Raw genomic sequence first — 93,298 nt, 5'->3', positions numbered from 1 at the left:
TTTGCGTGAGTATGTGCAGAGCCAAGTTACCCCTGAATAGAACCGCTGCGCGGTTCCCGCTTGTATCCCCGCCCGATTGGGCGAGGGTTTACGCGGATTTTGCTAATATTTTCCCCAACAACTTTACCACTCTCTCGAACGACTACACTATAGTAAAGACTTAGGGTAAGGTTAAGGTCTCTTCAACGTACGCTGAGGATGACGAATGCTGAAGCAATTGCGGACAATGACACATCGAGTGCTACTCACAACGTTAGGGTTGGGGGTGGGCGTGGCTGTGTCTGCGCAAGAGCCGCCTGCGTCAACGGCCTCGGTCCGGTATTACAGTGATTGCACCAATTTGGTGTTTAACAATGTCGATAACCAGCATAAAACGAAAGCAGAAGAGCTGGCGGCGTTGGATGACGATTTCCTGATGGTGCTTCACCAGTCTGAAGAGTGTATGACCCAAGCAGCGGGGGCCAGTGCCGACCGTGTTGCGGCGGCTGCCGCAAGCGGGCAAGGCAGTGATGGCAATGGCGCCGCAGGGGGCGACGGTACGGATGCCACAAGTACCGATAATTCGGATGCTGAGGCTCCAACCGATCAAAGTCAGCAACCGCCATCAAGTCGGGGTGGTCGCGGTGAGGGCATACAAGAAGGCAGTACGGGGCTGTGTGATACCGTGCGTCAAGCCATGGAAGCTGCAACGACAGACGCAGAGCGCGCGCATTTCAAAGCGTTGCAGGAACAATACAATTGTAAGTAATCTGCGGATTACAGGCACTGTTTAAAAAGGGGAACCCCATGACATCACTGTATCTTCAACTGCAAAAAGTGATGGCTGTACTTGCTGCAAGTATGATTTTAGTGGCTTGCCAATCGACCGGCTCTGGTGTGACAAATGTTGGGTCGGGCAACAGCGCGTATTCGGCACAAAATGCCATGCAGCGCACCTACCACTATCAGTCCAATGTATACCTGGATGTGGCCGTGCCGGTGTTTGAAACCGGGTTGGCCGGTCCCTATGACTATAAACTCCAAGAAGCACAGCGTGAGGAAGGCATTTGGCCCCAAGTGCGTCGCCTTGAGGCAAACCGTTTTGCTTTGGATACCAAGCATGCACTAGAAAAAACCGGGGCTTTCGGTTCCGTCCATGTCACCCCTGATGCGCAAGCCGATAAAGACCTTTACGTGTTAGGCAAAATCATTTCGTCGAACACCGAAATCCTAGAGCTGAACGTGAAAGTGATGGATGCGCGGAATAAAACCTGGGCCGAAGAACGGTTTAAGTTTCAAGTGGGGGCGTTTTTCCATAATGACCCTATGAACCACGGTAAAAACCCTTACGAACCGACCTTTGCGGCCATCGCCTCGTGGGTTTATGACTTGCTCAACAAGCTCAGCGATAGTGAAAAGCAAGAAATTGAGCGGGTGTCTGATTTACGTTTTGCTAAGAACTATTCACCGGAAGCCTTTTCGGATTACTTAGTCCAAACCCGCTCAGGCACTTGGCAGTTAGCTGGGTTCCCTGCTCAGAATGATCCTATGTATCAGCGCATTCAGGCGGTCAAAGCGAAAGAAGAGCAGTTCATTCATACGCTGCAAACGAATTACGAAACCTTTTATGAAACGTCCAATGAGGCGTATTCAACCTACCATCATGAAACCTATCCACTGGCGGTCCAGAAGCGCCAAGCGGAGCAAGAACGCCGAAATAGCCAGTTTTTATCGGCCGGCTTAGCAATTTTAGCCGTTGCGGCGGGCAACCAAGATACGCATTTAGGGAATGCGGTTGCTGCGGTTGCGGCTGTGGGGGCGCTGTCGAACCTAAAAGATGCGGTGGATGCGAACCGAGAGTTGCATGAAGTCCGTGATATTTTGGATGAAGCCGGCAGTAGCTTGCAGGTGCAAATATCGCCGCAGGTGATTGAGTTTGAGAACGAGAAAATTGCGTTGCAAGGCTCGGCTCAAGAGCAATACCAGCAGCTACGCCAGCGTTTGCAAGAAATTTATCGCCTAGAGCAAACACCTGATCAGCAGTTGTAATCATGTCTCTTGATGATCAGTTAGCGCAAGCCAGTGCGCAACGGCGACAACGATTGCTTCGCATTGTAGGGCTCTTGGTCGGTCTGGTAGTGGTGGCGCCGGTCCTTTATTGGATCAGCGTTCAGTTCGCAGCTCGAGGGGATTCACTGGTCGAGAATTTGGCGGAACCACCGTTATCGGTGGAGTCCATCCACAAGCCCGGTGAGGTCGCGGTACCCGAACCAGAACCCGAACCAGAACCTGAGCCAGAATCAGAACCGGCACCCGAGCCCATGGTTGATCCTGCCCAGCAAGCTAAAATTGCAGCGCTCCTCGAGACTGCGCGGGTGGGCGGCGTTGAAAATAATCTTGAGAAGCAACAGCAAGCGTATCAACAACTGGTGGCGTTAGAACCCCGCCCAGAATGGCAGCAACAGCTCAATGAGCTGAATCAGGCCATTCAAGCGCGAGACTTTGCCACCGTGGTGCAGCGCGCTGTGAATGCTTTGGAACAACAGGATTACCAGCAAGCACAGCAATTGCTTGAACAAGCGGCCAGGATTGATTCCACCCGAGCGGAGCTGGCAGTGCTCCAAGCGCGGGCGCAAGAAGGCATTAAGGCGCAGCAGCAACAACAAGCCTTGCAGCAGTTAGCGGTATTTATCGCTGCGGATGAATGGCCAACGGTGCAGTTATTGGTAAAAAAAGAAGTTCAAGCACACCCTGAAAACCGCGAAATCCAGCAAATAGCGCAGCGGGCGCAAGCGGTCACGCAAGCCAATGCGCGTTTGGATGAGTATTTGAACCGTCCGGACCGTTTATCTGATCCTCGCATTTTAACGAATGCGATTTCAGCAATAGCTGCCAGCCAAGACGCCCTGCCTCATAGCGCAAAATTAGCCGCCAAAATAGAGCGTTTGGAAACCTTGATTGAAGCTGAAAACCAGCCGTTGCCAGTGCTGATCAAGAGTGATAACCGAACCTATATTCGAGTATTGCAAGTGGGGCAAGTGGGCAACGTGACCGAGCGCACGATCCACCTTAAGCCCGGCACCTATCAAATTGAAGGGCGGCGTGAAGGGTATCAAACCGTATTACAAACCATTGTCGTGAGTAAATCAGCGTTACCTGTGGTGGTCCAGATTCAGTGCACTACCCGGATTTAACCGCAAATCTTATCAAAGGAGAGTGGCTTGAATAGTATTGATGCTGCCATTAATAAAGCCAAAGCCCGCCACCGAATTGCGGTGACAATTGTGGTGGTGCTGGGAACGGCCATCATTCTTGGTTATCTCAGTTGGTTATTCTTGGTGAATGGCTTCAAGGTGAAGGTGTTGCCTGCCGACGCTGCAGCAACTCAACAGTTCCGTTTTATCGAGGGAACCGGTTTTAGTCGCGGTGATTCTGTGTTTTTATTAGGAACCACAGGGGTTATTCGGGTTTCGGCTGACAAGTATCAAGCCCAAGATCTCCGCTTAGATGTGCACGCCAGTCAAGTGCTAGAGGTGGAATTGGAGCCGATGCCTGCAACGGTGGTGCTGACCACTGAACCGGCGCATGAAAACATGGAGTGGTGGGTGGATGGCACTCGGGTGCACACCGGCGCGACTCTCACCACCACCTTTGCTCCAGGCCAATATCAAGTGGCTGCTCAGCATCCTTATTATCAAATTGCTCAGCAAACAATGACAGCTGAAATCGCGGGGGAGTTGCAGCAGCAACTGACCCTGCAACCTATTGCTGGCACCCTGCAAATTCAAACAGAACCTGCCGGTGCCTCGGTTTACATGGAAGGCAGCTTGGTGGGACAAACCCCGTTGTCATTGCCGAAGCAGGGGGGGGATTACCCCATCGAGGTTCGGCTTGATGGGTATCAAAGTGTGCAGGATACGTTGCCTGTGCATCGCTCACAGCCAACTCCAACACGTCATTACCTACTTCAGCCTGAACAAGGGCAGTTGCGGGTGCAAGCAGAACCTAGTGACGGCGCACTATTCATTAGTGGCACGCCCAGAAGCAGTCCTGCCAGCGTCGACGCTAACGTGGAGCACCTAGTGCGCTACGAAAAACAAGGCTATATCAGCGCCACTAAAAAGCTCACCTTAGCTCCCGGTGAACAGCGGGCCATCCGTTTTAAATTGGAGCCCGAAATCGCCAAGGTCAACGTTACGTCGAACATCCCTGCCGAGGTGTTTGTGGCAGGCAAAAGCGTGGGGCAGACGCCGTTAGAGTTGTCGCTACAAACCATTCCAACATCGCTTGAGTTTAGAAAGTCAGGATATCGTACCGTTACTCGCAACATTACTCCAAATGCGCGCCAAACCATCACTGTGAGCGCGGAGATGCTGCAAGAGTTTGAGGCACGCCGCAAGGAAGGCCAACCGCTGTTTGTGGAAACCTTGGGCATTCAAATGTTGAAGTTGAAACCCACGGCTTTCACCATGGGGTCACCGCGAAATGAGGTGGGGCGTAGTCCGAATGAGCACCAAGTGCAGGTGGATTTTTCGCGATCGATTTGGGTGTCCCGCCATGAAATTACTGAAGCACAGTTTGCGCAGTTTAAACCGGGCGCTGCCAGCTCAAACCTGCCGGTCACACAGGTCAGCTGGGATGAAGCGGCGGCCTACACGAATTGGCTCAGCGAGCAAGAAGGGTTAGAACCGTTTTACGTAATCCAAAACCAACAGGTGGTTGGCTTTATGCCGCAAGCACGAGGGTATCGATTGCCCACCGAGGCCGAATGGGAGTTTATTGCAAAGTTGGCGAATCGTGCGAGCCCGACAAAATACGTCTGGGGTTCGACAGATCGCATGCGTGAGCAGCAAGGAAATTTTTCGGATGAATCACGCCGCGGTCAGCAAACCTTCATTTTTAAAGACTATCAGGATGGCTATGCTGAGCGAGCACCGGTTGGGAGTTTCTCGGCCAACCAAGCCGGCTTTTATGATCTGGACGGCAACGTGCGTGAATGGGTGCATGACTTTTATTCCGTGGTGCAACCGGCCACGTCCGGAGTCATGATGGACTATACGGGTGTTGCACAAGGGACTACCCATGTGGTGAAAGGGGCCTCTTACCTCTCGGGTCGATTGCAGGAGTTGCGCACCGCGGCTCGTACCAGTGGCCGCCAGGGTGAAGCGGATATCGGGTTTCGCATTGCACGGTATGATGAATAGGGGAATACCATGAAACGTAAAATTGTTGTCGCCGTTGTATTGTTACTATTAGCTGCCAGTGCGGCCGCGTATTTTGTGTCGTTGGATGCGCCGCAAGATTTCCCAACCAATATTTAGTAGGGCATAAGCATGAAGAAAAATCCCAACCCCAGCATGAACCCCCAAATATGGGTTTCTGTGCTGGTGCTGTTAGCCAGTTTTACCGTGGTTCATTTAGTTTATGTGGGGGTGATTCACCCAAATGCGACTGCGGCAATGGTCGCTTATGGCTCGGAAGCACAAAAAAATATTTGGGTGATTTTGAAAGACCCGGAGCAACAAATTTGTATCTCACTCATGTTCTACTGTTTGTTCCTGATGGGCTACAAACTGGTGAAGCTGATTGACGAGGAAGCCATTTATACGCAAGACTTTCTGGCTGCGCATGACAAGTCAGCGGCCCTTGATCTGCAAGCGGCGCTCACCGAATTAGAAAGTTCGTCTTATCGTGAAAACCCCGCTATGGCCACCTGGATCAACTGTATTCGCCGTTTTAAAAACACCGGTAACGTGCAACACGCAGCTGATGCCATTGAATCCAGTGTGGATTCCTTAGCGGCTTCCCTAGAAAGCGGCAACAGCATGATCAAGTACATTACTTGGGCGGTGCCCTCCATCGGGTTTATTGGCACGGTGCGCGGGATTGGCTCCGCCTTAAGTAGTGCAGATAAAGCCATTAGCGGCGGGGATATTACCGGTATGGTGGAATATTTAGGGGTAGCTTTCAACTCAACCTTGGTGGGGATTTTTATTTCCTTGATTCTGATGTTTTTGCTGCATTTACTGAATGGTCGCCAAGATGAAATGGTATTAAAGACCAAAGATTCTTGTGAGCGACACTTGCTGGCTCATCTTCACGAGTAACGGCGAGCGATGAGAAAATTCAAGCGCAGCGACCCTAACTTTGGCCTCACCTCCTTGCTGGATGCGTTAGCCTGTGGCTTGGGCGCGGTGCTTCTGATCTTAATTGTCATCAAATTTAAAGCTCATACCACGGATCCCACCGAACAACTGGAAAAACTCCAAGCAGAATTGGCGGCGGGCCAGACCGAAGTGGTGCAATTGCAGCAGTCGTTGGATGAAATCAATGAGCTTATTGCCATGGAAACGGCGGAGCAAGAAGCAAGTGAGCAGGGACAATCTGAAACCGAAAGCCAGCAAGCCAAGCTATTGCAAAACATTGCCAATGAAATGGCTGTGGTCGCTAACTTAGAACAACAACTGGCGGCCATGGCGAAACTGCCCACCCCTTCGGATGCCGTAGCGCTGTCAGGAACGGGCAATCAAAACTATATCACCGGCATGAAGGTGGAAGGCAAGCAGATTGGGATCTTGGTGGATAAGTCAGCTTCCATGATGGGGGATAACTTGGTGGAGGTGTTGCGCTACCTTGCTTTATCCGATGCTCAACGTGTGCAAACGGCCAAGTGGCAACGAACCATTCGAACGGCAAAGTGGCTGCTGGCGCGGGTACCCGATGATTCACGCGTCACGGTGGTGACGTTTTCAGAAGATGCCAAGCGGTTAGGGAAGAATGATCGTAATAGCCCGAAGCTGACAGCATCGATGCGTGCCATTGTGAGTGATTTGGGCGCCGTGGTGCCCGATGGCGGCACCAATTTACAGGTGGGATTAGCAGAACTCTTTCGAATTAATAATCAAATTACCGACGTCTACTTAATAACGGATGGGTTACCCACCTTAGGAGATGGCTTATCGCTGAAATGTCGTAATATTTTTCGCTCCAGCAAATCGATTTCTTCGGTGTGCCGCCAAGAGCTGCTAGTTGCCACTGCACAGCGCTTTCCGAAGAACGTTACCATGAATATTATTCTGCTACCGATTGAAGGCGATCCCCATGCATCAGCGCTCTATTGGGAATGGGCGAATAGCACTTACGGGACTTTCTTGTCACCGGCATCGGAGTGGCCCTAATGCGAAAACTACAACGTCCACCCATTGAAGTATTCACCCTGTCCTTCCTGGATATTATTTCCTGTGCATTTGGCGCTGTGGTGTTGCTGATTTTGTTGGCGAAAAATGGTGACACCGATGAACATCAAGGGCCTGAACAGCTCAGTATCCTGCTGGAACAAGTCCAAGCAGCCCAGCTGTCCGTTGAAACCTTGCAGGGAGCATTGTTGGATAAACAAGAAGAATTGCGCCAAGCCCAGGCAAAAACGGCATCCATCACCGACGAGCAGCAAAATTTAGATTCTTCCATTCCTCGCGCCCAGCAAACCATTCAACAATTGCAGCAACAAGCACAATCATTGCGGGAAGAAATACGCCGTGAAACAGCTCGTTTGAGGGTGCCTGACAGCACCGATGAACCCAGTGAAGAAGTGGGCGGGATTCCAACTGATGCGGACTATGTCATCTTCGTTATCGATAACTCTGGTTCCATGGCCGGCGGTGGCAAATGGCAGAAGGTGATGCGAGTGGTGAGCGATGTGTTAAACAACCATCCGCAAATGAAAGGCTTCCAAATTATGAATGCGGATGGCGATTATTTGTATCGTTCGCAAGCTGGAAAATGGTTAAATGATACGGCATCCATGCGGACACGAGCGCTCGAACGAATGAGCAGCTTTGTTGGGGGCGGCTCGTTTCCAGAGCGCGGTATTCTGAAAGCTCTGAATGAGTACAAAGGGCAATCCGGCAAAGTGAGTTTATATGTGTTTGGTGATGACTATTCAACGGCGGGGCTCGATAACGTGGTACGAAATATTACAGCAGCCAATGCCGGCCCCAACGGGGAGCCTATCTTTCGGATTCATGGCATCGGGTTCTATTTCGCCACACCCCAAAATGCGCGCGGTTTTGCGACCCTGATGCAAGCCGTTGCTAAACGAAACCGCGGCGCTTTTGTTGGCTTAAATATGTAATCCCTAGGGCGGGAGACTTGCCAGTATTTTATCTAAAGCATTGGCGAAGGCCATGCGGTCGCGTTGGTGCAGTGGGGGTGGCCCGCCGGTTTGGGTACCGCTGCTGCGTAGCGTGTCCATGAAGTCGCGCAGGTTCAGGCGCTCCCCAATATTGTCTTGGGTGAGGCGCTCGCCGCGCGGAGTGAGAACGAATCCACCTTTGGCAATGACTTCGGCGGCCAATGGAATGTCGGCCGTGATCACCAAATCCCCGGCTTGGCAAAGACGCACAATTTCGTTGTCCGCAACATCAAAGCCAGCTCCCACCTTCAAGCTTTTAATGTATTTGGAAGGCGGGGTACGTAACAGTTGGTTGGCGACCAGCGTTAACAACAACTGTTTGCGCTCGGCCGCCCGATACAGGATGTCTTTAATGACGCTAGGGCAAGCGTCGGCATCGACCCAAATTTGCATGCCGGTGGCTCTCTTGGTTAGCGAACGATAATGAGCGGAATGGTTGATGACTCAATCATTTTAATAGTGTTACTTCCCAAAAAGACGCTCGCCAATTTGGAACGCGAAAAACACCCCATCACCATAACGCCAATATTGTTGTCACGGGTGTATTGCATCAGGGTGTCTGCAATCCGCCCTTCCAGCAAACTGGCATGAACCTGAAAGCCACTTTGCGTTAACTGAGCTTGAGTGTCTTGAAACTTTTGCTCGAGTTCGGCCACGTTGTTTTCGACCGCCACCAAATGACAGGTTAAGCCACGCAACAACTTGCTTTCAATAATGCGCTGGACGGCTTTATCGGCTGTCGCACGGCCATCATAAGCGATCATAAAGCTTTGCGGCGCTTGAAAGGTATCGTTCACCAGGAACACTGGCGTGTGTACTTGGCGAATGATTTGCTCAAGTTGGGAGCCATGTGCTTTAAAGGCACGTTTTGAGAGGTTACTGGGGCGGCCTAACACCAGCAGTTGAGCATCCTGCTCAAGGTCATGAATTGCTTCTGCTAAGCCACTGTGGCGTTGTACTTTCTCAACGTTGCGGCACCCTGCTTGGGCCAGAAACTGCTCAGAGTGAGTGAGCACTTCTTTACCCAGCGATAAGGCGATCTTGCTGCGAGCTTCGTCCAACTCAATCATTTCATGCAGCAGTGACGAACGCGCGCCTAGCCCAATGGCCCCACTGTAATCTTCCGGTACAGGCGTGTAGCTTTTTTCAATCGCTTGCAGCAGGACGATGGGTTGTTCAAGCTGTTGGGCCGCCCAGCATGCTGCTGTGCACAACCCATCGGAATGGGTGGTGCCGTCAACGCAGGCAATGATGTGATTCATGTGTTTTCTCCTTATCCCTTGCTCATCAGCTTTTCAACTTCTGCGGGGTCATGGTGGGTGCCGAATTTATCCACAATGGTTACGGTCGCTTCATTCATTCCGATGATTTCTGTTTCAACCCCTGCGCGACGGAACTTCATCACTACTTTATCGAGTGATAACACGGCGGTGACATCCCAAAAATGGGCTTGGGTTAAGTCAATGGTCACTTTATCAACCACTTCTTTGAAATCAAAGGCGTTGATAAATTGCTCGGATGAGGCAAAAAACACTTGTCCAATTACTTGGTAAGTCCGCGAGTTTTCTTCCGTAGAGGTGGTTTTCACCACCATAAAACGGCCAATTTTATTGGCAAAGAACAAGGTAGCTAACAACACACCAACCAGCACGCCAATAGCTAGGTTATGGGTAAACACCACAACCACGACCGTTGCAATCATCACAATATTGGTGGAAATCGGGTAGCTTCTTAAGTTTTTCACCGATGTCCATGAGAAAGTCCCAATGGAAACCATGATCATGACTGCCACCAAGGCCGCCATGGGAATCTGACCAATTAAATCCCCTAAAAACACCACTAACACCAGCAGGAGTGCACCGGCAAAAAAGGTGGATAAACGGCCGCGGCCGCCTGATTTCACGTTGATAATGGATTGACCGATCATGGCACAGCCAGCCATACCGCCCATTAAGCCGGCACCAATGTTTGCGATGCCTTGCCCCTTACACTCCCGATTACGATCACTTTCGGTATCGGTTAAATCATCAACGATGGTGGCGGTCATCATGGACTCTAGTAAGCCCACTACAGCAAGACCGAGCGAGTAAGGCAAAATGATTTTCAGGGTTTCAAAATTCAATGGCACATCCGGCCATAAGAAAATTGGCAGCGTGTCGGGCAACTCACCCATGTCTCCCACGGTACGGATATCAATGCCAAACAGCATCGCCACAGCGGTCAGAGTAATGATGCACACAAGGGGGGAAGGGAGCATTTTGCCAATCACCGGCACATAGGGGAATAAGTAGATAATCCCGAGCCCCGCTGCGGTCATGGCATACACATGCCAAGTCACGTTAGTGAGCTCGGGCAATTGGGCCATGAAGATTAAAATGGCTAAGGCATTCACAAAGCCGGTAACGACCGAACTTGAGACAAAGCGCATGAGGTTGCCAAGCTTTAAGTAACCCGCTGCAATTTGAAAGACGCCGGTTAATAAGGTGGCAGCCAATAAATATTGCAGGCCATGCTCTTTGACCAAGGTCACCATTAACAAGGCCATGGCGCCCGTGGCGGCCGAGATCATTCCAGGGCGGCCGCCCACAAAGGCAATAATGACGGCAATACAGAAGGAGGCATATAAGCCAACTTTAGGGTCGACCCCTGCAATAATAGAAAATGCGATAGCTTCAGGAATCAAGGCTAAAGCAACGACAGTCCCTGCGAGTAGGTCGCCTCTAATGTTGGAGAACCACTCGAGTCTCATTTTTTCAAACATGAATAACCTTATCTTTTGGAATAGGCGGTACAAATGAATTAATGCTCTACAATGACATTGTACGACAAATTGGAAGGGGTCTCTTGTTCTCAGCGCGAATCTTTAGATTGTAAATGTTTTTTGTAAAGGGGCGGTAAATTCAACGGCATTAAGCGCATGAGCTGAGTAGACTATCGCATATCCGTATGTTTGCTAAGGACGCATCATGACTAAATTCTCCTTCATTCAACTTACCGTCGCAGCTTGTTTACTGCCGCTGCTGAGCGCGTGCTCAGAAAGTGATGCCGCGTTGGTTGAAGTTCAAGAAACCTTGCCACGGGTTTTGGTGGTGGAGGCTCAAGCCGAACACCTACAACTGGAACGAACATTCCCTGGTAATACCGAGGGCTCGATGGTGTCAGAGGTGCGCGCTCGGGTTGAGGGGCTGCTGGAATCACGACACTTTGAAGAAGGGCAATTGGTCACCAAAGACCAGTTGATGTTTAGCATTGAAAAAGCGCCCTATGAAGTGGAATTGCAGCGTGCTCGTTCTGATTTAACCAGCGCTGAAGCTGCGTACAGTGCCGCTAAGCGGGATTGGGAGCGGGTTGAAAACCTATTTTCTGACGGTGCCATTAGTGGTCGTGACCGCGATAAGTCTCAATCTACTTATGAGCAAGCAGAAGCTGAACTGGCGGCCGTTCAAGCCAGTGTTCGCGATGCGGAATTGCGGTTTGGCTATACCGATGTTCGCGCTCCTATTGATGGCGTCGCCAGCCGCGAGCGCATCTCGCCGGGGAACATTGTGAGTGAAGGCGAAGTATTGGCGATTATCACGCGCTTAGATCCCTTGTATGTGAATTTTTCGGTGGGTGAAAACGACATTGCTGCACGCTATTTATTGGCCAATACCTCGGTGGACGGAACGGCTGAAAGCATGCCTAGTGTGCAATTGATTCGGCAAGATGGCACGGTGCACCCGTTAGAGGGCTTTATCGATTATGTGAGTCGGACCGTAGATACCGAAACCGGCACCATTGAAGCGCGGGCGGTGATTCCAAACCCAGACATGGTGCTATTACCGGGGCAATTTGTGCGGGTACAACTACCTCGCATTGATGTGACCGATGCCATTGCTGTGCCGCAGCGAGCGGTGATGCAATCGGGCAAACACTCGGTGGTGTATGTGGTGGATGCCAATGACACCGTCCAACCGCGTGAAGTGGTGTTGGGCGTGCGAGTTGGTAATCGCCAATTAATTCAGCAAGGGGTCGCCGTGGGTGATCGAGTTGTGGTTGAAGGATTATCGCTGTTGCAACCGGGCGCCAAAGTCCGTGCTGACAAGGTGGAAAACGAATGATTTCTCATGTCTTTATTCGCCGCCCTGTCACGGCGGCAGTACTGTCAATCTTAATTGTCTTGGTGGGCTTGCTGGCGCTGCGTAGCCTGCCGATTCAACAGTACCCACAAATTGTGCCACCGCAGGTGGTAGTAAGCGCAAGCTATGCTGGTGCCACGGCACAAGCTGCTTCAGAAGCGGTTGCGGCGCCGTTAGAGCTGTATATTGATGGCACCGAGAACATGTTGTACATGACGTCCTCATCGGACGACAGTGGCTCGGTGAGTATCCGCGTGGTGTTTGAAGTCGGAACCGATATTGATCAAGCGGCCATTGATGTCGATGCAGCAGTGCAGCGCGCTTTGAGTCGGTTGCCCGAAGAAGTGCAACGGTCAGGGGTGCAGATCAGTAAAGAATCCTCGGCAATTTTAAAAATTGTCGCAATCACCTCGCCTGATGGCAGCCGAGATTCCTTGTATTTAAATAACTACGCCACGCTCACGGTGCAGGATGAATTAAGCCGTATCAATGGGGTGGCGTCGGCAACGTTTTTTAGTTCGAAAACCTACGCCATGCGTATTTGGCTGCGACCCGATCAGCTCGCAAACTATGGCTTGGTTCCGAGTGATGTGGCGGACGCTATTAACGAACAGAATAATATGTTCTCGGCGGGCCGTTTTGGGGACGCACCCAACCCTGAAAACCCGCAAGAAATTAGTTTGCCCATTGGCACTAAAGGTCGTTTCTCGTCACCTGAACAGTTTGAGAACATTATCCTACGAGCCAATCCAGATGGTTCGGTCATTCGCTTAGCCGATGTTGCTCGTGTTGAGCTAGGTGCTTCTAACTATAACTTTGATGCCATCCAAAACGGCGAAACCGTGGTTCCGATTGGGATCAACCTGCGCCCCGGTGCCAATGCGCTGGAGGTATCCGAAGCGGTTGATGAAGTGATGGAGCGAATGAGTAAAAACTTCCCGGATGGGGTGGGCTACAACATTGCGTTTGATACCACTGAATTCGTGAAAGTTTCGATCCAGCAAGTGCTGCAAACATTGCTGGAAGCCATCGTCTTGGTAATTGCGGTCATTTATCTGTTTTTACAACGCTGGCGCGCAACGCTCATTCCGCTGGTGGCAATTCCGGTCTCTTTGATTGGTGCCTTCGCTGGGATGTACGCGTTTGGCTTCAGCATTAACTTACTCACCTTGTTGGCGGTGGTGCTGTCCATCGGGATTGTGGTGGACGATGCCATTGTGGTGTTGGAAAACGTGGAACGGTTGATGCGTGAACAGGGGCTTTCGCCGACAGATGCCGCGCACCAAGCCATGAAGGAAGTTTCGGGTCCCATTATTACCATGGTGTTGGTGCTGGTAGCCGTATTTATTCCGGTGGCCTTCCTTGGCGGTTTAGCCGGGGTCATGTACCAGCAATTTGCCTTGACCATTGCCGTTTCTGTGGTGATTTCGGGCATTGTTGGATTGACCTTATCGCCTGCGCTGTGTGCGCAAATTCTCAAACCAACCCCAGAAGAGCCGCCGCGCATTTTGCAACGGTTTAATGACTTTTTTGAGCGGATGACAGCGGGGTATACCGCTGGCGTACGTTTTATGCTGAAACGTACTGGGCTTGCAGTGGTGATTTTTGGCGTTGTGATTGCACTCGCCTATACCCTGTTTGCGCGTCTGCCAGGAGGCTTAGTGCCGGAAGAAGATCAGGGCTATATTTTGGTGTCTCACCAACTGGCTGAGGGCGCGTCACTGGAGCGGACTCGAGAATTTTCCATTGGCTGGAACGAAGTGCTGCGGAATGAACCCATTGTCGACAGCGCCTTAACCTTTATTGGCTACGACATTGTGAATGGGAATACGCGACCGAACGTTGGTGCGAGCTTTATCACCCTGAAACCTTGGGATAAACGTGATCTCAAGCGGGATAACAGTCAAGCGTTCGCGCAGCAAGTGAATCAATTAGGCAAGAATTACCCTGAAGCAGTGATTCGCGCCTTTAACCCACCGCCGATTTCGGGAATTTCAACCACCGGTGGGATTGAAGCTTATGTGGTGGTCACCCTTGAAGGGGATTTGGATGACCTGATGACACAAGTGCAACGGTTAACCGAAGCGGCCAACGCTCGCCCTGAGTTACAAGGCGTGCGGACCACACTGAACCTTGATGTGCCCCGTTATACGGCCATTGTCGACCGCGAGCGGGCGAAGTCCATGGGCATTAAAATAAGCGATATTTTCGCGGCAATGACGCGGGTTTATGGACGTTCGTATGTGAATGACTTCAACTATCTTGGACGGACGTGGCGGGTTTATTTAAGCGCGGAATCGACGTATCGGGCGGGGCCTGAAGATTTGGCCACCACCTTTGTACGGTCAGCCGATGGCAAAATGGTACCGCTCAATACCATTGTGAACTTGGAGCGTACCACCGGGCCCGATACGGTGCACCGCTACAATAACCGTCCTGCAGCACGAATTATGGGGGAACCAGCACCAGGCTACTCAACCGGGCAAGCCATTGCCGCCATGCAAGAAGTGGCTGATGAGTTGTTCCCTCCACAGTTTGGCTATCAGCTTTTTTGGACGGGAGCATCGCAACAGGAACAAGCGAGTGGGGGCACCGGCGCATCAGCCTTCTTGTTCGGAATTCTCATCGTATTCTTGTTGTTGGCGGCTCAGTATGAGCGTTGGACCCTGCCCTTGGTGGTGTTAACGGCGGTTCCTTTTGCGGCCTTTGGTGCTGCTTTAGCAACCTGGCTGGCCGGCATGCAAAACAACATTTACTTCCAAGTGGGAATGTTAGTGTTGGTTGGCTTAGCGGCAAAGAATGCGATTTTGATCGCGGAGTTTGCGGTGTTGAACCGAGCACGCAATATGTCTATTTATGAGGCGGTGTTGGAGGCCTGTCGGCAACGGTTCCGCCCCATTTTGATGACTTCATTGGCCTTTATTTTCGGCACCATACCCTTGGTGTACAGTGCGGGGGCAGGAGCTGCCGCGCGTAACGCCGTTGGGGTTGGCGTGGTGGGCGGCATGCTCTTAGCGACGTTCGTCTCCATTTTCTTTATCCCGGTATTTTACCAGTGGATTGAACGCCGCTTTAAACCCGACCGCTCCGCAGATGACTAGTAGAAATACCAGACTCCAGCTGCGATAGCGATAACGATTAGCACCCCTAATACCGCCGGCCAACGGCGTTTAGGGGTGGCATGCCGCGTAATAATACGACTCGATCCTTTCGGTAAGTGGGCCACTTTGGTCAAGCGGCTACCAAAGAACGAGTTGATCTTAATGTTGGTATTCAAGGCCCAACCCGACGCATCCAATAAGGGTGCCAAAGAACGCTGCCGGAGCTTCAACCAAGCAATAAACATCGATGGCGCACTCACTAACAACGCTAAGCCAAAAATCCCGACCGGCATCAACCAGCCTAAATCAAATAGCGCTTGCAACATGAGCCCGAGTGCGGTGGCGATACCCCCAACTGCAACACCCAACGCGGCAAGCACACCAATATCAAACTTGGGCTTCACCGGCGTTTGCTCGGCGTCGGTTGAGAGCGCTTTGGTGGACTGCTCCTGCAGTTTGGTCACTGAGGCACTCTCTGCTTCTTGGGCACTTTTCTCCGCTTGTTTTTCAATAAAGCGAATCAGCTTTTTATACGGTGAGAAGAAGGCCTGTCCCACGCTGATCGGGTTTTCCACCACTTTGGTGATGGTGGCATCCCAGTCTTGTCCGTGTCGATCAAAAAACACACCGTTGCGGCCCACAATCAAGAAGTCGTGCGGGCCTTCAGTGAAGGCGGCAACAATTTCCTTTTTGGAACCGTCTTTGCGAGTACAAGTACAGTAGGCTAAGTAACAGCGGCTAAGGCCACCGAAGGTGGCATGTTTAGCAGCATCAGTGACTTCCAACGTAAGCTCACAGGCGCGGCCGTCAAGAAAGAGGACCCCGGCTTCGAAAATTGCTCGAGTATCCCGATCAAAAAAGTCCGGCAAACTAACAAAGTTGTTCAACAAGGTTTTCAGGTACAGGCGATAACGCAGTAACTCTTCCACTTTATTCATGGCGTCGACCATGGGCCGAACCGCTAAGTCCTGTTTAACCAAGCTCAAAATTGCGGCTTGGCTGTCGTTATCGAGTAGTGCTTGCAGTTCTTCTGAATTCAGCGCGTTGAGCAGTTGTCCTGCCTCGCCTTTGAGCCAATTCTGGTAATCATCAAACCGTGCTTTCAGGCTGTTCCATTGCTCATAGGTGAGGGTTTCAAGATCACCAAGAACGGGCTTGATCACCGCTTCTTGCAGTCGTTTGATACGCGCTTCCCATGCTGGGTTGAGCCCCCGTATTAACGGCAACTCAGTGGTAGGGCTGATAATGGCGAGCGGAAACTCTGCCATTTCTGCGCAGGCTTCGGAAATGTCTTGAGTGGCCAGCGAGCTCCAGTCTGCACTCGCCCGGTTGAGCTGTTCTGCGGCTCTTGGGTCATACTGTGCGGCACGGCAGCGACTGAAGTAGTCATCAATTTTCCCTCGCACGGCGCTCAAGGATTCGGCGGCGCGTTGGCCGTCCACGCCATCAGGAACCCAGCCTGGCTGCGCTGCCGCTAACCACGCAAGTCGAGCTTTCACGTCACTGTAAAACTGATTCACCAGGGCTTGGTTGACACCCGCCTGGCCCGAAGCATCGGTCACCGGGGTGGAGTTGGCGACAATGATTCGAATAATGCTTTGTAGGTGCTCATCATCCGTCGTGTTTGGGGTAATCACGCCATCCCCGTTAAAGCGCGCATTGGCAAGCGTACTTTGTTGATTGGTGACATCAGCCAAAGAAATCTCACCGGCATCGGCTTTACCGAGTAATTCTAGCAATCGTTGTGCTGCAGCATGAATGGCCGCGCCATCTTTATCGTCAGTGTTGATATCGTCCAAGCGCAGCGTGTCTTTGGGGTCCAGGATCAGGCCCGGATTATGCAGTACTCGAGACACCCAGTTCGTTACTTGAATGACTTCAGGTAAGCGAATACGGCCATCACCATCACGGTCAAGATACTTCAAGGTGGCTTGGTCGAAATAGAGGCCCGAGGTGGGGCAAGAAAGCGCGACCCATAATTTCGGGTCAAGTTGGCTTAAATGACGAATGTCGTCGGCCTTGGTGAGAACAACTTGGTTAAAGCCACCAAGTCGCGTGAAAGTCCAGCGATGGGGCGTCGATTGAGCTGCAGACATGGTAAGTACTCTTAATGGTCAATAATATCTTCGTTTTATCCCTTCTGCTTTGAATTAGCAATAGGTGAGGGATTAATCGGATAAATTGTAGTACCTTGTTACAGAAGCGAATTGATAAAATCGCCAAGGGTGAAACCTTAGGCAAAATCGCCAAAGAAGTCATTGAAGCACTGCAAGTTGTTTTTATGTCAACCGTGATTGTGGTGTCTTCATCATAACCAATAATAAACGAACAACTCACCAGGAGAGAAATCCATGTTTGCATATAAACCAGTGGCCGTAGCGGTCTCGTTATTGCTACTGACAACTGCGTGCTCGGAAGCCCCGCAAAGCACAGGGTCTGTCTCAACGACAGCTGCTGAAACAGCCGTGGTGACAGCGGCAGAGATTCAAGCGGAGTCACAGCGAGCGAATCAACTCTTTGAAAAGATTTTCATGGATGGCGTCATGCGCAGCCCCATGTATCAGTCCTATTTGGGAATCAAGGATAACCAAGATAAGTGGGATGATATTTCTGACGAAAAAGCCGCGGAAGAGTTCGCCATTGCCAAAGAAAACTTAGCGCAAGTCATGGCAATCGATGCAGATAAATTAGATCGACAAACCTACGTGAGCTGGTTGCTGATGAAGCAACGCTTAGAAAATGAGATTGAAGACTATCAGTGGCGGCATTACAACTACCCCGTGAATCAGATGTTTGGGATGCATTCCAGTGTCGCTTCGATGCTGATTAACCAGCATCGTATTACCGATGTTGCCGATGCAGAAGCTTATATTGCTCGTTTAAACGGCTTGCCTACCCTGTTTGAACAATTATCTGAAAACCTAAAGATTCGTGCGGAAAAAGGCATTATGGCGCCCAAATTCGTCTATCCGTACGTGATCAGCGACAGTAAAAACATTATTTCGGGAGCCCCGTTTGATGACGGTGAGCCGAGTGTTTTATTGACTGACTTTAGCAAAAAAGTTGGTCACTTGGACATTGACCAAGAGCAGCACGATCAGCTCCTGAACGCGGCGCAAACAGCATTGCTGCACGCGGTGAAGCCCGCCTATGAAAGTTTGATTGCTACCGTGCAAGAACTTGAGCAACAAGCCGATACACGAGATGGCGTGTGGAAACTACCAGCGGGCGAAGCGTTTTATAACAATGCCTTGAAACGCACCACCACGACAGAATTAACTGCCGCTGAAATTCATGAAATTGGCCTCCAAGAAGTTGCCCGTATCCATGACGAAATGCGCGGCATTATGCAGCAGGTTGGCTTTGAAGGCACCTTGCAAGACTTCTTCGAGCACATGCGCGATAACGAAGACTTTATCTATCCTGATACCGCTGAAGGTCGTGAGCAATACATTGCTGACGCAACGGCATTCATTGATGTGATGCGCGGGCGTCTCGATGAATTATTTATCACCAAGCCTAAAGCAGACATGATTGTCAAAGCGGTGGAGCCATTCCGTGAAAAATCTGCGGGGAAAGCTTTCTATCAGCCACCTTCGATGGATGGCAGCCGCCCAGGTGTGTACTACGCGAACTTGTATGACATGGCGTCCATGCCAAGCTACCAGATGGAAGCCTTGGCGTATCATGAAGGAATTCCAGGGCACCACATGCAGTTAGCCATTCAACAAGAGCTGGAAGGCATTCCATCCTTCCGTAAGTTCGGCCGTTATACCGCCTATACCGAAGGTTGGGGGCTGTATACTGAGTTATTGCCCAAAGAAATTGGGTTTTACCAAGACCCCTATTCTGACTTTGGTCGCCTTGCGATGGAGCTTTGGCGAGCAGTACGGTTAGTGGTGGATACTGGTATTCACGCGAAGCAATGGACGCGTGAAGAAAGTATCGACTTCTATGTGCAGAATACACCGAACGCTGAAGCGGATGCGCGTAAAATGGTGGAGCGTCATATTGTGATGCCTAGCCAAGCAACCGCGTATAAAATTGGCATGCTCAAAATCTTAGAGTTGCGCGAAAAAGCCAAGCAGGAGCTGGGCGATCAATTTGATATTCGCCAGTTCCATGATGTGGTGTTAGCAAATGGTCCAGTGCCGTTAAATATTCTCGAACAATTTGTCGACGAATATATTCAGACAACACTGGCCCAATAAACCAGTTGCGCTCCCTGCGGGGAGCGCATTCATTTCAACGCCTTAGCGGTCATCACCAAATTGTCATTAAGCCGTGGTAAGCTCTTGTTTTTGGGTCTATTAGAACGTTATCGAGAGGATGCCATGAAGCGATTCACTGTATGGGTCACACTGCTTGCTACAATGCTTGGCGGAAGCTTGTGGACAGCCAGTGTCAGTGTGGCGCACGAAGCGCAAGAAAATACGGTCGTGTTAATTTCTATTGATGGGTTTCGGCATGACTATCTGGAATTACATGACGCCCCAAATATTGCTGCAATTGCCGCCCAAGGGGTGCGCGCAGATGGGCTCATGCCAGTTTATCCCGCCAAGACGTTTCCGAATCACCTGTCGATAGTCACCGGTCAATACCCTGCCAAACATGGGATTGTGGATAACCACTTCTATGATACTGAACGCCAGCAGCATTACCGCATGGGGGATGGCGTGAAAGACAGCACTTGGTTGACCACAGTGCCGTTGTGGAACCTTGCGGAGTTTCAAGGCGTACGAGCGGCAACGTTCTTCTGGCCTGAGTCCGAAGCTCGCATTAATGGCCGAACTCCAACCTATTATTACAACTACAGCACACCAGCACCGAATCGTCAGCGGGTGCAGCAAATGATCGACTGGTTGAAATTGCCAGAGGCGGTGCGGCCGCGTTTAGTGATCGGCTATTTTTCAGTGGTCGATACCATGGGACACCGGTTTGGCCCTGAATCGGTGCAAGTTAACAAGGCCATTACTCATGTGGATGAGTTGATTGGTCAGCTGTGGCATGCCATTCAGCATGAGGTTGAGGTACCTGTAACCTTACTCCTGGTTTCCGACCATGGCATGTCAACCATTACTGCCGACGCCATGATTGATGTGCAGGAACTAACCATTCCAGCGGAGCAGTTTGAGGTGATCAACGCGCAAACTCGCTTATTGATTTATACCAAACCAGAAACCACCGAAGCCCAAGTGCAGGCCTTGCGCGAGCGATTACAGCAACAAGCTCAGCAGCGCTATTACATTGAGTCGCCAGCCCAACTGGCGCAGCTTGGCGTCACGCCAGGTCCGCGCCAAGCGGCGATTGTTCTGGGAACTCAAGCACCGGTTACCTTCACCCAACTGCCTCCAGAGAAACGCCGTGATGGCGGCACCCATGGCTATCATTCAAGTCGTGAAATGGACGGCATTTTTATTGCCGCAGGGGACGGTATTCGCACGGAGGTCCGCTTAGCGCGCTTTAGCAATATCCATATTTACCCATTCGTAGCAGAGTTATTGGGGCTTGAGTTAATGAGTGACATTGATGGGGATGGCGCAGTACTGGCGCCATTGTTACCCCAATCAAATTGAGCTGAAGCAGGTTAGCGGGTGCCAAAAATCTTGTCGCCCGCATCGCCTAAGCCGGGCACAATATAGCCATGTTCGTCTAAATGCGAATCCACTGCAGCGACATAAATATTAACGTCGGGATGGGCATCAAAAACATTGTCGATGCCCTCAGGCGCAGCAACGATCGATAAAATACGAATATCCGGGCAGCGGTGACGTTTGAGCAACTCAATGGTGGCAATCACCGAGCCGCCGGTGGCAAGCATGGGGTCAAGCACCAATGCCGTTCGCTGCTCAATATCATGAACCAGTCGTTCAAAATAAGTGACGGGCTGTAACGTGGTTTCATCTCGATACAGCCCGACCATGCTAATTTTCGCATTCGGAATCATCTCGGACACGCCTGAGAGCATGCCTAACCCAGCTCGTAGAATCGGAACCAAGGTGACTTTCTTTCCTTTAATCCTTTTTGTTTCAATTAAATAGCCACTCCAGTTTGCCATGGTGTGAGTTTCTAATGGGAAGTCTTTGGTGGCTTCATAGGTCAGAAAAGTCCCCATCTCATTGGTTAATTCACGAAATGATTTTGTCGAAATAGCCGCTTCGCGCATTAGCCCGAGTTTATGCTGGACAAAGGGGTGTTGAACAACATGTAATGGCATGAGACCCTCGTCGATGAAATGAAAATTGAGCCCATTGTACGTTGCACGTTCTCGTTTAATCTAGGAGATTCATCGAGGAAATGCGAATGATTCGATATAATGGTCGAGATTTTGTTGTCCCAAATAGAGAATTGTTATGTCCCTAAATCGATTCCTGATCCTGTTGTTGACTGTTGTAGCACTGGCTGGATGCCAAGCCGTGACAACGTCTTCAGCAGATGTTGCGCCATCAGCAAGTGCGCCGTCCACTATTGTTCATGATCCTGAATTAATCGAACGAGGTGCGAAAGTTTTCAAATACCGATGTGCGGCATGTCATAGCCTAGATACCAGCAAGAGTCAGTTTTTTGGCCCCCATTTGGCCAACTTAATTGATCGGCCGCTGGGGCAGGTGGAAGGGTATCAATTTCCAGAGTACTTGAATGATTACACCCACATTGTGTGGGACGAAGCAACCCTCGCACAATGGATAGAAACGCCACAACAAATGATCCCAGATATGTGCATGCCCTATATGGGGCTGCCGAACCCCGCCGACCGCGAAGCCCTCTTGACATATCTTAAGTATGGGCAGCAATTGAGAAATTCTCCTTAATTCAATAGGTTCGATTGAGCTAATCGGATTTATGAGTTACCTCTTGTTGAGCAAAATCGGGTATTCCTACTATTGTCAAATCGACCATCACGGTTTCCTATGGAGGGAATACTTATGCTTAAAAAATCAGTTTCGTTGTCTGTGGTAGCACTTGCAACGGCAGCTGCAATAGCGTCCAGCGCTGCGGCAGCAACTATGGATAATACGACGCCAGCATTTTGGTGGCCAGATCGTCTTGATTTATCCCAATTGCGCGATCATGACCCTAAGTCCAACCCAATGGGTGACTTCGATTATGCTGAAGCGGTCAAGCAAGTTGACTTCGACGCTGTCAAAAAAGACATCGAAGCGTTAATGACCAGTTCACAAGACTGGTGGCCAGCGGACTACGGTCACTATGGTCCATTCTTTATTCGGATGGCTTGGCACGGTGCAGGTACCTATCGGATTCACGATGGTCGTGGTGGTGCTGATGGTGGTCAACAACGTTTCGAACCGCTTAACAGCTGGCCGGATAACGTCAGCCTAGATAAGGCGCGCCGTTTGTTATGGCCAATTAAGCAAAAGTACGGCTCAAGCTTGTCTTGGGGTGACTTAATGACTTTAACTGGAAACGTTGCTTTGGAGTCCATGGGTTTCCAAACTTACGGTTATGCAGCAGGTCGTGCGGATGATTGGGAACCAGATAACGTCTATTGGGGTCCTGAGCAAGAGTGGTTAGCAGACGAGCGCTACAGCGGTGATCGTGAGCTTGAGCGTCCACTTGCAGCGGTACAAATGGGTTTGATTTACGTGAACCCAGAAGGTCCAAACGGCAACCCAGATCCAATTCTTGCGGCGCACGATATTCGTGACACCTTTGCTCGCATGGCCATGAATGACGAAGAAACTGTGGCATTGATTGCGGGTGGTCACACGTTTGGTAAAGCACACGGTGCACATAATCCAAATGACTGTTTAGGTGAAGCGCCAGCAGGTGCAGCGGTTGAAGACCAAGGCTTAGGTTGGAAAAACACCTGTGGTAAAGGTCACTCAGAAGACACCATTACGTCTGGCCTTGAAGGTGCTTGGTCAGTGGCACCAACTCAGTGGACCATGCAGTTTTTAGATAACTTGTTTGGTTTTGAATGGGAAAAAACACGTAGCCCAGCGGGTGCGATTCAGTGGATTCCAGTTGACGGTCAAGCGGCCAACTTAGTTCCTGATGCGCATATCCCTGGAAAACGTCATGCTCCAATCATGTTTACCACGGACATCGCCTTAAAAACCGATCCAGAATATCGGAAAATTGCTGAGCGTTTCCGTGCAAACCCAGAAGAGTTTGAACAAGCGTTTGCCAAAGCTTGGTTTAAGTTAACCCACCGTGACTTAGGTCCACGTGCACGTTATGCGGTTGATTTAACGCCAGGTGAACCATTGATTTGGCAAGACCCAATTCCAGAAATTGATTATGAGCTGATCAATGACGCTGAAGTTGCCAAGTTGAAAGCAAAAATCTTGGATTCTGGTTTAACGGTTGCTGAGTTAGTGCGTACTGCATGGGCATCTGCTGCAAGCTTCCGTGGTACGGACATGCGTGGTGGTGCGAACGGTGCTCGTGTCGCGTTAGCGCCTCAGAAAGATTGGGCAGTGAACAACCCACAAGAGTTACAAAAAGCCTTAGCTGCGCTTACCAAAGTTCAGCAAGACTTTAACCGTAGCTTAGCGAAAGGCAAGAAAGTATCTCTTGCGGACGTGATTGTTTTAGGTGGTGCTGCAGCTATCGAGAAAGCAGCGAAAGACGCCGGTTACTCAATCACTGTTCCATTTGCTCCAGGTCGTAACGACACCACCGCTGAGTGGACGGATGCAGCATCATTTGCGGTGCTTGAGCCAAAAGCAGATGCGTTCCGTAACTACTACAGCACTGATGCTCGTATGGCACCTGCGAAAGAATTGGTTGAGCGTGCAGACTTACTCACCTTGACCGTGCCAGAAATGACCGTGTTGGTTGGTGGGATGCGTGCGCTAGGCGCGAACTACGGTGATGCGACCCATGGTGTCTTCACTGACCGCCCTGGCCAATTGACCAATGACTTCTTTGTGAACTTGCTTGATATGGGAACCCAGTGGGCACCATCAAAAGACCAAGAAGGCATTTATGAAGGCCGCGATCGCAGCACGGGTGAATTGAAGTACACAGCAACCACTGTGGACCTCATTTTCGGCTCGAACTCTGAATTGCGTGCGGTTTCTGAGTACTACGCACAAAGCGACTCTGACGAGAAATTCGTTCAAGACTTTGTGAATGCGTGGGTGAAAGTCATGCGATTGGATCGCTTTGACTTAAAATAAGCGCAAGGCGTTGAATGAAAAAGGGAGCGACAAGCTCCCTTTTTTATGGCATTGATCTTGGGGAAGCAGTTTTTATTCAAAAAAAGGAAGCAAAGGTGGCTCGTTCAACCATTGAGCAATGGCGGATGTTTAAAGCAGTTGCTGATTTTGGTGGCTTTCAGCAAGCAGCCGATCAAGTTCATAAAAGTCAATCCACAGTACACCACGCAGTCAGCAAGCTCGAGGACGTGTTGGGGGTTAAGCTGATCGAGGTGCAAGGGCGGAAAACGTCCATCACTCCAGCCGGTGAGCAATTGCTGCGGCGGATCAATTATTTGCTGGCCGAAACTGAGCGCTTAGAGAATGTCGCTCAGAACCTTAAGCAAGGCGTGGAATCCCGTTTAACCATTGCGGTGGATGAAGCCTTTCCCAAAGAGATTCTGTATCAATCCTTGGTCGCTGTTTCGGCCGAGTTCCCCTTGGTGCATATGGAAGTGATCGAAACCATCCTGACCGGTGCCAATGAGTTATTGAATAAGGGCATGGCAGACATCGCACTGTCTCCTTTTACCTTAGCGAATGAGCTGAGTGAAGATATTTGTCAGTTAGAGTTTATTGCGGTGTGTGGTGCGGAGCATCCGCTAGCCCATAAAACCAATGTGACGCCCGAAGATTTAAAGCATCATCGACAAATCGTCTTACGTGATTCGGGGGTGGAGAGTAAAACAGATATCGGTTGGCTAGGCTCCGAACAACGTTGGACGGTCACCCACTTGGCCACCTCCATTGAGCTGATCCGCAAAAACTTGGGCTTCGCTTGGCTGCCCCAGCGTTCCATCGCAGAGCTATTGCAATACGGCATGCTGGTACCGATCCAATTACAGCGAGGAGCGACACGTTCGAGTAACTTCTATTTGAATTTTCGAGATGCGGAAGTGTTAGGCCCCGTTGCTCGTAGTTTTATTGGCAACGTACGTTACCGCTCCTCCGATCCTGATTAACCTGAGTTTTATCTTTTCTTAGCTAGGTTTGTTAGCATACTTGTAGGCGTTATTAACCGAAGAATTTAAGGAGTGCTTGTGGCAGTACTGTCGATTCTGGATTTATCTCCCATTAATGAGGGGAGCGATGCCGGGGAGTCACTGCGTCGTTCCGTCGATTTGGCGCAGCATGCAGAGCGTTGGGGCTATCATCGATTTTGGATGGCAGAACACCATAATATGACTGGCATTGCCAGTGCCGCAACCGCAGTCGCACTCGCTCATATTGGCGCCCACACCAACAGTATTCGTATTGGTGCAGGCGGTATTATGCTGCCAAACCATGCGCCATTGATCGTTGCGGAACAGTTTGGCACCCTTGCAGCTCTTCATCCCAATCGAGTCGATTTAGGGCTGGGGCGAGCTCCGGGCACTGACGGGCCGACCTTACGCGCGTTGCGCCGCACCTACGACAGTGCTGATACGTTCCCGAGCGATGTGCAAGAGCTGCTCGGCTATTTGGATGACCCTAAGCCGGGGCAGCGCATTAAAGCCGTGCCTGGAATGGGCAGCAAGGTGCCTGTGTGGATTCTTGGCTCGAGCCTTTTTGGCGCGCAACTTGCCGCCCATTTGGGGTTGCCGTATGCCTTTGCATCACACTTTGCGCCAGATTACTTGCAGGCTGCCATCGAGGCTTATCGAAATAACTTTAAGCCGTCACAGTATCTTGATAAACCCTATGTCACCGCTGCGGTGAACGTGTTTGCAGCCGATACAGAGCAAGCGGCAAAACGCCTGAAAAGCTCGATGCTGCTACAATTTATTGCCTTACGGCAAGGCAATCCGGGCCCTTTGGCAGCACCGGTGGATGATATTGAAAAACGAGTTGATCCAGGCGCCTTAGCGGCGGCGAATCATGCGTTAAAATATTCTGCGACTGGAACTGCTGAGCAAGTGCATCAGTATTTGCGTGACTTTGTAGCGGCGACCGGCGTGGATGAAATCATGCTCACCTGTCATGCTTTTGAGCATGAGCAGCGGCTACGCAGTTTTGAAATTGCGAAGGATTGTTCATTTTAACAGCATTAACATTATGATGAGCAAGGGTATATAACCACAATTTTTGTATTGCAATTTTACATTGTTTGGTAGACCATCTGTACAAATAGTCACCAATCATGGAATTGTATCGTGACAGAATACGCGGTTGGAGTCATCGTGGGTTTAGCGACAGTGCTGATTCTTGCACTGGGGATAGCGCTAATCTTTTGGCAGCGAGCCCGACACCAAGCCGAGTATTTACAAGCCTTTATCGACGCTGAATACGACACGCTCAGTTCGTTGGTGAAAAACCACCCACTGGCCACCAAACTGGCCGATATTTGTGCCTTAGTTGAGCGACAAATACCTGGTTGTTATGCGTCTGTGTTGATTGCCGATCCGCAAGGGCGAACGCTGAATGCCATCGCGGTCAAATCCTTGCCTACTTATTACACCGATGCGCTGCAAAATATTCCTATAGCGGTGGGAGAAGGGGCCTGCGGGTCCGCTGCGGCCTTGCGCGAACCGGTCATTATCACGGACACTCAGCAAGATCCACGCTTTCATGATTACCGCGAATTGATTACAGAATTAAACTTAAATGCCGCTTGGTCATATCCAGTATTTTCTCCGTTTGATCGACGCCTGCTGGCCACCTTTGCGCTGTATTCTGTGCAATCCCGCGATCCCACTTCCGAAGAAGAACGCTTGATCACACGCAGTTGCGATTTAGTTTCATTGGTCATTGCGCAGCATCAAGAACGGTATGAGCGACTCTGGAGCGAACAGCAAACCCGCTCGCTATTTCAGCAAAACCCTGAAGCAGTGTTTACCCTGGATTTAGATGGCACCATTACTAGTGCGAACCATGCATCGGCTAAGCTGGTCGATATGCCGTTATCCGAAATTGCTGGCCAACATTATGAATTGTTCTTAATGGAAGATGATAAGGAACGGGCTGGGCAACATTTTGCCGCTGCAAAACGAGGCGAGCCGCAACATTATACGGTTAGAGTTGTCGATAGCCATGGGGCCATGAAACGGCTCGAAATTACCAATATTCCCATGATCATTGATGGTGAAATTGTGGGTGTTTATGGCATCAGCAAAGATATTACCCAACAAAGTGAAGTGGAAGAACGGCTGCAAATATTAAACCGGAGTGTGGAAGCCAGCACCAACGGGATTGTGATTTGTGATGCGCGGGCTGATGATTATCCCATCATTTATACCAACCCTGCCTTTACTGCCATTACCGGCTATACCTTTGCCGAGGTTGAGGGGCGTAATATGCGTTTGCTGCATGGACCTGAAACCGATCCGAAAACCATTGATAAAATTTACTTGGCGCTCGAAAAGCAGCGAGAAATTCGCTGTGTTATCCGCAACTATCGGAAAACGGGTGAAGCATTTTGGAATGAGTTATTTATTTCCCCAGTAAGTGATAGCAGCGGCGTGATTACTCACTTTGTGGGGCTTCATAATGATATTTCGGAGCGGGTGGAACGAGAAGCTGAATTAGCATATAACGCAGCTCATGATGTATTAACGGGGCTGCCCAATCGCACGTCGTTAGAACGGTTTTTACAACAGGCCATGAGTGCAGATACCGACCAGCGTATTTATGTGTTGTTTATCGATCTCGATGGTTTCAAGCCGGTCAACGATAGTTTAGGGCACGAGTGGGGGGACCAGGTATTGGTGGAAACTGCTGCCCGAATTCGGCGGGTTGTTCCGGCTGCGGATATGCTGGCTCGTTTTGGCGGCGATGAGTTTGTGGCGGTCATTCAAACGGCCACAGATGACGAAACTGTGGTGCAGTTAGCCCAAACAATCTTGCAGCAGTTTGAGCGCCCCTTCTGTAACGGGGATGCGGAGGTTAGCTTATCGGCCGCAGTGGGCATTGCCAGCAGCGCCATTGCGGTGAATAAACCGGTGGAATTGGTGCAGTATGCAGACGTTGCCATGTATGAGGCGAAACGTCGTGGCAGTAATACCTACCAATGGTTTACACCCGATCTTGAAGCAGATTCGCAACACCAATTGATGCTGCGCTCGCAATTGCAAGAAGCCATACAGAAACATCAATTCCGAGTGTTTTATCAACCCATTGTTAGCCCCGATAAAACGGTTGTGGCGGTGGAAGCCTTGGTGCGCTGGCTGCATCCTGAACGGGGCTGGATGGCACCCAACGATTTTATTCCATTAGCAGAGCGTACCGGGCAGATTGTGCCCATCGGCACCTGGGTATTGGAGCAAGTTTGTCGCGATATGCCGCAGCTACGGGCGGTGGGTGTGCCACATATCAGCGTTAACTTCTCCCCCATGCAGTTTTATCGTGATGATTTTATTGAGACGGTGACGGGGTATGTGGAGCAGTATGGCATTGCACCCGGTGAATTAACCGCTGAAATTACCGAGAACGTGTTATTACGTGATGCGAATCACGCTATCCGGATGATGAATGAATTGCGCAAGCTGGGGCTTGCTATCGCCTTGGATGATTTTGGCACCGGCTTTACCAGCTTGAGTTACCTGAACATGATTCCGGCTCAGAAGTTGAAGCTAGATCGCGAGTTTGTGCATCAAATTCATCAAAACCCTCGCAATGGCGCGATCACGCGGGGCATTTTAGCCATTGCGGCTGAGCTTGATATTACGGTGATCGCCGAAGGAGTAGAATCGCCAGCGGAATTGGATTATTTACAATCCTATGGCTGCAACTACCTGCAAGGGTATTTATTCTGTGAACCCCTTGCGCTGACAGACTTGTTGGTGTGGCTAGACCACAAATAAGTTGCGGTACATCCGTTCGGCGTAATCATCGGTCATGCCTGCAACGTAATCACATAACACCCGATCGGCACCAATTTGGCCTTGTTCTTCCATGGCTTTGCGCCAGCGCTGCTGGGTATTGCGCGGCAGCAAACGCAGCGGGTCGGTATGTAAGGCACTGAACAAATCAAGCAACATATTTTGGCTGCGGAAGCGTAATTGCTGAATCGCAGGATCATTAATGACGTGTTCAAATACCACATCTTTCAAGCTTTTCAGTAAGTAAGTTTCCGCTTCAGGTAAGGTTGCGTTGTAGCGAATGAGCGGCTCGTCGGCATCGGCCAAGACTTCTTCAAGGCGTACTGTGGTGACAAAAATATTGACCAAAGCACCAATCGCATCTTTACGGCGATGGTGTTCACGGGCAAACAATTGCTCTCCCAATTCCTCAATCAGTGTGGCCAAGCTCACCGGTAATTCAGGAGTCACGGTTTCAAAATGAGATTCCCATTGGCTCACACTTAAGGTTCCCGTGACAACGGCATCTTCCAGATCATGCACACCATAGGCAATATCGTCGGCCAGCTCCATGAGCGAGGCATCCAATGATTTGTAGAGGGACTTTTGTCCGGGAGCCTGGGGCAACAATTCCACCGACTGAAATAGGGCGAGGTCGTTGTCTGACAGCGGGGCCAGCACCCAATCTAACAAGTCCGCATCACAGTGAAAGAGTGCTTTCGGTGGCTTCCATTGATTCAAGCTACCACTGGGTTTTGGGCCAGCAGGTGCTGGCAGTGGTGGCATCAGCACTGGATACTTCAATAAACCGAGCAAGGTGCGACGGGTTAAGTCCATGCCATGTTCTGGATGGTAGGCTTCGAGCTTGCCAACAATACGAAATGTTTGCCCGTTCCCTTCAAAGCCACCCGACTCAAGCATTTTGTAGTGCAACGCAGCTTCGCCCCCGTGTCCAAATGGAGGATGCCCAATATCGTGTGCCAGACACAAAGTTTCCATCAGGTTCCAGTCAGGCAGATAGTCAGTTTTAGACGTGGCGCTTACTTGCTGCAATTGATTGATCAGGGATGCCCCAATTTGGGCTGCTTCTAAGCTGTGGGTGAGACGTGTCCGATAAAAATCGTTCTCGCCGACGTTCATGATTTGGGTTTTGGATTGCAATCGACGAAATGCCGCTGAGTGAAGCACTCGTGCGCGGTCACGTTGCCACGGTGTCCGCAAGTCTCCAGGGCGATGGAGGGAGGCGTCTGAACGGCGTTGTTGCCAGAGGGCTGTCATCGATTTCATCCTTACTCAGTAGAGTTAGTCTCGGAAGTTCTCAAATTGTAACGGTAGCTCAATATCTGATTGACGCAATAGAGCAATGGTTTCTTGCAGATCATCTCGCTTCTTGCCGGTGACACGAATTTTGTCTCCTTGAATGGAGGTCTGAACTTTTAGTTTGCTGTCTTTAATTTTTTTCGTGATTTCTTTGGCCAGCGGCTGATCAATGCCTTGTTTAAAGGTCAATGCTAAGGAATAGGTTTTACCGCTATGGGTCGGGTTATCGGGGATATCGATTCCGGCCAGGCTAATGTTCCGTTTGGCACAGTGATTATTGAAAATGTCTTGCAGCTGGCGCACTTGGAAATCGGACTCAGAGGTTAATGTTACCGTTAAGTCTTGTAATTCAATGGTTGCTTCAACCCCACGGAAATCAAACCGAGTGGCAAGCTCTCGGGTGGCATTTTCTACCGCGTTGCGCAATTCTACTTTGTTGATTTCAGAAACAATATCAAAACTTGGCATGATTCGTCGCCCTTCACAATTCGATTCACAAATAACGAACCCTAATTATCGCAGGTTGGGCAGTTTTATACAAAATAATCGAGACTGATGAGGAATCCAGCGGAAGGGAATGTAAATGCTATGGGCGTTTAAAACAGAAATGGTATTATCAGTGGATAAATCGCGAGACAGGGTATGGAAATAGGAATACGCATGAAAAAAGTGTTCGGGATAGGGTTGTTGCTGATTGGTTTATCAGGTTGTGCCACCTATGTTGAAAAGGCTTTATCAAGTCGTCCAGGAAGCGGGGTCAGCTATGGGGGAATTGAAACCTACGTTGCTGAAGCTGGCGGGAGCATTCGTCAGTTTTGTATGCCATTTTTAGATGGTTGTACCGATTATATCTATGCGCCAGCAAACCTTGACGACCAACCCTACGAGCAGAAATTCGAGGTAGTGGCCAATGACATCACCCTAAACTATGACTTCACCTTAAATCGAGAACAGGTCCCCGAAGCCCGCCGTGGCACGCTGATTCTGTTACACGGCTATGGTGGTAGCAAAGAATCGCTGCTGCTGCTGGCGAACTATTTTCGTTACCTTGGTTTCCACGTCATTATTCCTGATCTCAAGGGGCATGGTGGCTCTACTCAAGATGAGCCTGGCTTTGGGGTTGACGATGTCGATGTCATTCAAGCCTTAATTGAATCCATGCCAGCACGAGAGCGGCCCCACCCGCTTTATATTGCAGGCTACTCTATGGGAGCCATTGCCGCGATTCATACTGCGCGCCAACGGGATGATATCAGTGGTGTGCTCTTATTTGGGCCAATGCGTGAGTTTGAAGACGCCGCGGTTGCTGTATCAAAAATGAGTTACCGCCGGCTGAGTAAAATTGTCGGGGAAGAGCCGGTGCGGGAAGGGGTTCGTAATACCTTGAGCAAGCGCGGCATTGATGCCAAGGAGCTTGATGTTCACCACTTGTTGTCAACGTTTCAGACTCCAACTTTAATGATTGCTAGCGATCGCGACCCGATTGCACCCTATGATTATTTTCAGCCCCTCCAGCAGGGCAATGTTAGGGTGAAAAAGTTGCCCGACCGGCATCATTTTTTACTGACCATCCCCGATGAAAACTTACATGATCTCGTGTATCCGTGGTTGGAGCAGCATCATTAAGCAGCCTCTATAACTCGGTAGGTAAGGGCGCACCAATACACGCACATAAGGTCACCACCAGGGTTCGTTCTGTGGTTGAGATATGTTGATCGGCCTTGACCACTTCGAACCAGCGCTGGACGAGTTGTTGCTTTTGTTGCGGTGACCAGCGCTGGCAAGTGTTTAAGGCGCGTTCGAGTTGATCGAATTGAATTGGCTGCTGTTGCTCGGCCTGTTGCAAAGCCGTTAAGGTGACTTGTGTAGGATCTGCTTGCTGCAACAGTTGGTTAAAGCGTTTGCTGCTATCCAGCTGGCGCGCCACCAATTGGCATAAACACCAATGAAATAAATTTTGCTGATCGGCATGCTGTTGCAGTGTATTAAGCAAGTTTTGGCGTTCGGCCTCCGATAGTTGGCGTAGAGCAGGCATGGCCAACTCCACCAGGGCCAGTTGTTGCTCCGTATTTAGAGAACGGATGGCCTCACCCCCTTGCAGCAATTGTTGGATCACGTTGGGCGCTTGATCCGCAGCGCGAATTTGTTCCAATAATGCCAACGGAAGGGCCAGCTGCGCGAACCGATCCACGGGCGAAGGCGTTGGCTTCGAGGTTTGTAACCGTTGTGCCATGGCTTGTTGCGGCTCAGGGTAACGACCATCCCAGTGGGGCATCACCCGCTTAATACGTTTGGCGAGCGGGGGATGGGTTGCCGTCAGGGTGAGCCACGAACTCAATGCTTGGCCAAAGAACAAATGGGCCGCCTCATCGGCATTTTTATGCTTGATACGGCTGCCTTGCTGACGCGCCCCAATTTGTTGCAGTGCTTCTCCGAGCGCGTTGGGGTTGCGTGTGAATTGCACGGCCGCGGCATCGGCTAAGTACTCGCGTTGCCGACTCACCGCCGCCTTGATGAGATTTCCGAATAGCACTCCCATGAAGCCGATCACCATTAATGCGATGCCCAGCAGCGGTAATAAGTTTTGTTGTCCCTGCGAGTGGCGCGAGCGATTGTTCCCCGAATACATAAGAATTCGGCCGCCGTGTGCAATCACCAAAATCCCCGCGAGGGCTGCAATTAAGCGGATATTAAGACGCATGTCACCGTTGAGAATATGACTAAACTCGTGGGCCACCACCGCTTGTAACTGCTCACGAGAAAACGTTTCGATGGCGCCCTGAGTCAAGCCAATGACGGCATCTTTGGTTTCGTAACCTGCCGCAAACGCGTTAATGCTAGATTCATGGGGTAATATATAGACCGTAGGCACTGGCATATTGGCAGCGATGGCCATTTCTTCCACCACGTTGAGCACTCGTCGTTGCAGAGGGTCTTGCGTGTCTGGCGCAATAGGCACGCCGCCAAGCTGCTCAGCCACAACGTGGCCACCTGGCCGCAGCTGGAGCCATTTCACCAGCATGGTGAGCAAAATCCCAGCGGCAACAACCAGTGCAGCGAGTGCGATGGGCGGCCAATGCAGCTGATAGGTATCGTTTTGTTGGAGCTCGACGCCCCCCAATAGCGCAGCGGTGATAAGAGCAGTTAAGCCAATCAGCGACGCAAAGGCGATGATGAACAGCACCACTAATAGCGTGGTGTTACGCTTTGCTTGTTGTTGGTGTTCAAAAAAGTTAACCACTCGCTCCCTCCAACCTTACCATGGCCGTCTAAAGCCTAAAACTGTACTTTGGGCGCCGCCTGAATTGCTGCACTATCGGCAAATTCCAGCAGATTAGCTTGGCTCCCATGCCCGATTGCCCCGGCGATAACGATCTGCGGGAAAGATTGGCGATAGGTGTTATAGGCGGTGACAGCATCGTTATATGCTTGGCGTGCAAAGGCCACACGGTTTTCTGTGCTGGTTAACTCTTCGCTCAGTTGCATCATATTCTGATTGGCTTTCAAATCAGGATAGGCTTCCATCACCACATTAAGACGGCCTAGCGCACTCCCAAGTGCTGCTTCTGCACCGCTCAGCTGCTGCATGGTTTGGGGGTTGGTGGGGTCACTCGCGGCTAGTGGTAATGCGGCGGCAGCTTGATTACGCGCGGCAATGACTGCTTCTAAGGTTTCGCGCTCATGACTTAAGTAAGCTTTCGCTGTTTCCACCAAATTCGGAATTAAGTCGTAACGACGCTTCAGTTGCACTTCAATTTGCGCAAAAGCATTCTGAAATTGGTTTTTCAGTCGTACCAGCTTGTTATAGATGATAAAGACATAAAATAAGATAACTATGACAATCAACAAAATGATCGTGCCTGTGCTCATCACCATTCTCCACTCTAGTTATTTGAGTCTTCAACATGCTATGCTTTACGGCTATTAGCAAGCTGAACTCTGTAAAAATTCATGACAACATCCATTGCGACCGGTAATTTATTTATTTTGGCTGCTCCCAGCGGGGCGGGTAAATCGAGTTTAATTCGAGCCTTACTTGAGCGCCATTCGCACGAAAGTATGCAAGTTTCAGTGTCTTGCACGACGCGGGCGCCGCGTCCGGGTGAAATTGATGGTGTGCATTATCATTTTCTAACCGAAGCACAGTTTCAAGAGAAAATCGCCAACAATGAGTTTTACGAGTGGGCCCATGTCTTTGGGAATTATTACGGCACCTCAAGAACCTATATTGAAGAAACGCTGGCGTCAGGAATTGATGTGTTCTTAGATATTGATTGGCAGGGTGCTCGTCAGGTTCGTGCGGCGCACCCTGAGGTGCAATCGATCTTTATTGTGCCGCCAAGCCTTGAGATCTTAGTTGAACGCTTGCGTCAACGAGGCCAAGATAGCGAAGAAGTGATTCAAGCACGAATGGAAAAAGCCCAGGCGGAAATGTCTCACTACCATGAGTTTGATTACTTGCTGGTGAACGACAAATTTGAGCAAACCCTCACGCAATTAGAGCACATTGTGTTTGCGCAACGTCTGCGAGTCCCCTTGCAGCAAGTGCGTCATGCCGCTAAAATTAAAGATCTCTTGGCGAATGACGGCTAAATCCGTATAATTCTTGGCCCATTTGGCACATTTAATTGGAGTAAACATGGCTCGCGTAACCGTAGAAGAAGCAGTAGAGCGGATTGGTAACCGCTTTGACTTAGTGCTGGTGGCAGCACGCCGGGCTCGTCAACTGGCAATGCAAGGGAAAGAATCCTTGGTGCCGTGGAAAAATAACGAGAAAGCAACGGTTGTTGCGTTGCGGGAAATTGAAGCTGGTCACATTGATGCAGCTCGCTTAGACGCGGAAGAGCGTCAAGAAATGGCCCAGAAAGATGCGGAAGAACTCGCCGCAGTTGATGCAATTCGTGGGCTCGAGTAAGACGGGTGTATTTGTTTGAAGGCCTTCGACAACAGCTAAGTGAATATTTACCATCGGAACAGGTGGAGCTTGCTGCTGCGGCTTATAAACTGGCCGCCGATGGCCACAAGCATCAAAAACGCCATAGCGGCGAACCCTATATTACCCACCCGGTTGCAGTCGCCAGTCTGTTGGCCGACATGCGACTTGATCATGAAACCATCATGGCGGCCTTGCTCCATGATGTCATTGAAGATACCCAATACACCCAAGAAGATTTGGCCGAGCTGTTTGGCTCCACGGTGGCAGATCTCGTTGAAGGTGTATCAAAGCTAGATAAGCTACAATTTAACTCGAAAGAAGAAATGCAAACCGAGAACTTTCGCAAGATGATTATGGCGATGGTTCAGGATATTCGAGTTATTTTGATTAAATTGGCGGACCGAACCCACAATATGCGCACCATCGGTCACTTGCGCCCTGATAAAAAACGACGTATTGCCCGCGAAACCCTCGAAATTTATGCCCCTCTTGCCCACCGACTGGGTATTCACGATATCAAAAATGAATTGGAGCTCTTAGGCTTCCATGCGTTGCATCCATGGCGTGCCAAATTGCTTGAATCGGAAGTGAAAAAAGCTCGGGGCAACCGCCGTGAACTGGTCGAGCGGGTGCAATCAGAAATTGAAAAACGGCTAAAAGATGTGGGCATTAAGGCGCGCGTGAGTGGCCGTGAAAAGCATCTTTATAGTATCTATCAGAAAATGAAGCAGAAAGAGCTGAAGTTCGAACAAGTGATGGATATTTATGCTTTTCGTGTGATTGTCGATGAACTCGACACCTGTTATCGCGTGCTCGGTGCCTTACATAACCTATATAAGCCCATTGAAACGCGCTTCAAAGATTACATTGCTATTCCAAAGTCGAATGGTTACCAGTCGTTGCATACCAGTTTGAAAGGACCTCATGGGATTCCTGTTGAGGTGCAAATCCGTACTGAAGAAATGAACCTGATGGCTGATCGTGGGGTCGCAGCCCATTGGTTGTATAAAACCGATGAAAGCACCGGAACCACGGCCCAAGTTCGTGCGCGGCGCTGGACGCAAAGTTTACTGGAACTGCAACAAAGCACCGGGAACACCGTTGAATTCATTGAAAACGTGAAGTCAGAGTTGTTCCCTGAAGAAATTTACGTGTTTACCCCTGAAGGACGCATTATTGAATTGCCCCAAGGGGCAACACCGGTGGATTTTGCCTATGCGGTGCATACCGATATTGGTAATACTTGCATTGGCGCACGCGTGAATCACCGCGTGTCGTCATTGTCCAAGCCGCTAGAAACAGGGCAAACGGTCGAAATCAAAACAGCACCGGGGTCACGGCCAAACATTGCTTGGCTGAACTTCGCAGTAACCGCCAAGGCGCGCGCGAAAATTCGTCAGTACTTGAAAGGGCAAGAATCACGTGAAGCTGAGCAATTAGGGGAGCGCCTCTTGCGAGCTGCCCTTGGGCCTGTGAACTATGATGATATCCCCAGTGCGGATTTTGAGCGCGTACTGAAAGAAGTAAAGTTAAAAGATATCCCCACCTTGCTGCGTGAAATTGGGCTCGGCAATATGATGTCCATTGCGATTGCCAAACGCTTGTTGGGTGAATTCTCACAACTCAACGATGAGCAATCTGCCGTACCCACGAAAGCTACGTTATCGATCCGCGGTGCTGAAGGGTTGTTGGTGAGTTTTGCGAAGTGTTGCCGACCCATTCCAGGCGACGATATTATTACTCACGTGAGCCCTGGGAAAGGACTGGTGGTGCATCGTAAGGAATGTAAGAACGTTCGTGGTCATGAAGAAGAGCCAGGGCGTTACTTCCCGGTACAGTGGGAACCAGCCGGTGAAGCTGAGTTTATTAGTGAAGTGCGCGTGGAAATTGAGAACCATCAAGGTGCATTGGCGAAGCTGACCGCTTCGATTGCAACCACGGGCTGCAGTATCCATGGGCTCAAAACTGAAGAAGTGGATGCGAATATTTATTACATCGATATCGCATTGTTGGTACGAGACAGAAAGCAACTCGCTGATGTAATTCGTCATATTCGGAAAATGCCGAACGTTCAGCGGGTATGGCGACTAAGGAAGTAAAACATGGCAAAAGTAATTATTAATACTGAACAAGCTCCTGCTGCGATTGGCACCTATTCCCAGGCAGTAAAAATTGGCACCACCGTGTACTTGTCAGGGCAAATTCCATTGGTTCCTGCAACCATGGAAATGGTCAGTGAAGATTTTCGTGCGCAGGCCGTGCAAGTATTCGATAACTTGAGTGCCGTGTGTGAAGCTGCCGGTGGGGCGCTGCAAGACATGGTAAAAGTACAAATTTACTTGATTGATCTCGGCAATTTCCCCATCGTGAATGAAGTGATGGCTGAATACTTCTCAGCACCTTATCCAGCGCGCGCCGCAATTGGCGTGAAAGCGTTACCAAAAGGCGCGCAGATTGAGATCGATGGTGTTATGGAGCTGCCCAGCACCAATTAATGGGCAGCTTGAGTGCTGGCGTGAGCGCTTTCTAGGGGCTTACGCCAGATAATCAGAGCGATGGCCACGGCCGCTAATATAAAGCAGTAGCTGGTATTCAGGCTGACTTCCAACGGTGATAAACCAAAGCTCGCCCCCATCAATAAAGCTTGGGCGCCATAAGGCAAAACGCCCTGCACCACACAAGCAAAAACGTCCAACAAGCTGGCACTTTGACGTGGTGCTAGATTCCCTTCTGTGGCAAGACGTTTTGATACCTCACCAGCCAAAATAATCGACACCGTATTATTGGCAACCGCCATGTTAGTGACACTGGTGAGCGCAGCGATTCCTGCTGCCGCTCGTTGCTGCGGATGAGAGAAGATGCGTTGAGTGAGGTTGCTGACGGTATTTGCTAAAAATTGCAAACCACCTTGCTGTCGAATTAAGGCTGAGAGCCCACCAATGAGCAATGACAACAAGAAGATTTCTTGCATGCTGGTAAAGCCCGCATAGATATCTTTGGATAGTGCCGTGAATTCGTAGCTTGCGAAGGCGAAGCCAAATAAGGCTGCTAAAATAATGCCAAACCCAAGCACCACAAACACGTTGAGACCTAGCAACGCCAACACAATAATGAAGAAGTACGGCAGGCTCAGCCAAAGGTTTGCAGCGGGTACCTCAATGGTAGTTGTGGAACTTGTTTCATAGGTGCACAGCCAGACCAGCGTGAGCAGCGCGGCTGGTAAGGCAATTTTGAAGTTGGCCTTAAATTTATCGCGCATTTCACACCCCTGGGTCCGCGTTGCCGCAATGGTGGTATCAGAGATAAATGAGAGGTTGTCCCCAAACATTGAACCTCCGACCAACACTCCAGCTAACACAGCAAGATCGATATTGGCTGCTTGTCCTAACCCGAGCGCAACGGGCGCTAAAGCCGCCAGCGTCCCCATGGACGTCCCCATAGCGGTTGACACCACAGCAGCGATAATAAAGAGCCCCGGTAGCAGGAATTGTGGCGGAATAACTTGTAACCCGAGCGCCACCATTGCATCCACACCGCCGGTTGCTGCCGCTACGGTAGAAAAAGCACCGGCCAGTAAATAAATCATGCACATGGTGATGATATTGCTATCGCCGACACCTCGCACAAAGGTTTCTATGCGCTCATTGAGGACTTGTTTGCTCATGAAAATTGCCAGCATGATGGCAGGCAAAATAGCGACTGGACTGGGTAGTTGATAAAAAGCGTAATCAACCCCGGCCAGTTGAAAGTAGATTCCAGTACCTAGAAACAGTGCGAGAAACAGGCCAAGTGGCAGGAGCGCCTTGGCACTTGCTGGTTGCGACATGGTATGCAGACCCTTCATTGAATTTTTGGACGTCTGGAAGTGTATATGTCTTTATTAGGGGGCGCAAGCATTGGATTTCATCTTTCACTAGGCAGCATGAAATTAGATGCACTATAGTAATCAAGGGAAGTCACCAAGGAACTCGTCTCTCGAGAAATTTTATGCAGCACAAACAGCTCGATCCTGAACTTGAACGTCAACTCTTATCTTTTTCCGTCTTAGCTTCACTCTTTTTTACCGTATTAGGCATTGCCGTTGGATTATTAACCCAATCAGCAGTGGTGCTATTTGATGGCCTCTATTCTGGCATCAGCTTATTGTTATCCTACTTATCGTTAATGGCATTGCGTAGCGTGAATTCTGACGATAACCCGTCATTTCCTTATGGCAAGAGCGCGATTGAGCCATTTTTGGTGGGGCTCAAATACCTCACCTTAATTGTGCTCTGTTTAGTGTCGGCATTTGGCGCGGGAATGGATCTATTCCATGGTGGTAGCGACGTCAATATTGGCATTGCATTGATCTATTCACTCTTCTCCACCATGGTAGGCATTGCTATTTATGTGTACTTCAAACGGGCTGCTAATAATTTGCAATCCGACTTGGTCAAGTCAGAAGAGCATGAATGGTTTTTAGATACCGTGCTTACCGCCGGGATCTTTATCGGTTTCCTGATCGCACTAGGGTTGTTGTGGCTCGGTTTCGAACAATGGGTTCCTTATATTGACCCCTTGATGGTGCTGATTGCTTCCACGGCATTTATTGCGATGCCAATGCGGGGATTGATTCAAAGTGCGAAAGAGCTCGTGGGGTTTCAACCGAAAGGGAAAATGGTCAAAAAGCTGCAGCAAATGGCCGAAGAAATTCGGGTTGAGAATCACTTTGAGGCCAAAGTGGTCCGAGTCCAGAAGGTGGGGCGAACAGTTTTTCTGGAAATCGATTTCGTGGTACGTGAAGATGATTATACGGTGACGCTTGTTCGCCAAGATGAAATTCGAGAACAGATTTTTGAAAAAATACGGCCACTAGGTTATCGGTGGTGGTTAACCGTAGCATTTACGAAAGATGAGAAATGGGCAGCCTAACAGCCCATCAATAATAATACAGAACGCAAGGATCAAGCCATGTCAGTCAAAATCTTAAAACCTGCTGAGGAAGCCTATCAGTTTCCCCTATTAATTAAGCAGCTGCTGTTATCGAGCGAACGCTATGCTGGGGATAATGAAATTGTTGGAGGCAATAACGGCCGGCGTTATCGGTATTCCGAGTTCATTGAACGCGTGCATCGGTTGGCGGATATGCTAACGAATGCCGGCGTTAAAGCCGGTGATGTGGTGGCGGTGTTGGATTGGGATACCCCTCGCTACTTAGAGTGCTTTTTCGCCATCCCCATGATTGGCGCCGTGTTACACACGGTGAACGTGCGCTTACCGCCAGAGCAAATTGTCTACACCATGAATCATGCAGAAGATAAATTGGTGCTTGCTCATGATGACTTTTTACCCTTACTGGCCAAGGTTCAAAGCGACTTAACAACGGTGACTGGTTATATTCAATTAAGTGACTCAGCCACCCCCCCGCCGGCCCCTTTAACCACCCTAGGCGATTACGAAACTTTGCTAGCACAGGCGCTCCCGGAGTTTGATTTTCCTGACTTTGATGAGCGAGCTGTGGCAACGGTCTTTTATACCACCGGTACCACCGGTAAGCCCAAAGGGGTGTACTTTACCCACCGCCAGTTGGTGCTCCATACTATGAGCCTGGCTGCCACCATGTCGATCAATAAAGACATGCAACTGATGCAGGCGTCCAGTGTTTACATGCCCATTACACCCATGTTCCACGTACACGCTTGGGGCGTGCCCTATGCCGCCACAATGTTGGGGGTGAAGCAGGTGTACCCCGGCCGGTACGAGCCAGCCACACTGTTAAAACTGTTGGTGACTGAGAAGGTAACGTTCTCTCATTGTGTTCCCACCATTTTACAGATGATCTTGAGTAGTGAGCAGGCCAAGGCGATTGATCTTTCGGGGTGGCAGGTATTAATTGGTGGCAGTGCTTTGACCGCAGGGTTAGCTCGAGCTGCTTTAGCGCGAGGCATTCAAATTTACACTGGTTATGGCATGTCAGAAACCTGTCCGATTCTCAGTACTACGTGGATGCCGCTTAATGCAGCCGATTTGAGTGAGGACGAACAAGTGGCTGTGCGCATCAAAACTGGCTGCCCGGTGCCCTTAGTGAATATGCGAATCATTGATGAACGGGGGCGCTTCTTACCCCACGATGGTGAGAGCATGGGCGAGGTTGTGGTACGAACTCCGTGGCTGACGCAAGGGTATCTGCATGACCCAGAGCAAAGTGATGTGTTATGGGAAAATGGCTGGATGCACACGGGTGATGTCGGCACCATCGATGCCTCTTATACCTTGCAAATTCGTGACCGTATTAAAGACGTCATTAAAACTGGCGGCGAATGGATCTCTTCCTTAGATATTGAAAACCTTATCAGTCAGCACCCTGCCGTTGAGCTTGCTGCGGTAGTGGGGTTGCCAGACAATGAGTGGGGAGAGCGACCGCATGCATTAGTGACGGTGCGAGCGGGCATGGCGGTTGACCACGCTGCCATCGTGAGTCATATGCAACGTTTTGTGGAACAAGGGCTGATCGAGAAATGGGCGATTCCCGATTCGGTGCAGGTGGTGGATGAAATTCCGCGTACCAGTGTGGGTAAAATCGATAAGAAAGTTATTCGCGAGCGGCTCGCAAAGTAGTGGAAATGTTTGGCGCCCACAGGAGTGTGACTGGCGCCAAGCGGTACTGATTACTGGGCGTTCAGGTAGTCGAAAACCCAATTGACATAAAGCTCTGTGCCGGTTTTAAAGGCGGCTTCATCCGCATAAAAATAAGGCGAATGGTTGCTCGGAGCTTTCAGGGGATCTTGCTCCGGCGGTGTAATCCCCAAAAATACAAATAGCCCTGGTACTTCGAGTGCATAGAACGAAAAGTCTTCAGAACCGGTGACTAAATCTCCGACTTTGACCTTATCGGCACCCGCCACCCGCTGCATGGTTGGTAACATTTTGCGGGTTAATTCAGGATTGTTGATGGTGACCGGATATCCTTCATGAATATGCACATGAGCTTCCGCACCAGTTGCCTTTGCGGTCATTTCTGCCGCATGGGTGAACTGTTTAAAAATCTGTGCGCGATTGTCCATATCGAAGTTACGAATGGTGCCTTCTAAATAAACCTGATCAGGGATAATGTTGTTGCGAACGCCGCCTTCGACAACCCCAAAACTGATCACGGCTGGCGCTTTCGAAATGTCGACTCGCCGCGCGACAATGCTTTGCGTATTAGTAATGATTTGTCCGGTCGCGACGATTGGGTCGACACCGGCCCACGGACGTGAGCCATGGGTTTGCTTTCCGTTGACGGTAATTTCAAAACGGTCGGATGAAGCCATCAGCGGACCTTCACGATAGCCGATATGGCCAGTGGTACCTGCAGACCAAACGTGAATTCCAAACACCGCTTCCGGTTGATACTGAGCGAATAAGCCTTCTTTCAGCATGAGTTCAGCGCCACCTTCTTCACCCGGAGGCGCGCCTTCTTCGGCTGGCTGGAAAATAAAGAGTACATTACCAGCGAGCTTATCCTGCATGGCTGCCAATTGTTCGGCTGCCCCCATCAGCATAGCAACGTGGATATCGTGACCACAGGCATGCATCACCCCAACTTCATTGCCGCGGTATTCAGAGACAACTTTGGAGGCAAAGGGGACATCGGTGAGTTCAGTGACGGGAAGGGCGTCCATATCAGCGCGTAAAGCAATGGTTGGACCGGGTTTGGCACCTTTTAGGAAGCCGACGACCCCGGTATGAGCAATGCCTGTTTGCACTTCCAGGCCGAGCTGTTGCAAGTGCTCTGCGACTAGTTTAGCGGTTCGAAACTCGCGGTTACTTAGTTCTGGATGCTGGTGAATGTCACGTCGCCACTCAATGACTTTCTGTTCCAGCTCAGCACTGATAGCGACAGGTGGTTCGGCATGCGCAGCAACACTTAACAAGCTGGCTGCCACTAATCCGGTTAAACGAGTTGAAAAGTGGGTCATAGCACGTCCCTTTTGTTGTCAATGGTCGTTAGAGTATGCCGCTATTTTGTGGGAATTGCTATGTGCTCGGGTAATTCCTGAAATAGTTCGTAGTCGGGCCAAGGCACGCTGATCTCGAACTGTTGTTGTTGATACATAAACTTTAATTGCCAAGCATGCAGGTGCAAGTACGCGAAGTCGTCCTTGCCGTAGCGGGCGTCACCACAAATCGGCGTTCCGAGACTTTTCAGGGCAACCCGAAGTTGATGAGTGCGCCCGGTGACGGGCTGGAGCACATAATAGCGGTAGCCCGGTTTTAAGGAATGGCTGGTAAAATGAGTGACTGCTGGGTTTTCTTGCTGGCGCAGTAAACGCCAATTTCCTTGTCGGACTTTTTGCATATCCCCCCGAATGGTGCCTTGTTTTTTCTTCGGCTTACCCGCCGCAATGGCAAGGTAGTATTTGGTGATTTGTTGCTCTGCAAACAATTGGCTTAAGGTGGCAGCAGCAGCGGCATTACGCGCCACAATAAGAGCACCTGAGGTAGGGGTATCCAAACGGTGGACAGGCCATAGCGGTTCATTTAGTTCAGCACTGAATTGGTGAACAATACTGATTTCTGTGTCATTGGCATGCATCGGCGCTTCGGCGGGCTTGTTGATAACATAGAAATCAGGGTGTTGAAACGCTAGGGTTAACTTACGCATGCCGTTATACTTGCCTTATACAATCATTGGAGTCTGTTGGAATACATCATGTCGCCAGAGCGTTTTAGTCGAATTTCTCAGCTATTGGATCAACGACAGCACGATCTTACGTTATGTTTGGAAAGTGTCCATAAAAATCACAATTTGAACGCCTTAGTGCGCACTGCGGATGCGGTAGGAATCCATGAAGTGCATGCGGTTTGGTACGATCAGCAATTTCGCATGAGTCGGGGCGCTGCCGTGGGCACTGAAAAATGGGTGAACGTGATTCACCACGACGGGTTAGCGCCTGCGCTGGAGCATTTTCGGGCGCAAGGGCAGCAAATTGTGGTCACCCACCTATCGCCTCAAGCGGTGGATTTTAGAAGCATTGATTACACCAAACCTACGGCTATTGTGGTGGGGCAGGAGCGCCGCGGCGTCACACCAGAAATGATTGCGGCAGCAGAGCATCATATTATGGTGCCCATGGTCGGCATGGCGGAGTCCTTGAACGTTTCGGTGGCGGCGGCGGTGATTCTGTATGAAGCCCAGCGCCAGCGAGCGGCGGCCGGTTGCTATCAGCGACCGTCATTGCCGGAAAGTGAACGGCAGCGAGTTCTATTTGAAGGGGGGCATCCTATTTTCGCGCGACTGTGTCGCTTGAATCAGATCCCCTATCCACCGCTCAATGAGCAGGGCGAAATTTGTGCGGACGCGAGTTGGTGGGAGCAAATTCGGAGAGCAAAACGATGACGTCGAATCCCTTGCATCGAATTCCAGTGACTGTGCTAAAAGGAGTCGGTGAGAAACTTGCCGCACGACTTGAGAAACTGGGGTTGGTCTCGGTGCAAGATGTGTTATTGCATTTACCGCTACGCTATGAAGACCGGTCACGGGTGACCCCCATCGCCAGACTGACACCAGGCACGAGTACCACGGTGTTGGCTGAAGTCATCAATACTGATATTAGCTACGGGCGACGACGACTTCTCAAAGTTCGTGTGCGCGATGATACCGGGGTGCTGACCTTAGTTTTCTTTCAGTTCGCCGCCGCGCAACTGAAGCAGTTGGTGAGTGGCACACGGTTACAAGTGTTTGGCGAAGTGCGGCCTGGGTTACAAGGCCCGGATATGATTCATCCGGAATATAAAATTCTCAAAGCGAATGATACGGTGGTGTTGGATGATCGGCTGACCCCCGTTTATCCAGCCACCGAAGGCGTGCATCAGGCGACCTTACGCAAGCTAAGTGAGCAAGCACTTACCTACTTGAATGGAGAAGTGTTGGCAGAGCTGCTTCCACCAGCGCTACAACCCGGAGGCATGAGCCTTGAGACCGCTATCCGAACCTTGCACCATCCTCCGGTCGATACCAATCAAGCGCAACTATTAGAGGGCACGCACCCTGCACAAATCCGCTTGGCGACGGAAGAGTTGCTGGCACATCAATTGAGTTTGCTGAAGCTGCGTGCATTAAAACAAGCCCATCAAGCTTACCCCTTGCAGGTGAACCCGCGGCTGCAACAAGCATTTTTAGCGCAGTTACCATTTGCACCAACCGCGGCACAACAACGGGTCACGGCAGAAATTCAGCACGATCTGGCGTTGGCTTATCCGATGATGCGATTGGTCCAAGGGGACGTCGGTTCCGGTAAAACCTTGGTTGCGGCCTTGGCGGCGTTAACCGCTGTTGGTCAAGGGTTCCAAGTGGCCATTATGGCACCGACGGAAATCTTAGCAGAACAGCATGCCCTGACATTCAGTCAGTGGTTTGAGCCCTTGGGGGTTGCGGTGGGGTTGCTCACTGGTAAGCAACGCAGTAAAGAACGCCAAGAGGTGCTGAGTCAATTGGCAACAGGCCAGTTAGCCGTTGTGGTGGGAACCCATGCCTTGTTTCAAGCTGAAGTTGAGTATCACCAGTTAGCATTGGTGATTATTGACGAGCAGCATCGTTTTGGTGTGCATCAGCGTTTGGAGCTACGCCAAAAAGGGGTGCAGCAGGGCTATCAACCGCATCAATTGATCATGACCGCCACGCCGATTCCGCGCACCTTGGCGATGACAGCTTATGCTGATTTAGCCACCTCGGTGATTGACGAGCTACCGCCAGGACGAACCCCAATTACCACCGTTGCCATCCCCGATACCCGTCGGGCAGAGGTAATTGAGAGGGTACGTCACGTATGCCGTGAGCAAGGCTCACAGGCCTATTGGGTGTGTACGCTCATTGAGGAATCAGAAGTGCTGCAGTGCCAAGCGGCAGAAGATACCGCGCAGCAGTTGCAGCAAACCTTGCCTGACTTACGGGTGGGGTTGGTTCATGGGCGCCTCAAAAGCGCTGAAAAAGAAGCCGTGATGCAGGCGTTTAAAGCCCATGAATTGGATTTGTTGGTGGCGACCACAGTGATTGAAGTCGGTGTGGACGTGCCCAATGCCAGTTTAATGATTATTGAGAACCCAGAGCGGCTGGGGCTTGCGCAACTCCATCAATTGCGTGGTCGGGTTGGACGGGGCGCAACGGCCAGCCATTGTGTGTTGTTGTATCACGCGCCGTTATCGAAAACGGCCACTCAACGCTTGGCGGTGCTGCGGGAAAGCAATGATGGCTTTGTTATCGCCCAGCGCGATTTAGAACTACGCGGGCCCGGTGAATTGCTCGGCCAGCGGCAAACGGGAGTGGCAGAAATGAAGGTGGCTGATTTAACCAAACACGGCCATTTAGTTGAAACCGTGCATCACTTAGCGCTGCATGTGTGGGAGCAATATCCGCAAACTGCCGAGGCACTCATTCAACGCTGGTTACCTCGACGTGATCACTACGCCCAAGCGTGATTTCGTAGTACACTAACGGCAGATGCATCAGAAGGTTTAATCATGAACGATTCCAAGCAAGACACAATAGACTTCGGCTACAAACAAGTTGCCAAATCTGAAAAACAACACTTAGTTGCCAATGTATTTCATTCCGTGGCGCAGAAATATGACTTGATGAACGACTTAATGTCGTTTGGTATCCATCGCTTATGGAAGCGTTACACCATCGATTGCAGTGGTGTGCGCAGCGGCATGCGGGTGCTGGATATTGCCGGTGGAACCGGTGATTTAACCGCAGCGTTTGCCCGCCGAGTTGGACCTCAGGGTGAAGTGGTATTAGCGGATATCAATAATGCGATGCTCGAAGTTGGGCGTGATAAATTGCGCAACCGTGGCATTGTCGGCAACGTGAACTATGTGCAAGCCAATGCGGAAGAATTGCCCTTCGCTGATGATAGTTTCGATATTATCACCATCGCATTTGGGCTCCGTAACGTGACGGATAAGCAACGAGCGCTGGAATCCATGTTTCGTGTGCTGAAGCCCGGCGGCCGCTTACTCGTGTTGGAATTCTCGAAGCCTGTGCCACCTTTACTGAATCAAGCTTACGATTTTTATTCGTTTAATGTGCTGCCGAAAATGGGGCGGTTGGTGGCGGGTGATGCGGATAGTTATCAATATTTGGCGGAATCAATTCGCATGCATCCAGACCAAGAAACCTTAAAGGGCATGATGGAGCAAGCGGGTTACGATCGCGTAACTTATGATAATTTAACCGGTGGCATTGTCGCTCTTCACCGAGGGTTTAAGTTCTAATGGTCTGGCGGGTGCTCCCTACGGTGGTGGTTGAGGCATTAGCGAACCACCTGCTGCGCTTGGATGACGGTTCTGTTGCACGCATGCAACAGTTAGCGGATACCCGTGTGCGGGTCACCCTGCATGAGCTTGGTCAGCCGTTAACCATGACAGTGACAGCGCAGGAGATGTTGTTGAGCTGGGTGGATACCGATCCGGTCGATTGCCATGTTATAACACGAATGGCGGTGCTGCCTGAATTGCGTGATACAGCGAATATTACTCGGTTGATTAAAGCGGGCGCCCTAGATATTGACGGGGATCCTTTAATTGCGCAACGGGTCAGTCGGCTGTTTACCGAGTTAGATATTGATTGGGAAGAGCACCTATCCCAACAGCTGGGTGATGTCCCTGCTTATTTTCTAAGCCAAGCTTTCCAGCGCAGTCGAGCATGGCTGCAACAAGCATTGCATGATCAACAAGCGTGGATGCGTGATGTACTCATCGAAGAAAAACAAGTGTTGGTTAGTCGTACCGAGTTTGAGTTGTTTCAACAGCAGGTGCAGCAGTTGCGGGCGCAGTTCGAGCGCTTAGAGCGCGATGCCAAAACCATACTGCCACCAGGTCGGAAAGGAAATTTATCGTGAGTCAGCGTATTCGCCGGGTGTATCAGATAACCCGAACCTTCTTGAGTTATGGCTTAGACGAAATTGTTCCTACCCGTTGGCTCCCATGGAGCCTACGGATCGCCCGCTATGGGCTGTTTTGGATGCCGAATCGCCACAAAGATAAATCCCCCGGTGAACGGTTACGCTTAGCGTTAGAGTCGCTCGGCCCGGTGTGGATTAAGCTGGGCCAAATGCTGTCCACACGACGTGACTTGTTGCCGCCAGACATTGCCAATGAATTGGCCAAGCTACAAGACCAAGTAAAAGCCTTCCCCGGCGAGCAAGCTCAGCAGCTCATTGAGGAAGCACTTGGCATTGATAACGTCGCGGAAATTTTTGATGATTTTTCTGTCCGCCCACTGGCCTCCGCATCCATTGCTCAAGTACACACGGCCAAATTGAAACACGGGGCAGATGCCGGTACCGACGTCGTAATTAAAGTCATTCGACCCGATATCCGAGCGGTCATTGATGCGGACTTGTCCTTGATGGAAACCTTAGCCCGCGTGCTTGCTCGGCACTTACCGGATGGTCGCCGGTTGAAGCCGGAAGAGGTCGTCAAAGAGTATCGTAAAACGCTGTTAGACGAATTGGACTTACTGCGCGAAGCGGGAAATGCGATTCAATTACGCCGTAATTTTGAGCAATCCCCGTTGCTGTATATCCCAAAAGTCTACAGTGATTATGGCCGCCATAACGTCATGGTGATGGAACGCATTGACGGTATTCCAGTGAGTGATGTGGACACCTTAAATGCTCTGGGTGTTGATATGAAGCTATTGGCAGAGCGGGGCGTGGAAGTGTTTTTCACTCAAGTGTTCCGAGATAGCTTTTTTCACGCCGACATGCACCCAGGAAATATTTTTGTTTCCCGCGAAAATCCACACGATCCAAGCTACTTAGGCATTGATTTTGGGATTGTGGGCACCCTAAATCGGGATGATAAGCGTTATTTGGTAGAAAACTTTCTCGCATTTTTTAATCGAGACTACCGTAAGGTGGCAGAGCTTCACGTCGATTCGGGCTGGGTGCCTGCACACATTAACGTGGAAGATTTTGAATCTGCTATTCGCACTGTCTGTGAGCCTATCTTTAATAAGCCGCTGGCTGAAATTTCTTTTGGTCACGTGTTGGTGCACTTATTTAACACGGCCCGTCGTTTTGAGATGGAAGTGCAGCCGCAACTGGTGTTATTGCAAAAAACGCTCTTGTACGTTGAAGGCTTGGGGCGCACGTTATACCCACAGCTAGATTTGTGGAAAACTGCGAAACCCTTTTTAGAGCGCTGGATGCAAGAACAGTTAGGCTGGCGTGCAGTGGTGCGTTCGGTGAAGGAAAATGCGCCCTTTTGGGGGGAAAAGCTCCCAGAAATGCCGAATCTACTCTATGATGCGCTACGCAATCACCGGGGGCGCATGGAACAACAACAGCAGTTACTGACAGAGATTCGTAATAACCAGCGTCAACAGCTGCGAACCATGGGGTTGGCGATACTCAGCGGAGCTATGTTACTGAGTACGACTATTTTATATGTGATGCATCAACCGGTGTGGCTGGTTGCATCAGCAGCGGCAGCCACCGTGCTTTGCGGAATAGGCATGTGGTGTCGAACCAAGGCTTAATGAAAGAGGAAATAACATGGGTGGCATTAGCATTTGGCAATTACTGATTATTTTAGTCATTGTGGTGGTGTTGTTCGGAACCAAGCGTTTACGAAATATGGGCTCAGATTTAGGTTCTGCGGTGAAGGGCTTTAAAAAAGCCGTGGCTGAGGACGCTGAAGCAGATGACAAAAATAAAGAGCAGCAAGCCATTACGCAAAATAAAGAATCGACTGACTCTAAAAAAGATAGTGATTAATTATGTTTGGTATTGGCTTTTGGGAACTCGTTGTTTGTGCGCTCATCGCATTACTGGTGCTGGGACCAGAACGCCTGCCGGGTGCGCTACGTGCACTGCAGCGTGGGGTGAGTTCGGTGCGTCGTTTCACTAGCCAAATCCAAAGTGAATTAAGCCATGAATTGCGGGTTAAAGAGCTGCATGAGCATTTGCGACAAGCAGAAGAATTAGGGATGGATAACTTGCCACCCGAACTGCAACGCTCGCTTGCCGAATTGAGAGGGGCCGCACAGCAGGTGCAACGCCCCTATGCAAAGCCAGCAGCATCCGCTGGTACCGATAAAAAGGGTGAAACTGATCCCCATGAATCATGAATCACCGTTATTAGACCACCTGTTAGAATTACGTCGTCGAATCTTGCGTAGTGTGGTTGCCGTCATCTTGGTATTTATTGTGGCGGCCATTTTTGCCGATGAGTTGTATGCGTGGTTAGCACAACCGCTGCTGATCAACTTGCCGGAAGGCACGAGCATGATTGCCACCGATGTGGCCACGCCCTTTTTTACCCCCTTCAAGCTTGCCTTCGTGGTGGCGATTGCCGTCGCAGTGCCTTATTTGTTATGGCAACTCTGGGGCTTTATTGCTCCAGGGCTCTATCAAAAAGAGCGGCGGTTAGTGTGGCCATTAATACTCAGCAGTACGCTGCTGTTTTATATTGGTGCCGCCTTTGCCTATTTTGTGGTGATCCCAATTGCGCTGAGTTTCTTTGTGAAAGCAGCTCCTGCTGGGGTGGTGGTGGCCACTGATATTGCGGCTTACTTGGATTTTGTACTCACCATTTTTGTGGCATTTGGAATCGCGTTTGAAACCCCCGTCGCCATTATTCTGTTGGTCTGGACCGGAGCTACCTCGGTGACGGCCTTGCGCCAAAAGCGGCCTTATATTATTGTCGGAGCCTTTGTGGTGGGCATGCTCTTAACTCCCCCCGATGTGATTTCACAAACGTTATTGGCCATTCCAATGTGCCTTTTATTTGAACTTGGCCTGTGGATTGCAGGTCTATACTCACCAGAAGCAAAAACAGAACAACCCCAGGAATGACATTATGAAAAAGCAGTCGATGATGATCGGACTATTGCCGTTATGCATGTTGCTGAGCTCCGCCGCTAACGCACAATCTGTCGAAGAACGATTGGGTTACTGTGCCCAGATTAAAAACCCATTGGAACGGTTAGTGTGTTTTGATGATCTTGCTGCCGGCAAAGCCATTGCCTACAAGGGGCCGGCACCTAGCGCCACCGCTCCAGCAGCAACCGGAACCTCAACCCCAGTTGCGGAGTTTGGTCGTGAGCACCTTGCGAATGCAGATGATAAAGAGACGGGCCCAAGTAAAGTAGCCATTACTGTGGTGCGTTACTCAAAAGATATGCGTGGCTTGCTACAAATTGAAACCAATGATGGTCAAGTGTGGCAACAGACCAGCAGCGAAGCTTTCCCATTTGACCCGAAAGCGAGTTACTTTATTGAACGCGGTGCGCTCAGTTCCTACTACTTGGGGCGAACTGACCTCAATGCGCGTACGCGGGTACGCCGTATCCAGTAATGCGCTGGTTTGATGGTGGTGTCAATTTAACCAACTCGAGGCTCTCGCACGATGTTGCGGGAGTTTTACAGCGCGCTCAAGCAGTTGGCGTTGAGCGACTGCTGGTGATTGGCACCAACCTTGCTGAAAGTGCACAAGCCCTTGCTTTGTGCGAGCAATTTCCCGAGCAATTGGTGGCCACGGTTGGCATTCATCCTCATGATGCTGCGGCAGCGCCAGCTGATTTTATTGAACAACTGCAGCAGCTCGCTGCTCATCCCAGCGTGGTTGCCATTGGCGAATGTGGGTTGGACTTTAATCGTAACTATTCGCCTCCAGAGGTTCAATTGGCGGTGTTTGAAGCACAGCTCAAGTTAGCTGCAACACTGCAACTTCCTGTCTATCTACATGAGCGAGATGCTCATCAAGCACAGTGTGAATTACTCGAACGACACCGCGCTTCGATTCCTAAAATGCTGACTCACTGTTTTACCGGTGGAAAAAAAGAGCTTGCACGTTACCTCGAACTTGGTTGTTATATAGGTATTACCGGTTGGGTGTGTGATGAACGCCGCGGACAAGCGTTACAGCAAGCAGTGATTGATATTCCAGACAATCGGTTGCTCGTAGAAACGGATGCCCCTTATCTCACTCCGCGTACTGTGCGCCCACGTCCAGCCTTCAATGAGCCGTGTTTTTTGCCAGCGGTGGGTACTGTTTTAGCCCAACTACGACAGCAAACGGTGGCAGAGGTTGCTGCCACAACATGGCAGAATAGTTTGGAGTTTTTCTCGTTATAGAGGCGTTATGTCCAATCATGCATACCGTTGGGTAGGTTGGTTGTTATTACTGATCTGTTGGGGTTCAGTGATGACTGCTGCCCGAGCCAACGTGGTGACGCCAACCATTTATTATCAGTCCACTGCAGCCGAGCAAACGCTTGCTGAGCTGATTGCATCACCCGCCGAACGCTGGCAGGAAATTCCCGCAGGAGAAGCGGTTCAATTTGGCTACACCCAGAATACCTACTGGTTTCATGTGCAAGCACCTGCCGCAAATCATGACCGTATTCTGTATTTGGGCTATCCCTTATTAGACAGCATTGATGTTTATTTTGTGCAAAAAGGCGAGCTATTAAATTATTCCCATCTGGGTGATCAGCAACCTTTTTATGCGCGCCCCATTCACAATAAAAACTTTATTGTGGCCGTGCCGACCCATGCTGAGCACGATATTTACTTACGCGTGCGAACGGAAAGCTCGTTACGCTTCCCGATAGAGCTATGGGAGCCAGTCGCGTTTATGCAAGCCTATCAAAATCAGGTGGTTGCCACCGGTTTGTATTTTGGTTTATTGGCCTGCATGGCAATGTATAACCTATTTTACTTTTTAGTCACCCGAGAAGTTAATTTCCTTAATTACTCCATCTATACCGTTCTCATTGGGTTGTTAATTGCTGGACTGGATGGGCTCGGTTACCAATATGTGTGGCCCAATTCGGTGTGGTTGCAGGATCGAATTGTGACCATGATCGGGGCTGCCATGATGCTTTTTGCGACCTTGGTCAGTACCGGCATTCTGCAAACTAAAACACAAAGCCCCCGAATTCATACTTGGCTACGATTGTTCATGTGGATTTATGCCATCACCTTTGTGTTGAGCATATTTGTCCCTTACGGCACCTTAATTCCGTTTGTGTTATTCGTGGCTGTCATCGGCTCCTTATACATGTTGGCCTGTGGCATTGTGCTGTGGCATAAGGGGTTGATCTACGCCCGTATTTATACCCTGGCACTGAGTGCGCTGCTGGCCACCATTTGTATTAATGCGTTGGGATATTTAGGCCTGTTTGAATCGGTGTTTGTACAGCGGTATGCCATTATGGCGGCGTCTGCCTTTGAAGTTCTATTGTTATCCTGGGTTCTTGCCATCCGGTTTAATGACAGCCGTAAGCAGCAACTGAAGTTACAAGAAACGCTGAATTATCAATTGGAAGATATGGTGGCTCAACGCACTGAAGAGCTTGAACGGGTCATGGTGCGGTTGCAGCGAGCAAACCAAGAGTTGGAGCAGCGCAGCAATGAAGATGGGTTAACGGGGCTCTACAACCGTCGTTATTTAAATCAAGAATTTAAGCGTGAGTTCCGCCGTTGTGTGCGAAACGGTTCGGTATTGACGGTCATGATGCTCGATATTGACCATTTCAAAGCCTTGAATGACCGCTATGGGCACTTATTAGGCGATCAGGTATTAATTGAGCTGGCCCATATTCTCAAGCGTAATTTACGCCGTGCCAGCGATACGCTTTATCGGTACGGTGGTGAAGAGTTTACTATTTTATTGCCCGATACCGATAAAGTTGGTGCACGGGAACTGGCGTATCAAATTGCCACTGCGGTGCGGGAGCATGAGTTTGATACCGATCATGGTCCGTTAAAGATAACCGTGAGTATTGGTGTTGCGGTTGCTGCGGCGGGCGATTATGATCAACCCACGCAATTACTTGCAGTAGCTGATGAAGCACTGTATCGAGCTAAAGCGGCGGGGCGCGATCAAATTCGGATCATCGCCGAACCTGAGCCTCCCGCAACAAGCCCCTCTGAATAATCGAAGGACATTTTATGCAGCATGTCAGTCAATTCCCGTATCGTCGTTTACGTCGTGTACGTCGCCATGAATTTAGCCGCCGGTTAGTGGCAGAGAATCAATTGAGTCCGGCTGATTTGATTTATCCAATGTTTGTGCTGCCGGGCGAAGGGCAGCGTGAGCAAGTGCCCTCCATGCCGGGGGTTGAGCGCTTATCCATTGATTTACTCGTAGCCGAGTGTCAAACCATTGCCGCCTTAGGAATCCCCGCCGTCGCGTTGTTCCCAGTGACTCCTGCAGCAGACAAGTCATTAACGGCCGAAGCAGCGTGGGATGACAACGGCTTGGCGCAACGGGCCGTGCGTGCCATTAAAGCGGCCTTGCCTGACTTAGGCGTGATTACTGACGTCGCCTTGGACCCGTTCACCACCCATGGTCAGGATGGCATTATTGATGAACAGGGCTATGTGCAAAATGATATCACCACCGAAGCCCTTGTCCGCCAAGCGCTCTCTCATGCGCGTGCGGGAGCAGATATTGTTGCACCGTCCGACATGATGGATGGTCGGGTGGGAGCTATTCGCGAAGCGTTAGAAGAGCATGGGTTTGTGAACGTCCAAATTATGGCGTATTCAGCCAAATATGCGTCGGCCTTCTATGGCCCATTCCGGGACGCGGTCGGTTCGGCAGGAAACCTTAAAGGTGGGGATAAAAAAACCTATCAAATGGATCCTGCAAACCTGAATGAAGCCTTACATGAAGTCGCGATGGATATCGACGAAGGGGCAGACATGGTGATGGTGAAGCCTGGCATGCCGTACCTAGACGTGGTACGTCGGGTGAAAGATACCTTCCAGATTCCGACCTTTGCCTATCAAGTCAGCGGTGAATACGCCATGATTCAAGCAGCAATCGCCAATGGCTGGTTAAGCGAAGCGGTGATTATGGAATCCTTGTTAGGCTTTAAGCGAGCGGGAGCCGATGGCATCTTAACCTACTTTGCCAAATACGCCGCGCAGCAAATGCAAGGCTAATCGCGGCCGTTAGTTAACTAGGTTAAGCAGATTGCGATTGGGCGAGCACGGTAGCGAGCAAGCCCTCTCGCAACGCCCCTGCGGAAATCTCAATTTCTGGAATTTCCAGACCTTCGACTAACGCCAGCAAAATACACAAGCCCCCCATAAAGACCGCTTGTCGGTCACGCCGAATCCCCAACTTATTCAATTCGTCGATATGGCCTAAACGACAGGTCGCTTGCAATACGTCATGCAACCAAGACCGAGTCATCGGTTGATCCGGATCGCGGCTGCGCATGTCGTACAGGGTTCGGAAAATACCCGAGGTGCCACAAACGCGCTGTGTGGACGTTTGAATAAAGGGCGCTGCATGAGGTTTGAGCTCAGCCAAGGCGGCGTCAATCGCTTGCTGACAGGCTTCGGGCCGAATGATTTGGTCACCAAAATAACGTGTTTGCCAGGTGACGCAGCCCATATCTAAACTGACAAGATGTTCGGGTGTGGGGCCTTTTCCTAGGATAATTTCAGTACTGGCACCGCCAATATCAAGCACGAGCACAGGCTGTTTTGTATGTTGCAGATGCTGTGTGGCGCCTTGATAAATGAGCCGAGCTTCATCTTCACCCGAAATAATTTCAATGGGGTGCTGCAAGGCTTCTTCAAACACACGTAGCAGTTCATTCTTATTGGCTGCTTTACGTAGGGTTGCAGTGGCCACACAGCGGATGCGGTGGGAAGGAATATCTTGCAGCAATCGAGCAAAGCTGGTGAGGCACTCACGACCTCGCTGAAGGGCGGTATCACTCACGACGAATTGTTGATCAAATCCATCGGCGAGGCGTACTTTTTGCCGATAGCGACCCAAGACACGGTAGTGCCCGTCACGCGTCACCGTTGCAATAATTAAATGGAAACTATTGGAACCTATATCAATGGCGGCGAAGCGTGTGTCTTGGGTCATAAGGATTACCTCGTTGGTTTTCGCTGACCACCACGGCGCGCTGCTGGGGTGTTATTACCCCGCCGCCCCCCGCGAGAACGTCGTTGATACGCGGGCGCTTTGAGGTCACTCAACAATGCCGTTGGATCATATTTGGTGACTGGAATGCTATGTCCTATGTATTCTTCAATTGCCGGTAAATTATAGACATATTCTTCGCAGGCCAAGTTAATGGCTTTACCACTGGCGCCGGCACGACCGGTTCGACCAATGCGGTGAACGTAATCTTCAAAATCATCCGGCAGGTCATAGTTATACACGTGACTGACTTCTGGAATATGAAGCCCTCGGGCGGCCACATCGGTCGCGACCAGAAAATCGAGCTCACCGTTAGTGAATTGCTCGAGAATTTTCAAGCGCTTGCGCTGCGGAACATCACCGGTCAACAAACCAGCGCGGTGATTATCTGCTTCTAACCATTGAAAGACTTTTTCACAGGTATGTTTGGTGTTGGCAAAAATAATCGCTTTATCAGGCCAGTCTTCTTCAATAAGAGTCAGCAATAACTTCATTTTATCCTGCTTGGAAGGATAAAAGAGTTCTTCAGAAATACGTTCCCCAGTTTTTTGCAGCGGTTCGACTTCCACTTTGGTGGGGGAATTCATGTGTTCGTATGCTAATTCCTGCACGCGTTGTGACAAGGTTGCTGAGAACAATAAACTTTGCCGTTCACCGGGAGGCGGCATTTTGTGGAACATATAGCGGATATCTTTGATAAAGCCTAAGTCAAACATGCGATCCGCTTCATCAAGTACCACGGTTTGGATTTTATCGAGTTGATAAATGCCTTGCTTATAATAGTCAATCAAGCGGCCCGTGGTGCCAATTAAAATATCGACCCCTTGTTCCAGTTGTTGCCGTTGGGAATCGTACCCTTCGCCCCCATAAACAATACCAAGACGCATGTCACAGTGTTTCGCTAAGGGTTCAGCGTCGTGAGCAATTTGAATCGCAAGCTCACGCGTCGGCGCCATAATAATGGCCCGAGGGTAACGTTGTTCACCGGTTCGCGGACGATTCAACAAGGTGGTAAACGTAGCGACTAAAAACGCCAAAGTTTTGCCGGTGCCTGTTTGTGCTTGTCCAGCAACGTCTTTTCCGATTAACGCAATCGGTAAGCTCAATGCTTGAATCGGTGTACAATATTCAAATCCAGCACTTTCCAGTGCGGACAATACCTGCGGGTGCAGGTCGAGATCGGCGAAGCGTGTCTCTGTTAAGTGTGTTTTACTCATGGCGTAAGCATATCAGTTTGCGCTAACATTCAAAAACAGAAATAATAGGGTTTTATTATTTCACGCGTATTCAGCAGCGGAGATTATCATGAGTGACAAAATTGTTCAGCTAACTGATGAAAGTTTTGAGAGCGATGTTCTCAATTCAGAGAAACCAGTGTTGGTAGATTTTTGGGCCGAATGGTGTGGGCCATGTAAAATGATTGCCCCCATCTTGGACGACATTGCCAACGAATATGGGGATCGTCTTACTGTCGGTAAACTGAACGTCGACCACAACAATCAAACACCACCTAAGTACAACATTCGTGGCATTCCAACGCTGTTAATGTTCAAAAACGGTGAATTAGTGGGAACCAAAGTAGGTGCATTATCAAAAACTCAGTTAGCTGAGTTTATTGATCAATATCTCTAAGCGCCTCGATGAATTAGCAGGTTGTTGAAGCTGATCTTCAGCAACCTTTGCTAAGCTTTCACAGAATTTATGCTGAAAAACTGGACGTTTTTCGTTTAAAGTGTTACTTTTCTTAGCGTAACTTTTCTTCAGGATACCAGCCTTCCGGTAACCATGTAGTCAATCCGACTGATTTTAAACGAATTATTGTAACTATTTCCATTGGCCAAAAAAGTCATAACCCCCCTATGAATCTAACAGAATTAAAAAATACACCAGTCAACGAGCTTGTTCAGCTTGCAGATAAGATGGGCCTTGAGTCCATGGCGCGGATGCGTAAACAAGATATTATTTTCGCTATTTTAAAAGCTCACGCGAAAAGTGGCGAAGATATTTACGGCGATGGCGTGCTCGAGATTTTACAAGATGGCTTCGGCTTCTTGCGGTCTGCTGACTCGTCTTACCTAGCTGGTCCTGATGATATTTACGTATCACCCAGTCAAATACGTCGTTTTAACTTGCGTACCGGGGATACGGTATCTGGCAAAATTCGCCCCCCTAAAGAAGGCGAACGTTATTTTGCCCTGCTAAAAATCCGCGAAGTTAACTACGATAAACCTGAAAACTCACGCAATAAAATCCTCTTCGAAAACCTCACCCCGATTCACGCTGATGAACGTATGCGCATGGAGCGCGGTAATGGCTCGACAGAAGACATTACAGCTCGTGTGCTTGACTTGGCATCACCGATTGGAAAAGGGCAGCGAGGCTTGATTGTGGCGCCCCCTAAGGCAGGTAAAACCTTACTGTTGCAGAACATTGCCCAGTCCATTGCCGCCAACCATCCAGAATGTGTGCTGATGGTGCTATTAATTGATGAGCGGCCAGAAGAAGTAACCGAGATGCAACGCTTGGTTAAAGGTGAAGTGGTTGCATCAACCTTTGATGAACCTGCAAGCCGTCACGTCCAAGTTGCCGAAATGGTGATCGAAAAAGCCAAGCGCTTAGTCGAACATAAAAAAGATGTGGTGATTTTGCTCGACTCAATCACGCGTTTAGCACGGGCTTATAACACCGTGATTCCAAGCTCCGGTAAAGTATTGACCGGGGGTGTGGATGCGAACGCCTTGCATAAACCAAAGCGCTTCTTTGGGGCGGCTCGAAATGTGGAAGAAGGCGGCAGTTTAACCATTATCGCCACCGCATTGATTGATACCGGCTCGAAAATGGATGAAGTCATCTACGAAGAGTTTAAAGGAACCGGTAACATGGAATTACACCTGAACCGGAAGATTGCTGAAAAACGCGTGTTCCCTGCCATTGACTATAATCGTTCAGGAACGCGTCGCGAAGAGCTGTTGACCACTCAGGATGAGCTACAGAAAATGTGGATTCTGCGCAAAATTGTTCATCCAATGGGCGAAACAGAAGCGATGGAATTCCTGATTGATAAACTACAAATGACCAAAACCAACGATGAGTTCTTTGAAGCGATGAAACGCCAAAAGAGCTAATCAGTGGCACGCTGTTTGAGAGTCAGCATAAGGTGCTGCCCTCAAACAGCTCGGGTGAGTCATAGAGCGAGAATTTCAGTGAAATATCAAGATTTGCGCGATTTCATCGCCCAGCTAGAAGCCCGTGGCGAGTTAAAACGCATCCAACAAGAAATCGATCCCTACCTTGAAATGACCGAAATCGCCGACCGCACGCTAAAAGCGAACGGGCCGGCGTTGTTGTTTGAAAACGTCAAAGGTCACGATATTCCCGTATTAGCTAACCTTTTTGGAACGCCCGAGCGGGTCGCTTTAGGCATGGGACAGGAATCGGTTCATGCGCTACGCGATGTCGGGAAGCTGCTGGCATTTTTGAAAGAGCCAGAGCCGCCGAAAGGGTTTCGTGATGCTTTACAAATGCTCCCGCTCTATAAAAAAGTGCTGAGCATGGCGCCCAAAGTGTTGAAAAAGGCCCCTTGCCAAGAAGTTGTTTTTACCGGGGATGAGGTTGATTTAACCAAACTTCCGATTCAGCATTGCTGGCCGGGTGACGTGGCGCCACTGGTCACTTGGGGCTTAACCATCACCCGCGGCCCTCACAAAGAGCGGCAGAACCTAGGGATTTATCGGCAGCAATTGCTGGGCCCCAATAAATTAATTATGCGCTGGCTGTCCCATCGTGGTGGTGCGCTCGATTTCCATGAGTGGAAACGGCAAAATCCTGGCCAAAATTTCCCTGTTTCGGTTGCCTTAGGTGCCGATCCAGCCACTATTTTAGGGGCTGTAACCCCAGTGCCGGATACCTTGTCAGAATATGCCTTTGCCGGTTTATTGCGCGGCGGGCGAACGGAAGTTGTTTCCTGCATCAGTAATGATTTGCAGGTTCCCGCTTACGCTGAAATCGTGTTGGAAGGCTACATTGCACCGGATGAACTGGCGCCAGAAGGCCCTTATGGCGATCACACGGGTTACTATAACGAAGTGGACGAGTTCCCCGTATTCACCGTTACCCACGTGACCATGCGCCGTCAGCCAATCTATCACAGCACATATACCGGACGTCCGCCGGATGAGCCTGCGGTGCTTGGCGTGGCGCTGAATGAAGTATTTGTGCCGTTATTGCAGAAGCAGTTTCCAGAAATTACTGATTTTTATCTGCCGCCAGAAGGGTGCTCTTATCGCGTTGCTGTGGTGACCATCAAAAAGCAATATGCCGGCCATGCGAAGCGCGTGATGATGGGCGTGTGGAGCTTCCTGCGTCAATTCATGTACACCAAATTTGTGATTGTGTGCGATGACGACGTGAACGCGCGGGACTGGAAAGATGTGATTTGGGCGATGACCACGCGGATGGACCCTGCTCGGGACACAGTATTGATTGAAAATACCCCCATCGATTATTTGGATTTTGCCTCACCTGTATCGGGGCTCGGCTCCAAAATGGGAATGGATGCCACCAATAAATGGCCCGGCGAAACCGATCGTGAATGGGGTGTTCCCATTGTGATGGATGAAGCAGTCAAGCAACGTATCGATGCCTTGTGGGACGAACTTGATATTATTTAAGGAAGTAGTGCAGTGATGAAACAATTCGTGTGTCAGGTGACGACCCTCGAAGCATTAACGGCAGCGGTTTACCGAGTCGTGTTAACCTTGCCAGAGCCAATCGAATTCTTGGCTGGTCAATATATTCAAGTGGTGATGGGGGAGCAGGACAAACGAGCATTCTCGATCGCTTCATGCCCATCACGCACAACAACCCTCGAGTTGCATATTGGAGCGACAGCTGAGAACCCTTATGCCATGGAAGTCATCACGAAAATGCGCGAAGAGGGCACTGTTACAATTGAAGCGCCACTCGGGAGTGCATGGCTGCGTGATGATAGTGAGCGCCCACTTATACTGATTGCTGGGGGCACAGGGTTTTCCTATACCTGGTCAATTTTACAGGCCCATTTGCGGAGCTCATCAATGCGCCCGGTGACCTTGTACTGGGGGGCACGGCAGCCACAAGACCTCTATTTGGATGAGCAATTGCGCGAGTTGGCAGCCACGCAAGAACGATTCCATTATCGACCTGTGGTAGAGCAGGTTCCAGCAGTATGGGATGGCGCTCAAGGGCTGGTTCATGAGGCGGTGATGGCAGAGCAGGAAGCACTCGATAAAGCTGATATTTATGTCGCTGGCCGTTTTGAAATGGTGCGCGTCATTCGGGATGCATTTCAAACGCGCGGATTGCCGAGCGACCAGCTTTACGGCGATGCACTAGCATTTATCTAATTAGCTTTGTTATACTGATTAAGCACGAATACCAAGGGGTGCCTGATAATTCATTCGTTGAATTGTTGGCTGAGATACACATTGTGTGAACCCTTTGCACCTGATCCGGTTAATACTGGCGTAGGGATGGTAGCTTCAATACTCCATTAAAAAAACCTGCCCGACCGGATTGTTTCTGAATTGCTGTGAGGAAATAATCCATGTTATCACCTGTTTTATTCGTATTAGCATCGCTTGCTACCGAAGAATCCGTTGAACGCATTACTGTTCAAGGCCAATACCGCGCAACTTACGTCAATGAAGCACCCACCAGTGTTTCGGTGATGACGCGCGATGCAATTGATGAGCGCCATGGCACTCATATGGAAGAAGTGCTCAACCGTATTCCCAACTTGAACTTTTCGAGCGGCAGCTCACGGGCCCGATTTATCCAAATTCGGGGAGTGGGAGAACGCAGTCAATTTGTTGACCCTATCAATCCATCCGTCGGGATTCTGATGGATGGCATTAACTACAGTGGCTTAGGTCAAGCCGCCCAGCTATTTGATATCAGCCAAGTCGAGGTCTACCGTGGCCCCCAAAGCGGTCGCTTTGGTGCCGATGGCATGGCGGGCATGGTGGTCCTTGATAGTACTCTGCCGGATTCTGAGTTTCATGGCCACTGGCAGTTGGGAGTTGCCAACTATGGGGGCGTTGAAGGTGGTTTGGCAGTGGGTGGGCGCGCTGGAGCGTTAGGCCGAGTGCGCTTGAGTATTTATCAGCAAGCCGATGATGGCTTTATCGAGAACACCTATTTGCAGCGCGATGATACACAATCGCGGAATGAGCGGACGGCGCGACTGAATGTTTGGAGTGACTTGGGGTCAGCGTGGCAGTTACGCAGCACCGCTCACTTATACCGCCAAGATAATGGCTATGACGCATTTTCATTGGACAATACTCGCCACACGCTATCGGATGAGCCGGGCGAAGATGATGCCACCATTAAAGCGGCACGCTTTGCGCTCACCTACAGCGGTGCCGACAGCTATGTGGCCGAGTTCAGCTACAGTGTGCTGAGTGCGGACACCCTTTACCACTTTGACGAGGATTGGACTTATGTGGGGATTGCCCCAGGTTGGGAATATTCGTCGCGCGATGCGTACTGGCGTGATCGCACGGATCACAGCCTTGAAGCACGTTGGTTAAGCAATCGTCCGCTGGACTTATTTGGCGTTACGACCGACTGGGTGGTGGGGTGGTATGGGCTCCAACGTGATGAGCAGTTACGTCGGCAGTTTATGAATTGGGATACCGGCAATGATGATTGGTTTATCAGTGACTACGAGAGTCAACGGCAAGCATTGTATGGCGAACTCACCCAATATTTAGCGACCGCGTGGCAGCTCACCTCAGGCATTCGTTTAGAGCGTTATCGCAATGATTATTTGGATAGCAATAACATTGCTGTGCAGCCTCGCGACACCATGTTAGGAGGCCGTTTAAGCCTAAGTTATTTTCCTGCAGATGGTCAATTAGCCTATCTTACCTGGTCGCGTGGCTATAAAACTGGTGGCGTGAATGCAGAAGCCTTAGGGAAAGCCCAAGATAATCCTGAACTGGAAGATTACTTGTTACAGCGGGCGAGCTTTGCGCCAGAATATTTAACCAGTGTGGAAGTCGGTTATAAGTATCTCAACGCGGATGAGACCCTGGGCCTTAATCTCGCCTTATTCACTCAAACCCGTGATGATGTGCAGCTCAAAAGCTGGGTGAACCGGGCGCAGACCTTCATTGGTTATATTGAGAATGCTGCGGCCGGTAAAACGCGGGGCCTTGAGGCAGATATCCGGTGGCAATGGACCCCGCAACTGGCGTGGTTTGGTCACCTTGGGTTACTCGATAGCGAGATTGAAGGGTTTGTGACCGAAGATGGCCTCGATATGGAAGGCCGAGATCAAGCTCATGCGCCTCGTTATCAAGCGAATACCGGTATCCATTGGCAACTCAGCGATACCGTGCAGGCAACGGTGCAAGTGGATAGTAAAGATCGTTTTTACTTTTCTGACTCCCATAACGCACGCAGTGATCGTCATACGTTATTGCATGCCAGCGTACGTTGGCAATTAGAGGATTGGCGGATCACCTTGTGGGCACGCAATATCACGGACCAAGACTACGCGACTCGTGGGTTTTATTTTGGCAATGATCCACGGGATGGATACGAGCCAAACACTTACGTGCAGTTAGGCGAACCGCGGCGTTTTGGCATCACCTTTAACTACGCGATGTAAGCGTGGGAGTTTTCATGGAAACAGTGGCCATCGCGTTTGCCCTGGTTTATTTATGGCTTGCTGCCCGTCAATCAGTCTGGTGCTGGTTGGCGGGGGCGGTAAGCTGCGCCATTTACACCTACTTGATGTTTAACGTGCAGTTGTATATGGAAGCATTGTTGCAACTGGTGTACGTGGGAATGGCCGCTTATGGTTGGTGGCAATGGCAGCTTGGGGCCGCACGAGAGGATGCCAGTACAAGGACGGACTATTCGTGGCAATGGCATGCGGGCAGCATTATTATTTTAGCGCTGATTGCCAGTGGTTGTGCCTGGATGTTATCGGCCTATACCGATGCCGATCAAGTTTGGCTCGATAGTTTTACCACCGTGTATAGTTTGTTTGCAACTTGGTTGCTCACTCGCAAATTGTTCTCAACTTGGTTATATTGGCTGGTCATAGATAGCGTTTACATTTACTTGTATTTCATCAAAGGATTTGAGAAAACAAGTGGCCTGTTTGCTCTCTATGTGATGTTAGTTGTGTATGCGATGTGGAACTGGCAGCGAGGTAAAAAGGACTTATGCAGCAGCACTGGCTAGTAAATTTGCCGATCCAAGGTGTGCTCCAAACGGAGCCACTGTTACGAGGCGTGTCGAATGATGTGTATAAGATCACCACAGCAGAGGGTGTTTATGTACTCAAACATTTCCGTTTCGACCACCCTTATGGACTGAACCGTGATCAGGAAGTCGAGGTGCAGAAAACCCTCGCTCATGTCGGAATAGCGCCAGAAATACTCCATTATGACCCAATTCAAGGGTTGCTATTGCAACCCTACATTGATTGCCCTGACTTAGCTCAGGACGCCTCCCCAATGCCATATAAAATTCAACGATTAGGCGAAATTTGTGCCCATATACATCGGCTCCAAGTGGACGTTCCAGTGTGGTCGTTGCGTGGTCGGGTGCAACGATATTGTGAGCATTTAGCCAGCTTTGACAGCGAGCGCGCGCACCATTTTCAAAAGCGGGTGCAACAACATCGGAAACTACTCGATAGCTTTGCCAATAATCCTGTTTTTTGTCACAACGACTTAGCCTTCCACCATGTCTATTTAACTGAACCACCCCTCGTGATTGACTGGGAATACGCTGGGCTCGGTGAGCGTTACTTTGAGTTGGCAAATTGTATTCATGTGAATCAATTCAGTGACAGCGAGCAACAAGCGTTTATTCATGCTTATGAAGGGGCGTCGGGTGAGCGTGTCGATTGGAATTATTTAGAGCGTTGGCTCGATTTGGCGGATGTGATCAGTCAGCTTTGGTACGAACTACACCATCGGTTGCAACAACCTTCTTGATAAAAAAACAGCGAGTCATAAGCTCGCTGTTTTCCGTAACATTCTAGGTTTACTTTCCTCGTAAGACCCCATAAAGACCAACCACGACAGCAATGGCTCCCCCAATTAAGTACCACATTGCGTTATCAGTGGTTTCGCCTGTAAGCGCTTTGCTGGCTTCAGAGGCAACCGAGTTATACGCTTCCCAGCCGAAATACAGCAAAATAACACCGACAACGAGTAGAACAATTCCGAGCATCTTGTTCATAGAATGATTCCTTTTATTTGGTTGATGTTAGGAACTTCAATTTCAGCATAGCAAAGATACGAAAAGATGCACATGGAAATAAAAAAAAGCCAAGACAATGACTGCCTTGGCTTTTTTCAATGGAAGGGGAGCAATTAACCGAGGTATGCGGTCAACATCCAAGATGTTTTTTCTTGCTCTTTAATGTAATCACTCATCAATGACGCGGTACCTTCATCGTCCGCTTCATTGGCTGCTGCTAGAATTTCGCGTTGCAGCTGAATAATAATGCGATAGCCATCTAAAATTTCGCGCACACAGGCTTTGCCGTCGTGAATATCTTTGGTTTCTTGAATTTGGCTTGCCTTAATGTACGTTGAGTAGGCATGCATTGGGCGCTGCCCTAAGGTTAAAATCCGCTCAGCGATTTCATCAACTTTTACTAATAAGTCATTGTAGGTTTCTTCGAATTTCGCGTGCAGTTCAAAAAAGGACTCTCCTTTAATGTTCCAGTGAAAACCACGAACATTCATATACATGACTTGGTAATTCGCGAGCAGTTCATTGAGGCGCTCGGCAAGCTGCTTGGCAGGTTGCTGTTCAATACCAATTACGTTCAACTGCTTCATGTTTAGCTCCTTGTTTAGGACAATATTGCTTAATTTAACTATCGGATAGTATAGCCTATTTCACGCCGATTAAGGCATCGTTACATCCGATTGAGCTGTTCGACTTTTCCATCGCGAATGTGAGCTTCACCGCGTTCTTTGGCCAACTGGATTTGCTTTTCACGCTCGGCAAAACGTGCTTTTTGTTCTGCGCTGGTGCGATCATGGCAATGTGGACAGCTGACCCCTTTCACATAGTGTTCGGATTCTTTCTCAGCTTCGGTAATAGGCATGCGGCATGCATAGCACTGGTCATATTCACCTTGCACTAAGCCATGGCGGACTGTCACCCGCTGATCGAACACAAAACATTCGCCTTCCCAGGTGGTTTCTTCTTCAGGCACTTCCTCAAGATACTTCAGAATGCCACCCTTCAGATGGTAGACCTCTTCAAAGCCCAAAGATTTCACGTAAGCAGTCGATTTTTCACAACGAATGCCGCCGGTACAGAACATGGCCACTTTCTTGTGCTTTTTCGGGTCGAGGTTTTTCTGAATATAATCGGGAAACTCGCGAAATGATTCCGTATTCGGGTTAATTGCACCGGCAAATGTTCCCACGGCGTATTCATAGGCATTGCGGGTGTCAATTAAGATCACCTCAGGGTCACGAATTAAATCGTTCCAATCTTTTGGATCAACGTAGGTGCCGACAATATTTTTAGGATCGACCCAATCCACGCCCATGGTGACGATTTCTTTTTTAAGCTTCACTTTCGTGCGGTAGAAAGCTTGTTTCTCACTGGGCGATTCTTTGTGCTCAATATCAGCGAATTCAGGGCGATTGCGAATGAACTGGAGGACCGCGTCGATGCCTGCACGGGTACCGCAAATGGTTCCATTGATTCCTTCACGGGCTAACAACAAAGTGCCTTTCACCTCGTTGTCGATCATGGATTGATACAGGGGTTCCCGAAAGGCTTTGAAATCATTGAATTCAACAAATTTATAGAGAGCAGCACAAATGTACATGTTAGGTTCCTTGAGTTTGGCGAATCGGATCGTAAATCCGAGGTCAAATTGAGATCCTCAATTTTACCAGATAGTGACAGGATGATCAGCCCTTTTCAGAGGATTTAAACGGGCGATTCAGTAGCCTTAGCAGGCTGATTTGGTTAGGATAAAACGAGTCGATACAGGGGAAGTGTTATGAATCAACTGGCGCTGGGGTTTATCGTTGCCCATAGTCATCGGTTACAGGATCTTACGGACTTAGTGGTTGCTATCCATCAGCGGTACCCACTGGAAGTATTTGAACAGGAAGCAATTCTGGTGCAGTCAAATGGCATTGCCCAGTGGCTGAAGCATCATCTGGCTCGTGACTTGGGAATAGCGGCAATGCTGGATGTCACGCTGCCGGCCCGTTTCCAATGGCGTGCTTATCGGGCCGTGTTGGGTCAAGAACTCCCCCGCGAATCTCCATTTGATAAAAGCTCGTTGGTTTGGCGCATCATGCGGGTGTTGCCACAGCATTTGGCCGCTCCTGAGTTTAGCGAGCTGCGCCGTTATATGGCGGACGATGACGACCAGCGAAAACTATTCCAACTAAGTGAACGCTTGGCGGATCTCTATGACCAGTATCAAGTGTATCGTGCCGATTGGCTCAACGATTGGGCAGCTGGAAAGTCTCCTGAGGTGCCGGCCGAACAGGCTTGGCAGCCGATTTTATGGCGCGCCTTACTAGCGGACGTGGGCGACTCCCAATGGAACAACCGAGCGTTTATTCATCAACAGTTTTTGGCGGCCTGTGAACAGCTCACGCCTCAACAGCGACCACGGGATATCCCAGCGCGCGTGGTGGTGTTTGGAATTTCCAGCTTACCCCGACAAATGCTTGAAATTTTACAAGCGCTTAGTCGGATTTGTCAGGTGGTGTTATGCGTCCATAACCCCTGTCAGTATCACTGGGCCGATATTATCGATGGAAAAGATATCTATAGCAGTGAAGTGAAGTCGCGTCTGGCACGCCGGCGGCCGGGGCCAGTGCCGTTGGAGCAACTGCACGAGTACAGCCATCCGTTACTGGCATCCTGGGGGAAACAAGGGCGAGATTATGTGCGGTTGCTGGATCAGTTTGATGCCACCGAACATTTACGCGAGGCATTGCCACAGCTCAAGCTCGAAATGTTTGATGAACAGCTGCCAGCACAACCGACCATTTTGGATGCCTTACGCTCTGATATTCTGCATTTAAACTCCCCCGGTGAGGCGCAGCAACGCTGGGCGCAGCAGGGTGTTGACGATCGCGCCATCCAGTTTCATTGCGCTCATAGTCCGCAGCGTGAAGTGGAAGTCTTGCACGATCAATTGCTGGCGCGGTTTGCGGCAGATCCGACGCTAAAACCGCGTGATGTGATGGTCATGGTGCCGGATATTGATCGCTATGCACCGCACATTGACGCGGTGTTTGGTCGTTATGAAATGGATGATAAACGACGGATTCCTTATAGCATTGCTGACCAGCAAGCACGTCACCATCAGCCGCTGCTAATTGCCTTAGAATATATTTTGGCCATCCACCAGCAACGAGCGCAAGCGAGTGAACTGTTTGATTTACTCCAAGTTCCTGCCATTCAGCAACGCTTTGGGATTCACCCTGAACAACTGCCAGCCTTCCAACAATGGTTGGTAACGGCGGGGATTCGTTGGGGGCTTGATAGCCAACATCGTGAGCAATTGCAGTTGCCTGCTAACGAGCAAAATACCTGGTTGTTTGGGCTACAACGAATGCTCATGGGGTATGCGGTGGGTGACGTCGACCCGAACGAGTTTGGCTGGGGAGATATTGAACCACTGGCTGACGTGGGAGGGCTGAGCGCTGAAATTGTGGGGGCAGTGACACAATTTATTGAGGTGATTCGCGGTCATTTCCAGCATGGGCATCAGCCACGCACGGCATTGGCGTGGGGCAGTTATTTGCATGACCTGCTCAAGCAGTTATTTAGCCCATCGGATGATGCTGACGTGGTACTTTTGAACCGTTTGAATCAGCGGTTGCAGCAGTGGCTGGAAGCGATTCAAGGGGCATCACCAGACCAAGAGCTGACGTTAGCCGTGGTGCGAGAAAGTTGGTTGAGTCGCATGGACGAGTCCTCGTTGAGCCAGCGCTTTTTAGCCGGGCGCGTCAATTTTGCGACGTTAATGCCCATGCGCGCGATTCCGTTCCGATGTGTTTGTATTTTAGGCATGAACGACGGTGATTACCCGCGCTCACAGAAGCCTTATGATTTTGACTTAATGGCAAATTCGTATCGTCCGGGTGACCGCTCGCGCCGCGATGACGACCGTTATTTATTTTTAGAAGCGGTGCTATCGGCTCAAGAATTTCTGTATATCAGCTGGCAAGGGCGCAGTATTCGCGATAATAGTGAAAAACCACCCTCCGTTTTAGTGAGTCAGTTGTTGGAGCATCTTCAGCAAGTATATGGGGAGCGCCAAGATGGAACCGCTTGGGTGATGGAGCATAAATTACAGCCATTTCACCGGGATTATTTCCATCAGGCACAGCCTCATCCTGCACAGCTCTTTACTTATGCGCAAGAATGGCAAACCATTCATACGGCTGATTTACCGGCGACCTCAGAGCATCAGCAACTAGCGCCTTGGCTCCCTGAAGCCCCACTGACAGTGCAGCAACTGGTTCACTTTTTGCGAGAACCAGCCCGATTATTTACTCAGTTACGGTTAGACACCTATTTGGTGGAGCACGCCTTAACCATGGAAGATGATGAGGCGTTCGTCCTCAACGGGTTGGAAATGTGGCAGGTGACGAATACCTTGCTGATGGAACAATTGGCATTGCTGCGGCAAGGGGGTGATGACCAACAACTGCAGCAAGTGATTGAGCAACACCTTGTGCGTAGTCAACGCGCTGGCCAATTGCCGTTGGGAGCAGCGGGGCAAGAAGTCAAAGGGGAACTGTTGGAGCGGCTAGCAGCACACCGAGAAGCCCTCACTCCTTGGCTTGACGACTATCCACAGGTGCTCCCAATTCAATCAATCCTTTATTCAAGCCCTACGGGGTTAAGTGTCACGGCTGTTTTCCCGCATTGTTTTGAAAATTTAGCGGGCGAACGCTTAGCGTTACGGCTCACACCTTCGGTGGTGGTGGATCACCGTCGAAGCGGGCATCGCCCGCGTGCACAGCATGCGGTGATGTTGTGGGTAGAACACTTATTGCTGAATACTCAATCGCCCACCCGCAGTGTTTTGCTGGGACAAGAAGGGGAGCTGAAGCTGTCGCCATTAACAGCGACGAGCGCACAGGAATTACTAGAAACCATGTTGCAGTGGTTGGTACGCGGGCTGCAACAACCGTTGCCACTCGAACTCCATACTGCCATGGAGGGCATTGCCCAGCACCATGATGATTGGCAACACGCGTTCCAACAGGGTGGGGTGGAGGCGGTGCACGAAGCCGCACGGGAGTTTTATGAGCAATCAACGTTTCAACGTCGGGCGCGAGTGCTTGATGCTGTTTATGCGGGGCGTTATTTCCCCAACTATGCCGCGTTAACCGACTCTGGGCTATTCAGTCAATTAGTAACCGCTCTGTATGAACCAATGATGGCCCATTTGTACTCCGCCGAAGGTGTTCAGGAGGAAGCCCAATGACGTCTCAAGTGACTGTTAATCAACTCGATGCGTTAACCTTTCCGTTGCACGGCAGTCGATTAATTGAAGCCAGTGCCGGAACGGGGAAAACTTATACCATCGCAGCCCTCTATGTGCGGTTAGTCCTTGGTCATGATTGCGAGCGTCCCTATACTCCTGAAGAAATTCTGGTGGTGACCTTTACCGAAGCGGCAACAGAAGAGCTGAGAACTCGGATCCGCACGAACTTGAGTGAAACGGCGGCATTTTTCCGCGATGAAATTCAATTAGATGATCCCTTTTTAATGAGTTTGAAAAGCCAGTACTCTGCGGCTGAATTGACGGCACAAGCGCGCCATTTGGAGTTTGCCTCCCAAGCGATGGATGAAGCAGCTGTGCATACCATTCATGGTTGGTGTAACCGTATGCTGCGTGAACATGCGTTTGCCAGCGGTGGGCTTTTTACCCAGGCCTTGAACACCGACGTTCAAGAGCTTTGGCTGCAAGTGGCACGAGACTATTGGCGTACCTTTGTGAGCCCCTTATCGGTGGCTGAACTGCCCCAATACCGCATGATTACGAAGGTATTCGAAAGCCCGGAACAGCTGCTGCGTAAGGCGCGCCCTCTGTTGCATCGTGTGTCTGACAGTGTTTTGCCAGAGCCTGCAGAGGTGGTGAGTGAGCGCTTACAACAAGAGCGGGATTTGCTGGCACGCTGCCAGCAGCAGCCTTGGTTACAGTGGATTGATGAAGCAGAACAAACGTTAGCGGGGCTGCGGCAACAGAAATTAGTAAATGGGAACAAGCTCAGAGCCGCCTCCGTCGATAAATGGATGAGCCAATTACGCACTTGGGCCAGTGAGCTTAATCAGCCGCATGCAGCGTTTATTCCCACGTTAGATCCCACCTCCGGTTGGGAAAAACTAACCCCCGCTGGATTACAAGAGTGCTTGAAAGTTGAGCTGCCGGAGTGTGAGTTATGGCCACAATTAGCCCAATTACAGGCTGCCGTGAACGCACTGCCAGAGCCTTCCTCTGCACTTTTGAGTCATGCCGGAGCCTGGTTGCTGCAACGATTTCAAACGGTGCAGCGACAGCGTGCTGAAATGGGCTTTGATGACATGCTCTCACGATTGCAACACGCGCTGTTAGGGGATGCTGGCCCGAGCTTAGCGGCGATGATTCGGACCCAATTCCCGATTGCGATGGTGGACGAGTTTCAGGATACTGACCCGACCCAATACGCTATTTTTGATCGAATTTATCACATTGCCCAACCCCATGCGGGTACTGGCATTTTCTTAATTGGTGACCCCAAGCAAGCCATTTATTCGTTCCGTCATGCCGATATTTATACCTATCTAAAAGCACGTGAGGCGACTCAAGGGCGGCATTACACCTTGGCGACCAACTATCGGTCGACGGAGGGCATGGTCAATGCAACCAATGCCTTGTTTATGGGGGCGCAAACCAGCCGACGTGGGCCGTTTTGTTTTGCCAACTTAACCACTGGCGATGACCCACTCCCATTTATTCCGGTGCAAGCCAATGGGTTAAAAAAAGCATTTACGGTGGCAGGTGAAACCCCTCCTGCCTTGCAGTTTGATTGCTTGAGCACCGAGAAGCTTAGTCAGAGTGAGTATCATGAGCTGTTGGCCAACTGGCATGCGCAGACTATCGCAGAGTTACTGAATAGTCCCAACGCAGGCTTTTCATCCGAAGAAGGGTTTGACCCACTACAGCCCGGCCATATTGCCGTCTTGGTGAATAACCGTCATGAAGCGAAAGTAATCCGCGAGGCATTGCGGCGGCGACACATTCAAAGTGTATATCTTTCTGACCGCGATTCGGTGTTTCAAAGTCCATTAGCGCCTGAGTTGCTGCGGGTATTGCAAGCTTGTGCGCAACCGCGAGACCCACGCTTGCTTCGCGCCGCGCTAGTGGGAGGCTTGTTTGATTTAACTGTCACGCAAATCGATCAAATCTTAACGGATGAGCTGCAATGGGATGCATTTGCTGAACAGTTTCATGGCTATCACGAGCGTTGGCAGCGGCATGGGGTGCTCGCCACCATTCAAAAAGTCCTTCACGATTACAATATTCCCGCCCGTTTGCTGGGGCAGCAGGATGGTGAGCGTTTACTAACCGATGTGTTGCATATGGCTGAGCTATTGCAACAGCACGCTGCCATTACTGAGGGCATGGTCGGTGTGCTACGTTATTTGGCGGAGCATATTGAAGAAGCCAGCCAAGGGCGCGCGACGGATGCGGGCGAGCAGCAGGTTCGGCTTGAAAGCGATGATCAACTGGTGCAAGTCATTACCATTCATAAATCAAAAGGGTTGCAATATCCCCTCGTATTCCTGCCCTTTGTTGCAACAACGAAGGCGAAACATCTACGGTTTAGCTATCCAGCTCGTTATCACGATGACAGCGGTGCGTTACAAATCGCATTTCAAGATGACGATGAGGCCATCAATGAGCAACTGGATTTAGAGCGCTTGCAAGAGGACATTCGGAAACTCTATGTGGCAGTGACGCGCGCGCAATACATGACCTTTATTGGGCTGGCGCCTTATCGCACCTTTGCAGATACTGCCTTGCATTATATTTTGAGTGCTGCGGGCCCCATTGATTTCGCGAACTGGCAGCCACCTGAGCATAGTGCGCGGGTTGATATCACGGAATCGATTGGGGTGACTGAGTATCAACCACCTGTTGCCAATGTTAGCGCGGTCACGCATTGCGAAATGCCCGCAGGCCATGAGTTTGAATGGTGGTGGGTGGCCAGTTACAGTGCGTTAAAATACGGCGATTGGGTTGCACCTGATGATACCGATAGTCAGAACGCGCTTGAGGAGCAATTCGACTCTTTACCCGAGCTCGAACAAGTGCCTGCTCCCCAAACCATTCATAGTTTCCCCAAGGGACCAGATGCCGGAACCTATCTTCATAACCTACTGGAGGAAGCGGCTGAAATTGGCTTTCAACCACTGGCGCAAGATGACGCAATGCGAGCCCAGTTTATTGCTGACCGCACCCAGTTAGAGCCGTGGCTCTCCCAGCAGCAGGTGCTGGATGACTGGCTAAGTCAGATGCTCACGCAGCAATTGCCATTGCCCGAGGCATCGGTGAGTTTAGCGCAATTAACCCATTATCACGCCGAGCCGGAATTTTGGTTCCCCGTGCGCACCTTGGATGCCCAGCACATGGACCAACTGGTTTGTCGCAATGTGCTCCCTGAGTATGGGCGGCCCAGTGTGTTACCCACGCGTTTGCACGGCATGTTGAAAGGATTTATCGATTTAGTGTTTGAACATAACGGGAAGTATTACGTTGTCGACTATAAATCGAATTATATTGGGCCCACTGAAGCAGCCTATTCCGAAGCCGCCATGCGCGATAAAATTTTAAGTAGCCGCTATGACTTACAATATGTGATCTACTTAGTGGCCCTGCATAAATTACTGCGCTTACGGCTGGGCGACAGCTACGATTATGATTCGCATGTTGGGGGCGCGGCTTATTTATTCTTACGGGGCATTCATAGTGATAGCGCAGGAGTATTCTTCGACCGTCCACCACGGGCGTTAATCGAGCAGCTGGCAGAACTATTTACCGCAACGGAGGGCGTCGAATGTTAGCACAGCTACAATTATGGCATCAGCACGGTTGGATCCGAGCGATTGATTACAGCCTTGCGCAACAATTTGTACGCCAATTGGGTGCCGGGCATGAAGCAATGGCGGTGTTAGCTGCGTTAGTGAGTCATCAATTAGGGCTGGGACATCCCTGTTTAGACTTGCAACAGTTGTATGAGAATCCCGCACAAACCTTGGCATTGCCGCCTGAATTTGCCAGTGCCGAGAGCCTTCAACAATGTGTGCATCCAAATGCGTTATTGCAGCATCTCCCTGACTTGGCCACGCTTCCTGCGTGCCTTGCGATGTTGACGAACAGCCCAGCATTAGAGGGAGCCAATAGCCCCTTGGTCGTGCAGCAACAACGGCTATATTTACGCCGTTATTATACGTATGAGCGGTGCATTATTGAGGATCTGGAAGCACGGATGGCGCGGCAGCCGCAGGTGGATACACGGCAGTTAAAGTCGGTGTTGGATGAGCTATTTGGTGCCTCAGATAAATTGAGTTGGCAGCGGATGGCATGCGCCATGGCCATGCGCAGTGCGTTTACGATTGTCACAGGGGGCCCGGGTACGGGGAAAACCTATACCGTGGTTCGGTTATTGGCAACGTTACAAAAATTACGCGAGCAAGCCGCACCATTACGGATTAAATTAGCTGCCCCAACGGGGAAAGCGGCGGCTCGCATGGCTGAGTCCATTGGGCGTGAATTAGGTGACGTGCCTGGCATTGATGAGATTAAACAGGATATTCCGACCACAGCGACCACCCTCCACCGCTTATTAGGGGCATTGCCAAACTCGCGCGGTTTTCGTCACCATGCACGGAATCCGTTACTCGCGGACGTGGTGATTATTGACGAAGCGTCCATGATCGATATCGAAATGATGGCAGCCGTGGTAGCGGCACTTCCCCAACATGCACGGCTGATTCTATTGGGGGATAAAGATCAGTTGGCTTCGGTCGAAGCGGGCGCCGTGCTAGGCCAATTGTGTTGGGGGGCAGAGCATGGCCACTATACCCCTGACTTAGCCGAATGGTTATCCGCCACCAGTTCTGTGCCTATCCCCGCAGATAAAATTGATGCAGAGGGACAGCGCTGGCCTTATTTACAACACACCACCATGTTCCACGAGAGTCGCCGATTCGATGCGGAGCGAGGCATTGGCAAATTGGCTGATGAAGTGAATGCTCAGCGGCTCACTTGGTTACGTGAATGGGTTTACCGCAGTGACGAAATTGCTGCGCAGCAGCCTGAGTTTGACAATATTCGGCTGTTGCAGGTGCGTCAGCCTCATGATCATGCCATTCAACAGCTGATTCAGAAGGGGTATCAGCCGTATCTGGAGTTATTAAAGCAGCCACCGCCAGCGCATGATTTGGCGGCGGCCGATGCTTGGGCCGGCCAAATTCTAAACCAGCTTGAACAGTTCCAAGTGCTGACAGCGATTCGTCAGGGTGATTGGGGCATGCATGAATTTAACCGTCGTGTTAGCTATTGGTTATTCGGCGACGCAGCCAGCGTGCAGAATTGGTATCAAGGCCGAGCTGTTATGGTGACGCAAAACGATTACAGCCTTAACCTACGAAATGGTGATATTGGGGTGGTGTTGCAACGAGGTCCTGATGAACCGCTTCGGGTTGCGTTTCCTACCGCCGAGGGCGGTATCCGCTGGATTTTACCCAGCCGCTTAACCCAAGTAGATACCGCATTCACCATGACCATTCATAAATCGCAGGGGTCTGAGTTCAACCATACGGTGATGGTACTGCCGCAACATGATGTGCCAATTCTGACCAAGGAGCTTTTATATACCGGTATCACACGAGCTAAAGAGCAGCTGACGGTGGTAACAGCATCACCTAAGTTAATGTTGAGTGCGGTAGAACGCCGCATTGAGCGAAGTGGTGGCCTGACGCGCTATTGATTAATTTTTATACTTGCAGCCCCTTCGGGTTCACGCCATACTGAAGTTGTTAAGTTTCTATTGAAACATTCAATTAATTCAGAACAACTAGGTAAGCGTATGACTTATAATATAAAAAAATCAAAGTTCATGGTGCCTTTGTTAGTCGCTGGGGGCATTTTTCTCCTTGCAGGGTGCGGCAGTAGTTCCGACGACGCTCCGGCAACGCCTCCACCTTCGGGGGGCGGCCCACAACCGGAGCCTGGATTAGTCACCTTTGCCCCCAATGGGGCACTCAGTGCTACCGTGACCTGGACCGATTACGGTGTTCCTTATGTGAACGCTGACAACTTAGAAAGCATTGGCTTTGGGGTGGGCTATGCGTTTGCACAAGATAATTTGTGTATTTTGGCCGACCAAATCGTCAAGTTTAACTCCAAACGGGCGTACTACTTTGGGCCGGATGCAATTCCTGGCTCTGGCGATTCTGAAAACTTGCTGACCGACTTTGGCTTCTTAACGTTGGGTATTCGTGATAATGCCGAAGCGGGTTTCAGTCAAATTAGTGAGCAAGCGCAAGCATTGCTGACTGGTTATGCTGCGGGCTACAACACCTACCTCAATGTAACCGACGTAGCGGACATGGATCCAGCCTGTGCGGGTCAGCCGTGGGTACAAGAAATCACGCCCATTGATATCATGACGTACGCACAAGGTGTGGCATTATTGCCCGGCGCTGCTAACTTTACCGGCCCCTTGTTCTTAGCCGTGCCAAGCAATCAGTCGTTGGTGATGACCACAGCAGGGGAACCCGTCGCATTAAACTTTGATGTGACATCAGTAGGGATGCCTGACCCGAACCCGCTCGAGTTAGGCTCGAATGGGTGGGCTATCGGACGTGATTTAAGCGCCACTGGGCAAGGCATGTTGATTGCTAACCCACATTTTCCATTTAGTGGTAACCAACGCTTCTGGCAATTTGGGGTGGAAGTACCTGGCCACCTCAAAGTTGTTGGTGGCTCCTTGTCTGGCATGCCAGGCATGGTCAATATAGGGTTTAACGAGAACGTGGCGTGGACGCATACCTTTTCAACGGCGTCACGGTTTACCATTCACCGCCTTACACTCGACCCTGAAGATGCCAGTGGCACGAGTTATTTGTTAGACGGTGAAAGCGTTCCAATGACCACTAAAACTCATGAAATTGAAGTTGCAACGGGTCCGGGTACGCACATGACGTTGCGTAAAACCAGTTACTACAGTGAGTTTGGTCCGTTGATTATTGTTCCCGGCGCGTTGCCATGGGGCACTGATGTTACCGGTACTAACGTGGCATTCGCGCTCTATGATGCCAACCTGCCTAACTACGATATTTTCGACCACTGGTTGGCGATGAACCAAGCTGAAAATATTGCCTCCTACAAGCAGTCGTTCACGCAACATACTGGCACGGTGTTTAATAATGCCATGGCGGTGGATGGCGAGGGCAACGCCTTCTTTACGGATGGCTCATCGGTGCCGCATATTTTGCCAGAAGCTTTGGCGGTGTGGGCGCAACATCCACTTTATCAAGGCATGACCCAACAGGCGGGCTTACCGATATTCCCGGGCGATGATCGTCTGTTTATGCCACAAGGAACCGTACCGTTTGAGCAAGCACCCCAGTTGGAACGCACCGACTTTGTGCAAAACTCCAATGACAGTTTCTGGTTAACCAATCCAGCTGCTCCGATTACCGGGGTGTCGCCACTTTGGGGGCCGGTGGGGAATCAGCAAAGTCTCCGGTCGCGGATGGGGCAAAAAATGCTCGCCGAAGGCGGCTCAGTGGATGGTCTGTTTACTCGTGAAGATCTGGTGGATCGGCTGATCAATAACCGTAACTTTTTAGCCGAAGCGGTGCTGGATGATTTATTGGCACTCTGCGAAAGCAATGGGGGAGCGCTAGTGACCATGCCCGATAACGCCACGGTTGATATTGCTGCTGGCTGTGCGGCGTTGGCACAATGGGACGGCCGTATGAATGTGCAGAGTAAAGGCGCGATGATGTTCCGTGAATTTGCTTCGGAGTTTCAGCGCAATCCACAGTGGGAAGTCCCTTATGACCCGGCGGAACCCGTCACGACACCGCATACCTTGGCTGCCAATGAAACCGTGTTACAGCAGCTGGCGCGTGCGCAGCAACGTATTGAGAGTGCGGGTTTAGATCCGGCGGCAACGCTCGGAAGCGTTCAGTTTGTTGAGCGGAGTTTGGTGGACGGTACACCGTCTGGTGAAAAGCTGCCGTGGGGCGGGGCCCATAATGTTGAAGGAGGCTTCAACGTCTTTAGCAGTAACATGGGCAATGATGGAACCTTGATTCCACGCCATCGTTATCCACAACTGGCGGGCTCGAACTTGAGTGCAGTTGGCGGTGGCTATCATGTTACTTATGGATCGAGCTGGATGTTTGCCGTTGAATTTACCGATGCAGGCCCGGTTGCTGAAGGCCTCTTGAGCTATTCACAAAGCTCGAATCGGAACTCCGATCATTATTTAGATCAGACGTTATTGTATTCGGCAGAGCCTCAGTTGCGACCGCTGCATTTCAGCCAAGCAGACATTGAAGCGAATGCGGTACGAACGGTAACGTTAACCGGTTCGTCATTGCGCTAAGGAATACACTTAAGCTTGTGGCGGCCCATGCCGGGCCGCTCTATGCTTTATGAGTAAAACGAAATTGCCCTTCCAGCCGCTGTAGCTGGTCATTCGTTCCACAAATTTGATAGAGCCCAGTGTCTTCACCATCGCCTAACTGCTGCCACAGTGTGACTTGAGCAGGCAATGGTACTGGCCGTTTAAAGGTCACATCGATGTTGCTTACACTGCGCTGCGCATGGCGTTCAATTTCAGCCAGCGCCCGTGCCGACATGTACATGCCATGAATAATGGGCTGATCGAACCCGAACCAACGGGACAAAAACGGGTGCAAGTGGATGGGATTAAAATCGCCTGATAAACGGGCGTAGTCCCGTGCTACTTTATTGCCTAATCGCCATAAATTCACTTTCTGCCATGGCTCACAGGGGGCTTCCGCTGTTTTGGTCTCTCGCGCTTTGCGTGGGCGTTCGTTCTGTTTCGGCATGACTTGGTATTCGCTGACACAGGTCACGACATGCTCATCCTGTTGCCAAAACTCCACCACAAATTTGGGACGTAGCCGACGGGGAGAGACTTTAGGCCCGCGTTTGGGCAACTCAATGCTTGCTTTGATGTGGAACCCTTCAGCTGCGAGTACTGGTTGGTGTTGCTCCAACTGATTGCTGACATGAACTAGCCCTGGCGCTGGCCACGGAAACTCTTCCCCTAACATTTGTGCCAGATGCACGCGTTGTGCAAGGCAATACATGAGCGTGAGGGGAACCTCACTGACAAACCCGTCAAAGGCTTGGTGATATCGGGTCAGTTGTGTGACCGAGAATGCGGGAGCGGTAAATTCAGCACGAAGCGTTTGGGCTTCGACTTCTGTTTGATCTTTTCGCGCAACGGTAAACAGGGAACGAAAAAACATCCCTGGCAAATTAGGTAGTGTCACCGGCTGCTCGAATTCCATGAATGCATATTCCTTTGTTGATTACACATCAAATAATCGCGTCAATCATGTATACCATAATTGAAGGCCTATTATACACCCTCAGACTTACATAAACAGAGCTTACCAGCAGAGCAAGGAGACCGCTGTTGGGTCTCCTCATAAACAAGGGGATTCGGGGAAAGAAATAGAGTGCTGTAGACTCTCAGTGGGCGTGAATCGATCAATTATCGATTTTGTCGTCTTTGTTCTTCGACTTGGCTTTAAGCTCATCGATTTGTTCTTTACGCTCTTGTTGTAAGGCTTCTTTTTCTGCCTTCATTTTTTCCCGTAATGCTTCACGCTCTGCTTGTGCTTCGGCAGCTTTCTTTTTAGCTTCTTCAGCCGTTACTTGGCCTTGCTGAGCATGGGCATGAGGTGCTGTTAAAATATTCACCGCACAGAATGTCAGCAAAATGGCAAATGCGATTCGAATCATTGGAACCTCCTAATTTGAGCTCTCGTATGGCTGTTTTTCTTCAATAGATACCGTTAGTAAAGATTGAAATCCGTTGTTACACAACGTTTTTTCGGCGGTTTTTCCTGAACTTTACAATGGCACGAAGTCAGCACCTTCGTGCGTCAGCAGCCAAACTTTCTTGTCAATGCCACCAGTATAACCTGTTAGAGTCCCATTCGCGCCAATAATTCGATGGCAGGGAATAATAATTGGTAAAGGATTGTTACCATTGGCGCCACCAACCGCGCGGCAAGCTTTCGGGCGACCGATTGCTGTGGCAATGGCTTGATAACTCACGGTCTGCCCATATGGAACTTGCAGTAACTGTTGCCAGACTTGCTGTTGAAATGGTGTCCCTTGCGGAGCTAAAGGAAGATCAAACTGGGTTCGTTGGCCCGCAAAGTATTCCTGTAATTGGTGTTTTGCACGTTGGGTGAGGGCACAAGAAGCAGAGGTAGTGGGCGCTGCGTAGGAAATCTGGTTGATATGAGTTCCTTGGTTGCTGGTAATCGTTAGAGGGCCCAATGGGGTGGCTAAACTATCTTGATGCATTGCGTAACGTGCTCCCTACTGTTAACTACCAAATAAGAGTTCCAGTTCAATGCCGACCAGCCATCGTGGTTCCCGTTGTTCCGTGAGCTCTTCACGCGGCCAATGCAGGCCTACCCAACTTTCTAAAAACAACCATTCGCGCAAAAATCGCTGACGGTGCAGCCCGCGCAAGCCATAATCTTGCATGGGCACCTCGTGCGAGGTTTCACCATACCACCAAAATTCAGCGCCCAACGCACGGTCAACATGATACATGTAATAAAACTTTTGTGATGCTTGCCAACGTAAACCATCGCTACGTTCGGCAAAGGTTCCCTTTACCCAGCTTTTGGAAAGCCAGCGATCGGAGAGGGCTGCTTCGAGTTCCATGGTTTGGGAAACGCCAAAGCCATCGCTATCACGCCAAAATGCAATGGATTGAGTCGACAACTCAGCGCGCGGTGAAATGATAATGTCGTAGCGATAACGAGCTTGTAGATAAGGGTCTAACTTCAGGCCACCGCGAAACCCCGCACCAAAGGAAACTCGGTGCTGCTTATTTTCGATGTGCGGATCAAAGCCAAGTCCGATCATCCACTCTTCATCAGCATGTCCACGGTGAATGACCGAGGGGCGTGAATGATGGGTTTCGGTAATAAAGTCATCAAAATCGCCTCGCCCAATCATGGCGGAAAATTTTCGCTCAGCTTGCGGGAAAATGACTTTGGCGCGGAAACTTGAGTCTACCCGAAGGCCGTCATACTCGCTCCATTCAGGGGTTAAACGAAGGCTACCGGATGCGGTATTGTAAGCGGCAGGATCCATTTTATCGGTGAAAAACGAATCGATCCAGCGTGCTGTTGAATTGACCGTGCGAGTTAAGCCTGCACGAAATTTATCGAGGGCAGCCTGTTCATCGTCCGTTGATGATTGCTCTGGACTCATGTCTTGCCCGTAGGCAACAGGCAAGACAGTAAGCAAAAAAAGCAGGCTGAGCATCAAGCGCATATAACCTCCTTGTGTGATTCTTGTTAGAACATACAAGGAAATGCACGAATCCGCCAGTGTTTGTGATTAAATGCTAACTCGTTTATAGCGTCGATATTCAGGTTTCCAGAAGTTATCGGCAATTCGTTGTTGCAGCTGTTCATCGCTGATTTCCAAGGCATGCCCCTGTTGCATTGCTACCTTAGCAACTTGGAACGCAATGCTTTTACTGAGCTCAGCTATTTGATGAATAGGTGGTAACAAGTGCTGCCCTGTTCCCGTTGCCAACGGCGATTGCTCCGCTAACGTATTGCTAGCGGCCATCAGCATTTCATCAGAAATCAAACGAGCTTTCACGGCAATAACGCCTAAGCCGATGCCAGGGAAAATATAACTGTTGTTACACTGGGCAATCGGGTAGTGCTGGCCTTGGTAGTCGACAGGCGGAAAGGGGCTCCCCGTAGCGATGATTGCATTCCCTTCAGTCCACTCGACCAGTTGTTTAGGATGTGCTTCAATTTGGCGAGAAGGGTTCGATAACGGAAAAATAATCGGTCGAGCCGTGTATTGATACATGGCTTGGATGACTTGTTCGGTAAAGAGCCCTGCTTGCCCTGACACACCAATTAAAATGGTTGGTTGCGCACAATGCATGACATCCAATAGTGATGCGTAGGGGCCACTATGCTGCCAGTGACCAACTGCGCTGAGCGGTTGGGCGAGTGCTTGTTGGAAATCGCGGAGATCTTCCATCCTTTCGGTGAGTAAACCATAGCGATCCACCATGAAAATATTGCGGCGTGCTTGTTCGTCAGTTAACCCCTCGGCAACCATTTGCTGAATGATTTGCTCAGCAATTCCACAGCCTGCTGAGCCGGCACCCACAAATACCACTTTCTGATCTTTTAGCTGCACATCAATGCTCCGACAGGCAGCGAGTAAAGTACCGACGGTCACGGCCGCAGTGCCTTGAATATCATCGTTAAAACAGCAGTAATCATGGCGATACTTCTGCAAAATTGGCATCGCATTCGGTTGTGCAAAATCTTCAAATTGAATCATTGCTTCAGGCCAGCGGCGGCGGACGGCTTGCATAAACTGCTCAATAAAGGCGTTGTATTCGTCTTGCCCAATGCGCTTGTGGCGGGACCCCATATACATAGGATCATTCAGTAATTTTTCGTTGTTGGTACCCACATCTAAACACACAGGTAAGGTGTAAGCAGGGCTGATACCACCACAGGCAGTGTATAAACTGAGTTTCCCGATTGGAATTCCCATCCCGCCAATGCCCTGATCGCCAAGGCCTAAAATTCGTTCACCATCGGTTACTACAATGACCTTCACCTTCCGCTTCGTAGCATTGCGCAAGATATCGTCCATGTGTTCGCGGTCTTCGTAGGAGATGAATAAGCCCCGTGCACTGCGATAGATATCCGAGAACTGCTCACATGCATCACCCACCGTCGGGGTGTAGATAATGGGCATCATTTCTTCCAGATGCTCTTGCAATAATCGGTAGAATAGGGTTTCGTTGTTATCTTGTATCGCACGGAGATAGATGTGCTTATTAATTGCAGAGTCGAAGGATTGGTATTGCATGTAACAACGTTGCACTTGCTCTTCAATTGTCTCGTACCGAGGAGGTAGCAAGCCCATCAAGTTAAATGCAGCCCGTTCCTCTCGGGTAAAAGCACTGCTTTTATTGAGTAAGGGCGTTTCAATTAAATTAGGGCCTGCATAGGGAATATACAGCGGATTCTTCATGAATCATTCTCCTTGCGCGATACGGATGATGAAGTTGAGTCGAACATTATTGCAGAAAATCAGGAGGAATACATGAGCGCACCAGCATTTGCCGCGAAACTCACGTTAATTGATCACTATAAATTTGAAATTGATTTTGGTGAGTTTGGCAAAATTATCACGGATGAGCATGAGCCCGTGGGGCATGGAGATGGTCCCGGTCCGAGTCAATTGCTTGCCGCAGCCGTTGCTAACTGTTTAGCAGCAAGCTTGATGTTCGCAATTCGTAAGTTTAAGGGGGACCCTGGTCAAGTCACGGCAACCGTGGAAGGGGATTTAGAACGGGTGGAGGGCCGCTTGCGGGTTACCTCCATGAAAGTTGATTTGAATTTAGGTCAGGTAGCTGCAGAGCTCGACCGGTTAGAGCGCGCCTTGGCCCAATTTGAGGACTTTTGTGTGGTGACTCAAAGTGTACGCCAAGGCATTCATGTTGACGTGACTGTACGAGATAGCTCAGGCCAGATCCTTAAATCACCGGAATAATTGTTGGCCCGAGTTGAGTAAAATCCAACTGGTCAAAATGTATTTATCATGGGATTGTGGGGTGGTACCACGATGGGTATGCGTAAAATATGCTGGAGCGATCACCATGCGGCCTTGCTTCGGCTGGATAGAGCGTTGCTGATAGTAAAAATCAGTACTACCCCCTTCCGTCACGTCGTTTAAGTAGAACATGAATAACAGGGTGCGGTGTAAGGCCTCATCGCTGTTTTTTTCAGGAAAGACCTCACAGTGCCAGTAGTTGTAGTTGCCCTCACCCCGTTGATACTTTTGTGCTTGGATAGGGCCTAACCGATAGAGCAATTGCATAAAGCCTTGTTCTTTACCGGCCGCTAATTCAGCATAGTTTTCATGAGTAAGCTTAACTGGTTGCCCGGTTTGGGGGTGTTTTACCGTCAGCCCGATGGGGGCTATCAGGGCAAAATGGTATTTTTTAAAGTACTCGACGGCGTACTTGGTCGTGATATCACAGATTGTCCGTAGTTCGCTTGCGTAGTCAGCATGCTGGTTGAGGTACAAATCTTCGCTGAGCTTTTTTTCCCGATCGACACCACCGCCCGTGCGCCCTGGCTGTTTATGAGGGCTTTTCTCAAATAGCTGAATCAAGTGCTCGCACAGCTCGGCGGGTAAAGCACCGTCGTATACTTCAATGAAATCGGTTGTCACGGTTATCCCCAATGATTCTAGTTATGGTGGTCGAGCTCTTCATTGTCATCTTCAAGTCGGGTCAAAATTGCCTGCTTGAGAACAGGCAAGTGAGAATGCTCGACGTCTTTGACGGCACTCAGCAAGGTTAATGTGGATTGCCGTGCATAAGCAAGTAGTGGAGTTAATGAAGTGGGATTCGCGGCTAGTTCGTCAGCATAGGCCTGGGCAAAGGTTGGCCAATCGATGACCTGGGCATGATATTGCTGACGTAAAGCGTGTGATGGGCAGGCGTCTTTGCACCAATCATCGTGTGCGAGTGCAACTTTTTTGATGCCGCGAGGCCACAGTCGATCGGCCAACACCCGCACACCATCGGTCGCCGCAGGCGCATCATACACACGCTTAAACTTAATCTGGTAACGGGCCATGCTTCAGCTCCTTGGTAGGATATCGCAATGATAGTTGTATTTTTGCTTCTATTTTGTTGCAAAAAAGATTGAATAATTTATCTACAAGTGTAATTTACCAAAAATAACAAAAAAAATATAAGTGGATATATCGATGCAACGGATCTGTCATTTTCTCATTTTTTGCTTTACGACAGCAATATTCTCAACATTTGCACAGGACTCAGTGGCACCTTTGGCGACCGATTTTCGGGTTGATGAAAGTGGTGCAGCCGTGTTGAGTATCCCCTTTGATTTACCGATAGCGCGTGGTGAAGTTCGGCCAGCGTTAGCGCTGTCGTATTCAAGCCATCATTTCAGAGATGGCGAACTCGGTGTCGGTTGGCGTTTGGAAGGGCCAAGTTCAATCACTCGGTGTCGTAAAACCCCAATTTTTGATGGTGATGTGGGGACTATCACGCTCACACAATCCGATCGGTTTTGCCTTGATGGCCAGCGTTTGCACTTGGTGACTGGGACCTATGGTTCGCCAGGGTCTATTTATCGAATTAATGGCCAACCAGGAACCGTGATTAGTGCCCATGGTGGGAGTAGCAGTGTTGGTCCCGCGTATTTTAAGCGCGTGACGAAAGCCAAAGAAACAACCTATTTTGGGAATGCCATGGCTGTTACCGGATTATCATCTGATCTGCAGGCAGCAGTCATTCCAGGTGCAAATGGTGTCGTGAATGCTTGGCTGATGTCATCGGTCGAAGATGTCATGTCAAATTACATTCAATACATTTATGTGACAGACAATATCGCAGGTGAGTCTTATTTAAGTGAAGTACGCTATGGTGGTCACCATATAAAATCAGAACTTCCCTATATTCGTGTGGTGATTGAGCGCGTGGCGAAAGCTCAACCTTTGAATGGTTTCGTCGCAGGGTATGCGGTGACACAGTCAACGCAGATAAAAAAAGTACAAATCCTTGTGGATGAAGAAGAATTTAGTACTTATCAACTGACCTATCGTGAACCGGCATATCCAAATGACAAATTGATGTTGCTGGCTGTTCAGCAATGTGCGAAAGATGAGCTAGGGGTGACTCAATGCACGCCAGCGGTGAATTTTGACTGGCAAACGGTGGCGACACCGAATAGTACGGCTTTCACGCCTTTTACGCATCGGACGCTGGGCTTTGGTGCCAACATCAATGCACCCTATACAAAAGTGATGGATATTACCGGAGACGGTATTGATGATGTTGTTTATGTTGATAACGGGGCATGGCGTTATCGTGCGGGGCCGAGCTTAGCAACTGAGCATCACTTAACATCGGCGACAGTGAACCCTGCGCACCAAACATTAGTCATTGATGTGAATGGCGACGGGGTGCGGGAACTTCTAGGTGTATCCTCAAACAATGATCATTGGCAGGCCATTGGTGCTTACTCAACGACATTTGATATTGGCCAACCTGCTATTGGGCGCGATGGTAAGGCGCGCGTGATGGATGTGAACGGCGATGGCGCTGAAGATATTGTCTATATGGATGGCAATACCATTTATGCGTATTTCAATCAGTGGCCGAACGCATTTTCAGCACCGGTTGTGTTGTATCAGTTTACTTCATCGTCACCGGAGGCGAAGCTCTACGAACCACTGTATATAAATTCTGGTGATATGACACAGGGGAGTGGGTTAGATATCAATGGTGACGGACGCAGTGATATGGTGATACCAGTCACTGAGATAGTGACTCAGTGTTATGTGCAAGGACAACCGATACCTATCGTTGGCAGTCATCTTGAATGTTTAGATTTGGGTGGTGATTGGAATACCACGGAAACGGAGACGTTGAGTGTTTTTCTTTCAGAAAAAACCAACCAAGGCTTCCGGTTAAACTTGATCCAGAGTTGGGCGATGCCTGATGATGGCTATCGCATTGCAGATTTTAATGGCGATGGACTATCTGATATTGCTTATGCGCGGAATGGGCGTTGGTTTTATAGACTGTCGAATGGACGGTTTTTTGGCCCAGAAAAAAATACGGGGCTCATCAGCTCCACTGACGAACTTGTTGCGGCGACGTTGTTTATCGATGTGAATAACGATGGACGCACAGATATTTTGCATGCGGACACAAATAACCGTTGGCAATATTACTTTGCGCATGCGGACATCGACAACCATGGTGTTGAGTTTTTATGGCGAGAAGCCCGTTATCGTCACCATACCAGTACTTTTATCCCCGGCTTTTTAACCGCCGACTTACGTACGGACTTGCTGGCTGCACAGGGAAGTCATTGGATTTTATATAGTTTGGCTGATGGTGAAGTTGATAGTGTGATTGACGGCTATACAACAAGCCTTGGAGTGCAGACAAAGATTGATTATGCACCGATGAGTGATAGCAATGTTTACGAGTCGGCTAACCAGTTAGTCTCTTACGATGACGATGTCGTTGCGATAACAGGACATATGCCGTTAGTTGCTCGTGTACGGACGGCGACTGGTGATTTGGATGAGGTGAGTGTGAGTTATCGCTATGGCGGTCTCGCAGTTCATAAACAAGGCTTAGGTTCGTTAGGTTTTGCGTGGTTAGAGACCCAGGATGAACAATCGGGGGTGGTGACACGCACCGATTATTTTCAAAGTGTTGATGCGACCGAATATGTCCTAAATGGAATGCCAATAAACACGGAGCAAACACTCAATGGTCAGTTACTCAGCAGTGCGACCAACCAGCTCGCCACGCGGAACACTGCTGACGGTGGTGTGATGGGGTATATTGCGAGTGCGACAGAATACGGTTATCAATATACCAGTGCAGGACAATCGGTGCTGCGCACATCGACGCAAACCACAACGTTTTATGACGATTATGGCAATGTCACTGAATTAAGTGTTATTGAGCTTGATGAAGCAACTGGGAACAGCAAAACGACCCAAACGAACAGTACCTATGGTGACCAACGCTTTGGTCGATTAACCCATACCGCCGTTACCCGTACGCGTAGCGATGATGCAACGGTCTTTACTCGAGAGTCGAGTTTTATCTATCGCAGTGATGGCCTGTTGGTTGAATCGGTGGTGGCACCCAATGATGCAAACTATAAGCTAACCACACAGTACGTTTATGATGATTATGGTCAAAAAGTGGCCACGCACGTAAGTGGGGTTGCGCAACTTGGCGGCACACCCCAAACCCGCTCAAGTTATGTGGTATATGACAGCCGCGGGCGCTATGTGAACTATAAAGAAAACCATTGGGGCTATCGAACCACCTACCGATACAACGACATGCCAGCGAGCAGTGCGTCGGGGCGTGTTTTCAAAATTACCGAGACCAACACTAATGGTGAGAGTGCGCACCAATGGTTTGATGCCTTTGGCCGTGCGATACAGACTCAAGGAGCTGACGGCGTTGTCAGTACCATCAGCAGACAATGGTGTATTGAATGTGAGCCAGGTTCACTTTGGGTTGAACACACGCAAACCCAAGGGCAACCGAGCACTAAAACCTATGCTGACAAATGGGGGCGGATAGTCGCCAAAGCACAGCAGGGCTTTGATGGTGCGTGGGTGACAGTATCGATGACTTACGATGAGCAAGGTCGCCCCGTTGCTGAAACGTTACCCAATAGTACCCTTGCAACGTACACCAGTTATGACGTGCTTGGGCGTGTCATACAGATTGAAAACCCACAAGGTAATACAAGCTCCGTTTACATCGGGGGTAATTATACCCGTTCAACGAATGCCAAGGGCCAGCGAAGTGACGAGTACACCAATGGCTTTGGTGAAACCACGCGTACTGTCGACCATCTCGGCGGTGAAGTTGCCTTTCGTTATGATGCCAGTGGCAATTTAATTGAAACGACCGTGACCGCCAGCGGCGGCCAGTTAGATAGTACCCTGATATTGTATGACAACTGGGGAAATAAAATAGCGATGGATGACCCCGTTAAAGGTGTTTGGAGCTACACCTATAATGCATTTGGGGAGTTAATTGAACAAACTTCGGCTCATGGCCAAACGCAAGCCATCATGTACGATAGCCTTGGGCGCAAAGTACGCAGTTATCAGCCAAATGTGGGAACGCGTTGTTGGTATTATGGTAATAGCAGTGCAGCACACAATCTTGGACGTGTTGTGCGCAGTGCATTGCACCGTAATATGAGTGTCGATTGTGACGCCAGTCGTACTCCTGAGCACGAGCAACAGTTTAGTTATGATAGCGCTGGACGGCTCAGTCAGCAATTAACGATGATTGAAGGCACACCGTATGTGGAAAGCTACAGTTACGACAATGACGGTCGCTTAGCCACTACAACCTACCCAAGCGGCACCGCACCGGTCAGTGTGCGCCGTGAATACAATAGCTATGGTTACTTTACTGCACTGGTGCGAGTGGAAACAAACAGTGTTCTTAAAACCATTGAAGCCACCAATGACCAAGGTCTTGTCACCAGCATTAGCTACCAAGGTGGGCAACAGGCCACACGCACTTATAACAGTTTAGGGTGGTTGACTTACACGAGCATGCGCAATAGTGGCAATGACCTAAACGCCGTCAGTTTAACTCATGACGCACTGGGCAATGTCACCTCGCGCTTGAGTGAGTTTGAGCGCGTTTTGGGGGCTTCAACACACATTCAAGAGTCATATACCTACGATGGTTTAAACCGCTTGCGTCGAACACAGCAAAGTTTTACCGATGTCAATGGCACTCTAACAACGACGCAAAACACCACCAACGAGCAACGTTATGACGGTTTTGGTAATATCACGTTCCGTACTGGGGTTGGCAATTACACCTACGCCACCGACGGTTCGATGCGCTTAATGCAGGTCACCCCGTCACTTGATGATGGTGACGAAGACGTTATTATTATCGACCCACCCCCTGGCTGCTGTGGAACAATTCCAATGTCACTCACGCCAATGGTTCCACCGATAAGCGGATCCTCTCGGTTTTACAATTTTAGTTATGATGCCAGTGGAAACGTTCTTAATGATGGTCTCCGTACCTTCACCTACGATGGGGCTGATCGCGTTACCCACATTAGCAGTAACGGCAGTAGTTCAAGCATGCGCTACGATGCCCATGGAGCTCTGTACTACCAACAAGATGTTTTGCAAGAGAGTAATCAAAGCGTAACCTACACCAAACACATGGTTGGCGGGTTTGAGAAAAAGACCCGCAGTGGCGGCGCCGGTAGCTTAACCGAGTACCGTTACACCGTGGCGGATGATGTGGTGATTGTACAGCGCCAAAGTGGAAGTAATCACAGTGAAGCCACATATTTTCTTTTTAAAGACCACCTAGGCTCGGTATTTACCACTTTAGCGAGCACTGGCGAGATTATTAGTCAGCAGCTATTTAGTGCTTTTGGTCAAACCCGAACCATATACACTGCAAGCGGTGTTGCACTTGGCAGCATGTTGCCGCCAACCGAGCAAGGCTTTACCGGGCATCGGCAAATGGATGCCTTGGGCATTGTGCACATGAAAGGGCGCATCTACGACCCCACCCTAGGGCGCTTTTTACAAGCTGACCCCTTTGTGCAAGAACCCAAAAACAGCCAGAACTACAACCGCTACAGCTACGTGCTGAACAATCCCATGAGCTATACTGACCCGAGTGGGTATTTTTTCAGTAAGCTCTGGGAAACAATCAAACCCATTATTGGCGCAGTTGTCGTAGCAGTACTGAGTGTGTATTGCCAAGCATGCGCCACGTATTTCGCCAGCAGTTGGTATGGTGCCGCCACCGCAGGTGCTATAGCCGGAGCAGCAGGTGCTGCTGCTAATGGTGGGAATATCTTCACGGGAGCATTGCGAGGGGCGGTGGCTGCCGCTGCGTTTTATGGGGTTGGTGAAGCCTTTAGTGGCATGGATGTCAGCATGGGCACTAGCGCCTACTACAGCAAAGTGTTTATGCACGGCCTCACTGGTGGTGTCATGAACGTACTCAGTGGCGGCAAGTTTGGGCATGGTTTTGCAGCCGCAGGCGTTACCCAAGCCTTTGCTCCGGCGATTGGTAAAATAGACAAAGGCAGTCGCTTTAGTGCAGGGCGCGTAGCCGCTGCTGCTTTAGTTGGCGGAACCGCGTCAAATTTAAGTGGTGGCAAGTTCGCTAATGGCGCGGTAACTGGGGCTTTTTCTCGGTTGTTTAATGATGAAGTGGAACACCAAGCTAAAGATCAGAGGCTCAAAGTAAACCCGATAATAAAAAGTAAAATTCAGACCGATGAAAAATCTGTCGCTCTTGAGCTTACGCTAAGTATCGATAGTACTGTTTCTGAAAAGGAGGCACAAATCTATATTAAGCAAATTAAAGAAATGTGGAATGTGTCGGACGATGGATACACATTTAACGTTGATATAAAATTGGTTAAAGCCGATAGCGATCTTTATATGACCTACTGCACCCCATTAAAGTGCAAAGGTATAGAAGGGTTAGGCTCTGCCGAAATTGGCGGAAATAAAATTTGGTATGCCACTATTGGAAATTATAGTACGGCAGCTCATGAATTCGGTCATATTCTAGGGTTTTATCACGCTTCACCAGGAACCGGAGGTATTATGACTTACGATGAATTTCGGAGTGTAAGTTCCCATGAAATCAGAAGGGTTATAGAGGCTTATGGTGATTAAAATATTATTATACTGTGCCTTGTTGACGCTCAGCTTACCCGGGATGGCCAGTTATAAAGATGAGCCCTTTAATTTAGGGCAATATAATGAAACCACTCCTATTGGAAAGGGGTTGTGTTTGAGGTATGAAATTACTGAACGATTTTTTATAGATAGGCATGAGATTTTATTAAATAAAATCCACTCTCTATATGATGGAGTAACCTGTTTAGAAGATGAGCTAAAACTACCAAGCTATATATATGACTACAGTGTTGTGATGTTATTTGGCTTGTTCAATCAATTAGGTATTCATAAAAATAACATTATCGATGGCGAAGATCTCGATTTGTCTGAATCGATTAAAAACCATTGCAAACATGAAAATTGCCCTGACGGAATAAACGAAATAGTTGATATTGAATATTTTGATGGTAAAGGTCGAGTTGAAAGTGAATATTCTATTTACTTTTACGAGGATGGTGACCTGAATAGTTTGAGTATTGTTTTTTCAAGCCTGGGTGTCACTAAAGTGCAATCCTTCGTTATAATGAACGACACATAAATCGAGGGTGTTCAATATTCTAATTAAGCCAGTTTTAATAACTTATGAGTTGTCGTCGTTAGTGGCGGCGCCGGGGCTTAACCGAATACCGCTACACCGTGGCGGATGACGTGGTCATCGTGCAGCGCGAAAGCGCAAGCACAACCACGGAAGCCACGTACTTGCTCTTTAAAGACCATTTAGGCTCGGTGTTTACCACCTTAGCCACCACTGGCGAGATAATCAGCCAGCAGCTATTTAGTGCTTTTGGTCAAACCCGAACCATATACACTGCAAGCGGTGTTGCACTTGGCAGCATGCTGCCGCCAACCGAGCAAGGCTTTACCGGGCATCGGCAAATGGATGCCTTGGGGATTGTGCACATGAAGGGGCGCATTTATGACCCTACCCTCGGGCGCTTTTTACAGGCCGACCCCTTTGTGCAAGAACCCAAAAACAGCCAGAACTACAACCGCTACAGCTATGTGCTGAACAACCCCATGAGCTATACCGACCCAAGTGGGTATTTTTTCAGTAAGCTGTGGGAAACAATCAAACCCATTATTGGCGCAGTTGTCGTAGCAGTACTGAGTGTGTATTGCCAAGCATGCGCCACGTATTTCGCCAGCAGTTGGTA

At 49.9% G+C, this 93,298-nt stretch carries 75 protein-coding genes and 1 riboswitch; of the genes, 51 read left to right on the top strand and 24 right to left on the bottom strand.

Features of this window, described 5'->3' with window-relative positions; translation table 11 throughout:
• Window positions 1–205: 205 nt before the first annotated feature.
• The 7 genes from BLP64_RS08295 to BLP64_RS08265 all read left to right on the top strand — a co-directional run bounded on the left by BLP64_RS08295 (window position 206) and on the right by BLP64_RS08265 (window position 8,110).
• Window positions 206–748, top strand: coding sequence for a hypothetical protein (locus BLP64_RS08295; protein WP_092593600.1), 543 nt, complete (start codon window positions 206–208; stop codon window positions 746–748).
• Between the two features lie 38 nt (window positions 749–786).
• On the top strand, window positions 787–2,028 hold the full coding sequence (locus BLP64_RS08290) for a hypothetical protein (protein ID WP_092593599.1): 1,242 nt from the start codon (window positions 787–789) through the stop codon (window positions 2,026–2,028).
• A 2-nt stretch (window positions 2,029–2,030) separates the two neighbouring features.
• Window positions 2,031–3,173, top strand: coding sequence for a hypothetical protein (locus BLP64_RS10820; RefSeq protein ID WP_092593598.1), 1,143 nt, complete (start codon window positions 2,031–2,033; stop codon window positions 3,171–3,173).
• Between the two features lie 27 nt (window positions 3,174–3,200).
• The gene (locus BLP64_RS08280; RefSeq protein ID WP_233340135.1) at window positions 3,201–5,183 is read left to right on the top strand and encodes an SUMF1/EgtB/PvdO family nonheme iron enzyme; all 1,983 of its coding nucleotides are present in this window, start codon (window positions 3,201–3,203) and stop codon (window positions 5,181–5,183) included.
• 129 nt (window positions 5,184–5,312) lie between these two features.
• A complete protein-coding gene (locus BLP64_RS08275; protein WP_092593597.1) occupies window positions 5,313–6,086 on the top strand; it encodes a MotA/TolQ/ExbB proton channel family protein in 774 nt (257 codons plus the stop codon).
• Between the two features lie 9 nt (window positions 6,087–6,095).
• Window positions 6,096–7,157: a VWA domain-containing protein gene (locus BLP64_RS08270; protein ID WP_092593595.1), complete on the top strand. Its 1,062-nt coding sequence runs from the start codon at window positions 6,096–6,098 to the stop codon at window positions 7,155–7,157.
• The gene (locus BLP64_RS08265; RefSeq protein WP_092593593.1) at window positions 7,157–8,110 is read left to right on the top strand and encodes a vWA domain-containing protein; all 954 of its coding nucleotides are present in this window, start codon (window positions 7,157–7,159) and stop codon (window positions 8,108–8,110) included. Before BLP64_RS08270 ends, BLP64_RS08265 begins: the two co-directional genes overlap by 1 nt.
• Before the next feature lie 3 nt (window positions 8,111–8,113).
• On the opposite strand, the gene BLP64_RS08260 is transcribed toward BLP64_RS08265, so the two are convergent.
• From BLP64_RS08260 to BLP64_RS08250, 3 genes are read right to left on the bottom strand one after another with little or no spacing between them, the layout of a single operon-like run.
• Window positions 8,114–8,563: a YaiI/YqxD family protein gene (locus BLP64_RS08260; protein ID WP_092593591.1), complete on the bottom strand. Its 450-nt coding sequence runs from the start codon at window positions 8,561–8,563 to the stop codon at window positions 8,114–8,116.
• A 17-nt stretch (window positions 8,564–8,580) separates the two neighbouring features.
• The gene (locus tag BLP64_RS08255) at window positions 8,581–9,432 is read right to left on the bottom strand and encodes a universal stress protein (protein WP_092593589.1); all 852 of its coding nucleotides are present in this window, start codon (window positions 9,430–9,432) and stop codon (window positions 8,581–8,583) included.
• An 11-nt stretch (window positions 9,433–9,443) separates the two neighbouring features.
• Entirely contained in the window at window positions 9,444–10,931 is a 1,488-nt protein-coding gene (locus tag BLP64_RS08250) for a SulP family inorganic anion transporter (protein ID WP_092593587.1), read from the bottom strand.
• A 205-nt stretch (window positions 10,932–11,136) separates the two neighbouring features.
• On the opposite strand from BLP64_RS08250, the gene BLP64_RS08245 reads away from it, so the two are divergent.
• Window positions 11,137–12,270: an efflux RND transporter periplasmic adaptor subunit gene (locus tag BLP64_RS08245; RefSeq protein WP_092593585.1), complete on the top strand. Its 1,134-nt coding sequence runs from the start codon at window positions 11,137–11,139 to the stop codon at window positions 12,268–12,270.
• The gene (locus BLP64_RS08240; protein WP_092593583.1) at window positions 12,267–15,389 is read left to right on the top strand and encodes an efflux RND transporter permease subunit; all 3,123 of its coding nucleotides are present in this window, start codon (window positions 12,267–12,269) and stop codon (window positions 15,387–15,389) included. The genes BLP64_RS08245 and BLP64_RS08240 overlap by 4 nt, the downstream gene beginning before the upstream one ends.
• Here the strand turns inward: BLP64_RS08240 and BLP64_RS08235 are convergent.
• A complete protein-coding gene (locus tag BLP64_RS08235; protein ID WP_092593581.1) occupies window positions 15,386–17,485 on the bottom strand; it encodes a hypothetical protein in 2,100 nt (699 codons plus the stop codon). The genes BLP64_RS08240 and BLP64_RS08235 overlap by 4 nt on opposite strands.
• 95 nt (window positions 17,486–17,580) lie before the next feature.
• Here BLP64_RS08235 and BLP64_RS10965 point away from each other — a divergent pair, with 95 nt between their 5' ends.
• The 3 genes from BLP64_RS10965 (at window position 17,581) to BLP64_RS08225 (ending at window position 20,965) form a co-directional block, all read left to right on the top strand.
• Complete coding sequence (locus tag BLP64_RS10965; protein ID WP_267888210.1) at window positions 17,581–17,703, top strand: hypothetical protein; 123 nt, start codon at window positions 17,581–17,583, stop codon at window positions 17,701–17,703.
• Window positions 17,704–17,740: 37 nt separating this feature from the next.
• Window positions 17,741–19,600: a DUF885 domain-containing protein gene (locus BLP64_RS08230; RefSeq protein ID WP_092593579.1), complete on the top strand. Its 1,860-nt coding sequence runs from the start codon at window positions 17,741–17,743 to the stop codon at window positions 19,598–19,600.
• A 123-nt stretch (window positions 19,601–19,723) separates the two neighbouring features.
• On the top strand, window positions 19,724–20,965 hold the full coding sequence (locus tag BLP64_RS08225) for an alkaline phosphatase family protein (RefSeq protein WP_233340134.1): 1,242 nt from the start codon (window positions 19,724–19,726) through the stop codon (window positions 20,963–20,965).
• An 11-nt stretch (window positions 20,966–20,976) separates the two neighbouring features.
• Here BLP64_RS08225 and upp read toward each other — a convergent pair whose 3' ends face one another.
• On the bottom strand, window positions 20,977–21,606 hold the full coding sequence (gene upp, locus BLP64_RS08220) for a uracil phosphoribosyltransferase (protein WP_092593575.1): 630 nt from the start codon (window positions 21,604–21,606) through the stop codon (window positions 20,977–20,979).
• 136 nt (window positions 21,607–21,742) lie between these two features.
• On the opposite strand from upp, the gene BLP64_RS08215 reads away from it, so the two are divergent.
• The 5 genes from BLP64_RS08215 to BLP64_RS08195 all read left to right on the top strand — a co-directional run bounded on the left by BLP64_RS08215 (window position 21,743) and on the right by BLP64_RS08195 (window position 29,331).
• Entirely contained in the window at window positions 21,743–22,201 is a 459-nt protein-coding gene (locus BLP64_RS08215) for a c-type cytochrome (protein WP_092593573.1), read from the top strand.
• A gap of 114 nt (window positions 22,202–22,315) precedes the next feature.
• On the top strand, window positions 22,316–24,535 hold the full coding sequence (gene katG / locus BLP64_RS08210) for a catalase/peroxidase HPI (RefSeq protein ID WP_092593571.1): 2,220 nt from the start codon (window positions 22,316–22,318) through the stop codon (window positions 24,533–24,535).
• Between the two features lie 95 nt (window positions 24,536–24,630).
• On the top strand, window positions 24,631–25,515 hold the full coding sequence (locus tag BLP64_RS08205) for a LysR family transcriptional regulator (protein ID WP_092593602.1): 885 nt from the start codon (window positions 24,631–24,633) through the stop codon (window positions 25,513–25,515).
• Window positions 25,516–25,593: 78 nt separating this feature from the next.
• Window positions 25,594–26,574 (top strand): LLM class flavin-dependent oxidoreductase, encoded by a 981-nt coding sequence (locus BLP64_RS08200; RefSeq protein WP_092593569.1) that lies wholly within the window; start codon window positions 25,594–25,596, stop codon window positions 26,572–26,574.
• 111 nt (window positions 26,575–26,685) lie between these two features.
• Window positions 26,686–29,331, top strand: a complete 2,646-nt coding sequence (locus BLP64_RS08195) for an EAL domain-containing protein (protein WP_199286056.1) — start codon at window positions 26,686–26,688, stop codon at window positions 29,329–29,331.
• On the opposite strand, the gene BLP64_RS08190 is transcribed toward BLP64_RS08195, so the two are convergent.
• On the bottom strand, window positions 29,317–30,606 hold the full coding sequence (locus tag BLP64_RS08190; protein WP_092593567.1) for an anti-phage deoxyguanosine triphosphatase: 1,290 nt from the start codon (window positions 30,604–30,606) through the stop codon (window positions 29,317–29,319). The two genes, BLP64_RS08195 and BLP64_RS08190, sit on opposite strands and share 15 nt — an antisense overlap.
• A 24-nt stretch (window positions 30,607–30,630) precedes the next feature.
• A complete protein-coding gene (locus BLP64_RS08185; protein ID WP_092593565.1) occupies window positions 30,631–31,116 on the bottom strand; it encodes a YajQ family cyclic di-GMP-binding protein in 486 nt (161 codons plus the stop codon).
• A gap of 192 nt (window positions 31,117–31,308) precedes the next feature.
• Between BLP64_RS08185 and BLP64_RS08180 the strand changes: the two genes are divergently transcribed.
• A complete protein-coding gene (locus BLP64_RS08180; protein ID WP_176754952.1) occupies window positions 31,309–32,274 on the top strand; it encodes an alpha/beta hydrolase in 966 nt (321 codons plus the stop codon).
• Window positions 32,275–32,281: 7 nt separating this feature from the next.
• Here BLP64_RS08180 and BLP64_RS08175 read toward each other — a convergent pair whose 3' ends face one another.
• Window positions 32,282–33,889 carry a M48 family metallopeptidase gene (locus BLP64_RS08175; protein ID WP_092593561.1) on the bottom strand — a complete coding sequence of 536 codons (1,608 nt, stop codon included), beginning with the start codon at window positions 33,887–33,889 and terminating at the stop codon, window positions 32,282–32,284.
• A gap of 35 nt (window positions 33,890–33,924) precedes the next feature.
• The gene (locus BLP64_RS08170) at window positions 33,925–34,518 is read right to left on the bottom strand and encodes a LemA family protein (RefSeq protein ID WP_092593559.1); all 594 of its coding nucleotides are present in this window, start codon (window positions 34,516–34,518) and stop codon (window positions 33,925–33,927) included.
• Between the two features lie 81 nt (window positions 34,519–34,599).
• Here BLP64_RS08170 and gmk point away from each other — a divergent pair, with 81 nt between their 5' ends.
• The 4 genes from gmk to BLP64_RS08150 are packed head-to-tail and all read left to right on the top strand — an operon-like array spanning window position 34,600 to window position 38,079.
• A complete protein-coding gene (gene gmk / locus BLP64_RS08165) occupies window positions 34,600–35,241 on the top strand; it encodes a guanylate kinase (protein ID WP_092593557.1) in 642 nt (213 codons plus the stop codon).
• A gap of 46 nt (window positions 35,242–35,287) precedes the next feature.
• A complete protein-coding gene (rpoZ, locus tag BLP64_RS08160) occupies window positions 35,288–35,563 on the top strand; it encodes a DNA-directed RNA polymerase subunit omega (RefSeq protein ID WP_092593555.1) in 276 nt (91 codons plus the stop codon).
• Between the two features lie 5 nt (window positions 35,564–35,568).
• On the top strand, window positions 35,569–37,683 hold the full coding sequence (gene spoT, locus BLP64_RS08155) for a bifunctional GTP diphosphokinase/guanosine-3',5'-bis pyrophosphate 3'-pyrophosphohydrolase (protein WP_092593553.1): 2,115 nt from the start codon (window positions 35,569–35,571) through the stop codon (window positions 37,681–37,683).
• A 3-nt stretch (window positions 37,684–37,686) separates the two neighbouring features.
• Complete coding sequence (locus BLP64_RS08150) at window positions 37,687–38,079, top strand: Rid family detoxifying hydrolase (RefSeq protein WP_092593551.1); 393 nt, start codon at window positions 37,687–37,689, stop codon at window positions 38,077–38,079.
• Here BLP64_RS08150 and BLP64_RS08145 read toward each other — a convergent pair.
• A complete protein-coding gene (locus BLP64_RS08145) occupies window positions 38,076–39,410 on the bottom strand; it encodes a Na+/H+ antiporter NhaC family protein (protein ID WP_092593549.1) in 1,335 nt (444 codons plus the stop codon). The genes BLP64_RS08150 and BLP64_RS08145 overlap by 4 nt on opposite strands.
• Before the next feature lie 161 nt (window positions 39,411–39,571).
• Here BLP64_RS08145 and BLP64_RS08140 point away from each other — a divergent pair, with 161 nt between their 5' ends.
• Window positions 39,572–40,495: a cation diffusion facilitator family transporter gene (locus BLP64_RS08140; RefSeq protein WP_092593547.1), complete on the top strand. Its 924-nt coding sequence runs from the start codon at window positions 39,572–39,574 to the stop codon at window positions 40,493–40,495.
• A gap of 39 nt (window positions 40,496–40,534) precedes the next feature.
• Window positions 40,535–42,181 (top strand): long-chain fatty acid--CoA ligase, encoded by a 1,647-nt coding sequence (locus tag BLP64_RS08135; RefSeq protein ID WP_092593545.1) that lies wholly within the window; start codon window positions 40,535–40,537, stop codon window positions 42,179–42,181.
• Window positions 42,182–42,231: 50 nt separating this feature from the next.
• Here BLP64_RS08135 and BLP64_RS08130 read toward each other — a convergent pair whose 3' ends face one another.
• Window positions 42,232–43,524, bottom strand: coding sequence for an amidohydrolase (locus tag BLP64_RS08130; protein WP_092593543.1), 1,293 nt, complete (start codon window positions 43,522–43,524; stop codon window positions 42,232–42,234).
• Window positions 43,525–43,565: 41 nt separating this feature from the next.
• Complete coding sequence (locus tag BLP64_RS08125) at window positions 43,566–44,210, bottom strand: TIGR01621 family pseudouridine synthase (RefSeq protein WP_092593541.1); 645 nt, start codon at window positions 44,208–44,210, stop codon at window positions 43,566–43,568.
• A 48-nt stretch (window positions 44,211–44,258) separates the two neighbouring features.
• On the opposite strand from BLP64_RS08125, the gene trmH reads away from it, so the two are divergent.
• The 12 genes from trmH to hemB are packed head-to-tail and all read left to right on the top strand — an operon-like array spanning window position 44,259 to window position 55,509.
• Window positions 44,259–44,945 carry a tRNA (guanosine(18)-2'-O)-methyltransferase TrmH gene (gene trmH / locus BLP64_RS08120; RefSeq protein ID WP_092593539.1) on the top strand — a complete coding sequence of 229 codons (687 nt, stop codon included), beginning with the start codon at window positions 44,259–44,261 and terminating at the stop codon, window positions 44,943–44,945.
• On the top strand, window positions 44,942–47,023 hold the full coding sequence (gene recG, locus BLP64_RS08115; RefSeq protein ID WP_092593537.1) for an ATP-dependent DNA helicase RecG: 2,082 nt from the start codon (window positions 44,942–44,944) through the stop codon (window positions 47,021–47,023). The genes trmH and recG overlap by 4 nt, the downstream gene beginning before the upstream one ends.
• 42 nt (window positions 47,024–47,065) lie before the next feature.
• The gene (gene ubiE, locus BLP64_RS08110; protein WP_092593535.1) at window positions 47,066–47,821 is read left to right on the top strand and encodes a bifunctional demethylmenaquinone methyltransferase/2-methoxy-6-polyprenyl-1,4-benzoquinol methylase UbiE; all 756 of its coding nucleotides are present in this window, start codon (window positions 47,066–47,068) and stop codon (window positions 47,819–47,821) included.
• Window positions 47,821–48,447: a ubiquinone biosynthesis accessory factor UbiJ gene (locus BLP64_RS08105; protein WP_092593533.1), complete on the top strand. Its 627-nt coding sequence runs from the start codon at window positions 47,821–47,823 to the stop codon at window positions 48,445–48,447. The genes ubiE and BLP64_RS08105 overlap by 1 nt, the downstream gene beginning before the upstream one ends.
• Window positions 48,444–50,090 (top strand): ubiquinone biosynthesis regulatory protein kinase UbiB, encoded by a 1,647-nt coding sequence (gene ubiB / locus BLP64_RS08100; RefSeq protein WP_199286055.1) that lies wholly within the window; start codon window positions 48,444–48,446, stop codon window positions 50,088–50,090. Before BLP64_RS08105 ends, ubiB begins: the two co-directional genes overlap by 4 nt.
• A 16-nt stretch (window positions 50,091–50,106) precedes the next feature.
• The gene (gene tatA / locus BLP64_RS08095) at window positions 50,107–50,328 is read left to right on the top strand and encodes a Sec-independent protein translocase subunit TatA (protein WP_092593529.1); all 222 of its coding nucleotides are present in this window, start codon (window positions 50,107–50,109) and stop codon (window positions 50,326–50,328) included.
• A gap of 2 nt (window positions 50,329–50,330) precedes the next feature.
• Complete coding sequence (tatB, locus tag BLP64_RS08090; RefSeq protein ID WP_092593527.1) at window positions 50,331–50,681, top strand: Sec-independent protein translocase protein TatB; 351 nt, start codon at window positions 50,331–50,333, stop codon at window positions 50,679–50,681.
• A complete protein-coding gene (gene tatC, locus BLP64_RS08085) occupies window positions 50,671–51,408 on the top strand; it encodes a twin-arginine translocase subunit TatC (RefSeq protein WP_092593525.1) in 738 nt (245 codons plus the stop codon). Before tatB ends, tatC begins: the two co-directional genes overlap by 11 nt.
• Window positions 51,409–51,412: 4 nt before the next feature.
• Window positions 51,413–51,910, top strand: a complete 498-nt coding sequence (locus BLP64_RS08080) for a hypothetical protein (protein ID WP_092593523.1) — start codon at window positions 51,413–51,415, stop codon at window positions 51,908–51,910.
• On the top strand, window positions 51,910–52,689 hold the full coding sequence (locus BLP64_RS08075; RefSeq protein ID WP_092593521.1) for a TatD family hydrolase: 780 nt from the start codon (window positions 51,910–51,912) through the stop codon (window positions 52,687–52,689). Before BLP64_RS08080 ends, BLP64_RS08075 begins: the two co-directional genes overlap by 1 nt.
• Window positions 52,690–52,696: 7 nt before the next feature.
• Window positions 52,697–54,496, top strand: a complete 1,800-nt coding sequence (locus BLP64_RS08070) for a sensor domain-containing diguanylate cyclase (RefSeq protein ID WP_092593519.1) — start codon at window positions 52,697–52,699, stop codon at window positions 54,494–54,496.
• Between the two features lie 14 nt (window positions 54,497–54,510).
• Entirely contained in the window at window positions 54,511–55,509 is a 999-nt protein-coding gene (gene hemB, locus BLP64_RS08065) for a porphobilinogen synthase (protein WP_092593517.1), read from the top strand.
• Window positions 55,510–55,531: 22 nt separating this feature from the next.
• Here the strand turns inward: hemB and BLP64_RS08060 are convergent, their stop codons facing one another.
• Window positions 55,532–56,452 (bottom strand): Ppx/GppA phosphatase family protein, encoded by a 921-nt coding sequence (locus BLP64_RS08060; RefSeq protein WP_092593515.1) that lies wholly within the window; start codon window positions 56,450–56,452, stop codon window positions 55,532–55,534.
• Between the two features lie 5 nt (window positions 56,453–56,457).
• On the bottom strand, window positions 56,458–57,726 hold the full coding sequence (gene rhlB / locus BLP64_RS08055) for an ATP-dependent RNA helicase RhlB (protein WP_092593513.1): 1,269 nt from the start codon (window positions 57,724–57,726) through the stop codon (window positions 56,458–56,460).
• An 88-nt stretch (window positions 57,727–57,814) separates the two neighbouring features.
• Here rhlB and trxA point away from each other — a divergent pair, with 88 nt between their 5' ends.
• The 7 genes from trxA to BLP64_RS08020 all read left to right on the top strand — a co-directional run bounded on the left by trxA (window position 57,815) and on the right by BLP64_RS08020 (window position 65,508).
• Window positions 57,815–58,141 carry a thioredoxin TrxA gene (gene trxA, locus BLP64_RS08050; RefSeq protein WP_092593511.1) on the top strand — a complete coding sequence of 109 codons (327 nt, stop codon included), beginning with the start codon at window positions 57,815–57,817 and terminating at the stop codon, window positions 58,139–58,141.
• A gap of 227 nt (window positions 58,142–58,368) precedes the next feature.
• The gene (gene rho / locus BLP64_RS08045; RefSeq protein WP_092593509.1) at window positions 58,369–59,634 is read left to right on the top strand and encodes a transcription termination factor Rho; all 1,266 of its coding nucleotides are present in this window, start codon (window positions 58,369–58,371) and stop codon (window positions 59,632–59,634) included.
• 78 nt (window positions 59,635–59,712) lie between these two features.
• The gene (gene ubiD, locus BLP64_RS08040; RefSeq protein WP_092593507.1) at window positions 59,713–61,179 is read left to right on the top strand and encodes a 4-hydroxy-3-polyprenylbenzoate decarboxylase; all 1,467 of its coding nucleotides are present in this window, start codon (window positions 59,713–59,715) and stop codon (window positions 61,177–61,179) included.
• A gap of 15 nt (window positions 61,180–61,194) precedes the next feature.
• Window positions 61,195–61,893 (top strand): NAD(P)H-flavin reductase, encoded by a 699-nt coding sequence (gene fre, locus BLP64_RS08035; protein ID WP_092593505.1) that lies wholly within the window; start codon window positions 61,195–61,197, stop codon window positions 61,891–61,893.
• Between the two features lie 24 nt (window positions 61,894–61,917).
• Window positions 61,918–62,037, top strand: a riboswitch (TPP riboswitch).
• Between the two features lie 56 nt (window positions 62,038–62,093).
• On the top strand, window positions 62,094–64,166 hold the full coding sequence (locus tag BLP64_RS08030) for a TonB-dependent receptor (protein ID WP_092593503.1): 2,073 nt from the start codon (window positions 62,094–62,096) through the stop codon (window positions 64,164–64,166).
• A 14-nt stretch (window positions 64,167–64,180) separates the two neighbouring features.
• On the top strand, window positions 64,181–64,747 hold the full coding sequence (gene pnuC, locus BLP64_RS08025; protein ID WP_092593500.1) for a nicotinamide riboside transporter PnuC: 567 nt from the start codon (window positions 64,181–64,183) through the stop codon (window positions 64,745–64,747).
• Window positions 64,729–65,508, top strand: a complete 780-nt coding sequence (locus BLP64_RS08020) for a phosphotransferase (protein ID WP_092593498.1) — start codon at window positions 64,729–64,731, stop codon at window positions 65,506–65,508. Before pnuC ends, BLP64_RS08020 begins: the two co-directional genes overlap by 19 nt.
• 49 nt (window positions 65,509–65,557) lie before the next feature.
• On the opposite strand, the gene BLP64_RS08015 is transcribed toward BLP64_RS08020, so the two are convergent.
• The 3 genes from BLP64_RS08015 to trhO form a co-directional block, all read right to left on the bottom strand.
• Complete coding sequence (locus tag BLP64_RS08015) at window positions 65,558–65,755, bottom strand: DUF3185 family protein (protein WP_092593496.1); 198 nt, start codon at window positions 65,753–65,755, stop codon at window positions 65,558–65,560.
• Between the two features lie 134 nt (window positions 65,756–65,889).
• Window positions 65,890–66,363 (bottom strand): Dps family protein, encoded by a 474-nt coding sequence (locus BLP64_RS08010; protein WP_092593494.1) that lies wholly within the window; start codon window positions 66,361–66,363, stop codon window positions 65,890–65,892.
• An 80-nt stretch (window positions 66,364–66,443) separates the two neighbouring features.
• Window positions 66,444–67,373: an oxygen-dependent tRNA uridine(34) hydroxylase TrhO gene (gene trhO, locus BLP64_RS08005; RefSeq protein WP_092593492.1), complete on the bottom strand. Its 930-nt coding sequence runs from the start codon at window positions 67,371–67,373 to the stop codon at window positions 66,444–66,446.
• A gap of 177 nt (window positions 67,374–67,550) precedes the next feature.
• Between trhO and recC the strand changes: the two genes are divergently transcribed.
• The 4 genes from recC (at window position 67,551) to BLP64_RS07985 (ending at window position 79,197) form a co-directional block, all read left to right on the top strand.
• Entirely contained in the window at window positions 67,551–71,015 is a 3,465-nt protein-coding gene (gene recC / locus BLP64_RS08000; RefSeq protein ID WP_092593490.1) for an exodeoxyribonuclease V subunit gamma, read from the top strand.
• Window positions 71,012–74,638: an exodeoxyribonuclease V subunit beta gene (gene recB, locus BLP64_RS07995; protein ID WP_092593488.1), complete on the top strand. Its 3,627-nt coding sequence runs from the start codon at window positions 71,012–71,014 to the stop codon at window positions 74,636–74,638. The genes recC and recB overlap by 4 nt, the downstream gene beginning before the upstream one ends.
• A complete protein-coding gene (gene recD / locus BLP64_RS07990; protein ID WP_092593486.1) occupies window positions 74,632–76,566 on the top strand; it encodes an exodeoxyribonuclease V subunit alpha in 1,935 nt (644 codons plus the stop codon). The genes recB and recD overlap by 7 nt, the downstream gene beginning before the upstream one ends.
• A gap of 99 nt (window positions 76,567–76,665) precedes the next feature.
• Window positions 76,666–79,197, top strand: coding sequence for an acylase (locus tag BLP64_RS07985; RefSeq protein WP_092593483.1), 2,532 nt, complete (start codon window positions 76,666–76,668; stop codon window positions 79,195–79,197).
• A 40-nt stretch (window positions 79,198–79,237) separates the two neighbouring features.
• Here the strand turns inward: BLP64_RS07985 and BLP64_RS07980 are convergent, their stop codons facing one another.
• The 5 genes from BLP64_RS07980 to BLP64_RS07960 form a co-directional block, all read right to left on the bottom strand.
• Window positions 79,238–80,134, bottom strand: coding sequence for a MaoC/PaaZ C-terminal domain-containing protein (locus BLP64_RS07980; protein ID WP_092593481.1), 897 nt, complete (start codon window positions 80,132–80,134; stop codon window positions 79,238–79,240).
• Window positions 80,135–80,336: 202 nt separating this feature from the next.
• A complete protein-coding gene (locus BLP64_RS07975) occupies window positions 80,337–80,591 on the bottom strand; it encodes a hypothetical protein (RefSeq protein WP_092593479.1) in 255 nt (84 codons plus the stop codon).
• A gap of 111 nt (window positions 80,592–80,702) precedes the next feature.
• On the bottom strand, window positions 80,703–81,164 hold the full coding sequence (locus BLP64_RS07970) for a methylated-DNA--[protein]-cysteine S-methyltransferase (RefSeq protein WP_092593477.1): 462 nt from the start codon (window positions 81,162–81,164) through the stop codon (window positions 80,703–80,705).
• Between the two features lie 21 nt (window positions 81,165–81,185).
• Window positions 81,186–82,151 (bottom strand): hypothetical protein, encoded by a 966-nt coding sequence (locus tag BLP64_RS07965; RefSeq protein WP_092593475.1) that lies wholly within the window; start codon window positions 82,149–82,151, stop codon window positions 81,186–81,188.
• Between the two features lie 66 nt (window positions 82,152–82,217).
• Window positions 82,218–83,897: an NAD-dependent malic enzyme gene (locus tag BLP64_RS07960; RefSeq protein WP_092593473.1), complete on the bottom strand. Its 1,680-nt coding sequence runs from the start codon at window positions 83,895–83,897 to the stop codon at window positions 82,218–82,220.
• A 72-nt stretch (window positions 83,898–83,969) separates the two neighbouring features.
• On the opposite strand from BLP64_RS07960, the gene BLP64_RS07955 reads away from it, so the two are divergent.
• Entirely contained in the window at window positions 83,970–84,419 is a 450-nt protein-coding gene (locus BLP64_RS07955) for an OsmC family protein (protein WP_092593471.1), read from the top strand.
• Here the strand turns inward: BLP64_RS07955 and BLP64_RS07950 are convergent.
• A complete protein-coding gene (locus BLP64_RS07950) occupies window positions 84,408–85,103 on the bottom strand; it encodes a 2OG-Fe(II) oxygenase (protein WP_092593469.1) in 696 nt (231 codons plus the stop codon). The two genes, BLP64_RS07955 and BLP64_RS07950, sit on opposite strands and share 12 nt — an antisense overlap.
• 17 nt (window positions 85,104–85,120) lie before the next feature.
• On the bottom strand, window positions 85,121–85,513 hold the full coding sequence (locus tag BLP64_RS07945; protein ID WP_092593467.1) for a DUF488 domain-containing protein: 393 nt from the start codon (window positions 85,511–85,513) through the stop codon (window positions 85,121–85,123).
• Window positions 85,514–85,646: 133 nt separating this feature from the next.
• Here BLP64_RS07945 and BLP64_RS07940 point away from each other — a divergent pair, with 133 nt between their 5' ends.
• The 3 genes from BLP64_RS07940 to BLP64_RS07930 all read left to right on the top strand — a co-directional run.
• Window positions 85,647–92,138 (top strand): RHS repeat-associated core domain-containing protein, encoded by a 6,492-nt coding sequence (locus BLP64_RS07940; protein WP_092593465.1) that lies wholly within the window; start codon window positions 85,647–85,649, stop codon window positions 92,136–92,138.
• 43 nt (window positions 92,139–92,181) lie between these two features.
• Entirely contained in the window at window positions 92,182–92,682 is a 501-nt protein-coding gene (locus BLP64_RS07935) for a hypothetical protein (RefSeq protein WP_143001083.1), read from the top strand.
• 119 nt (window positions 92,683–92,801) lie between these two features.
• Window positions 92,802–93,298: RHS repeat domain-containing protein (locus BLP64_RS07930; protein WP_233340133.1), on the top strand; the 497-nt coding region annotated here is incomplete at its 3' end.

This window comes from Pseudidiomarina indica (assembly GCF_900104245.1).
GTDB classification, from domain to species: Bacteria; Pseudomonadota; Gammaproteobacteria; order Enterobacterales; family Alteromonadaceae; genus Pseudidiomarina; species Pseudidiomarina indica.
The sequence above is the reverse complement of the archived record's forward strand: the minus strand, read 5'-3'. Positions and strand labels throughout refer to the sequence as shown.

Excerpts from the sequence above, each read along its gene's own strand:
- BLP64_RS08295 (WP_092593600.1), top strand. The coding sequence starts at position 206 with ATGCTGAAGCAATTGCGGACAATGACACATCGAGTGCTACTCACAACG.
- BLP64_RS08290 (WP_092593599.1), top strand. The coding sequence starts at position 787 with ATGACATCACTGTATCTTCAACTGCAAAAAGTGATGGCTGTACTTGCT.
- BLP64_RS10820 (WP_092593598.1), top strand. The coding sequence starts at position 2,031 with ATGTCTCTTGATGATCAGTTAGCGCAAGCCAGTGCGCAACGGCGACAA.
- BLP64_RS08275 (WP_092593597.1), top strand. The coding sequence starts at position 5,313 with ATGAAGAAAAATCCCAACCCCAGCATGAACCCCCAAATATGGGTTTCT.
- BLP64_RS08270 (WP_092593595.1), top strand. The coding sequence starts at position 6,096 with ATGAGAAAATTCAAGCGCAGCGACCCTAACTTTGGCCTCACCTCCTTG.
- BLP64_RS08265 (WP_092593593.1), top strand. The coding sequence starts at position 7,157 with ATGCGAAAACTACAACGTCCACCCATTGAAGTATTCACCCTGTCCTTC.
- BLP64_RS08260 (WP_092593591.1), bottom strand. The coding sequence starts at position 8,563 with ATGCAAATTTGGGTCGATGCCGACGCTTGCCCTAGCGTCATTAAAGAC.
- BLP64_RS08255 (WP_092593589.1), bottom strand. The coding sequence starts at position 9,432 with ATGAATCACATCATTGCCTGCGTTGACGGCACCACCCATTCCGATGGG.
- BLP64_RS08250 (WP_092593587.1), bottom strand. The coding sequence starts at position 10,931 with ATGTTTGAAAAAATGAGACTCGAGTGGTTCTCCAACATTAGAGGCGAC.
- BLP64_RS08245 (WP_092593585.1), top strand. The coding sequence starts at position 11,137 with ATGACTAAATTCTCCTTCATTCAACTTACCGTCGCAGCTTGTTTACTG.
- BLP64_RS08240 (WP_092593583.1), top strand. The coding sequence starts at position 12,267 with ATGATTTCTCATGTCTTTATTCGCCGCCCTGTCACGGCGGCAGTACTG.
- BLP64_RS08235 (WP_092593581.1), bottom strand. The coding sequence starts at position 17,485 with ATGTCTGCAGCTCAATCGACGCCCCATCGCTGGACTTTCACGCGACTT.
- BLP64_RS08230 (WP_092593579.1), top strand. The coding sequence starts at position 17,741 with ATGTTTGCATATAAACCAGTGGCCGTAGCGGTCTCGTTATTGCTACTG.
- BLP64_RS08225 (WP_233340134.1), top strand. The coding sequence starts at position 19,724 with ATGAAGCGATTCACTGTATGGGTCACACTGCTTGCTACAATGCTTGGC.
- upp (WP_092593575.1), bottom strand. The coding sequence starts at position 21,606 with ATGCCATTACATGTTGTTCAACACCCCTTTGTCCAGCATAAACTCGGG.
- BLP64_RS08215 (WP_092593573.1), top strand. The coding sequence starts at position 21,743 with ATGTCCCTAAATCGATTCCTGATCCTGTTGTTGACTGTTGTAGCACTG.
- katG (WP_092593571.1), top strand. The coding sequence starts at position 22,316 with ATGCTTAAAAAATCAGTTTCGTTGTCTGTGGTAGCACTTGCAACGGCA.
- BLP64_RS08190 (WP_092593567.1), bottom strand. The coding sequence starts at position 30,606 with ATGACAGCCCTCTGGCAACAACGCCGTTCAGACGCCTCCCTCCATCGC.
- BLP64_RS08185 (WP_092593565.1), bottom strand. The coding sequence starts at position 31,116 with ATGCCAAGTTTTGATATTGTTTCTGAAATCAACAAAGTAGAATTGCGC.
- BLP64_RS08180 (WP_176754952.1), top strand. The coding sequence starts at position 31,309 with ATGAAAAAAGTGTTCGGGATAGGGTTGTTGCTGATTGGTTTATCAGGT.
- BLP64_RS08170 (WP_092593559.1), bottom strand. The coding sequence starts at position 34,518 with ATGAGCACAGGCACGATCATTTTGTTGATTGTCATAGTTATCTTATTT.
- gmk (WP_092593557.1), top strand. The coding sequence starts at position 34,600 with ATGACAACATCCATTGCGACCGGTAATTTATTTATTTTGGCTGCTCCC.
- rpoZ (WP_092593555.1), top strand. The coding sequence starts at position 35,288 with ATGGCTCGCGTAACCGTAGAAGAAGCAGTAGAGCGGATTGGTAACCGC.
- BLP64_RS08150 (WP_092593551.1), top strand. The coding sequence starts at position 37,687 with ATGGCAAAAGTAATTATTAATACTGAACAAGCTCCTGCTGCGATTGGC.
- BLP64_RS08145 (WP_092593549.1), bottom strand. The coding sequence starts at position 39,410 with ATGTCGCAACCAGCAAGTGCCAAGGCGCTCCTGCCACTTGGCCTGTTT.
- BLP64_RS08140 (WP_092593547.1), top strand. The coding sequence starts at position 39,572 with ATGCAGCACAAACAGCTCGATCCTGAACTTGAACGTCAACTCTTATCT.
- BLP64_RS08135 (WP_092593545.1), top strand. The coding sequence starts at position 40,535 with ATGTCAGTCAAAATCTTAAAACCTGCTGAGGAAGCCTATCAGTTTCCC.
- BLP64_RS08130 (WP_092593543.1), bottom strand. The coding sequence starts at position 43,524 with ATGACCCACTTTTCAACTCGTTTAACCGGATTAGTGGCAGCCAGCTTG.
- BLP64_RS08125 (WP_092593541.1), bottom strand. The coding sequence starts at position 44,210 with ATGCGTAAGTTAACCCTAGCGTTTCAACACCCTGATTTCTATGTTATC.
- trmH (WP_092593539.1), top strand. The coding sequence starts at position 44,259 with ATGTCGCCAGAGCGTTTTAGTCGAATTTCTCAGCTATTGGATCAACGA.
- recG (WP_092593537.1), top strand. The coding sequence starts at position 44,942 with ATGACGTCGAATCCCTTGCATCGAATTCCAGTGACTGTGCTAAAAGGA.
- ubiE (WP_092593535.1), top strand. The coding sequence starts at position 47,066 with ATGAACGATTCCAAGCAAGACACAATAGACTTCGGCTACAAACAAGTT.
- BLP64_RS08105 (WP_092593533.1), top strand. The coding sequence starts at position 47,821 with ATGGTCTGGCGGGTGCTCCCTACGGTGGTGGTTGAGGCATTAGCGAAC.
- tatA (WP_092593529.1), top strand. The coding sequence starts at position 50,107 with ATGGGTGGCATTAGCATTTGGCAATTACTGATTATTTTAGTCATTGTG.
- tatB (WP_092593527.1), top strand. The coding sequence starts at position 50,331 with ATGTTTGGTATTGGCTTTTGGGAACTCGTTGTTTGTGCGCTCATCGCA.
- tatC (WP_092593525.1), top strand. The coding sequence starts at position 50,671 with ATGAATCATGAATCACCGTTATTAGACCACCTGTTAGAATTACGTCGT.
- BLP64_RS08080 (WP_092593523.1), top strand. The coding sequence starts at position 51,413 with ATGAAAAAGCAGTCGATGATGATCGGACTATTGCCGTTATGCATGTTG.
- BLP64_RS08075 (WP_092593521.1), top strand. The coding sequence starts at position 51,910 with ATGCGCTGGTTTGATGGTGGTGTCAATTTAACCAACTCGAGGCTCTCG.
- BLP64_RS08070 (WP_092593519.1), top strand. The coding sequence starts at position 52,697 with ATGTCCAATCATGCATACCGTTGGGTAGGTTGGTTGTTATTACTGATC.
- hemB (WP_092593517.1), top strand. The coding sequence starts at position 54,511 with ATGCAGCATGTCAGTCAATTCCCGTATCGTCGTTTACGTCGTGTACGT.
- BLP64_RS08060 (WP_092593515.1), bottom strand. The coding sequence starts at position 56,452 with ATGACCCAAGACACACGCTTCGCCGCCATTGATATAGGTTCCAATAGT.
- rhlB (WP_092593513.1), bottom strand. The coding sequence starts at position 57,726 with ATGAGTAAAACACACTTAACAGAGACACGCTTCGCCGATCTCGACCTG.
- trxA (WP_092593511.1), top strand. The coding sequence starts at position 57,815 with ATGAGTGACAAAATTGTTCAGCTAACTGATGAAAGTTTTGAGAGCGAT.
- rho (WP_092593509.1), top strand. The coding sequence starts at position 58,369 with ATGAATCTAACAGAATTAAAAAATACACCAGTCAACGAGCTTGTTCAG.
- fre (WP_092593505.1), top strand. The coding sequence starts at position 61,195 with ATGAAACAATTCGTGTGTCAGGTGACGACCCTCGAAGCATTAACGGCA.
- BLP64_RS08030 (WP_092593503.1), top strand. The coding sequence starts at position 62,094 with ATGTTATCACCTGTTTTATTCGTATTAGCATCGCTTGCTACCGAAGAA.
- pnuC (WP_092593500.1), top strand. The coding sequence starts at position 64,181 with ATGGAAACAGTGGCCATCGCGTTTGCCCTGGTTTATTTATGGCTTGCT.
- BLP64_RS08020 (WP_092593498.1), top strand. The coding sequence starts at position 64,729 with ATGCAGCAGCACTGGCTAGTAAATTTGCCGATCCAAGGTGTGCTCCAA.
- BLP64_RS08015 (WP_092593496.1), bottom strand. The coding sequence starts at position 65,755 with ATGAACAAGATGCTCGGAATTGTTCTACTCGTTGTCGGTGTTATTTTG.
- BLP64_RS08010 (WP_092593494.1), bottom strand. The coding sequence starts at position 66,363 with ATGAAGCAGTTGAACGTAATTGGTATTGAACAGCAACCTGCCAAGCAG.
- trhO (WP_092593492.1), bottom strand. The coding sequence starts at position 67,373 with ATGTACATTTGTGCTGCTCTCTATAAATTTGTTGAATTCAATGATTTC.
- recC (WP_092593490.1), top strand. The coding sequence starts at position 67,551 with ATGAATCAACTGGCGCTGGGGTTTATCGTTGCCCATAGTCATCGGTTA.
- recB (WP_092593488.1), top strand. The coding sequence starts at position 71,012 with ATGACGTCTCAAGTGACTGTTAATCAACTCGATGCGTTAACCTTTCCG.
- recD (WP_092593486.1), top strand. The coding sequence starts at position 74,632 with ATGTTAGCACAGCTACAATTATGGCATCAGCACGGTTGGATCCGAGCG.
- BLP64_RS07985 (WP_092593483.1), top strand. The coding sequence starts at position 76,666 with ATGACTTATAATATAAAAAAATCAAAGTTCATGGTGCCTTTGTTAGTC.
- BLP64_RS07980 (WP_092593481.1), bottom strand. The coding sequence starts at position 80,134 with ATGGAATTCGAGCAGCCGGTGACACTACCTAATTTGCCAGGGATGTTT.
- BLP64_RS07975 (WP_092593479.1), bottom strand. The coding sequence starts at position 80,591 with ATGATTCGAATCGCATTTGCCATTTTGCTGACATTCTGTGCGGTGAAT.
- BLP64_RS07970 (WP_092593477.1), bottom strand. The coding sequence starts at position 81,164 with ATGCATCAAGATAGTTTAGCCACCCCATTGGGCCCTCTAACGATTACC.
- BLP64_RS07965 (WP_092593475.1), bottom strand. The coding sequence starts at position 82,151 with ATGCGCTTGATGCTCAGCCTGCTTTTTTTGCTTACTGTCTTGCCTGTT.
- BLP64_RS07960 (WP_092593473.1), bottom strand. The coding sequence starts at position 83,897 with ATGAAGAATCCGCTGTATATTCCCTATGCAGGCCCTAATTTAATTGAA.
- BLP64_RS07955 (WP_092593471.1), top strand. The coding sequence starts at position 83,970 with ATGAGCGCACCAGCATTTGCCGCGAAACTCACGTTAATTGATCACTAT.
- BLP64_RS07945 (WP_092593467.1), bottom strand. The coding sequence starts at position 85,513 with ATGGCCCGTTACCAGATTAAGTTTAAGCGTGTGTATGATGCGCCTGCG.
- BLP64_RS07940 (WP_092593465.1), top strand. The coding sequence starts at position 85,647 with ATGCAACGGATCTGTCATTTTCTCATTTTTTGCTTTACGACAGCAATA.
- BLP64_RS07935 (WP_143001083.1), top strand. The coding sequence starts at position 92,182 with ATGGCCAGTTATAAAGATGAGCCCTTTAATTTAGGGCAATATAATGAA.